We start from the raw sequence: 114,859 nt of genomic DNA, 5'->3' as shown, positions 1-114,859 counted from the left end.
TCAATCCCTCGCTCGGTGTCGTGGCTTCGCGTGTGTCGCTGGCCTCCGAAGCCGAAGTCGACGCAGCCGTCAGCGCGGCACGCGCGGCATTTCCGGCCTGGGCCGCGACTCCCGCCCTCAAGCGCGCACGGGTGTTGTTCAAGTTCAAGGAGCTGTTGGAGTCGCGGCGCGGCGAGCTCGCGAAGCTCATCGCCGCCGAACACGGCAAGCTGGTCAGCGATGCCGCGGGCGAGGTGACGCGCGGCCTCGAAGTGGTGGAATTCGCCTGCGGCGCGCCGCACCTGACCAAGGGCGAGTTCGCCGACAATGTCGGCACCGGTGTGGATAGCTACAGCCTGCGTCAGCCGCTGGGTGTGGCCGCCGGCATCACGCCGTTCAATTTTCCCGCCATGGTGCCGCTGTGGATGTTCCCGGTGGCGCTGGCCTGCGGCAACGCCTTCATCCTCAAACCTTCCGAGCGCGATCCGGGCGCCGGATTGTTGTTAGCGCAATGGCTGGCCGACGCCGGTTTGCCGCCGGGTGTGTTCAGCGTGATCAATGGCGACAAGGTCGCGGTGGATGCGCTGCTGCGGCATCCCGGGGTCGACGCGGTGAGTTTCGTCGGCTCGACGCCGATTGCCGAATACGTCCAGCGCGAGGGCGTGGCGCACGGCAAACGCGTACAGGCGCTGGGAGGCGCAAAGAATCACCTGGTCATGCTGCCCGATGCGGATGTGAACTTGGTTGCCGATGCCTTGTTAGGCGCGGCTTATGGTTCAGCAGGGGAGCGCTGCATGGCGATCTCGGTGGCCGTCGCCGTCGGCGATGCCACCGCCGACCGGCTGGTGGGCGTGCTGTCCGAACGCGTGCAGAACCTGCGCGTCGATCATTCGCAGAACGGCGAGGCCGACATGGGCCCGCTGATCACTGCCGCGCATCGCGCCAAGGTGGTCGACTACATCGGCGCGGGTGTTGCCGAGGGCGCGCGGCTGATCGTCGATGGCCGCGGCCACGTGGTGCCGGGATACGAAAACGGTTTCTTCCTCGGCGGCAGCCTGTTCGACGGTGTACAGCCGGCGATGAAGATCTATCGCGAAGAGATCTTTGGCCCGGTGCTGGTCGTCGTGCGAGTGCCAACGCTCAAGGACGCGATCGCACTGGTCAATGCACACGAGTTCGCCAATGGCACCGCCATCTTCACGCGCGATGGCGGCGCGGCGCGCGCCTTCGTGCAGGCCATCGAGGTCGGCATGGTGGGCGTCAACGTGCCGATTCCCGTGCCCATGGCATTTTTCAGCTTCGGCGGCTGGCGCCGCTCGAGTTTCGCCGATCACGCCATGCACGGGCTGGAAGGCGTCCGCTTTTACACTCGCCTCAAGACGGTCACCAGCCGCTGGCCCGTATCCGGAGGAGAGGGGCCGGGCGGCGCGGCCGAGTTCGTCATGCCGACGATGAAGTAGGTTTACGCCGTCCATGCAACTAGATAGCCCGAAACTGGGCTTCCCCGCGGCTTTCTGTTGCAACTGCGGCGACAGCAACTGTGTCAACGAGATCCAGGACACGCGCGTCACGCGTTTCTTCGGCATCGGTGGCAGCGAAACGATTTTCCACTTGCCGGTGCCGGTCTGCGCGGCCTGCCGCCGCAGCACGCGGCGGCGCGCGCCGGGCTTTTTCGCGCGCCTGCTGGTGTTCGCGCTGGCGGTGGGTGTGTTTTTCCTGGGATCGCTGCTGCTCGCATCCACGGCAACGCCGCCCGAGTGGATAGCGGCACACCTGTTCGGGATCAGCGTAGGTCTCGCGGTGGCGCTCATGCTGCTGGTGCTCAAGCTGCGCCGGCCGAAGCCACCGCAGACCAGCTTCTATCAACCGGTGCGCATCAGGGAAGTGCGCGTCCACGTCACGGACGTGATGAACGGGTACGGTCAAGTCGCGTACATGAAGCTCGCATTCACGAATCCCGCCTATCTGGATGTATTCGTGAATGCGAACCACGGGGCCATCCAGGCCGGCAATCTCGCGGTGGTGAAGGCCTGAGCGTCCGCGCGCGCGGCAAGCGCCGAAGCTGGTGATTTACGGCGCATTCGTGCGCTGACACGCGCGCCGCGACGCGCTGTAATCCGCACCACTGTGTTATCGGGAGCAGCGCATGGATGCGCGTGAATTTCCATCAGGAGCCGCCCGCATTGCGGCGCTCGTCCTCGGCCTGCTGATCGCGCTGGGTCTGTGGAAGGGATACGGCGGATTGCTGGTGGACAGTCTTGTTCGCTGAGTCAGCATTGCTGGCTGCGGCCCTGCTCATCGCGGGTCTCATTGCACTGCCGGCCCTGTGTGCGCAGGCGCGGCGGCGTGCCAGCCGCGATGCAAGCGAGGTGGCGACGCAGCTCGGTGAGTTCGCAGTCCAGGTGCGCAACACCGCGCAGTGCCTGCCGCTCGATCCGGCGTGGATGGCGCGCGCGCAAGCACTGAACATCCCGGAGTTCGTGTCGTTCCTGCTCGCGCAGGAACTCGCCCGGCCCAATCCCGCGCTGCTGGCGGATACCGCCCAGCGCCTCGCGCTGCGCCTCAAGCGGCGCGTCGCGTTCGAACGCAAGATGCTGGCACGCACGGCGTCCGGCCGGCGCCGCGGCGCGCTGGCCGCCGCGATTCCACCCCTGGCGATGTTCATCATGGCGTTGGCCGGGCAGGGGTTGCCGGGCGGCGCGGTGGTCGTCTTGCTGTTCCTCGAGGCATTCGGTTGCTGGCTGCTGTGGCGCGTGGCGCGCGTCGAGATCTGAACATGAGCGACCTGCCCCTGTTCTTTCTCATGGTGCTCGGTCTCGGCGGGTTCGTGCTCAGCGTGTTCGGCCTGCGCGGCGCGCTGCGCATCCGTGCGGCACTCCGCGAAGCCGACCTCGAGAGTCTTTCCGCACCCGAGCTGTGGCCCGTGACGCGGGCGTTCCTGGGGTTATGCGTGGCATTGCCGGTGTTGTTTGCCACGGCGGGGCTCGGCCACGTCGCGTGGCTCGCGGCGTCAACCGCCGGTGCGTTGGGTTTCGCGGCGGCACCGCGTTTTCTCGATTCGGCGCTGCAGCGTGTGCGGCAACAATTGCTCGACGACCTCGCACTGCATCTCGATCTGATGGCGCTGGCGATGGAGGCGGGCAGTAGTTGGACGTCGGCGCTCGGAATCTGCGCCGAGCGCGCTCCCGATGGAGCTTTGCGCCGCGCGTGGCAGCGGGTGGTGCTCGAAGTACACGCCGGCGCCGATCCCTTCGAAGCACTGCGCGGTCTCGATCAGCGTTTGGGACTACGTCCCGTCAGCACCCTGATCGCCGCGTTGCGCTCCGCGGAAAGGCTCGGCGTGGATACGGCGGCGATCCTGCGCGAGCGCGCGCGGCAGGCTGCCGCGAATCGCTTCGCACGCGCGGAACGCCGGGCGCGCGCCGCGCCACTCAAGTTGTGGGCCACGCTGATGTTGTGCATCGCGCCTTGCTCGCTGGTGTTGCTGGCGTTTCCCATGGCACGCCTGCTGGCCATCGTGATAGGCCGCTGAACGAGCTTCATGCCGTGCGGAAAATTCAGGCGCCGGTGTCGTCCGAGAGCGGCCGGCGCTTGACCTTCGTGGCCTGATCGAGAGACAGCAGATCTTCCGGGCGATCGATATCGAGCTCGGCGCTGGGCATCGGCAGGCGCACCAACCGGTCGACGTGCCGCTGCAGCAGCAGCTGCGCGCCGCGGTCGCCGCGCAGTTCGTTCAATTCGCGAAAACACCAGCGCGGAAATATCGCCGGCACACCCACGCCGCCTGCGTACTGCGCGGCGGCGATCGACGCGGGGTTGCGCCGCCAGGCACCGGCGAGCCGGCGCAGGTCTTCGGTCGTCACCGCGGCCTGGTCGGCGAGCACGATGAGCACACCGTCGGCGGTTGCTGGCGCGTGGCTCACACCTTCGCGGATGGAGCTGGCGATGCCTTCGGACCAGTTGCGGTTCACCGCCACGGAGGCCGGGCTGTGTTTGAGCAGCGGCGCGAGTTCACCGGCCTGCGCACCGAGCACCACGGTCACGGAGTGACCGGCGAGCTCGACGGCGCGGCTCACGATGGTGTGCATGAGCGGACGGCCATTCACGCGCACGAGTTGTTTGGTCGACCCGAATCGGGACGACGCGCCTGCGGCGAGTACCACCACGTGAATGTGGTTCGGCTCGAAACCCGCGGCGTCGCTCATCAGCTCAGCGCTTGGTCAGGAACCCGATGGCGACGGCGGAGACCACGCAGATTCCCGCGATCAGCGCAGTTTTCGTGGCGACCTCGGCCAAGGCCGCGCGCGGAATCACATCCAGCACGACCAGGATGGCGATCGCCGCCAACGCCAGGATGGTGAGGCTGGCGAGCGTGCGCGCCACGCCGCCCACGTTGCGGATTTCGGAGGTTTTCTGGGGTTCCAGGTTCATGGCGCCCGATAGTACTCCGGTTGCATTTGAAGGCCCCCGGCCAGCCGGGACAACCGTTAAGCGGGTCGCATTTGGCGCCGTTTTTGCGGTCCGGCGTGCGCCAGCGCACGCCTGCAAAACCCATTTGCCGGTAATTTTGGCCCTTCTGATCAATGGGATGGAAGCGCTGAAGCCGTGAGCACGCAATTCTTCGAACGTCAGGAAGTCCAGCGCAAATACACGCGCTGGCTGGTGGCGGGCTTCATCGCCGCGATCCTGAGCGTCGTCGTCGTCATCAATCTGGTCGTGCTGGTAGGCGTGGGCGGCAACCCGATGTGGGTCATCCGCCGCAACCCCGAGTATCTTTTCTGGATTTCACTGGCCGTGCTCGTGACGATCCTGCTCGCCTGCTGGCACAAGGCATCCGAACTGCGCGCGGGTGGCGCGGCCGTGGCGCGTTCGCTCGGTGGCGTTCACGTCAAGCCCGAGGACACCGATCTCGCGCGCCGCCGGCTGGTCAACATCGTCGAGGAAATGGCGATCGCGGCGCGGATCCGCAAGCCGCAGGTCTTCGTATTGCCCGACGAGGAGGGCATCAACGCATTCGCGGCGGGGCATTCACCCGACGAAGCGGCGGTCGCCGTCACGCAGGGCGCGCTCGACCGGCTCGACCGCGATCAATTGCAGGCGGTGATCGGCCACGAGTTCAGTCACATCCTCAACGGCGACATGAAGCTCAACATGCGCCTGACCGCATGGATCTTCGGCCTGTTCGTCATCACCGATCTGGCGCGGCGTTGCATGCGCGGCCGCGGGCGCGGCAAGGCCGACGCGCGTCTCAAGCTGGTCGCGTTCGGAATCTTCGCCGCCGGCAGCATCGGCATGCTGACCGGACGCCTGTTGCAGGCGGCGGTGTCGCGCCGCCGCGAGCACCTGGCCGATGCGTCGGCCGTGCAGTTCACGCGTAATCCGGGCGCGCTGCAGGGCGCGTTCATCACGATGGCTGCGCACCAGCCGGGCACGCGCCTCACCCACGGGTCTTCCGCCGACGTGGCGCACATGTTTTTCGCGGGCAGCGCGCCCTCGTGGGCGAATAAGATCGGCGGTTCGTGGTTCGCCACGCATCCGCCGCTCGAAGAGCGGGTCCGCGCCATCGACGGGCGCGTCACACCGAACAAGTTCCGCACGCTGGTCAGCGACGAGAAACGCAAGCTTGCGGCGAAGATCGCGCAGGCGAATGCCGAGCAGGCCGAGGCGCAAGTTTCGAATGCCGCGCAGGCCGCCGCGGCCGCGCAGGCGCGTGAAGCGGCGAAACACAAACCCGCCGTCGTCGAACTACCGGCGGCTGCGCTCGCCGGCCTCGCGCTGGCGATCGGCGACGATCATTCACCTGCGCCGCGTGCGGCGCCGACTGCGCCCTCCATGGAGAAACCGAACATGACTTCCGAAGGCAGCAACAGCATGACGGCGCGCCGGCTGTCGATCGCGCCCGATGTCGAGATGGCCGAAACGTTGCCCTCCGGCGTGCGTATGGTCGCCGGACGCGCGCTGCCGCCGGACGTGCTGCGCAATCGCCTGAGCGCCGAACAACAGGCGGCGATCGGCGCGGTGGTCGCGCAGGTCGAAGCGGCGCCGATCGCCGTGCAGGCGACCTTCGTTGCAACCATGCTCGCCGCCGAGCCGGCCAAGTGGCGCACGCAGCTGACCCGGCTCGCTCCGGTGCTCGGCATCGAACTGTTCAAGGAAACGCAGGCGCAGATCGCGCGCCTGTCGCAGCTCGCGCCGGCGGCGCGCCTGCCGCTGCTGACCGATCTGCTGACCTTGCTGGATTCGCTCGATCCGGCCGAGCGCAAACGCCTGCGCGCGGTGGCGCGGGCCTTCGCACCCACCGTCGCGACCGGCGACATGTTGCGCTTCGCGGTCACCCGCATCATCGAGAAAAAGATGGCGAAGGCGACCGAAGAAGCGCCGCCGGTGCCGCTGCCGGACCGCGCCGGCGCGGTCTGCGACATCTATGCGGCGCTGGCGCAGTGCCGTTTCGGCGCCGGCAAGCAGGGGCAGAATTCCTATCGCGCCGGGCTCATGGGCATGTTGCCGCCGCAGAAGTGGGCGCCGTTTCCGGAAGTATTGCTGACACCCGCGGCGCTCGACGCCGCGTTGGCCGCGGTGGCGCAGGTCCATCCCACGGGCAAGCGCTCGTTTTCGGAAGGCCTCGCGCGCGTGATCGCGGTCGGCGGGCGTCTGACGGTGCCGCAGGTCGACCTGTTGCGCGCGATCTGCCTGATCGTCGATTGCCAGGTGCCGCTGCTGCCCATCGACGTGGTGTTCGAAGACACCGATTTCGCGCCGCAGTCCGCTCAGGCCAGCGCGCGATAAACCATCCGCGTTCCGACGCACAGCAGGAACAGGCCGAACGCCTGCGACAGCCGGCGCCGGCTCAGGCGGTGCGCCACGCGCGCGCCCAGCGTCGCGGTCAGCATCGACCCGGGTGCGATGATCGCGAGACCGACCAGGCTCACGAACCCCACGGTCGCCCATGGCAGCTGCGCCGCCGGCTGCGCCAGTAGATAGCCAATCGTCCCCGGCACGCTGATGAAGATGCCGAAGAATGCCGCCGTACCCACGGCGCGGTGGATCGGATAACCGCACAGATTGAGCGTGGGCACCGTCAAGGTGCCGCCGCCGATACCCATCATCGCGGACACCCCGCCGATGAAGCCCGCGACGAGGCCACCGCCGATGCCGCGTGGGACGGCCTGCGCAGCGCGCAGATGGTCGAGCGGCAACAGCATCTTCAGGGCGATCAGCAGCGCCACCGTGCCGAACAAGCCGGCCAGCACCGATAGCGGCGCCCGCGAGGCGAGAACGCTGCCGGCGACGGCGCCGAGCATCATCGGCACGCCCCAGCTGCGCGCCAGTTCCCAATCGACCGCGCCGCGCTCGTGGTGCGTGCGCGCGGAGCTGATCGAGGTCGGGATGATGGCCGCGAGCGAAGTCGCGACCGCGATGTGCATGCGCCATTCCTCGGGTACCCCGGCGAAACGTAGCGTGTATTCCAGCACCGGCACGGTGACGATGCCGCCGCCGACGCCGAGCAAGCCGGCCGCGAAACCGGCGACGACACCGGAAATCGCCAGGATCGCGATCAGCGGCAGCAGCGCGGTGAAATCGACGGCGCCGAACTCGGCGCTCAATTCGCGGTTTCCGTGAACGGCCGGCCGGCGCGTCCGGACAACACGGCGTGTATTTCGCCGACGATGGACAGGGCAATCGATTCGGGCGCGCGGCCGCCGATGTCGAGGCCCACGGGCGCGCGCAGGCGCGGGCGCAGCGCCGCGGCATCGGCACCGAGGTCCGCCAGCAATTTTTCCCGCCGTCCGGCCGGACCTAACAAGCCCACGTGGGCCACGGCGCTGCGGCCCAGCGCGCGCAGGTAATGCAGATCCGATTCGAGATGGTGGCTCATGACGATGGCGGCGGCATGATCCGCGAGCCGTACACGCGTCGCAAGCTCGGCGGCATCCACCTCGACGAGTGTGGTCGCCGGCGGAAACCGCTCGGGCGACAGGTAACTCGCGCGATGGTCGGCAACCGTGACGCGCCAGCCGAGGAACACGCACAACTCGGCGACCGGGCGCGCATCGGGGCCGCCGCCTAACAAGAGAATGCGCGGCGGCGGCGCGAGGATGACGGTGAACACTTCGACTCCGGCCGCAAACGGACGATTCGCGTCGCCCGTCCAGGCCCGGCCGAGCGGAAAATTGCCATCGTTGCTGGCAGTGACGAAAGAAAGCCGCAATTCGCGGTCGGCGCGAAAACTCGCGGCCATGTCGGCGAGCGGCTGCCAGCCATCGTCTACGGCGACCCGGCTCAGCAGGATGTCCATCGCGCCTTCGCAACCGGCGCCCAGCCCGAACAACTGATCGGTGGTGCTGCGCAGGTCATAACTCACGACGACCGCGGCTCCGGTCGCAGCCACGCCGCGCGCGTGTTCGCGCAAGTCGCCTTCCAGGCAACCGCCCGACAGCAACCCCGCGTATTCACCGTCGCTCGCGATCAGCATCTGCGCGCCCGGCTTGGCGTAGGTGGACCCGCCGGTGCGAATGACCGTGGCGAGCACCAAGGGCTCAGCAGACAGCCGGGCACGGTCGAACAGCGGCAGGAGGCGGTGGAGACTCATGGGAGCGCGAAATATATGCGACTTTGCGTGCGCCGCGCTTGCACGTCGAGGGGGGTAACCAGTAGATTTGCCGGGCTTTTTTTGCACCTTCCTTCAGGTTTCACGTCGCAATGCCAGCCTCTGACCCCTCCGCCTGGGTCGTACACAAATTCGGCGGTTCCTCGGTCGCAGACGCCGATTGTTTTCGCCGCGTCGCCCACATTCTCGAAGCTTTGCCGCCCGGCCGGCTGGGCGTCGTGTTGTCCGCCTGCCGCGGTGTCACGGATTCCCTGCTGGGCCTGGTCGCGCGCGCCGAAGCGCAGGACGAGGGCTGGCGCGCCGATCTCGACGCGTTACGCGCGCGGCATAACACCATCGCCGAATCCGTGCTCACGCCCGCCGCCGTGCAGCTGTACATGGCCGGCTTCGACCGCGATCGCCACGACATCGAGGGCATCCTTCACACCGTGAAACTCACGCGGTCGGCTGCGCAGAACGTGCGCGACCTGATCGCCGGCTATGGCGAGATCTGGTCGACCAAGCTGTTCCGCGAATTCTTCGATTCGCGTGGCAAACGCCCGGGCACGGTCAAGTGGATAGACGCGCGCCAGGCGGTGGTGGTCGAGTGGGGTCCGCTGGGCCCGGCCGTGTTGTGGGACGAGTCGCGCGCCAAATTGCGTGCGCTGGTCGGAGACGACTTCAAGGGCACGCTGATCATCACCGGGTTCATTGCCTCCAACCGCCAGGGCGTGCAGACCACGCTGGGCCGTAACGGCAGCGATTTCTCGGGCTCCATCTTCGGTTCTTTGCTCGATGCGGCGGAGATCCACATCTGGACCGACGTCGACGGCGTGTTGTCCGCCGATCCGCGCCGCGTGCCCGACGCGAAGGTCATCGATTCGCTGTCGTACAACGAGGCCATGGAACTCGCGTATTTCGGCGCCAAGGTGATCCATCCGCAGACCATGGCGCCGGCCGTGGGCCGCGGCATCCCGATCTGGATCCGCAACACCTTCGCACCGGAAAAACCCGGCTCGCTGATCTGCGCGAAGCCCGACTCCAAACTACCGGTCAAGGGCATCACCTCGATCGAAAACATCGCGATGGTCAACGTCGAAGGCGCCGGCATGATCGGCGTGCCAGGCACGGCGCATCGACTGTTCGGCGCGCTGCGCGAGGAAGGCATCTCGGTCATCCTCATTTCGCAGGGCAGCTCCGAACACTCCATCTGCTGCGCGATCCCCGGTGCCGAAGCAGAGCGCGCCGCGCGCGTGGTGACGGCCGCGTTCGATCGCGAAGTGAAGGAAGGCCAGATCCAGAGCATCCAGGTCGACAAGGACCTCGCCATCATCGCCGTGGTCGGTGACGGCATGGCCGGCCTGCCGGGCGTCTCGGGCCAGGTGTTCAACGCGCTCGGTTCCGCCAGCGTGAACGTGCACGCCATCGCGCAGGGCGCGTCGGAACGGAACATCTCCGTGGTCGTCGACCAGAAAGACGCGACGCGCGCGTTGCGCGCCGTGCATTCGGGCTTCTATCTTTCGCCGCACACGATTTCGATCGGCCTCATCGGCCCCGGCGCGGTCGGCCGCGTATTGCTCGAACAGATCGCCGCCGAGAGCGTGCGCCTGCGCGACGAGTTCAAGCTCGACCTGCGGCTGCGCGGCATCATGAGCAGCAAGAAGATGCTGCTGGCGGAGCAGGGTATTCCCATCGAAGGGTGGAAGGCTGCGCTCGAGGCCAGCAAGACACCCGCCGACATCGCGAAATTCGCCGAGCATCTGCACGTCGATCACCTGCCGCACACGGTCATCATCGACTGCACGGCGGACGAAGCCGTGGCGAAGCACTACGCCGAATGGTTACGCGCCGGCATCCACGTGGTCACGCCGAACAAGAAAGCCAACAGCGGTCCGCTCGGTTACTACGAATCGCTCAAGGAAGCGCGCCGCATCGGCAGCTCGTCGTATCTGTATGAGGCGACCGTGGGCGCGGGCCTGCCCGTCATCTCCACGCTGCGCGACCTGCGCGAAACCGGCGACAAGATCTCGAGCGTCGAGGGCATCTTCTCGGGCACCCTGGCCTATCTATTCAACGTGTACGACGGCAAGACGCCGTTCTCGCAGATCGTGCGCGACGCGAAAACCAAGGGTTACACCGAGCCGGATCCGCGCGACGACCTGTCGGGCACGGATTTCGTGCGCAAGGTCATCATCCTCGGCCGCGAAATGGGCCTGAAGCTCGAGATGAAGGACGTGAAGGTCGAGAGCCTGATTCCCGCCGGCCTCGAAAAGGGGAGCAGCGACGATTTCCTGAACGGCCTGCCGAAGTACGATGGCGAGATGAAGAAACGTTTCGACGACGCGGCGGCGCGCGGCAAGGTGCTGCGTTACATGGGCCGGCTCACGGCCGATGGCAAGGCCACCGTCGGCGTCGCCGAGCTCGACCGCACTCACGCCTTCGCCAACATCGCGCTGACGGACAACGTCGTGCGTTACGCGACGGCGCGTTACAACACCAATCCGCTGATCGTGCAGGGCCCGGGTGCCGGCCCCGAAGTGACGGCCGCGGGTGTCTTCGCGGACCTGCTGCGGGTCTGCTCCTATCTGGGAGCGCACCTGTGACCGTGAACAAGGCAACGGCATTCGCGCCGGCATCGGCCGCGAACGTGGCCATCGGCTTCGACATTCTCGGATTCTCGGTGGACGTGCTGGGCGACAGCGTCACGGTCGAGCGCACCGCCGCACCGGGTGTCGTGATCACCGGCGCCACCGGTGTCGTCACGGACATTCCGACGGATCCCGAGAAGAACACCGCCGGCCGCGCTTTGCTGGCCATGCAGCAGGTGCTGAATCCGGGGTTTGGATTCTCGGCGTCCATCCACAAAGGCATTCCGCTCGGCAGCGGGCTCGGCGGTTCGGCCGCCTCGGCCGTCGCGGCCGTGGTGGCGGCGAATGCGCTGCTCGACAAGCCGCTCTCGAAGATCGAACTACTCAAGTTCGCGATGCAGGGCGAGGCGGTGTCGTCGGGCTCGCTGCACGTCGACAACATCAGCCCGAGCCTGTTCGGCGGCCTGGTGCTCACCGTGGGCATCGACAATCCGCGCGTGAAGCAGATTCCCGTGCCCAATGGCATCCGCGCCATCCTCGTGCATCCGCACCTGTTCCTGTCAACCAAGCAGGCGCGGGGAATCCTGAAGGGCGAAGTCGCGATGTCGGATTTCATCTGGCAGACCGCGAACCTTGCGGGTTTCATCTCGGGTTGTTATTCGAACGATCTCGACGTGATCCGCGCCTCGTTCGATGACGTGGTCATCCAGAAGCAGCGCTCGCAGCTCATTCCCGGGTTCGACGCGGTACGTGCGGGCGCGATGGCTCACGGCGCACTCGGCTGCACCATCTCGGGCGCGGGTCCTACGATGTTCGCCTGGTCGCTCGACGCCGATGCGCCGAAAGTGCGCGATGCGATGCTCGCGGCGTTCAAGGCGGCGGGTATGGAAACCGATGCGTGGATCGTGCCGATCACGTCCACCGGCGCGCACGTCGTCACGACCAGTCCATGAAGTTCGAGAGCACTCGCCGCAACTCGCCGGCGGCGAGCTTCGGCGCCGCCCTGACCCAGGGCCTTGCGCCCGACGGCGGCCTTTATGTCCCCGAGACCTGGCCCAGCATCCCGCTGGCGGCGTTCGAGGGAGCCAGCAGTCTTTCCGACGTCGCGAATGTGATGCTGCGTCCCTTCGTGGAAGGCGATCCGATCGTCGGCGAGATCGCCGCGATCACGCGCGACGCCTTCGATTTCCCCGCGCCGCTGGTGCCGGTCGCCGACGGCGGCAAACTATCCGTGCTCGAGCTGTTTCACGGGCCGACCGCCGCCTTCAAGGATTTCGGCGCGCGGTTTCTCGCGGCCGCCATGCAGCGCCTGCGCAAAGACGCGACGCGGCCGCTGAACATACTCGTCGCCACGTCGGGCGATACCGGCGGCGCGGTGGCGGCCGCATTCCATCGCCGGCCCGGCATCGTGGTGTCGGTGTTGTTTCCGAAGGGCCTCGTTTCACCCACGCAGGAGCGCCAGCTCACCTGCTGGGGCGACAACGTCCATTCCTGGCGCGTGAACGGCACGTTCGACGATTGCCAGCGCCTGGTGAAGGAAGCCTTCGTCGACCAGTCGCTCAAGAGCCGCTTCGAACTGTCGAGCGCGAACTCCATCAATCTCGGCCGCCTGTTGCCGCAGGCTGTCTACTACGCGGCCACCAGCCTCGCGGTATTCCGCGCGCATGGCGTGGCGCCGAACTTCGTGATCCCGAGCGGCAATCTCGGCAATTCCGTCGCCTGCGTATGGGCGCGCAAGCTGGGCCTGCCGATCGGCCGCATCGTACTGGCGCACAACGCCAACCGCACGGTGCCGGATTTCCTGCAGGGCGGGCAGTGGCAGCCGCGTCCGAGCATTCCGACACTGGCGTCGGCGATGGACGTGGGTTCGCCTAGCAACATGGAACGCCTGCGCGCACTGTTTCCGGACCTCGATTCGGTGCGTGGTGCGGTGCGCGCGGAAAGTGTCAGCGACGCGCAGATCCGCGCACGCATCCCGACCGATTTCCGCCAGTACGGGAAAACCTGGTGTCCGCACACCGCCACCGCGGCGGAGGTTTACGCACGCATGAGCACCGCGGAGCGCGAAAGCGGCCGCTGGGTGCTGGTAGCGACCGCGCACCCGGCGAAATTTCGCGAAATCGTCGAGCCGCTCACCGGTGCGCAAATCGAAATGCCGGAAAGCCTTGCTAAACTGTTCTCGCGTCCCGTGTCCTGCGAAGATCTCGAGCCGGATCTGGCGGCGCTCGCCGGCGCGTTGGCAAAAATCTAAACGAGCATGGTTGTCTTGAATCCACCGTTCGGTCTGACGCAGATCCAGTTCGTGATGATCGTGCTTGCCGCGATCGCCGTGGCATTGCTCGGATTTTTTGGCGGCCGTGCCTATGTGCTCAGACGGCGTGATGCGCGCCGGGTGGCGCGTGTCACCAGCGGCGCCGCGGATTTCCTGCGCAACGTGCTCGTTCCCGACGGCAACGGCGGCGACTTCCATCTCGATTTCCTGCTGTTGACCAGCCGCGGCGTGGTCGTCATCGACGTGCGCGACATCTCCGGCAACGTCTTCGGCGGCGACCAGATGACCGCGTGGACGCTCATGAACGGCGGCAGCCGCAGCACCTTCGTGAATCCGCAGGTCGGGCTCTACGACCGCATCGCGAGCGTCAAGGCCATCGCGCAGGACACGGAGACACCCATCGAGGGCCGCATCGTGTTCACCAGGCGCGCCAAGTTTCCGAAGGGGCTGCCGCGTTTCACCGTGATGCTCGAGTCGGTCGCCGCGGAGTTTCCGAAACTCGGCGCCGCCGAGCTCGACATCGCAGTCGGGAAGTACCGGGGCGCGTGGGCGCGAATCAGGGAAGCCGCCAAACCCAGCCCGCATTTCCGCGCCAATCCCATCGCCGTCGCCTGAGGTTCAGGCCAGTCCAAAGAAATTGCGCGCCGTGACCGTGCTGTGCGCGGCCACCGCGTCGATCGTTTCGCCGCGCGCCTGCGCAACCGCCTGCGCCACCTGCGGCAGGAACTTCGGCTCATTGCGGCGCGACTTCGGCATGGGTTTCAGATCGCGCGGCAGTAGATAGGGCGCGTCGGTTTCGAGCATCAGGCGATCCGCCGGGATGCCCTTGACGACCTCGCGCAGGTGCACACCGCGCCGTTCGTCATTGATCCAGCCCGTGATGCCGATGTGCAGGCCAAGCTCGAGATACGCGTCGCGTTCCTTTTCGCCCGCGGTGAAGCAGTGCGCCACGCCCCGTTGGACGCCATGCTCGCGCAGGATCGCGACGAAGTCGTCGTGGGCATCGCGTTGATGCAGGAAGACGGGTTTGCCCAGCCTGCTGGCGAGCTCCAATTGCCGTGCGAATGCGCGCCGCTGCAGGTCGCGCGGCGAGAAATCCCGGAAATAGTCGAGTCCGCATTCCCCGACCGCGACGACGGCGGGCTCGCGCGCCAAGTGCGCGAGTTCCGCGAATGCTTCGGCGGTCAGATCCGCGGCATGGTGCGGATGCACGCCGGCGGTGGCGAACAGCACACCGGGATGCGCGACCGCAAGTTCGATCGCCTTGCGCGTGCCTGCGACGCTCGCGCCGGTCACCACCATTTGCGTCACGCCCGCGCTCGACGCCTGCTGCATGACGGCGGGGCGGTCGGCGTCGAAGCTGTCGTGCGCGAGATTCACTCCAATGTCGATCAATTCCATGCGGTCGCGATTCTAGCCTGCCGTGCGGTGGCTACAGTTTGAGAATCCAGCGCTTGCGGTGACAGACGAGCAGCACGACGAATATTGCGGCGACTGCGCAGACTCCGAACGCAAGGGAAGCGGCACGCGGTTCGAAGAATTGCGAGAACCACGCCTGACCCGCGCCGCGCAGCGATTGCGGCGCCTCGGCGGTGCCGAAGAAATTGCCGTCGACGAGCGGCGCGGCGAGGAATACCAGGATGTACGCCAGAAGCGGGTTCTCGCCGAAGATCCGTGCGGGTGCCAGCGCCTGCCGTACACCGCCGAGTCGCGACACGGCCATGAGGACGCCGAGCAGCACCAGGCAAAAGCCGCCGCTGAACAGTGCGAATGTGCTGGTCCAGAGGTTCTTGACCATGAGGCAGATGCCTAGCAACGCGTAGGCGAGGGCGATCAGCAGTGCGCCCGCGCCGATCGCCGTTAGCGCCGGCTGTCTTGCCGTGCCGCGCCGATATGCAATGCCGGCCAGCGCGCCGAGCAGGATGTTGAAGCAGGCCGGCCAAGTGGAAAGGATTCCTTCGGGATCGAAGACCACCTTCCCGTCGACCGGCCAGTAGGGAAAGAAGTGCGCGACGCCGATGACGGCACGGTCGATGACCGCGGGCCAACTACCCACCGGGTCGAAGCGCGGCGCGCCAAAGCCGGGCACGGGCACGAAGTACAACAGCGCCCAGTAGGAAACCAGGATGAACGCGGCGACGCCGGCGATCAGCGCCGGGCGCAGCGCGAGTGTGCCGTTCCGGAATCGCGCCGTCAGCACGATGAAACTACCGGCTAGCAGGTAACACAGGCCGATGCGAGACAACACGCTCGGGATGCGGACCGTCGCGAAGTCGAACTTCGGATAGAGATTGAGGAAGAAGCCGATGGCGACGAGGATCAGTCCGCGCCAGACGACATGCTGTAGCAGTGCCGCGCGCGTCGCGCCTTGCTCCGCACGCCGCGTGAACGACAACGGCAACGCCGCGCCGATGAAGAACAGGAATGCCGGCGCGACCATGTCGATCAGCGTCCAGCCTTCCCATTTCGCATGCACCAGCCAGGCGTAATGGTGCTCCCAGGAGCCCGGGCTCAGGTTGAGCAGCATCGCGACGATAGTCAGGCCGCGAAATACGTCGAGGGCGTCCCAACGGTTAGTCATGTGTTTGCATCTTCTGTCGTCATGTGCGCAAACAAAGTGCGCGGATTCTAGAGCGGTGTCGATTTCCAGTGTTCCCGATCGTCCATGACTGGATGGGCCGGCGCGGTACGAGTCTCACCTCATCGACATGACAGATCACAGATGTGCCCTCGAAAGAATTCCTTTAATCTCCACGCCTGTCGGACCCGGCCCAATAATTTCAGGAACTTAACAACGCATGCCGCTCGACTCAGAATCCCTCGGATCCCTGCGTATCGATCGCTCCGTGGTCGATACGGGCGGGGGCAACGGCCGCAGGATCGCTTATATAAGTGTCGCCGTTGTCGCGTTGCTCGGCGCCGCGGCCGGCCTGTGGTTCTGGCTCGGTGGCAAGACCATCGAAGTCACCACGTTCACCGCCGAAGCCGACAGCTCTGGCCCGAGTCTGGGAAACTCCGTGTTGAACGCGTCTGGCTACGTCGTCGCGCGCCGCATGTCGACCGTGTCGTCCAAGGTCACGGGCAAGGTGCTCGAGATCTACGTCGAGGAAGGCATGGAAGTGGCGAAGGACCAGGTGCTCGCGCGCCTCGATCCCGTCAACAGCCGCACGATTCTGACGATGTCCGAGCGCGAGCTCGACGCCTCGCGCCGCAATCTCACCGAGATCGAAGTCCGCATGGCGGAGGCGAAGCGCAATCTCGAGCGCAACGAATCGCTGGTGAAGCAGCAGCTCGTCAGCCAGACCGCGCTCGACACGACGCGCGCCGAATACAACGCGTTGCAGGCGCGCCTCGAAGCGTCGAAGGCGCAGGTGAAGGTGTCGGAAAGCCAGCTCGCGATGCGCAGGCTCGACTTCGACGATTTGAACGTGCGCGCGCCATTCGCCGGCGTGGTGATCTCGAAGGATGCGCAGCCGGGCGAGATGATCTCGCCGTTGTCGGCCGGTGGCGGTTTCACGCGCACCGGCATTGCGACCATTGTCGACATGGATTCCCGCGAAGTGGAAGTGGACGTCAACGAGGCGTACATCAATCGCGTCAAGAGCAATCAGCGGGTCGAGGCCACGCTCGATGCGTATCCCGACGCGCCGCTCGCGGCGCACGTGATCAACATCGTGCCCACCGCCGATCGCACCAAGGCGACGGTGCGTGTGCGCATCGCCTTCGACAAGCTCGAGCCGCAGATCCTGCCCGACATGGGCATCAAGGTGCGGTTCCTCGACGATCAGCCGCCGCCCGAAGTGGTGGCGAATACCGGTCCGCGCATCCGCGTGCCGTCGGTTGCGGTCCAGCGCGCCAACGGCGATGCATACGTCTGGGTGGTAAGCGACGAACGCGTCGAGCGCCGCGCCGTCACACTCGGCCCGGAGAGCGACGGCACGATCGAAGTGCGCGCCGGTGTGAACTCCGGCGACGAACTGGTTTCACCCGTGGTCGCGGGGCTCGAGGACGGCGGCAAGATCAAGGTGACCGAAGGCAATAGTTAGAGCGCGATCCAGTCAGGTCAATTCAGCCGAGGAAATCAGCATGTCTGCAGTGGAACAGGTTGTCGGAAAAACGGATCCGGTGGTCGCGCGCCTGCGCGGGGTCGCCAAGCAGTATCAGCGCGGCAGCGAGATCGTGCCGGTGCTCGAGAAGCTCGATCTCGATCTTCCCCGCGGCGATTTCGTCGCGCTCATGGGTCCCTCGGGCTCGGGGAAGACCACGTTGCTGAACCTGCTCGGCGGCCTCGATCGCCCCAGCACGGGCACCATCGAAGTCGACGGCCAGTCGATCGACAAACTATCGGATTCGCGGCTCGGTGACTGGCGCGCCGACAACGTCGGCTTCGTGTTCCAGATGTACAACCTGCTGCCGGTGCTGACCGCCGAACGCAACGTCGAGCTGCCGCTGCTGCTGACCAAACTCGGCCGCGCCGATCGCCTCAAGCGCGTACACACGGCGCTGACGCTGGTGGGCCTGGGCGATCGCATGAAACACAAGCCGCGCGAATTGTCGGGCGGCCAGGAGCAGCGCGTGGGCATCGCGCGCGCCATCGTCACCGACCCGACGCTGCTGCTCTGCGACGAGCCGACCGGCGATCTCGACCGCAAGTCGGGCGATGAAATCCTCGACCTGCTGCAGGCGCTCAACAAACAACACGGCAAGACCATCGTCATGGTGACGCACGATCCGCGCGCCGCCGAACGCGCCAATCGCACGCTGCACCTGGAGAAAGGCCGGCTCGAGCGGGAGACGAAGTAATGTTCCGCTGGCTGCCGCTGGTCTGGGCCAATCTGCGGCGCCGGAAACTGCGCCTGGTATTCACGTTCATCTCGATCCTGCTGGCGTTCCTGATGTTCGGCATGCTCGACGCGCTACGCACGAGCCTGTCGCAGGCCATCAATCTGGCCGGCGCCGATCGCCTGATGCTCCAGAGCAAGGTCAACATCACGGTGTCCAATCCGCGCTCGCACTTCGAGAAAGTGAAAGCGGTGCCGGGTGTGCTGGCGGTGGCGCCGTTCAACTGGTTCGGCGGCGTGTTCAAGGACAGCAAGCAGCAGATCCAGGTGCAGGCGACGGATCCCGACGAGTTCATGAAGGTGTACCCGGAGGTGCATCTCAAACCCGAAGAGTTGGCCGCGTGGAAGAACGACCGTCAGGCCATCGTCATCGGGCAGGCGCTCGCCGATCAGTACGGCTGGAAGGTCGGGCAGCGGATTCCGCTGCGTTCGGAGATCTGGCGCAAGACGGATGGCACCGATGTCTGGCAGTTCAACATCGTCGGCATCTACACCGTGTCGGGTTCGGGCTGGGACAAGCGCAGCGCGATGTTCCAGTACGACTACTTCAATGAATCGCTGCAGTTCGGCAAGGACATGGTCGGGTGGATGGTCATCAAGGTGGCCAATCCCGACGATTCAGAAAAGGTCGCGAATCGCATCGACACGATGTTCGCCAATTCGTCGAACGAGACGAAGACCGCCACCGAACGCGTGTTCATCAAGCAGTTCCTCGACCAGGTGGGCAACATCGGCCTGATCCTCGTGTCGGTGACGTCGGCGGTGTTCTTCACCATGCTGCTGGTCACCGCGAACACGATGGCGCAGTCGGTGCGCGAACGCACCAACGAGATCGGCGTGTTGAAGACGCTGGGCTTCAGCGGCCAGTCGATTCTCGGACTCGTGCTGCTCGAGTCGTTGTTCCTGACTTTCACCGGCGGGCTTGCGGGCCTCGGACTCGCGTGGGTATTCGCCAACGCGCTCGGAGAAGGGATCAAGGATTACTTCCCCGTCTTCGAGATCGGCGCCGCGACATTCCTGGTAGGTGGGTCGTTGATGCTGGCCTTCGGTCTCGTGACCGGCATGTGGCCGGCGCTGACGGCGATGCGTTTGAAGATCGTCGACGCGCTGCGTCGCACTTGAGGATTCGCAATGGCTAACACCTTTTCACAGATCGCCGCCGTGACCGGCATGAACCTGCGCAACATTCCCGAGCGCTGGTCGTCCTCGCTGGTGGCGGTGCTCGGCATCGGCGGCGTCACGCTGGTGCTGGTGGCGTTGTTGTCGATCGCCGCGGGGTTCAAGGTCGCGCTGGAAGGCTCCGGCTCCGAAGACGTGGCGATCATCATGCGCGCGGGCTCTTCCAACGAGTTGTCGGGCGGCTACGGCGTCGACACCGTCACGGTGGTCAGCGACGCGCCGGGCATCAAACGCGATGCGCAGAACAAGCCCATCATGTCGCCCGAGTTGTACGTGCTGGTCGATGGCCGAATGCGTGGCAAGGACGCGAGCACCAATCTGCCGCTGCGTGGGGTCAGCGAGATGGCGCCCAAGGTGCGCAAGAGTTTCAAGCTGGTCGAAGGCCGCATGTTCCGGGAAGGCACCAACGAGATCGTGGTTGGCGACGGCGTGGTCAAGCAGTACGAAGGGCTCGAAGTGGGCAAAAAAGCGCGCTGGGGCAACACCGACTGGACCGTCGTCGGGCGCTACACCGATGGCGGCGGCATCGCCGAGTCCGAGGCCTGGGGCGACACGCGCGTCGTGCAGCAGGCCTGGCGGCGCGGCAACAGCTTTCAGTCGATCCGCGCCAAGTTGAACGACGCGGCGTCGCTCAAGACGCTTAAGGACGCGCTCAGCAAGGATCCGCGCGTGCGCGTCGGTGTGCAGTCGGAGCGGGCGTTCTACGCCGATCAGCAGAAGTTGATGTCGACCATCATCACCACGGTCGGCGTCGCGCTCGCGATCATGATGGGCGTCGCGGCATTGTTCGCCGCGTTGAACACGCTCTACAACGCCGTCGCGACGCGTGTGCGCGAGATCGCGACGCTGCGCGCGCTGGGCTTCGGCGGGTTCCCCGTGGTCGTGTCCGTGCTGGTCGAAGCGATGATCCTCGGCGCCGTGGGTGGCCTCATCGGCGGTCTTCTCGCGTACCTGACGCTGAACGGAATGAGCAGTTCCACCATGAACTGGGCGTCGTTCAGCCAGATGACGTTTGCATTCACCGTGACGCCCGGGCTCATGCTGCTCGGCATCATGTACGGGCTGATCCTGTGCTTCATTGCAGGTATCCTGCCGGGCATCCGGGCGGCACGGCTGCCCATCACCGCAGGTCTGCGAGAGTTGTGATCCGAAAGTGGTGCCGGGCAGGGGTTCTCGGGGTTGGCTCGGCGATAACGCTGTCGGCCGCGATTGTGCCGTGCGCGCTGGCGCAGGGCGGGCCGGTAGATTGGGCCGACGTCGAAGGACGCATCCAGTACGCGTACTACACCAACGACGCGCGCGCGTTGAATGCCATGCTCGCCGCGCTCAAGCCCAAGCCGGTTGAAGGCGAGGAAGGCGGCGCCGCCGACCTGAGCACACGTGCGTATTTTCGCGCCCTGACTCACTACCGCATCGCGCAGGTGCTGATCACCACGCAGAAGTCGCAGGCGAAGCACGCCATCGACGACTGCGGCGACGAGATCGACCACGCGGTCGATGCCTTGCCCAAGGTACCGCTGGGCCTCGATGAGTCCGACGAAGGGCGGCGCCAGCGCGCCGAAGATTACGCGTTGGCGACCGCGTGCACACTGGCCGGACGTGAGATGAGTTCGCTGCCGTTTGGCGGCGGCCGAATCGGCTCGCGCATCGACGAGGCCGTGAAGCTCGAACCGAAGAATCCGCGCGTGCGGCTGGTCGAGGCGCTGGCCGCCTTCGATCGCGCCGGCAAGGACGCCGCCGAGAAGGCCGCGGCATTGAAGAAGCTGCGTGCCGTCACGCAGATGTTCGAAACCGCGCGCGCCGGGGCGTCGACGATTCCCGAATGGGGCGCGGCCGAAGCCTATGCGTTTCTCGGGCGTGCCTTGTACGAACAGCGCGACGTGGTGGGCGCGCGCGAGGCGCTCGAACGATCGTTGCTGATCGCGCCCGACTACGCGTTCGCCCGCAACCTCATGGCGAAAATAACCCGTTAGGCCGCTACACTCCGGTCCCATGAGATACGGGCGCTTGTTTGCGCCGCTCGACCTGGGCTTCACGCGTCTGGCCAATCGCATCGTCATGGGATCGATGCACACGGGTCTCGAAGACCGTGCGCGCGATTTTCCGAAACTGGCGGCTTATTTTGCCGCGCGCGCCCGCGGCGGCGCGGGGCTGTTGGTGAGCGGTGGCATCGCGCCGAACCGTGCCGGCTGGACCAAACCCTTCGCGGGCAAACTCTCAGACAAGCGTGAAGTCGCGCGGCACCGCCTCGTGACGGAAGCCGTGCACAACGAGGGCGGCAAGATCTGCATGCAGATCCTGCACACGGGCCGCTACGGCTACCATCCGTTTCCCGTCGCGCCCAGCGCGCTGCGTGCGCCGATCAATCGCTTCAAGCCGCGCGAGTTGTCCGCGGACGGTGTGTACGACCAGATCGACGACTTCGTCACCTGCGCGAGCCTCGCGCAGGAGGCCGGCTACGACGGCGTCGAGATCATGGGATCCGAAGGCTACTTCATCAACGAGTTCCTCGCGCCGCGCACCAACACGCGCACGGACGAGTGGGGCGGCAGCCTCGAGAACCGCGCGCGCCTCGCGCTCGAAGTGGTTAGGCAGACACGCGCCGCCGTCGGCCGCGACTTCATCATCATCTTCCGGCTGTCGGGCCTCGACCTGGTCGAAGGCGGCTGCACCGGCGCCGAAGTCGAGTGGGTGGCGTCGCAGATGGAAGCCGCGGGCGCCAGCATGCTCAACACCGGCATCGGCTGGCACGAGGCGCGCGTGCCGACCATCGCGGGCGTCGTGCCGCGCGGCGCATTCGGCTGGGTGTCGGCGCGCATCAAAGCCGCGACGCGCCTGCCGGTGATCGCGACGAATCGCTTCAATGCCCCGGACGGCGCCGAGGCGCTGCTGGCGAGCGGCGCGGCGGACCTGGTTTCCATGGCGCGGCCGTTGCTCGCAGACCCGGAACTTCCGCGCAAGGCCGCGGAGGGCCGCGAAGACGAGATCAACACCTGCATCGCCTGCAACCAGGGATGCCTCGACAAGGTGTTCGAAGGCGCGCGCGCCACCTGCCTGGTGAATCCGCAGGCGGCGTACGAAACCGAGCTGTTGATCACGCAGACGAGCCAGGCGAAGCGCATCGCCGTGGTCGGTGCGGGTCCGGCGGGTCTCGCCTGCGCGACGACGCTGGCGCAACGCGGTCATCGCGTCACGCTGTTCGAACGCGCTGCCGAGATCGGCGGCCAGTTCCGTTATGCGCGCGAGGTTCCGGGCAAGGAGGATTTTCACGACACGCTGCGTTATTTCGCGCGCCGCATCGAGCTGACACACGTGCGGCTCGAGCTGAACGCCGTCGCCGATGCGGCCACGCTGGCGCAAGACAATTTCGACGAGATCGTCGTATCGAGCGGCGTCTCGGCGCGGATGCCCGCGATCGACGGCATCGATCATCCCAAGGTCATCTCCTATCCCGACCTGTTGTCGGGCGCGCGTGTGGCGGGAGAGAAGGTGGCCATCATCGGCGCGGGTGGTATCGGCTTCGACGTCGCCACCTTCCTCACGCATCGCCCCGAGGACGACTACTTCGCCGAGTGGGGTATCGATCGCACCTTGACGGCGCGCGGCGGCCTCGTACCCCGCCAGCCGGTGCGCGCGCCGCGCCTGGTCTATCTACTGCAGCGCAAGGAAACGAAGCTGGGGCTGACACTGGGCAAGACCACCGGCTGGATCCACCGCTCGGCGCTCAAGGCGCGCGGCGTGATCATGCGCAACGGCGTGAGTTACCGGCGCATCGACGATGCGGGGCTGCACATCGCGACGGAGAAGGGGCCGGAATTGCTCGCGGTCGATCACGTGGTCATCTGCGCCGGGCAGGATCCGGTGAATCATCTGGCGGCCGAGCTGGCAGCGGCCGGCCGCAAGGCACACGTGATCGGCGGCGCGCTGCTGGCGGCGGAGCTCGATGCCGAGCGCGCGATTCGCGAAGGCGTTACGCTCGCGGCCAGATTATGAGTGGCGTGAACGACCGGGAGAGAAAAGGGGACAGTCCCCAATTCGAGCTGGCTTTTCCGGACGGTGATGACGGCGGACAAACCGCGGGCAGTCCGCTCATCCCCCTGATCCGCGCCAGCGCGCGTGCGCGCCGGTTGTCGCTGCGCGTGTATCCCGATGCTCGTGTCGAAGTCGTGGTGCCGCCACGTGCGCGGCCGCGCGACGTGCAGGAATTCATTTCGGCGCACCGGGAATGGATCGACGCCAAACGTACGCAGGCATTGCGCAACCGGCCGGCGCCGCAGGTGTTTCCGCCGCCGGCCATCGAATTCGTGGCGACCGGCGAAACCTGGCGGTTACAGGTCGCGGGAGGCAGCGGAGCGCTGCGGGTGGTCGAACGCGGCGACGCGTCGGGGCGCGTTTTGAGCGTCACGGGGGCGGGCACGCCGAGCGCCATGCGCAAGGCGATGCGGGCCTGGTTGCTGCGCGCGGCGCGGCCCCGATTGACGCCGCGCGTGGCAGCGCTGTCGGCCACCACCGGCATTCCGTACGCCCACGTGTCGATCCGCCGGCAGCGTTCGCGCTGGGGCAGCTGTTCGGTGCGCGGTACCATCAGCCTCAACGCCTGCCTGTTGTTCCAGCGGCCGGCCGTGGTGGACTATCTGGTGGTGCACGAACTCACCCACGTCAGGCACATGAACCATTCGGCGCGCTTCTGGCAGGCGGTGGAAGGTAATTGCGCGGACTGGCGCGCGCTCGACGGCGAACTGGTGCAAGGTTGGCGCCACGTGCCACGCTGGGTGTTTTCCGATACATGACGAACGAAGACAAAGAAATTCCGCACCGTGTGGATCTCAAGACCGAGGGCGTCCATTGGGACCTCGGCACGTCGCAGTCCTATGGCGAATACCTGCAGCTCGACAAGCTGCTCGACGCGCAGAAACCGAATTCCATCGAGCAGGACGAGATGTTGTTCATCGTCGTGCACCAGGTGTCGGAGCTGTGGATGCGGCTGTTCCTGCACGAATTGTCGCATGTGTTCGAATGCGTGCGGCGCGACAACCTCGATCCGTCGTTCAAGATGCTGGCGCGCATCTCGCGGCTGCAGGAGGAGTTGTTAGGGGCGTGGAGCGTGTTGTCGACCTTGACGCCGTTCGAGTATTCGTCGTTTCGCAATACGCTCGGGCGGTCCTCCGGATTCCAGTCGTTGCAGTACCGGGTGCTGGAATTTCAGCTCGGCAACAAGAACCGCGACGTGATCGCGGTCCACAAGCGCGACGCCGCCGGCTACGAAAAGCTGGAACGCGCGTTGAATGCGCCGTCCATCTACGACGAAGTGTTGCGCCTGCTGTCACGCCGCGGTTACGGCATTCCCGAGGAATTGATCGAACGCGATTTCTCCGAGCCTTACACGCCGTCGAAGGCGGTCACGGCGGCCTGGCTCGGCGTGTATCACAACGCGGAGAAGGACTGGGACCTGTACGAGATGGCCGAGCGGCTCGTCGATCTCGACCAGAAATTCCAGCTGTGGCGGTTTCATCATCTGAAAACCGTCGAACGCGTGATCGGCTACAAGCCGGGTACCGGCGGTACCGGCGGTGTTTCGTATCTGGCGAAGGCGCTGGAGCTCAAGTTCTTCCCGGAGCTGTGGCAGGTGCGCACGTCGATGTGAGTGGTGCCGGAAGTGGTGCCGCGGAAGTGGTGCCGGGGTGCAATTCTCGTAATTGAGTCGGCGTCACTACGTGCACGTACGCTTGATCAATTACGAGAATTGCACCCCGGCACCACTTGCTTACTCCGGAGCAACCCAGCTGTTCACGGACATCGAGGCCGCGGTTCCGACGCTCGTGCCGATCACGCTCGGATAGCCATCGGTCCACTTGATGTCGGCGCTGTAGTTTTGCGCCTGGCTCCAGAGGAAGCCTTGTGGCCACAGGTATCCCTGCGGCCACAGATAGCCCTGGCTCCACAGGTACCCCTGGTCCCACAGATAACCCTGGTCCCAGAGAAAGCCGTTGGGGCTCGTCACCTTGAATGTGCCATCCGCGGTCTGCGTGACGCGGCCCTTGAAATGTTGCGCGCCGCTCAGGTCCGCGTCGATATTCAAACCGACGTTGGCGCAATGATTGTTCGTGCCGTAGACGGCAGCCCTGGCGTCGACGAGCCCCGTGCCCTGCTGCAGCACGCTGTAGGCGAGCGAACCGTTGAGTTTCACCGCCGGCCGGCCGCTCGCGATGATGCGGCACTTCACCTGATCGGGAGTGAGCCCCGGATTCTGCGCGATCACGAGCGCGGCAACCCCCGACACGGCAGCGGCCGCCTGCGACGTGCCGGACATGGTGAAGAAATCCGCGCTGTTCATATAAGTCGGATGGTCGACGGCGATCTTCATGTAGGTCGCCATGAAGCCCCACACATGGCCACCCGGTGCAACGAGGTCGGGTTTCACGAAGCCCTCGTAGGTAGGCCCCGTCGAGGAAAAGGAGGCGAGACGATCGTCCCGCGCCGAATCGGTGTAGCTGTCGGTCATCGCGCCGACCGTGATGACGTAGGGGACATTTCCCGGTACGCCCACGGTCTGCGGCAGCGGTCCGCTATTGCCCGCTGACACGACTACGACAATGCCGGATTGCCACGCGCGCATCACGGCTTTATTAAGCGGATCGTCCCAATAGCGCGAACGCGCCGGGGCCCCTAGCGATAAATTCAGTACCTTGATCCCGAAAGAATTCTTGTTGGTGATCACCCAGTCGATGCCGCGGATCACCGTGGCGTAGGTGCTGGTGCCGTCCTCGCCGAACGCCTTCACCGAAACGATGCGCGCATCCGGCGCGACACCGAAGTAACGGTTGGCGCCGTCCCTGCGGCTGCTGGCGATGAGGCTGGTGACGTGGGTGCCGTGACCGGTGGTATCGGTCGAGATCGAGGACCACGAAGTGTCGAGCACGCCGCGGATCGCGTCGTACTGCGCGGCGACGCGCGGGTTGCCGGCCGAATCGCGGTCGAGCGAATCGAGTTTCCAGTAGCCGGTGTCGATGATCGCGACGCCCACATCCCGGCCGCGCAGCCCCGCGTTGTGCAGGTCGCGCGCGTTCACATCGACGGGTTCAGGATCGCCCGCGTCGAACGTGGTGGTGTAGGCGATTTCCACATCGTCGATGCTCACGTAGTCGGAGCCGAACGCGCCGTTCATCGATGCGGCGAAACGCACCGCGGTATTGCGGCCGCGAAACGCGGTGATGTTGTAGCTGTGGCTGATGAATGCGGAGTCGCTGGCGGGGCCTGCGAAGCGGCCGACCTCCGTCCAGCTCGCGCCGCCATTGCCGCTCGCCTGCACGGAAACGTATTCGCCGGCCCGGAGGCCGAAACGCGCGCTCTTGAGTTTGAGCGTCACGGCAGGCGAGCTCGACGGCGTCGCCGCGCGGCGGTAGATGGACGCACTCCCCGAGAGAATGAGCCGTTTGCCGTTCTTGTCCGTCCAGCCGATCGAAATCCTGCCGTCGTAAGGAGAGTTGTTGTCGTTCTGCTCGACCCAGTCGCCGTACCAGCGATGCGTGCCGTCGTTGTTGGCCAGCGAGCTGGTTTCGAAGTTGTCGCGTACCCCCGCCGCGGCCTGCGTCGTGACGACGTCGTTGGTGGTGATCTGCTTGATACCCTCCGCTTTGAGCACCGTTGCGTGTTCGGCGTCCGAGAGGCTGGCTTCCACCGCATCGATGACGCCGAGGCGCGAAACGACTTCGCCTCCAGCGGCCACGACGGCCTGCGCCGCAGTGTCGGTGTCGACGGCTTCGACGATGTAGCTGTGCTTCGCGCTGGCGGGGTTTGCGCCCGCCGCCGGAGTGCTGGAAGGCGCCGCGGAGCACGACACCAGCAACACCAGGGGAACCGCTCCCAGGACTCGAGCGGCTGTCTTGCGAACACCTGCCATCATCGGAACATCGCCTCGTAAGTGGACCCGGCGCGCTGTCGCGAACGCCGGTCATTAGAGGCGGGAAGGGCAATTTCCGAGCGTGCGTGCGTGACGCCGCCGGCGGGCAAAGTGTGACCCGCCTCCGATAAGGGCCGGTTAAATCCGCGCTTTAAGTCAGCGCGCGGCCGCGCGTGTGACAGAACCCGGCGCATCCTTCGCGCCCGGCAATATTCTGTCCAACAAGCTCGCGAGCGGCGTCGCGGCGCAGAACAGGTGCCCCTGACCTTCGTGGCACTGCTCGGCGACCAGGAATTGCGCCTGCGCTTCCGTCTCGATGCCTTCGGCGACGACGCGCAGACCGAAGGCGAGGCCTAGTGCGATCGCCGCGCGGCACACCGCACGCGCCTCGTGATCGTGGCCGACCTCCTCGACGAACGAGCGGTCGATCATGATGCCGTCGAGTGGCGAATTGCGCAGCTTGCCGAGCGACACGTAGCCGGTGCCGAAATCGTCGATCAACACGCGCACGCCCTGGCCGCGCAACTGGTGCAGCGCCGCCAAGCCATTGCGGCCGGTCGACAACATCTGTTCGGTGATCTCGAGATCGAGCTGCGCGGGTTCGATGCCGGCTTCCCTGGCGGAATTGGCGACGTCCTCGGCGAGGCTCTCGGCGGACAGGTACTGACGGCCGACGTTCACCGACAGGCGCAGCTTCGGGAAGCCGCGCTCGGAAAGTGTAGCGAGATCGCGGCAGGCGCGGCGCAGCACCCAGCGGCCGAGCTGCACCGAAAGACCGGAGAGCTCGGCGATCGGCAGGAATTCGGAGGTGGGCACCATGCCTCGTATCTTGTGCGGCCAACGCAGGAAGGCTTCCACCGCGACGATCTCGCGGGTCGCGAGCAGATACCGCGGCTGATAGTGCAGCTCGAGTTCGTCCTTCTCGATCGCCCGCGTGAGTTCCTGGCTCCAGTCGAGGCGCGTGAGCGACGCCAGGCGCAACGTGTCCGAATAGAAGGTGATGGCGCGGTCCGCGCCGGCGCGGCGGCCCGAGTCGAGCGTGGTCAGTGCGCGTTCGATCAGTTCGATGGCCCGGTCGCCATCGGTGCCGGAGAGCGTGACACCCGCCTGGGGCGCGAGCTGGAACACCTGGCCGTCGATATAGACGGGGTGCTGCAAAGACTTGATGATGGTTTCCACGGCGACATCGGCGTCCGCGCGCGAGCGGATGTCGCTGAGCACCACGCCGATCACGTCATCCGAGATACGCGCCACGCGCGGCAGGCTCGAACGCGCTTCGGGCAGGTTTTCCGCGATCACCCTCACGGCGGATTCGAGCAGCCGATTGGCCAGCGCGGAGTCGAACACATGTTGATAGGTCGCGTAGCCGCCGATGTGAATCAGCACGACGCCGACGGTGTCTTCGCGCAACGCGGCCATGTCGAGCGCCATGCGCAGCGATTTTTCCAAGCCGTCGCGGTGCGCAAGCATGACGCCTGCGGTTTCGCCACCGGCACTGCCATCGGCACTGGGATAGAGGCCCGAGTCATTCGAGGAGACCCCGGCGCCGAGGTCGCGGCAGACGACCAGCGCGCGGTCGAAGCCCTGCACCTGGAAGCGCATCTCGAGCGCGAGCTCGCCTTCCTGGTAGCGCTGCTGCGCGGGCTTGCGCGTCTTGAGGATGCGGCGCACGGTCTGCAACAGGTGGCTGGCGATGGATTCGGGGAACAGGTCGGCGACGTTGCGCCCCGGGATTTCATCTTCCGGCGCATGCAGCCCGCGCACCGCGTTGCCGCCGACGCAGGAAAGGATGACGCCGTCGCGGCGCACGATGAGCGCGAGGTCGGGAAGAGATCGTGCGATGTCGCTGTCCATGCCTGCCTCGGTCAACGCACTTCGCGCAGGACGCGCAGCGCATTGACGGTGTCGTCGCTGCCGCGCGTCGATGATTGTTCGATGATCGCGCCACTGGCGATCAAGCCGTCCACGTTCGATTCCACCGCCGCTATGACTGAGTGCAGTCCGGCCGACTGCAGCCCGGCGATCAACTCGGTGCCGAACCAGCCGCGCCAGGCATTGCGGCCGCGCTTGGCGCGATACAGGGCGAGGTCGGCGATCTTGATCGCATGCTCCCAGCTGACCGCGTCGGGTTTGCCGGGCACGAAGGGCAGGCAGGTGAAGCCGATCGAGCAGCTGGTGCGTACCACGGCGCCGCGCGGCAACACGCATTTCAGCTTGGCGATCCGTTCGCGCACGCGTTCGGCCAGCATGGTGGTTTGTTCGACGTGCTGCGCCTGCGCGACGATCACGAATTCATCGCCGCCCCAGCGCACCAGGATGTCCTCGGGACGGATGGCCTGGCGCAGCGTCTTCGCGATCTCCACGATCACTTCGTCGCCGGCGGCGTGACCGTACTGGTCGTTGATGGGTTTGAGCGCATCGAGATCGATGATCATGATGGCGAGGCCGTGATCCACGCGTTTTTCCTTGAGCAGGCGCGGGAACTGCTCCATCAGGTAGCGGCGGTTGCCAAGCCCGGTGAGTGTGTCGGTGGAACTCGCCATCTCGAGTTTGCGGTTGGCTTCTTCGAGCTCGCGATTGCGTTCGGCCAATTCGTAGGTGCGATCACTGACCTGCTGCTCGAGCTCCAGGCGCTGGTCGGCCGCACCTGCGATGCGGCGCTGTTGTCCATACCACACGGCCAGCAACAGCAGCGCGGCGATGGCCGTATAACCCGCGTATGCCCACAGCGATGCCCAGGGTGATGGCGACACGTCGATCGGCAGCGCGAGGTCCTCGGTGCTCCACACGCCGTCGCTGTTGCTGGCGCGCACGCGGAACACGTACTTGCCGCCGGGCAGGTTGGTATAGGTGGCGGCACGCCGTTCGTCGGCGTGTACCCAGTCGTCGTCGAAGCCATCGAGCTTGTATTCGTAGCGGTTCGCCTTCGGGTCGGCGTAGTCGAGCGCCGCGAACTTGAGCGTGACGACGTCTTCCTTGTGACCCAGCGTCAGCCGCCCGATGCGCTCCTCGGGAATGCCGGCGACGCCGGGGGCATTGAGCTTGAGGAGCTGGGTCAATACGACGCGAGGCGGGCGCTCGTTGAACTCGAGCACTTCCGGGTAGAAGGCGTTGAAGCCGGCCGCACCGCCGAAGAACAGCTTGCCGCTGCGATCGCGGTAGTGCGCGCCGAAGTTGAATTCCTCGCCTTGCAGGCCGTGCAGCCGGTGAAAACGCTGGATCGCGCCGCTGCGCGGATCGAGGCGCGCCAGGCCGAAGTTGGTGCTGATCCAGATGTTGCCGGTGCCGTCGGCCCGCAACCCGTAGACGGTGTTGTTAGGCAGCCCCTGCGATTCGGAGAAATTGACGAAACGCAGGTCGGCCGGGCCTTCCGCCGGATCGAGCACGCGATCGAGGCCGCCGCCGCGCGTGCCGATCCAGACGTTGCCCGCGTCGTCGACCAGGATCGAATAGATGGAGTCGGCGCTCAGCGAGTCGAGTTGCCGGGCGTCGCGCTTGTAGTAGTAGAGCCGGCGGGTCTTGTGATCCCAGACATTGAGACCGCCGCCATCCGTGCCTATCCACACGTGACCGCTGCGATCGCGGGCCAGCGCCGTGATGCGGCCGTTCGACAGGTGCAAGCCATCCTCGGGGCCGGGCCGCAGGCTGTCGAAGCGGCGCGTGCGCGCATCGAAGCGCGAGATGCCGCCGCCGAATGTCCCCACCCACACCTGTCTGTCGACCTCGATCAGGCTCATGACGCCTGCAGCGGCGAGCGACGTGGGAACGCCGGGGTCGTGCTCAAACACTTCGGCCTTCAAGGTCTGCGCATCGAAACGATTGAGGCCGCCGCCCATCGTGCCGACCCAGACCTCGCCGCCGCTGCCTTCGAGCAAGGCCATGACGCGGTCATCACTCAGCGACGTGCGCGCGTTCGAGTGGCGCACCGGCGTCACCCGCGAGGTTTGGCGGTCGAGCAGGTTGATGCCGCTGCCGAACGTGCCGATCCACAGCCGGCCCAGCCTGTCTTCGGCGAACGAGGTGATGTTGCGGTCGGTGAATCCTTCGTCGGAGCTGGCGCGGAAGTGGCCGAACGACCAGGTGCGCGGATTCCACTTCGCGAGTCCGCCGGTCTTGGTGCCTATCCACAGGCTGCCACCGCGATCCTCGAACAGCGAGACGATGTAATCGTCGGGCAGCGACCTGAGCTCGGCGTCGTCGCGGTGGTAAGTCGCGAAGGTTTCCGTCGCTGAGTCGAACCAGGCGAGTCCTTCGATCAATCCGATCCACAGGCGTCCCTGGCTGTCGAAGAGTAATGCCTGCACGCGGTTGCCTGGCAGGCCGGTCGGGCTGGTCCGGTTCTCGCGAAATACGCGCCAGCGCTCACCGCGCGGGTCGTAACGGCCGAGGCCCGCATCGGTGCCGACCCAGACCATGCCATCGGGCGCTTCGGCCAACGCGCGCACCCGCAGCGGCTCACCCGGCGGGCTCAGTTCGGGCGGCAGCCTGAGTCGGGTGACATCGAGATTCGCGGCTGAGGAACGATCGAGTCCGCTCGCGGTTCCGATCAGCGTGTCGCCGCTGCGCAGATGCAGGATGGTGTGCACCGCATCGTCGGACAACGATTGCGACTCGGTGAGCGAATGCCGCAGGCGCTCGAGCGCGCCGCTGCGCGGATCGTAGATGGCGACGCCGGCGTCGCGCGACGCGATCCACAGCCGCCCGAACCGGTCGCGCGCCAGCATGCGTACGCGCTGCAGATCGGGTGCGTCGCGCAGCAGCGCGGGCTGCTCGAGTTGGCCGGTCTGCGCGTTGCGGAACACGACGCCACCGCCGTCGGTTGAAATCCACAACCCGTCCTCGGTCGCGACCAGCGAAGAGACCCAGCCGTTGGGCAATGTGTGCGCGTCGCCGCGGTCATGACGCAACTGGCGGAATTCGTAACCGTCGAAGCGGTTGAGGCCGTCTTCGGTACCGAACCACATGAAGCCTTCGCTGTCCTGCACGATGGCATTGACGGCCTGCTGCGAGAGACCTTCTTCGAGGCTGTAACGCTGCACACTGAGCGGCGGCGTGGCGGCGGCGCTGACCGAAAAAATCGCGCCCAGCGTCGCGAACGCGAGGCGCGCGCGATCGGCAAAGGACCGGATTTTTCCCCGCGTTGTGGGCATTTGCAGGCGATACGGACGACTAAGGCCGTATCGTAGGTGGCGGGTGTCGCCGTCTATGTGACTGGCGTCCGATGCGGCGGCCGGAGGCGTGGCCTGCGAGGCACTACCCGTCGATAAGTGTGAATCGCATCACAGGCGCCGGGAAGCTGGAGGCGCTGGCGATCAGCGCCACTCGGCGGTCTGCACGCCGAGCGCGGCGGCCTCGCGGCGCGCGCCCGAGGAGCCATTCACGAGCAATCCATGCCGCACGATCTGCAGATGCGGAAGATCGGAATCGCTGTTGCCGTAGGCGAAGCTTTCCGAGTCGTCGCGCTGCGCCAGCAGCTCGCGTACGCAGCGCGCCTTTTCCTCGCCGCGCCGGTTCGCGGTAGTGAGAGTGCCGTCGAACGTCTCGCCTTCCCAGCGCACGCCCGTCGAAATCACCTGGTCGAAACCGAGCTGCCGCCCGAACTCCGGCACGTAGAAATCGACGCTGGCCGACATGAGCACGAGGAAATGACCGGCCTCGCGATGACGCCGGATTTTCGCCAGCGCGTCGCCGAAGCAGCGATGCGCGATGACGTCGCGCACGAATCGTTCCGACTCCCGTGCGAGGACGTCGCGCCGCATGCCACGCAGCGTCACGCGCAACAGGGATTGTTTGAGCGCGCCGCGATCGCGATCCAGCGCGAAGCGAATGGCGGCCGGCAATACACCCGGCAACCGCAGCAGGCGCAGCGGCTGGTGCACGAGCAGACGCAGCACCAGCGGGAGCAATGTGTCGCGGTGCGTGATGGTGCCGTCGAGGTCGAAGAAGGCGATGGTCATGAGGCGCGCGATGTTACAAGAGTTCGCGCTGCGCCACGATTCATCACAATTGCGGCGCAGGTCCTGCCACCTTGCAACGCCACACTCCCGGCAGTTTCAGCGTCGTCCGGGAGAAAACGATGTCGGTCCGATTCAGGTTTTTGCCGCCACTGCTCGCCAAGGTCCTGGTGATCGGTTTCCTCATGATCGTGTTGCTGCTGCCCATCGCCCAGGTCGAGAACCTGGTGGGGGAGCGGGTGGGAATGCGCCAGACGGCGGCGGCGCGCGTGGCGGAGTCGTGGGGTGGCGCGCAGACCACGGCCGCGGTGTTGCTGGCGATTCCGGTCGAGACCACGCGCAAGCTCATCGAGCAGACGGCGGCCGGGCGGGAGACCGAGCGTACGGAAGTGTTTCGCAACACTTTATATGTGTTGCCTGACACGTTGAACGTCATCGCCGATGCGCAGCCGAGTTACCGGCAGGTCGGGCTGTACCGGACGCCGGTGTACCTGGCGCACGTGCAGATCTCGGGGGAATTCGTGAACCGCGATTTCGCGTTCCTCTCGACTCAACCCCAGACGGCCGGTCAGGTGCGCGAGGTGAAGTGGGATGAGGCAAAGCTGCTCGTGCTCAACTCCGAATCGCGCGCGTTACGCGCGGTAGATGGGCTCATGGTCGCGGGCGAGAGCGCCCCGGTCGCGGCGGATGGTTATGCGGGCTCGGCGGGGATCTCGGTGCGCGTGCCGGCCGTCGCGTTGCGCGAGGCGGGTACCGTGCCCTTCAAGATGACGCTGACTCTCGCCGGCAGCAGCCAGCTCACGTTTCTGCCGCTGGCGCGCAAGGCGGACATCACCATGACGTCCAAGTGGCCGCATCCGAAGTTCGAAGGCGCGCCGGCGCCGCTCGATCCGGTGGTGACCGACGAGGGCTTCAGCGCACGCTGGTCGGTGCTCGAGATCAACCGCAGCTTCGGCCAGACGTGGTACGACAAGGCGGTCAGCCAGGACGAGGCGGTGGAGACGGCGTTCGCGCGCAGCGGCGTGGGCGTGACGTTCTACGAGCCGGTCGACGTGTACCAGCGCAACTACCGCGCGGTTCACTACGCCGTGCTGCTGATCGCGATCACGTTCCTGACGTTTTTCCTGTGGGAACACGTGAGCGGGCTCGCGATCCACGGCATGCAGTACCTGATGGTCGGCTTGGCGCTGGCGCTGTTCTATCTACTGCTGTTGGCGCTGTCGGAGCACCTGCAGTTCGACCTGGCGTACGGGGTGTCGGCCGGCGCGCTGGTCGCGTTGATAACTACCTATCTGAGCGGTGTCTTGCGAAGCAAGCGGCTCGCGCTCGGTGCCGGAGCGGGCCTCGCGACGTTGTACGCGATGCTCTACTGGATCCTGCGCTCCGAAGACTATTCGCTGCTGATGGGCGCGCTGCTGCTGTTCGGCGTCTTGACCATCCTGATGCTCGCGACCCGCCGCATCGACTGGTCGAAGGTGGGGAGGGAGAAGGTGCCGGGTGGGGAAAGTGGGGAATAGCGCGAGGTGGCGCGTGGTGCCAGGTGTAGGTGGGGCTATTCCCCACTTTCCCCACCCGGCACCTTCTCCCTCAGGCGGCCTTGCGTGCCAACTGACGCAGTACGTACTGCAGGATGCCACCGTGGCGGTAGTAGTCGCGTTCTTTCGGCGTATCGATGCGCACGCGCGCTTCGAAGGTGATCGGAGTGCCTTTGGGCGGGGTCGCCACGACCTGCACGGTCTTGGCTTCGGCGTTGTCGATGCCCGAGATCTCGAACACTTCGTTGCCGGTGAGGCCGAGCGAAAGCGCGCCCTTGCCGGCCGGGAACATCAGCGGCAACACGCCCATGCCGATGAGGTTGGAGCGGTGGATGCGCTCGAAGCTCTCGGCGATCACGGCGCGCACGCCCAACAACATGGTCCCCTTGGCGGCCCAGTCACGCGACGAGCCAGTGCCGTATTCCTTGCCGGCGAGGATGACCAGCGGCGTGCCTTCCTGCTTGTAACGCATCGCGGCATCGAAGATGGACATCTGCTCGCCCGTGGGCACGTGCACTGTGACGCCGCCCTCGGTGCCCGGCGCGAGCAGGTTGCGCAGGCGGATGTTCGCGAACGTGCCGCGCATCATCACTTCATGGTTGCCGCGGCGCGCGCCGTAGGAATTGAAATCGATGGGCTGCACACCCTGCGACACCAGGTACTTGGCGGCCGGACTGGTCTTCGCGATGTCGCCCGCCGGCGAGATGTGGTCGGTCGTGACCGAGTCGCCTAACAAGGCGAGCACGCGGGCGCCGGCCACGTCCGTGACCGCGCGCGGCGTCATCGTCATGCCTTCGAAATACGGCGGATTGCGCACGTAGGTGGATTTTTCCTCCCACGCGTAGATCTTGCCCGCCGGCACCTTGATCGACGACCAGTTGGCGTCGCCGGTGAACACGTTGGCGTAGCTCTTGCGGAACATGTCCGAATTGATCGTGGCTCTCACCACGTCGGCGACTTCCTTGTCAGAGGGCCAGATGTTGGCGAGCAGCACGGGCTTGCCATCCGGACCCAGGCCGAGCACGTCGCTCTGCAGATCGACATCGAGCGTGCCGGCCAGCGCGTACGCCACCACCAGCGGCGGCGAGGCAAGGAAATTCATCTTGATCTCGGGATGCACGCGGCCTTCGAAATTGCGGTTTCCCGAGAGCACGGAGGTGGCGACGATGTCGCCGGCCTTGATGCCCGCGGAAATCTCCGGCTTCAGCGGACCCGAGTTGCCGATGCAGGTGGTGCAGCCGTAACCCACCACGTTGAAGCCCACGGCTTCGAGCGGGGCTAACAACCCGGCCTTCACCAGGTAATCGGTGACCACGCGCGAACCCGGCGCGAGGCTGGTCTTCACCCACGGCTTGGACTTCAGGCCGAGCTTCGCCGCATTACGCGCGAGCAGTCCCGCCGCCACCAGTACGTACGGATTCGACGTGTTGGTGCAGCTGGTGATGGCGGCGATGGTCACCGCGCCGTCACGGATTTCTATCTTCTGGCCGTCGAGCAGGATCTCCGCACTGCCGGTTGCGGTGGGATTCTTCTTGGTGCGCTCGTCGGCCATCACTTTGAGCGCCGCCTGGTACACCGGGCGCGCCTTCGACAGCGGCACGCGATCCTGCGGACGCTTCGGGCCCGCGAGGCTCGGTTCGACGGTCGCCAGATCGAGCTCGATCACGTCGGTGTAGTCGGCGGGTTTCGCGCCGTTGACGCGCCACATTCCCTGCGCCTTCGCGTACGCCTCGATCAGCGCGAGCTGCTCGGGCGGGCGGCCCGACAATTCGAGATAACGAATCGTCTCTTCGTCGATCGGGAAGATGCCGCAGGTGCTGCCGTATTCCGGCGCCATGTTGGCGATCGTGGCGCGATCGGCCAGCGGCAGGTTCGCCAGGCCGTCACCGAAATACTCGACGAATTTGTCCACCACGCCTTTCTTGCGCAGCATCTCGGTGACGGTGAGCACCAGGTCCGTGGCGGTGCAGCCGGGTTTCATCGCGCCCACCAGCTTGAAGCCGATGACCTGCGGAATGAGCATAGGGATCGGTTGGCCCAACATGGCCGCTTCGGCCTCGATGCCACCTACGCCCCAGCCCAGCACGCCGAGCCCGTTGATCATGGTGGTGTGCGAATCCGTGCCGACCACCGTGTCCGGATAGGCCTGCGTCTTGCCGTCGACTTCCTTCGGGAAGATGACGCGGCCGAGATACTCGAGATTGACCTGGTGCACGATGCCGGTGTTCGGCGGCACGACGCTGAAATTGCGGAATGCCGTCTGTCCCCAGCGCAGGAATGCGTAGCGCTCGCCGTTGCGTTCGAATTCGATCTTGTTGTTGGCCGCGAGTGCGCCGACGCTGCCGTAGTTGTCGACCTGCACGGAGTGGTCGATGACGAGTTCGGCGGGATTGATCGGGTTGATCTGCTGCGGATCGCCGCCGAGCTTCTGCACGGCTTCGCGCATGGCGGCGAGGTCGACGACGCAGGGCACGCCGGTGAAGTCCTGCATGATGACTCGCGCGGGCGTGAAGTCGATTTCGTAGGAGGGCGCCGCCTTGGCGTCCCAGGCCAGCACCGCGTCGATGTCCTCGCGCGTGACGTTCACACCGTCTTCGTAGCGCAGCAGGTTCTCGAGCAGAATCTTGAGGGAGTAGGGCAGCCGGGCGACCTTGTCGGCCGGCAACGAGGCGAAGCTCCAGTATTCGTAAGAGCGTGAACCGACGTTGAGCGTCGACGTGTTGGAACTACCGGTCATGAATCCTTCTCCTCGCGACTTCGACAGAAACTGGCGACGTGGGCTGCAAACAAGCGGCGCATTCTATCGCACTCGCACTACTGCGGCCTCGTCTGCTCGATCACGCCGCCGCCGAGGCAACGGTCCCCGTCGTACAGCACCGCGAACTGTCCGGGCGTGACCGCGCGCTGCGGCTGGGCGAAGCGCACGTCGAGTGCGCCATCCGTGCGCAAGGTGGCGTGGCAGTGCTGATCGACCTGCCGGTACCGGACCTTGATTTGAGAATCGAACTCGATTGCGCCGGGTTGCACCAGCCAGTTGCACGGGCCGGTGGTGAGCACGCGGCTGACGAGCAGCGGATGATCGTGACCCTGTACGGCGATCAACTCATTGCGTGCGAGATTCTTTTCGGCCACGTACCAGGCATCTTCGCGCGCGCCGGAGCGCCCGCCGATTTCGAGCCCGCCGCGCTGGCCGAGCGTGTAGAACGCGAGGCCCCGGTGCCGGCCGACGACCTCGCCCGTTTCCGTGACGATGTCGCCGGGCGAGGTGGGAATATAGCGCGCGAGGAATTCGCGGAACGGCCGCTCGCCGATGAAACAGATGCCGGTGCTGTCGGGTTTGTCGAACACGGGCAGGCCGGCCTCGCGCGCCAGCGCGCGCACCTCGGGTTTCGTCAGCTCGCCGAGTGGGAACATCACGCGGGCGAAATGTTCGGGTGATACCGCGTGCAGGAAATAGGACTGGTCCTTGTCGGCGTCGCGTGCTTTGAGGAGTACGGGGGTCGTGCCGCTGAGATCGAGTCGCGCGTAGTGGCCGGTGGCGAAGCGCCGCGCGCCGAGCCGCGCCGCGTAGTCGAGGCAGATGCCGAACTTGATCTCGCGATTGCAGAGCACGTCCGGGTTCGGAGTGCGCCCCGCGCGGTACTCGGTCAGGAAATATTCGAACACGCGCGCCCGGTATTGCTCGACGAAGCTCACGCGGTGCAGGGGGATGCCGAGCTCTGCGGCCGAGGCGCGCGCGTCCTGGAAATCCTGCGCGCCCGTGCAATAGGAGTCGTCGTCCTCCCAGTTGCTCATGTACAGCCCCTGCACGTCGTAGCCGGCGCGCCTGAGCAGCAACGCCGCGACGGCCGAATCGACGCCGCCCGACATGCCGACAATGATGGTTTCTGCGCGCGCGGACACGGCGCGGATTGTATGGTGCCGGGTGGGGAAAGTGGGGAGAGGACTCCCCACTTTCCCCACCCGGCACCCTAGAGGTTCACCACGTTGGCGATCTGCGCTGCGGTATCGAGGCCGAGGCAGGCCACGGATTCGAGCGGCTGGCGCTGGCCGTGCAGGTAGTCGTCGATGCAACGCAGGACCAGCGGCGAGCGCAGCCGGTGCGGTTGCGCCCGAAGTTGTTCGTGGCTCAGCCAGACGGCGCGCACGATGCCGGTGTCGAGCGGCTGTTGCGGCATGTGGTCGTCGACGCTGCCGCAGAAGGCGAAACGCAGGTAGCTGCGGCCCGTATCCGGATTGCGCCACAGGTAGGTGCCGACCATCGCCTCGGGATTGAAGCGCCACGCGGTTTCTTCACGCGCCTCGCGCACCGCGGCTTCGACCAGGGTCTCGGCGTCTTCCAGATGGCCGGCGGGTTGATTGAGCACCAGCCGGCCGGCGACGCGTTCTTCGACGATGAGGAAGCGGCCCTCGCGTTCGACGATGGCGGCTACCGTAACCTCGGGATTGCTGCTCATCGTGGACAGATCGCGCGCGCTAACTAGTGCGATCAGCGGATCGCCTGGCGCGACGCTTCGTCGGCCACGCTTGCCTGCCAGATCTCATCGAATTCGTCGAGGTACTGGCGGGCGACCGGCGGATTGTTGAGATCGGCGACGCCGTCCCAGCGATCCGAATGTACGCGATAGACGATCGCGCGATCGTCGGCGATCAGGTAACCGCAGGCGCGTTGCCGCGCGGCGCCCACCGCGGGGCGGATGTCGATGCAGCTGGTGAGCCTGCGGCCCATGGCGATGAAACGGTTGTTGTCGCGCAGCAGCCGGCCCGAGTCGGACAGCAACACGCGCACCTTCGCGAAGCGGCGCGCCAGCACGAAACGTTTGACGATCTCGAGGAAACCGTTCTGGTCGTACAGGTCCGGCTCGAGGTCCGGCGTGTAGATGGACATCAGTCGCTGGGCGCTGAGCGCCACGGCGTCGATGGCCGCGCGCATCTCCTCGAGCGAGCTGATGACGCGGACCTGATTCTCCGCAGGGGCGCTGGATTCGGCGGGCAATGCCACGCCCGGCGCCGCACCGCGCTGCGAAAATCTCGTGAAGTCGAATTCCCCGGTCGTCATGTTCGACGACATCTCCCCGATTGAAAGACCCGTTCGGATTGTGATCTGTGCCCGCGAAAGGGTAGGTGGCTTGCCGCAGGTTCAGTGCCAAATGCGTCACGCTTTCATCGGGTTTTTCGCGCATCCGGCGGCAAAACGTGTGCTGGTTCGCACTTTGGGCGTCACCGGCGCGGCGCCACATAAGGAGAAACCGATAGCTGCTAGGCGATCAGATCGAACGGGCCATTTGCGCGGCCAGGCCCAGATACTGCTGCGGCGCCAGGGCCTTGAGGCGCGCGCGTTCCGCCGGCGGCAGCGGTAGTTTGTCGATGAACGCGCCGATGGCGGCCGCGTCGACCTGCGTGCCGCGGGTGAAATCCTTGAGCAGTTCGTAGCCGTTGGGCACACCGGCGGCGCGCAGCGCGGTCTGCAGCGCCTCGCCCAGCACCTCGTACGCGCGCTCGATGTCCTGCGCAATACGCGCCGGATCCGCGGCGATCTTGCCGAGGCCGCGTTGCAGCGCGTTCCAGGCGATGAGACTGTGCGCGAGCGCGACGCCCACGTTGCGCAGCACCGTGGAATCGGTGAGGTCGCGCTGCCAGCGCGAGATGGGTAGTTTGGCCGCGAAGTGATGCAGCAGGGCGTTGGCGATGCCGAGATTGCCCTCGGCATTCTCGAAATCGATCGGGTTGACCTTGTGCGGCATGGTCGAGGAGCCGACTTCACCCGCGACCGCGCGCTGGCGCAGATAGCCTAGCGAGATATACCCCCAGGTATCGCGCGAAAAATCGATGAGGATGGTGTTGATGCCCGCGAGCGCATCGCAGTACTCGCCGATCCAGTCGTGCGGCTCGATCTGCGTGGAGTATTCGTTCCAGGCGAGGCCCTGCGATTCGATGAAGGTGCGGCTCACGGCCGGCCAGTCCACGGCGGGCAGCGCCGCGACGTGCGCGTTGTAGTTGCCGACCGCGCCATTCCACTTGGCGAGGATCTCCACCTTGTCGAGCCGCGCCTGCGCGCGGCGCAACCGGGCGACGACGTTCGCGAATTCCTTGCCGAGCGTGGTGGGGCTCGCGGTCTGGCCATGCGTGCGCGACAACATCGGCAGCGCGGCGTGTTCGTGCGCGAAACCGCGCAGCCGCTCGATGAGTTTCTCGAGATCGGTAGTGAGGACGGTGCGCGCCGCGCGCAGCATGCGCGCGTAGGCGAGGTTGTTGATGTCCTCGGAGGTGCAGCCGAAATGGACGAGCTCGAGCACCGCGGGTGTGGCGCCGCTCGCGGCGAGTTTCTCGCGCACGAAATATTCGACCGCCTTCACGTCGTGATTGATGCGCGCCTCGATGGTTTTGACCGCCGCGGCGGCCTCGTCGCCGGGCTCGAGTGCGAGAATTGCGGCAAGCTGCTTCACGGCTGGCGGCAGCGGCTGCGCCAGCAGCTGCGGGACCGCCTCGGCCAGCGACAGCAACCAGGCCGCCTCGATGCGCACACGCTCGCGGATCAGCCCGCTTTCCGACAAGACGGCGCGCAAGCTGTCAGCCCCCTTGCGATAACGGCCGTCGATGGGAGAGAGCGCGGAGAGGGCTGCCGGTTCCAAAAGTTGCCTCGAGTCGGGTGGTAGACTGGCCGCGCATGATATCGCAAGGCGACACCCGCAAAGAGCACGACAGCTTCGGTGAGATCGAAGTGGCCGCGGATGCGATGTGGGGTGCGCAGACCGAACGGGCGCGCCGCAATTTCCACTTGAGCGGCCGTCCTCTGCCGGGGGATTTCATCGCCGCGCTGGCATTGATCAAGGCTGCCGCCGCGCGTGCCAACGCGGCGCTGGGCCTGTTGCCCGCTGCCACGGCCGCCGCCATCGCCGAGGCCGCGCTGGCCGTCGCGCGTGGCGACCATGCGAGCCAGTTTCCGCTCGACGTCTTCCAGACCGGCAGCGGCACCAGCACCAACATGAATGCGAACGAGGTGATCGCCACGCTCGCCAGCCGCGCGCTCGGCACACCGGTGCACGCGAACGATCACGTCAACATGTGCCAGAGCAGCAACGACGCGATCCCGAGCGCGATTCACGTGAGCGCGGTGCTCGCGGCGCGCCGCGAGTTGCTGCCGGCACTCGACGAACTGCGCGCGGTGCTGGCCGCCAAGGAAAGCGCCTGGGCCAAGGTGCTCAAGACGGGGCGCACGCATCTCATGGATGCGACGCCGCTGACACTCGGCCAGGAAGCGTCCGGCTGGCGCGCGCAGATCGAGCGGTCGATCGAGCGGCTGGGAGACTCGGAAAAGCGCCTGTTGGCGCTGGCGCAGGGCGGCACGGCCATCGGCACGGGCATCAACGCGCATGAGGAATTCGCGGCGCGTTTCATCACGGAGCTGCGCCAACTCACCGGCGTGCCGTTCAGCACGGCGGGCAATTTTTTCGCCGCGATGGGTACGCAGGACGCGGCGGTCGAATATTCGGGGCAGCTGCGCACGCTGGCCGTGTCGCTCATGAAGATCGTCAACGACCTGCGCTGGATGGGTTCGGGTCCGCTCGCCGGCCTGGGTGAATTGAAACTGCCGGCGCTGCAGCCGGGCAGCAGCATCATGCCCGGCAAGGTCAATCCGGTGATTCCCGAGGCTGTGGCCATGGTCGCGGCGCAGGTCATGGGTCTCGATGCGGCCATCGCGGTGGCCGGCCAGTCCGGCAACTTCCAGCTCAACGTGATGTTGCCGCTGGTGGCCAACAATCTGCTGCAAGCGATCCACCTGCTGGCGAACGCGGCGCGCGCGCTGGCGACGCAGTGCATCGCCGGCATCGAACCCGACATCGCGCGGCTCGACGATGCGCTGGCGCGCAATCCCATTCTCGCCACCGCATTGAACCCGGCCATCGGGTACGAACGCGCGGCGGCCATCGCCAAGCGGGCGTACGCCGAGAATCGCGCGGTGTTCGACGTCGCGCTGGAGATGTCCGGCCTGCCGGAAGACGAACTGCGCCGCCTGCTCGATCCGGCGACGCTCACGCGCGGCGGCCTGCACGGCGGCGGAGGCGGGGGTTGAGCCAGGCCGATTTCGATCTGCGCGCCAGGATTCTCAGACGTTTCGAGGGCACGCAGCCACGCCGCGAGCTCGCCGACTGGCGCCTGCTCGGCATCGACGCCGAGCGCGGCCGCAAACTGGAGCAGCATTTTCCCGCCGATCCGGTGCCCGCCGCGGTGCTGGTGCCGCTGGTCGACCGGCCGGAGGGCCTGACCGTGCTGCTCACGCAGCGTGCCTCGCAGATGGCCAAACATGCGGCGCAGATTTCTTTTCCGGGTGGGCGCCTCGAGGAATCCGACCCGGACGTGGCGTTCGCCGCGTTGCGCGAGGCGCAGGAGGAGATCGGCCTCGATCCTTCGCACGTGCGCGTCTTCGGCTATCTACCCGATCACCTGGTCGTCAGCGGCTTTCGCGTGACGCCGGTGTTGTCGCTGGTGACGCCGCCGTTTTCGCTCGAGCTCAACCCGGCCGAGGTGGCGGAGGCTTTCGAAGTTCCCGTGAGCCACATCTTCGACTCGAAGAACCACAAGGCGCGGCTGCGCCGCGTCGGCGACGAAGACATGTTGCTTTTCGATCTACCCTGGAACGGGCACAACATCTGGGGCGCCACGGCCGGCATGTTGATGACGCTGGTGCGCATGGTGGAGGAATCGCAGTGAATGACGATGGCGCGGCCCGCTCGCTGGCGCGGTTGCTCGGCATCATGCGCCGGCTGCGCGACCCGGACGGCGGCTGCCCCTGGGATCGCGAACAGGATTTCCAGACGATCGCTCCTTACACCATCGAAGAAGCGTACGAAGTGGCCGAGGCCATCGCGCGCGGCAATCCAGCGGCGCTCGAGGGGGAGCTCGGCGATCTGCTGTTCCAGGTGGTTTTCCATGCGCAACTCGGCAGCGAACGTGGCTGGTTCGATTTCGCGAGCGTGGCCGACGCGATCTCCAACAAATTGACCGAGCGGCATCCGCATGTCTTCGCCGGTGCGAAGGTTGCATCGACCGCCGAGCAGAACCAGGCGTGGGAAGAACACAAGGCGCGCGAGCGCGCGGCGAATCCCGCGGCCGCCGGCAGCGAACTCGCCGATGTGCCGCTGGCGCTGCCGGCGCTGGCGCGCGCCGCCAAGCTCGGCAAACGCGCCGGGCGCGTCGGGTTCGATTGGCCCGATGCAACCGGGGTGCGCGAGAAGATAGACGAGGAACTGCGTGAGGTGGCCGGAGCCGTGCCCGCGCAACGCGCCGAGGAGCTCGGCGACCTGTTGTTCGCCGTGGCGAACTGGGCGCGCCATCTGCGCGTCGACGCGGAGGAGGCCCTGCGCCTCGCCAACGCGAAGTTCGAACGGCGGTTCCGCGCAATGGAGGCGTTGGCGGCGGGACGCTCGCTCACGCTCCAGAGCCTCGATGCCGCGGCCTGGGATGCGTTGTGGAACGAGGTCAAAAAGGCCGAAAAATCCGGCTGAATCGTCAGGTGCGGGGCGTTCAGTAAGGATTCATGGACGCCTTCGTACAGTAGCGCCACGGTGGAATTCCCACCGCTGGAGGCTCTATGTCGATCAGCAGCAAAAAGGTCTTGATGGGTGTCCTGGCCGCGACGATCACCTTCGCGAGCGCCGGTGCGTTCGCCCAGGATCATCGGTACGACGACCGGCCGGATGATCGTTACGACACTCGTTACGACGACCGTGACGGCGCGTACGACTACGCGAAAGTCCTCGACGTGCAGCCGCTGGTCACCCGCGTTCGCGTCAGCACGCCGGCGCAGGAATGCTGGGATGAAACGCGCTACGACCAGGGCGGTTATCGGGGTCCGGACTCGCGCACCGCGGGCGGCACCTTGCTCGGCGCGGTGATCGGTGCCGCGATCGGCAACCAGATCGGTCATGGCGACGGCCGTCGCGCGGCCACCGCCGCGGGCGCCATCATCGGAGCCGGCATCGGCAACAGCCAGGCGCAGCGCCGGGCCGGTTATCCCGCTCCGGCGTCGCGCGAGTACACCGTGCAGCGTTGCGAGACGCGTTACCACGACGAGTGGCAGGATCGCACCGATGGCTACCGCGTGACGTACCTGTACAACGGGCGCCGCCAGGTGACCGAACTGCCGTATCGCCCCGGCGACCGCATCCGCGTGCGGGTCGACGTGAGCCCCGCGCAGTAATGATCACGGAGCTGATCGCGATGGCGGTGTGGGCGACTCTCTTCACGACGAGGGTCGCCCGCATCGCGTTTCTCGAGCAAACCGTTAAACTCCGGCCCGTCATGAAGAAATTCCGCAGTGGCTTGTTGCCGGCCTTGCTTGTCGTCGCGGCGTTTGCGCCCGGCGCGTATGCCCGCAACATGCCGGGCCCCGAGTCCGCGGGCTCGACGGCCGAGCCGACGCGCGAGTTTGCCGTGCAGCGTGACGGCATATCTCTCAACGAAGCCGTCAGCCGTGCCGAAGCACAGTACAACGCGCGCGTGGTGCGCACCGACGTGGTCGATGAAGACGGCCGCAAGGTGTACGTGTTGAAGCTGCTGTCCGAAAAGGGCCGGGTCTTCACCGTGCGCATCGACGCCAACTCCGGACGGATGCGTTAGTGCGCGCGCTGGTGGTCGAGGACGAAGCCGCGTTGCGCGAAGGCCTGCGCGATCAGCTGGTCAAGCAGGGTTTTACCGTCGACATCGCAGCGGATGGCGAGGAAGGTTTGTTTGCCGGCAAGGAATACCCGCTCGACATCGCGGTGGTGGACCTGGGCCTGCCGAAAATTTCCGGTCTCGACCTCATCCGCGGTTTGCGTGCCGCGGGCAAGACGTTTCCGATCCTGATCCTCACCGCGCGCGATCGCTGGCAGGACAAGGTCGAAGGTTTGCAGGCCGGCGCCGACGACTACGTCGCCAAGCCTTATCACTTCGAAGAAGTGCTGGCGCGCATGCAGGCGCTGCTGCGCCGTGCGGGTGGCTGGGCAAGCCCCATCCTCGAGTGCGGTCCCATCAAGCTCGATACCCGCGCGCAGGCCATCACGCTGAACGGCGCGCCGGTCGAACTCACCAGTTTCGAATACCGCATCCTCGAACACATGATGCTGCGTGCCGGCGACGTGATCTCGAAGACCGAGCTCACCGAACGCCTGTACGACCAGGATTACGAACGCGACAGCAACGTGATCGAAGTCTTCATCGGCCGGTTGCGGCGCAAGCTCGACCCCGACGAGACGCTGCATCCGATCGAGACATTACGCGGCCGCGGTTATCGTTTCTCCATCCCGCGCACCCCGGGCGCGTAGTTAGTCGCGGGAAGTTCTCAGGGTGTCCCGACCATCGCTCCGGCGCCGGCTCATGTTGTCGGTGTTCGCCGTGCTGGTGGTGTTCTTCGCGCTCACGGTCTTCCTGCTGGACATGTTGTTCCGCCACGCCGCGGAACGCTCGCTGCGCGAACTGATGGACGCGCAGATGGTGGCGCTGATCGCGGCCGCCGATCCCGATGGGCCCGAATCCGTCACGCCCACGGCCGTGCTCGAAACGCGTTTCGATACGCCAGGCTCGGGTCTGTATGCCGAGATCCGCTCCGCGAGCGGTGAAAGTGTCTGGCGTTCCCAATCGACGACCGGCACTGCGGTGCAATTCGGTCCCGCGCTCGAGGGCGGCCAGCGCAGTTTTTTCTACACCGCGATCGCAGGAACCGACATCCGGCTCGCGGTGGCGAGTCGCGGCATCGTGTGGGACGACCTGCACGGTCGACCGGCGCGTTTCACCTTCAGCATCGCGTCGAGCCTCGAAGCCTACGAAGACCAGGTGGCCGGATTCCGGCAGCAGCTGGTTGGCTGGTTCGCGGGTCTCGCGCTGCTGTTCGTCGCGACGCTGGCGCTGCTGGTGAGCTGGCTGTCGCAGCCGATGCGACGTCTCGAGCGCGAGATCAAGGAAGTGGAAGCGGGCACGCGCGAACGGCTGGACGATGAATGGCCGGCCGAGCTCGTCGTGATCACCAGCAATCTGAACGCGTTGCTCGAAGGGGAGCGCGCCCGGATCAAGCGATATCGCGACACGCTCGGCAATCTCGCGCATAGCCTGAAGACGCCGCTGGCCGTCATGCGGCAGTCGTTGGGCAGCGGCCAGCCGCAGAACCGGCAGGTGCTCGACGCCGAGATCGAGCGCATGAACGACATCATCGAACATCAGATGAAACGCGCTGCCACCAGCGGCGGCGTCTTGTTAGGCCAGGCGCCGGTGGAACTTGCGCCGGTCGTGACCGAACTGCGGGTCGCCTTGCTCAAGGTCTACGGCAACAAGGATCTGCTGTTCGAGAACGCGGTCGCGCCCGGCGTGCAGTTCATCGGCGACCGCAACGATCTGACCGAACTGCTCGGCAACCTGCTCGACAACGCCTGCAAGTGGGCGAAATCGCGCGTGCGGATTGCCGCGGACATCGATGCAAAGGCGACGTCACGCGCGGCGCTGCTGGTCGTCATCGAAGACGACGGCCGCGGCATCGCCGAAGCGGATCGCGCCAGGGTGCTCGAGCGTGGGGGACGGGCCGACGAGGCGACGCCCGGTCACGGCATCGGGCTTTCGATGGTGCACGACTCGGTGGCGCTGTACGGCGGCACGATGCAGATCGACAGCTCGCCACTCGGCGGCGCGCGCTTCGAGCTCAAACTACCGGGCAGGTCTGGCCCCTCGTCCTAGGACAATGAGGCCGCCCCCATTTACGGGGCTTCTTTCACTTCGAAGGTAATGCCTTGGGCCAGCGGCAGCGCGCGGCTCCAGTTGATCGTGTTCGTCTGGCGGCGCATGTAGGCCTTCCAGGAATCGGAGCCCGATTCGCGACCGCCCCCGGTGTCTTTCTCGCCGCCGAACGCGCCGCCGATTTCCGCGCCCGAGGTGCCGATGTTCACGTTGGCGATGCCGCAGTCGCTGCCGGCGGCCGACAGGAACGCTTCGGCGTGTTGCAGGCGATCCGTGAAGATCGAGGAGGACAACCCATGCGCGGACGCGTTCTGCATCTCGATGGCTTCCTCGAGCGAATCGAACGGAATCAGGTACATGACGGGCGCGAAGGTCTCGTGCTGCACGATGGGCCAGTCGTTCTGCGCGCGAATGATCGTCGGCGCGACGAAGTTGCCTTTGCCTTCCAGGACCTTCTCGCCGGTCAACACCTTGCCGCCTGCGGCCTTCGCCTGCGCGATGGCCTGCGAATAACGCTCGACTGCACCCTGGTCGATGAGCGGACCCATCAGCGTCGTGGGATCGATCGGGTTGCCGATACGCACCTGTGCGTAGGCATGCACCAGTTTCTTTTCCAGTTCCTCGAGGCGCGAGCGATGCACGAGGACTCGGCGCGTGGTCGTGCAGCGTTGCCCGGCGGTTCCCACGGCGCCGAACACGATGGACGGGATGGCGAGTTTCAGATCCGCGGATTCATCCACGATGATCGCGTTGTTGCCGCCGAGCTCGAGCAGGCTCTTGCCAAGCCGGCGCGCGACGCGTTCGCCCACGTTGCGGCCGATCGCGGTCGAGCCGGTGAACGACACGAGCGCGACGCGTTTGTCGTCGACGAAACGCGTGGCGAGCTCGGTGCCGCCGTCGATGAACAGCTGGAAGATGGGCGGTAGTTTGTGCTCGCGCATCACCTGGTTGCAGATGTGCTGGACCGCGATCGCCGTCAGCGGCGTCTTGGGCGAGGGTTTCCACACCGAGACGTTGCCGCAGATGGCGGCCAGGAATGCATTCCACGCCCACACGGCAACCGGGAAATTGAAGGCGGAGATGATTCCGACTACGCCAAGCGGATGCCACTGCTCGTACATGCGGTGCTGCGGCCGCTCCGAATGCATCGTATTGCCGTACATCATGCGCGACTGGCCGACGGCGAAGTCCGCGATGTCGATCATCTCCTGGACTTCGCCGAGGCCCTCGGCCTTGATCTTGCCGTTTTCGAGCGTCACGAGCGCGCCGAGATCCGCTTTGGCGGCGCGCAGCGCGTCGCCTAACAATCTCACCGCTTCGCCGCGCGCCGGCGCGGGCACGTTGCGCCAGGCGAGGGCGGCTTCGACGCTCGAACGCAAGACGGCTTCGTAGTCGGTGATGGTGGCGCTGCGCACCTGCGCCAGTGTTTCGCCCGTGGCGGGGTTGGTCGACGTGATCGCCGCACCCGCGACATCCTTCGACCAGCCGAGGCTGCCCGACCAGGCGCCCGCATTGATGGAATCTATTCCGAGCCGCTTGAGGATACCGGCTATGTCAACGGTCACTTTCGCGGCGCTCATTTCTTCTTCCGTGCGGGTGTGGCGGGCTTGGCTACGGCCTTGGCGGCGCCCCTGCGCTGATGGCCGGCCTTGCCCGACACGACCACCGTCGACGACAGATCCTTGGTACCGCCCGGCGCGTAGTACTGGCCGAAGCGGTTGTCGAGAATGGCGGGCAGATCGAACTGCTCCTGCGCGACGAACCCTGCGAACTTGCGCGGGTTCGCGAGCACCAGATCCACCACCGAGGTGATGCCCGCGGCCGTCGTCACCTGGATCGCCGACCACAGCCGGCCCGCGATCATCTGCGGATAGATCTTGTTGACGTAGTTTTCCTCGCGCAATTCGCCGTCCTGCTTGCCCGACACGGCGGCGTACACGATCACGACGTCCTGCAACGTCTGCGGAACTGCATGCTCCAGCACGCGCTTGAGCGTGGCGCGATCCGAATTGAGCTTGAGGTCGTTCATGAGCAGGCGCATCTGCGCGCAGTGCCCCGGATAACGCATGGTCTTGTAGTTGATCTGTTCACACTGCTTGCCGTACGACTCCGCCAGCGAACCGAGTCCGCCGGAGGTGTTGAATGCCTCGTACAACGTGCCGTCGATCTCGATTTCCTCGAGGCCTTCGAGCGGCGCGGCGGCGACGATCTTGCCGTCGACCACCGATTCGCAGGGATTGCCGTACTCGTTGATGAGCCCCTCGGTGGACCAGGTCAGCGAATACTTGAGCACGTTGTTAGGGTGCTGGGGCAGGGCGCCGACCCGCAGCTTGATAGAGCGCAGTTCGTCGAAGTGCTTGGTGAGTTCGTTGGCCGCGATGCTGATGAAGCCGGGTGCCAGCCCACATTGGGGCACGAACGCCTTCGATGCACCGCGCGCGGTCCGCCGCACGGCCTGCGTGACCGCGACGTCCTCGGTCAGATCGAAATAGTGGGCATTGCCCTTGCGCGCTGCCTTGGCGACGGCTGGATTGCAGTAATAAGGCAGGCTGGAAATCACCGCGTGCGGCTTGAAGGTCCCGAAATGCTGGTCGAGCGCCTTCGCGTCGCTGGCGTCCAGCGCCACCGCGCGCAGGGACCGCGACCCATGCGCCTTGACCACGGCTTCAGCGGACTTTGCGTCCACATCGCCCAGAGTTACCTCGTAATCGCCGGATTCGGCCAACAGGCCGCTGATAAGAGCGCCGATTTTGCCGGCGCCCAGGACCAAAACTTTATGCATGGAAACCTCGTTGGGCCGTAGTGTGCCGTAACTGTCTGAATTAGAATACTTCCCACCATGCGTACCCCTGACACTGCCTCCTGGCACCCCGCGAGCTGGACCACCCGACCGGTACAACAGCAGCCCAAGTATTCCGATCCCGCCGCGCTCGAACGCGCCGTCGCGTCATTGTCGCGACTGCCGCCGCTGGTGGTCTCCTGGGAGATCGAACAGCTGCGTGAACGTCTCGCGGAAGCGCAGATCGGCAACAAGTTCCTGCTGATGGGCGGCGACTGCGCCGAGACCTTCGAGGAATGTGAATCCGACAAGATCGCCAAGAAGCTCAAGATCCTGTTGCAGATGAGTCTCGTGCTGCTGCACGGCCTCAAGAAACCCATCATTCGCGTGGGCCGCATGGCCGGCCAATATGCCAAGCCGCGTTCGGCCGACACCGAAACGCGTAACGGCGTGACGCTGCCGGCGTTCCGCGGCGATCTGGTGAATCGTTCCGAGTTCACCGCCGAGGCGCGCGAACCCGATCCGACGCTGCTGCTGCGTGGCTACGAACGCGCGGCGCTCACGTTGAACTTCGTGCGCGCGCTGTGTGATGGCGGCTTCGCGGATCTGCATCACCCGAGATACTGGGATCTCGGTTTCATGAAACATTCGCCGCTGATCGAGCAGTACCAGAAGATCGTCGACTCGATCGGCGACTCGCTCGACTTCTTCGAACGCGTGAGCGGCGGCCGCGCGCCGCATGAAGTCACCGCCGTCGATTTCTTCGCCTCGCACGAAGGCCTGCTCATGCACTACGAGCAGGCGCAGACCCGTTACATCGAGCGCAACAAGCGCTGGTACAACCTGTCGACACACATGCCGTGGATCGGCATGCGCACCGCGCAGCTCGAGGGCGCGCACGTGGAGTTCTTCCGCGGCATCGCGAACCCGATGGGCGTGAAGATAGGCCCCGCAATGGATGCCGCCTGGCTGCAGGGGCTCGTGACGACGTTGAACCCGCAGAACACGCCCGGACGTCTCACCATCATCCATCGCTTCGGCGCAAAGGATGTCGAGAAGGGCCTGCCCAAGATGATCAAGGCGGTCCGCGAGACCGGCCACCAGGTGCTGTGGGTCTGCGACCCCATGCACGGCAACACCGAGACCAGTTCGGGTGGTTTGAAGACGCGCCGCTTCGAGAACATCCTCAAGGAGCTCGAGCTGTCGTTCAAGGTGCACGAGGACAACGGCTCGTTCCTGGGCGGCGTCCACATCGAATTGACCGGCGAAGACGTCACCGAATGCACGGGCGGCGCGCGCGGGCTGACCGACGCGGATCTCGCGCGGGCGTACAAGTCCACCGTCGATCCGCGCCTGAACTACGAACAGGCGCTGGAGATGGCGATGTTGATCGGCCGGCACGGTCCCGGCACACACGGATCCGGGCCGGCACGTTAATTGCTGTCTGGTACAGCATGAAATACGAAAAGATCACGGTACCCACAGTCGGCCAGCGCATCACGATCAATCCGGACTCGTCGCTCAACGTTCCGGACCAACCCATCATCGCTTTCATCGAAGGCGACGGAATCGGCATCGACATCACGCCGGTGATGTTGAAGGTGGTGAACGCGGCCGTGCAGAAGGCCTACGGTGGCAAGCGCAAGATCTCGTGGGTGGAGGTCTTTGCGGGCGACAAGGCTACCAAGGTGTACGGCACCGGGTTTCCGGACGAAACGCTGACGGCATTGCGCGACTTCGTCGTCTCCATCAAGGGCCCGCTCGGCACGCCGGTGGGCGGTGGCATGCGCTCGCTGAACGTGGCCATGCGCCAGAACCTCGATCTGTACGCCTGCGTACGCCCGATCCGCTATTTCCCCGGCGTCTCGACGCCGATGGCGGATGCCTCGCTCACCGACATGGTCGTGTTCCGCGAGAACACCGAAGACATCTACGCCGGCATCGAGTGGCCGACCGGCTCGGAAGAAGTCCACAAGCTCATCCATTTTCTGCAGAGCGAGCTCAAGGTGAGCGGCATCCGCTTCCCGGCGAGTTCGGGTATCGGCATCAAGCCGGTGTCGAAAGAGGGCAGCCAGCGCCTGGTGCGCAAGGCCATCCAGTACGCCATCGAAAACGATCGCGTGTCGGTGAGCCTGGTGCACAAGGGCAACATCATGAAGTACACCGAAGGTGCCTTCATGCAGTGGGGCTATCTACTCGCGAAGGAAGAGTACGGTGCCAAACCCATCGGCAACGGCCCGTGGTGCAGCTTCAAGAACCCCGTCAACGGCAAGGAAATCGTCGTCAAGGACGTGATCGCCGACAACTTCCTGCAGCAGGTACTGCTGCGGCCGGAAGACTACGACGTGATCGCCACGCTCAACCTCAACGGCGACTACATCTCGGATGCGCTGGCGGCACAGGTGGGCGGCATCGGCATCGCGCCGGGCGGCAACATCGGCGACGGCTTGGCGGTGTTCGAAGCCACACACGGTACCGCGCCGGGGTTCGCCGGCAAGGATCGCGTGAACCCGGGTAGTTTGATCCTGTCGGCGGAGATGATGCTGCGTTACATCGGCTGGAAGGAAGCCGCGGAGCTCATCCTGCAGGGCGTGGCCGACACCATCGCCGCCAAGGAAATGACTTACGACCTGGCGCGTTTGCGCGAAGCCATCCGTGCGACGAAACGCGACATCGCCGCGCGCAAGAACGTCGAGGAAGACCTGCAGCGCCTGATCCCGGGCGCCACGTTGTTGACCTGTTCGGGATTCGGCGACGCCATCATCCGGCGCATGCAGGGATAGTTCGCGCGCCGCGCGATTCCGACATCGCTTCTGTTTCTATGAGGGGGAATATTGGCGGCGACCTTCTGTCCCGACTGCACGCTGTGCCCGCGGCTGTCTTCGTTTCTGGCGAAATCCGCGCACCAGAACCCCGACTATCACAGCAAACCTGTCGCGCCTTTCGGTGATGTCCAGCCCAGGCTGCTGATCGTGGGGCTGGCGCCCGGCATGCATGGCGCCAATCGCACCGGCCGCCCGTTCACCGGGGATTACGCCGGGATACTCTTATATAAGTCGCTGCACGAGCTGGGCCTCGCCAGCGCGGAGACTTCGGTGGACCGCTTCGATGGCTTGAAACTGCCCGGCGTTCGCATTACGAATGCCGTCAAATGCCTGCCGCCGGAAAACAAACCGCTGCCCGTCGAGATCAAGACCTGCAACCAGTACCTGGCGGCGGAGCTGGCGAAGCTGACGTCGGTGCAGGCGGTCCTCGCTCTGGGCACCGTCGCGCACGACGCGGTGTTGACGGCTTCCGGCCTCAAACGCGCCGCGGCGAAGTTCGGCCATGGCAACGAATTCGAATTGCCCGGCGGCCGGCACATGATCGATTCCTATCATTGCAGCCGCTACAACACGCAGACGCGCCGGCTCACCACCGACATGTTTCGCGCCGTCCTGCGGCGCGCGGCGGACCTTGCGGGCCTGTGAGGCGCGCGTGAACTTCGATCACAAGGATTTCATCGGCAGCCTGCCGCGCCGGCCCGGCGTGTACCGCATGTACTCGGAATCCGGCGAGCTGCTGTACGTGGGCAAGGCGCGCAGCCTGCGCGACCGGGTCGGCAATTATTTCCTCGCCAGCAACGTCGATCCGAAAGTGCAGGCGCTGGTCGGGCATATCGCGCGCATCGAAGTCACGCTGACCAACTCCGAGACCGAGGCGCTGCTGCTCGAATACAACCTCATCAAGGAGCACAAGCCGCGTTACAACATCGTGTTGCGCGACGACAAGAGTTTCCCGTACGTCTATCTACCGGCGGGGCACGAGTTCCCGCGGCTGGTGTTCTACCGCGGCGCGCGCAACCTGCCGGGGCGTTACTTCGGGCCGTTCCCAAGCGCCGGCGCGGTGAAGGAAACCCTGCAGAGCGTGCAGAAGATCTTCCGCATCCGGAACTGCCGCGACTCGTTCTTCGAGAATCGCAGCCGCCCCTGCCTGCAGCACCAGATCGGCCGTTGCTCCGCGCCCTGCGTGGCGCTCATTTCGCGCGAGGACTATGCGCGCGACATCACCGCCGCGGTCAAGGTGCTGGAGGGCCGCAACGACGAGGTCTTCACCGAGCTGTCCGCGGCGATGGAGAAATCCGCGGAGAGCCTGCAGTTCGAGCGCGCCGCCGCGCTGCGCGACCAGCTCGCGGCGTTGAAACAGGTGCAGGCGCAGCAGATCGTCACCGCCGGGGGCGATCGCGACATCGACGTGTTCGCGCTGGTCGGTGAGCCGGGCGAATATGCGGTCACGGTGATGATCATTCGCGGTGGCCGCAATCTCGGCGCCACGAGTTATTTCCCGAAGGGCGCATTGACGGAGCCCGGCGAGGCGCTGGCGTCGTTCCTCATGCAGTACTACGCGGAGACGCCGCCGCCGCCGGAAATACTGGTGAACCTCGACCTGGCGGAGTCCGAATCGCTGGCCGACGCACTCGGGTCGCGGGCCGGCACGCCGACCCGCGTGTGGCGCCCGTCGCGCGCCTTGCCGCTGCGTTTCCTCGGCATGACGCTGGAGAACGCCACGCAGGCGCTGCGCATGCGCCGCGCGCGCCGCGCCGACATCGAAGACATGCTGATCGCGCTCGGCGGCTTGTTAGGCCTCGACAAGACGCCGCAGCGGCTGGAGTGTTTCGACATCAGCCACACGGCGGGCGAGGGCACGGTGGCCTCGTGCGTGGTGTACGGCCCCGAGGGGCCCATGAAGAAGGAATACCGCCGGTTCAACATCACCGGCGTGACGCCTGGTGATGATTACGGCGCATTGCGCCAGGCGTTGAAGCGGCGCTACGAACGTATCCGCAGCGGTGAAGTGGTTGCGCCCGACGTGTTGCTCATCGACGGCGGGCTCGGCCAGATCAACGAGGTGTACGCGGAGCTCGAGCAACTCGGGTTCGGCGCGCTCAAGCTGGTCGGCGTCGCCAAGGGGCCGGATCGCAAGGCGGGCCAGGAGCGGTTGTTCGTGCATGGCGATGCGGCGCCGATCGTACCGGGGCCCGACTCGCAGGCGTTGCGCGTGGTCCAGCGCATCCGCGACGAGGCGCACCGGTTCGCGATCACCGGGCATCGCAAGCGGCGCGCCCGGCGCCACAACGAATCCGTGCTGGAAACGATTCCGGGGCTGGGGCCCGCCAAGCGCCGTGCGTTGCTGCGGCACTTCGGCGGCATGCAGGGGCTGATGCGCGCGGGCGTCGGGGACTTCGAGGTGGTGAGCGGAATCGGGACAATGCTGGCGCGCACCCTTTATGATCACTTGCATCCGGGTGCCTGAGCGCCGCCGCGCTGGGTACCAGCGCCGACGACCCATACAAACGACATGATGTGGAATCTTCCCAACACGCTGACCTGGCTGCGCATCTTCGCGATTCCGCTGGTCATCGTGTTCTTCTATCTACCCGGCGGCTGGGCCGATCCGGCGGCCGGGCTGCTGTTCGCCGCCGCGGGCATCACGGATTCGCTCGACGGATATTTCGCCCGCAAGATGGGGCAGACCTCGCGCCTCGGTGCGTTCCTCGACCCGGTCGCCGACAAGCTGATCGTCGCCGTCGCGCTGGTGCTGCTGCTCAGCAAGGAAATGCCGAACATCGTCGTGCCCGGCCTCGAAGCGCTCGATGGAGCCCGCTACACGCTGCGCAAGGAATCCGTGCAGGTCATCCTGGTGCTCTCCTCGATCATCATCATCGGCCGCGAGATCGCGATCTCCGCATTGCGCGAATGGATGGCCGAGATCGGCCAACGCGGCAAGGTGAAGGTCAGCCAGCTCGCCAAGTACAAGACCATCCTGCAGATCGTCGGGTTGTCGTGCATGTTGTTCCGCTGGAGCCTGCCCATCGTCCCGGGCTTCACCATTCCGGTGTTCGAGATCGGCCTGGTGCTCACGGTGGTGGCGGCCGTGCTCACGCTGATCTCGGCGATTGCTTACCTGCGGGCAGCCTGGCCGGATTTGCGCAGCCCCACATGACGCGTGCGGTGTGCGTGTTCTGCGGTTCGGCCCCCGGCGCGCGCCCTAGCTACTCGGCCGCGGCGCGCGAGCTCGGCGGCGCCCTGGCGAAAGCCGGCGCCACGCTGGTCTACGGCGGCGGGCGGCTCGGGCTCATGGGCATCGCGGCGGATGCCGTGCTGGCGGCCGGCGGCCGCGTCATCGGCGTGATCCCGCGCATGCTCATCGAGCGCGAGCTCGCGCATCCGCATCTCACCGAGCAACACGTCGTCGACACGATGCACGAACGCAAGACGCTCATGGCGGACCTGTCGGATGCGTTCGTCGGGCTGCCCGGCGGGATGGGGACCTTCGACGAACTGGTCGAGATCGTCACCTGGGCGCAGCTCGGCCTGCACGCCAAGCCGGTGATCATTGCCAACATCGAAAACTACTTCGCGCCCCTGTACGCGATGCTCGATCACGCGGTTACGGAGCAGTTCGTGACGCCCGTGAGCCGGACCCGGTGGCGCAACGCGGATTCCGTGAGCGCTGTTATGCAAATCCTTGCAAAAGAGGGGCTTGCATCAGCCGGAACTCCTTGACTTGGCGTGAGAGGGCCCTAGAATTTGCGCCCTCTCCAGGATGCGGGAATAGCTCAGTTGGTAGAGCACGACCTTGCCAAGGTCGGGGTCGCGAGTTCGAGTCTCGTTTCCCGCTCCAATCTTTCGGACCTCATCATTCGGGTCCTCGGGCTAGGTGGCAGAATGGTTATGCAGCGGCCTGCAAAGCCGTCTATGCCGGTTCGATTCCGACCCTAGCCTCCACATGTCCTTTGCCCCGGTGGCGGAATTGGTAGACGCAACGGACTTAAAATCCGTCGGTCGCAAGGCCATGCCGGTTCGATTCCGGCCCGGGGCACCATTCAGATGTTGAGCGTGCAAGGCGTCCACCTGTGGCGTGGCGATCGCCACGTGCTGCGTAACGTCAGTTTCGATGCCGTCCCCGGCCGCTGCGTGCTGCTGACCGGCAAGAATGGCGCCGGCAAGACCACGCTGCTGCGCGCGATCGCCGGTTTGCTCGAACCGGAAGAGGGGCGCGTGACCTGGCGGGGCGCCGCCACGCGCGAAACGCGCGATGAATTCCACGCCGAACTTGCCTATCTCGGGCACGAGCCGCCGCTCAAGGGTGATTTGTCCGGGCGCGAGAACCTGCGCTTTTCAGTCGGGATTCGTCGCGCCGTGACCTCCGCCGAAATCGATGCCGCGCTCGCGCGGACCGGCGCGATGCCGTTCGCGGATCTCGCCGTGCGGCTGCTGTCGGCCGGCCAACGGCGCCGCATCGCGCTCGCCGGCGTCGTACTCGCCAACGCCGCATTGTGGTTGCTCGATGAGCCCACCACGAATCTCGATGCCGAAGGGCAACAACTGGTGGCCGATCTGATCGCCGAACAACTGGCGCGTTCGGGACTGGTCGTGGCCGCCGTTCATCATTCGCTACCGCTGGCCGCAGAGACGGTCGCCGAATTGACGCTGAGTGCGGCATGAAGACTTCTGCCCTCACTGCCGCAAAACTGGTTGCCGCGCGGGACCTGCGTCTCGCTTTCCGGAAACCTTCGCAACTTCTGCAGCCACTCTTGTTCTTCATGATCGTGGCCACGCTGTTTCCCCTGACATTAACTCCCGAGTTGTCGCGACTGCGAGACGCCGCACCGGGTGTCTTGTGGATCGGCGCGTTGTTATCCTCGCTGCTAGCGCTGGAGTTCCTGTTTCGCGACGACGCGGTAGATGGGACGCTGGAGCAGTTCGCGTTGTCCGGCCAGTCGTTGACCTGGATGTTGTTTGCGAAGACCTGCACGCACTGGTTGCTGACCGGCCTGCCGCTTGCGCTGTCGGCGCCGCTGGCCGCGCTGGCGCTCGGTGTCCCGGTGCAGGCGCTGGTCAGCATGATCGCCGCGCTGGCGCTCGGCAGTTTTGCGTTGAGCCTGGTCGGGGCGATCTGCGCGGGGCTCACGCTCGGCGCGCGTCGCGGCGGGGTGTTGCTGTCCTTGCTGACGCTGCCGCTGTCGGTGCCCATCCTGGTGTTCGGCTCGGACGCCACGCGGCACGCGATCGCGGGCACGGAGATCGCGGGGCCGATGTACATGTTGGGGGCGATCGCCGTGCTCGGCGTCACGCTCGCGCCCTTGGCCGCGGCCGCCGCGGTGCGGATCGGATTGGAGTAGTCGCTGAATGAACTGGACTTGGTTCCATCGCTTCGGATCTGCGCCGTACATGTACGGTTTCGCGCAGCGCTGGGCGCCGTGGTTCGGTGGAGTGGCGGCGTTGTTGATGCTGATCGCGCTGTATGGCGGCCTCGTTCTGGCGCCGCTCGACTATCAACAGAAAGATGCCTATCGCATCGTCTATGTACATGCGCCGAGCGCGACGCTGTCGCTCATGATTTACACCACCATGGCGATTGCGGCCGCGGTCGGGCTGATCTGGCGCATGAAGGTTGCGCACGCCGCGGCGGCGGCCAGCGCGCCCATCGGCGCCTGGTTCACCGTCGCCACGCTGATCACCGGCAGCCTGTGGGGCAAGCCGATGTGGGGCACGTACTGGGCCTGGGATCCGCGTCTGACCTCGGAGCTGATCCTGCTGTTCCTGTACCTGGGCTACATGGGCCTGCGTGCGGCCATCGAGGATCCGCAGAAGGCCGACAAGGCGAGCGCAGTGCTCGCCATCGTCGGCGTGGTGAACATTCCGATCATCAAGTATTCGGTGAACTGGTGGAACTCGCTGCACCAGCCGGCCACGCGGTTGTTAGGCAAGGCGGACATGGTGTGGTCCATGGTCTGGCCGTTGTTGGTGATGTTCCTGGCATTCATGCTGTTTTACGGCGCGGTGCTGTTGATCCGGCTGCGGGCCGAGCTGCTGCGCCGCGAGCGGGGCGCCAGCTGGGTACGCGAGGTGTTGTCATGAGCGAATTCTTCGCGATGAGCGGTTACGGCAAGTACCTGTGGCCGTCGTTCGCGATCGGCTTCGGGATCGTCGTCCTGAATCTCGTGCTGGCGCTGCGCGCGCTCGCGAGCGCGAAGCAGCAGGCGCGGCGGCGGCTGGAGATGGCCCCATGATGGCGCGCCACAAACGCATGGTGGTCGTCGCCTGCATCGTTGCGGGCGTCGGCCTTGCCGCGTTTCTTGCCATGCAGGCCTTCCGCGCCAACGTGATGTTCTTCTTCGATCCTTCGCAGGTCGCCGCCGGGGAAGTGCCGGCCGGCGAGCGTTTCCGCCTCGGCGGCATGGTGGTCAAGGGCAGCATCGAAAAGACGCCGGGCACGCTTGACGTGCATTTCCTCGTCACGGACTACAAGCACACCGTGCCGGTGACGTATTCGAAGATTCTGCCGGATCTGTTCCGCGACGGGCAGGGTGTGGTCGCGCACGGAACGATGCAGGCCGGCGTGTTCGTCGCCGACGAAGTGCTGGCCAAACACGATGAGAAATATATGCCGCCCGAAGTGGCGCGTTCCCTCAAGGACAATCCGCCGCCGCCCGAAGCGACACCGGGGGCGACATGATTCCCGAACTCGGCCAATTCGCGCTGATCCTCGCGCTGGTGTTGAGCGGCGTGCAGACTTTTTTCGGCCTGGTCGGCGCGGCGCGGCGCGATGAACGCTGGCAGGCGGTGGTGCGTCCGGCGGTCGCCGGGCAGTTCGTGCTGATCAGCACCGCCATTGCCGCGATGGTGTACGCGTTCGTGACGTTCGATTTCTCGGTGCTGTACGTCGCCAGCAATTCCAACTCGGCGTTGCCGACGTTTTATCGGGTCGCCGCGTTGTGGGGCGCACACGAAGGCTCGCTGTTGCTGTGGGCGTGGATTCTTTCGGTGTGGACATTGGCCGTGGCGGTGTTCAGCCGGCATCTGCCGACGACCTTCGCGAGCCGCGTGATGGGCGTGCTCGGCTTCGTGAGCCTCGGGTTTCTCATCTTCACGCTGGCCACGTCGAATCCGTTCGAGCGCATCCTGCCGGTGCCCGCCGATGGCCGCGATCTGAATCCCGTACTGCAGGACCCGGCGCTCGCGATCCACCCGCCGCTTCTCTACATGGGCTACGTCGGTTTCGCCGTGGCCTTCGCCTTCGCCTGCGCCGCCATGCTCGAAGGCAAACTCGACCAGACCTGGGCACGCTGGACGCGTCCGTGGACGACGCTGGCCTGGGCATTCCTGTCGGTCGGCATCGCGCTCGGCAGCTGGTGGGCGTACTACGAGCTCGGCTGGGGCGGTTACTGGTTCTGGGATCCGGTGGAGAACGCATCGTTCATGCCGTGGCTTGTCGGCACCGCGCTCATCCACTCGCTGGCCGCCACCGAAAAGCGCGGGTTGTTCAAGAGCTGGACGTTGTTGCTGGCCATCCTGGCATTCTCGTTGAGTTTGTTAGGCACGTTCCTGGTCCGCTCGGGCGTGCTGGTGTCGGTGCATTCGTTCGCGGCCGATCCGACGCGCGGCATGTTCATCCTGGCCTTTCTCGTCATCGTGATCGGCGGCGCGCTGTCGCTGTACGCCTGGCGCGCGCCATTGTTGAAATCCACCGCCGGCTTCGACGGCGGGGCGCGCGAGGCATTCCTGCTCTACAACAACGTGCTGCTGGTCGCGGCCGGCGCCATCGTATTCATCGGCACACTGGCGCCGCTGATCGCCGATGCCTTCGGGGCGCCGTCGATTTCGGTGGGCACGCCGTGGTTCACGCGGCTGTTCCCGGTGGCGATGTTGCCGCTGCTGGCGCTCGTGGCCATCGGCATCCACGCAAGCTGGAAGCAGGGCAGGCTCGCCACGCAACGCAGCCGCCTGACACTGGGCTTCGGCATCGCGCTGGTGGTTGGATTGCTCATCGTGTTCGCCGCGTATGGACCCGGCAAATGGCTGACACCCTTTGGCGTGGTGCTCGGCGTGTGGGTCATCGTGTCGTCGCTGTTCGATCCGATCGACCGGCTGCGCCGCCGGCTCACGCTGTCGCGCGCCATCCTCGGCATGACGCTGGCGCACATCGGTCTCGGCGTATGTGTCATCGCGATCTCCGCCGTCGAGACCTACACCATCGAGCGCGATGTCGCCCTGGCGCAGGGTGAGTCCGTATCGCTCGGACGTTACGCCTACCGGTTCGACAGCATCGAGCCGCTCGAAGGGCCTAACTACGATGGCGTGCGCGCGGTGGTGACGGTGCTGCGCGACGGCCAGCCCATCGCCGTGCTGCATCCCGAGAAACGCAACTACTGGGTGCAGCGTTCGACCATGACCGAGGCGGGGATCCATAGCCGCTGGAACATGGACCTGTTCGCGGCACTGGGCGATGACCTGGGCGGCGGACGCTGGAGCGTGCGCGCCCAGATTCGTCCGCTCATCGACTACGTCTGGCTCGCGGCCGGGCTGATGGCGCTCGGCGGCCTGCTCGCGGCCAGCGACCGGCGGTACAAGACGAAGGTGGCGGCCACCGAGGCCAGCGCGGCCGCGGCGGCCGGAGCGCGGGCTTCGTGAACCGGTTCCTGATTCCCGTGGCGGCATTTCTGGCGCTGGGTACCGTGCTGTTCATCGGCGTGGTCCATTCGCCTAACAAGAGCACCATGGCTTCGGCCTTGCTGGGCAAACCCGCGCCGGCGTTCGAACTGCCGGTGCTGGGCGATCCCGCACGCAAACTCGGTTTGGCGGACCTGGCCGGCCGACCCTGGGTGCTCAATGTCTGGGGCACGTGGTGCATCGCCTGCCGCGAGGAGCATCCCGCGTTGCTCGACATCGCGCGCGAGGCGCGCCTGCCGCTCATCGGCCTCAACTGGCGCGATGAAGACGAAGCCGCGCAACAATGGCTCACCCAACTCGGCAATCCTTACAACGCGGTGGTCATCGATCGTGAAGGTCGTACCGCCATCGACTTCGGCGTGTATGGCGCACCGGAAACTTTCTTCATCGATGCCGCCGGGCGTGTGCAGTACCGCCATGTCGGCCCGATGACGCCCGAAGTCTGGCAGCGGGAATTCCTGTCGCGTCTGCCGCGAGGGCCGTCGCTGCCATGAGCCGGATATTGCGCAGTTTGATGAGCCTGATTGCGCTCGGCGTACTCGCGGCCCAGGCGTTCGCGATCGACATCACCGTGATGCCCACGGAAGCACAACAACAGCGCTACGACGACCTGACGCACGAATTCCGCTGCATGCAGTGCCAGAACAACAGCATCGCGGATTCTCCGGTGGACCTCGCCGCGGAGCTGCGGCGAGACGTGAAGGAACAGATCATCGCCGGCAAGACCGACGATGAGATCCGCGCGACGATGGTCAAGCGTTACGGCAACGTGATCCTGTTCCGTCCGCCGATGTCGGGTGGGACCGCGTGGGTGTGGATCGCGCCGCTGGTGGTCCTGTTCGGCGGTGTCGTGGTTGCGGTCGTGGTAGTGAGGCGCAGATCGGCGATGATCGCCAACGACGACAGCCCGGTCGACGCCGACGGGCCGGAAGAAAAGCCATGATCCTCGCCTTCGTCCTGATCGCGGGAACCCTGGCGGCCGGCGCCGCGTTGCTGGTGCTGCTGCCGCTGGTGCGGCGTCGCGAAGACGCCAGGCCCGTGGCCGGTGCGAGCGCCGCCGTGGTGACCAGTGCCGTGTTGTTAGGCACCGCCGCGTTGTACGCCGCGTTCAGCAACTACACCTGGGTGTCGGCGCACTCCGTGGCCGACACTCCGGCCGCCATGACGGCCAAGCTGGCGCGTGAGCTCGCGATCGAGCCCAACAACCTCACGGGCTGGCTCATGCTCGGCCGTTCCTACGGCGAGCTCGAGCAATTTCCGCTGGCGGTACGCGCCTATCAACGCGCCGATCGCATCGCTGGCGGCAACAGCGCGGAGGCCGTGCTGGGCGTCGCCGAAAATCTGGTCGCGCAGGATCCGGAAGCGATCCGCGGCGCGGCGGGTCACTTGTTCGAGCGCGCCCTGACGCTGGAACCCGGCAATGCGAAGGCGCTGTTCTACAGCGCGTTCGCGGCAATGAGCCGCGGCGAAAGCGCCGCAGCGCGCGAACGCTTCACCCGCATGCTCGCGCTCAATCCGCCGGACAACATCCGCGCAATCATCGAGCAACGCATCGCCGCGCTCGATCAGGCTCCCGCCAGCGAAGCTGCGGCGGGCCCCGCGTCCGACGACGGCGCGCGTATCCAGGTCCGTGTCACGCTGGCGCCGCAACTTAAGGCCAAGGTTCCTCCGGGTTCGGTGTTGTTCGTCGCGGCACGCGATCCCAAGGCTCCCGGGCCGCCATTCGCGGCCACGCGTCTGCCGGCGCAATTTCCGCAGGACGTCGAGCTGACTGCCGCCAACGCCATGTTGCCCTCGCGCCGGATCTCGGCCGGACAGCAGCTCGATGTAGTGGCCCGCGTCGCGCTGGGAGGAACTCCGACCGCGACCAGCGGCGACCCCTTTGGGCAAGTTAGTTATCATGTTGGCAAGGACGGACGATTGAACATCGTCATCGACCGACTCTCGCCCTAACGCCTTTCCCGGGAATCCACCACATGCAGGCCAGGCATTCGCTCGAATTCGCGCGCGCTCCGGCCGTCTGGTCGATGTATCCGAAGATCCTGGTGTCGCGCAAACCCGCGCTGGTGCCCGAGGGCGCCGAAGTGCCGCGCATCGAAGCGCGGCTCGCGAAGGTCGTCATCGACCGCAAACACCTGGCGCAGTATTCGGAGATCTGCGGCGCGGCCACCGGCGCGACGCTGCCGATCGCCTATCCACACATCCTCGCGACTCCGCTGCACCTGGCGATGATCGGCGCCGAGGCGTTCCCGGTGAAGATGTTCGGCCTCGTGCACGTGCACAACCGCATCGCGATGCGCGAGCCGCTGTCGGCCGAAGAGCCGGCGGAAATCCGTTGCTGGATCGAAGGACATCGCGACACGGAACGCGGCCAGGAATTCGAGCTGCACACCGAATACGTGGTCGGGGGCGAGCCGCGCTGGGACGAAACCTGCACGTTCCTCGCGCGCCGGCGTTCGCCGCCGGGCGCAAAGGTGAGCACCGTGGCGCGCGGGGTCGATGGCCCGCCCGACGCGCAGGCGATCAGGTCGAGCAGCTTTCGCGCGCCGGCCGGGTTGGGGCGGCGTTACGGGTTCATCTCCGGTGACGTGAATCCCATCCACATGAGCGACCTGACCGCGCGCGCCTTCGGTTTCCCGAGGGCCATCGCGCACGGCATGTGGTCGCTGGCGCGGCTGGCGTCGGACTTCGATTCCGCGCAGTTCGACGGCGGCTGCGAACTGTCGGTGAACTTCAAGCTGCCGGTCTACATGCCCGCCTGGCTGATGCTGCAGCGCTGGTCCATCGAGAACGGCACCGCCTTCGCGCTGCGTGACGCGCAGGGCGAGAAGCCGCACCTGACGGGTACGCTGAAGTCGTTGCGGTGAGCGGCGCGGCGTCCGTGGTCCCGGTCGGCCGGGAGGAGCGGCGTGCATTGCTGATCGCCGCCGCGGGTTACTTCTTCCTGCTGTGCGGCTACTACATGCTGCGGCCGCTGCGCGAGGCCCTCGCGCTCGAAGTCGGCGTGCAATACAACTCGATCCTGTTCTCGGCCGTGTTGTTGTGCTCGGCGATCTTGTTGCCGATCTACTGGTGGCTGGTGGGCAGGACGCCGCGCGGCCAGCTGCTGTGGTGGGTGTGCACTCCGTTCGTGATCGTGTTTGTCGCGCTGGGCCTTGGCCTGCACTGGTATCCACGCGACCGGACGCTGGCGTTCGGCTACTTCGTCGCATTGACCTCGGCCAACCTGTACGTGATCTCGGTTTTCTGGAGCGCCATGGCGGACGTGTGGCGGCCCGAACTGGCGAAACGTTTCTACGGCTACGTAGCCGCGGGCGGCAGCGCCGGCGCCATCCTCGGGCCGATCATCGTCAACACCTTGGTGCGCGAGATCGGCCCGACGCCGCTCATCTTCGCGGCCTGCGCCTTCATCATGTGTACCGCGGTGATGGTGTCGCACGCGCGTGGCGCATTGCGCCGTTCCGCGCAGGGACACGCCGTGCCGGACGCGGCGATCCCGGTCGGTGGCCGCGCCATGGACGACCTGGCGCGCCTGGTCAGGTCTCCCTATCTACTGGGCATCGCGGGGATCATCATCGCCGGCCAGACCATCGGCGCGTTCATGTACAACGAGCAGGGCAAGTACGTGTCGGCGGCCTACAGCGAAGTGGCCGATCGCGCCGCCTTGTTCGCGAAGCTTGAATTCGCGGTGAACTGCCTGGCGTTGTTCTTCCAGGCCGTGGTGGTCACCTGGCTCGCGCGTCGCGGCAGCCTCGCGACGACCCTGTCGGCGATGCCGGTGCTGATCGGCGCCAGTTTCGTGACGATGGCGCTGTTTCCGGCCGGCAGCGTCCTGCTCGCCACTCAGGTGCTGCGCCGCGCGGCGGACTACGGCCTCGGCAAACCTCCGCGCGAAATGTTGTTCACGGTGCTGAACCCCGAGAGCAAGTTCAAGAGCAAGAGCCTGATTGACACCGTCTTGCAACGGGGCGCCGATGCCGCCGCACAATGGTTGTACGTGCTGATCGCCGCGATCGGGCTGGTCGGCATCTCGTGGCTGTGCGCCGGCCTGTGCATCGTGTTGCTGGGTGCGACCGTCAGCCTCGGCAAGGCGTTCGAGTCGCGGCAGCGGGGCGAAGACGCCGCAGGCGGAGCCGCCAGTTGAACGCGCCGCCGATGGCCGGGTCGCTCCCGGCGCAACGCCTCGATGCCGGCGGCAAGCCGCATGTCGACCTGCGCGAAATCCTCAAACTGGCCGCGCCGCTCATGGCGACTAACGCGGTGCAGGCGCTGCTCAATCTCACCGACCTGTGGTTCATCGGCCGGCTGTCCACCGACGCGGTGGCCGCCATGGGTGCTATCTACTGGATCATGACCTGCGCCATCCTGTTGTTCGGCGGCGTGGGCCTCGCGGTGCAGACCTTCGTCGCGCAGGCGTACGGCAGCCGGCGCAGGGCGCACGCGTCGCGGGCGTTGTGGAATGCGCTGTGGGCATCGCTGGCACTCGTGCCGCTCTTTCTGGCGCTGGCATTCGCCGGACCGTGGGTCGTGCATCCGTTCGGGCTCGAACCGCACATCGAGCAGCTGGCGCTCGAATACTGGATGCCGCGCATGGGTGGCGCGTTCCTCGGCTCGATGGCCTGGGCCGCGATGGGCTTTTTCAACGGCATCTCGGCGATCCGTTTCACGATGGCGATCGTGGTGACGACGACCGTCGTCAACGCGGCTGCCAACCAGTTTTTCATCTTCGGCCTCGGGCTCGGCATGAAAGGCTCGGCGTGGGCCACGAATTTCGCGCAGCTGGTCGGCAGCGCGCTGGCGCTGGTGCTGTTCCTGCGCGGCGAAATCGGGCGTTTGTACCGTTCGAAGCTCATGTGGCGGCCCCATTGGCCCGTCATTCGCGCCCAGCTCATGGTGGGCATGCCGATCGGCGTGATGTATGGCGCCGACGTGCTGGGCCTCGCGCTCTCGCAGATGATGATCGCGCAGACCAGCGCCGTCGGCGCTGCGGCCACGCAGATCGTCATGGCGCTCACCTCGATGGCGTACCTGCCGACGATCGGCATTGCGCTCGCGGGCACGACGCTGGTCGGTCAATCGATCGGCGCGGGCAACCGCGACTGGGCGAACCGCATGGGGAATGTCGTCATCACGCTCTGCGCGGGGTTCATGGCATTCAGCGCGGTCGTCTTGCTGGTAGTCGGACCGTGGCTGCTGCCGCTGTTCGTGAGCGCGGGCGGGCCGGCGGCGGCCGACGTCGTGGCGCTCGGGTTGCTGTTGTTGTGGCCCGCCGCGGCGTACCAGATTTTCGATGGCCTCTACTGCGGCGCGAGCTTCTGCCTGCGCGGCGCCGGCGACACCCGTGTACCCGCGGCTACCGCGCTGGTGTTGTCGTGGTTCTTCTTCGTGCCGCTGGCGCACACCTTGATATTCGCACCGGGCGCCGACTGGCTCGACGGCCTGCCGCAATTCGGGCTTGGCGCGAAGGGCGGGTGGCTCGCGCTGATGAGCTACGTCATCTTGTTAGGCTTGAGCATGTTCTGGCGCTGGCATCGCGGCGCGTGGCGGCGGGTCAGAATCTGAAGGCCAGTCAGCGGCCATCCATTTCCGGCGGAATGGGAGTTGCCTGATCGACGCGCGCTCGCGGGCATGCCTATGATCGGTCCATGACTTTTGTCAGCTTCAAGATCGAAAAGGGCATCGCCTGGCTCGCGATGAACAATCCACCGCTGAACGCGCTTTCGCATGCGCTGCGCGCGGGCATCGTGACCGCCCTCGACCGCGCGCTGGCCGACCGCAAGGTCCGCGCCATCGTGCTGATCGGCAACGAGCGCGCTTTCTCGAGCGGCGCGGACATCAAGGAATTTGCCGGTGGCGCGTTTTACGCGGAGCCGTTTCTGCCGGCGGTGATCGACGCCGTCGAGGCATCGCCGAAGCCGGTGATCGCCGCAATCGGCGGCGCCTGCATGGGTGGCGGGCTCGAGCTGGCGCTTGGCTGTCATCACCGTGTCGCGCTGGCGGACGCGAAGATCGCGTTTCCCGAAGTGAAGCTCGGCCTCATTCCGGGCGCGGGCGGCACGCAGCGCTTTCCGCGCCTCGTGGGGCTGGAAACCGCGGTCAATCTCATGGTGTCGGGCTCGGTGGTGCCTGCATCGATGCTCAAGGGCTCGCCGCTGTTCGATGTGCTCGCGACCGACAAGCTGCGCGACGCCGCGCGCGAGTTCGCACTGCAGTTGATCGCGGCGGGCAAACCACCGCGGCGTACGCGCGATCTCGTCCTCAAGCATCCACAGGCAGAGGCGTTTCTGCAGTTCGCCAAGACGGCGGTGGTGTCGGTATCACGCGGCCTGGCCGCGCCGGCGCGCGCCCTCGAAGCGATTGGTGCCGCTGTTGCCGGCAAATACGAAGCCGGCATTGCCACCGAGCAGAAAATCTTCGGCGAGCTCATGGTGAGCGAGGAGTCGCGCGCATTGCGGCACGCCTTCTTCGCCGAACGCGCCGCCGGCAAGGTCGATGGCATCAGCGAAAAAACGCCGCAACGCAAGATCGAAAAGGTCGCGGTCGTCGGCGCCGGCACCATGGGCGGCGGCATCGCGATGACCTTCGCGAATGCCGGCATCGCCGTGACCGTGCTCGAAGCCAAACAGGAAGCGCTCGATCGCGGCATGGGCATCATCGCGAAGTTCTACGAGGGCGCAGCTGCGAAGGGCAAGCTGAAGCCGGATGAGGCGAAGAAACGCGCGCAATTGATCACGCCATCGCTCGACTACGCCGCGGCGGCGGATGCCGATCTGCTGATCGAAGCCGTGTTCGAAGACCTGGCCGTCAAGAAGACCGTGTTTCGCCAGCTCGACAAGGTGGCGAAACGCGGCGCGATCCTCGCCACCAACACCTCCACGCTCGACGTCGACAGGATCGCCGCCTTCACCAAGCGGCCGGGCGACGTGCTCGGCCTGCATTTCTTCAGCCCCGCGAATGTCATGAAATTGCTGGAGGTCGTGCGCGCGAAGAAGACGAAGCCCGAGGTGCTGGCCACGGCCATGACGCTCGCGCGGCGCATCGGCAAGACCGCGGTGGTGTCGGGCGTCTGCGATGGCTTCATCGGCAACCGGATGATCAACCAGTACTCCCAGCAGGCGCTGCTGTTGGCGGAGGAGGGCGCAAGTTCTGCGCAGGTCGATAAAGCCTTGGAGAAATTCGGCTTCGCGATGGGGCCGTTCCGCATGTCGGATCTCGCCGGCAACGACATCAGCTGGCATATCCGCAAACGGCATTACGCCGAAAAACCGAAGGCCCGCCAGATGCGCATCGCGGATCGCGTCTGCGAACTCGGCCGCTTCGGACAGAAGACAGGCCTCGGCTGGTACCGGTATGAGGCCGGCAAGCGCGATGCCATTTCCGATCCGGCGATCGACAAGATCATCGAAGAAGAGCGTGCCGCATTGAAGATCACGCCGCGCAAGATTGCCGACGCGGAGATCGTCGATCGCCTGGTGTATGCACTGGTCAATGAAGGCGCGCGCATTCTCGACGAAGGCATCGCGATGCGAGCCTCGGACATCGACATCGTCTATCTGGCGGGCTACGGCTTCCCTGTGCAGCGCGGCGGGCCGATGTTCTACGCCAGCCGCGTGGGCCTGCAGACCGTCGTGCGCCGCATGAAGGCTTTCGCGGCCAACAAACATGCGGAGCCCGAATTCTGGCGGCCCGCAAAACTCATCACGCAGCTCGCGGCGGCCGGTGCGTCATTCGATGACGCGAAGCCTGCCGGAAAGAAGACCACGAAGAAGAAAGGAGCCCGCCGTGGTTGATGCCGTCATCGTTTCCACCGCGCGCACGCCGCTCGCCAAATCCTGGCGCGGCGCATTCAATCTCACGCATGGCGCGACGCTGGGCGGTCACGCCGTCCGGGCCGCCATCGAACGCGCGGGCATCGATGCCGCGAGCGTCGAAGATGTGGTGTTCGGCTGCGCCAATCCAGAGGGCGCCACCGGATTCAATATCGCACGCCAGATCGCCTTGCGCGCCGGCTGCCCGGTCACGACGTCGGGCATGACGGTGAATCGATACTGTTCGTCTGGTTTGCAGACCATCGCGCTGGCCGCGCAACGAATCGCGGCGGGCGAGGGCGAGGTGTACGTGGCGGGCGGCGTCGAATCGATCTCGAACACGCAGAACGACCGCACCAACTACTACATGGCGAAAGAGGCGTGGCTCGAGGAGCACAAGCCCGAGATCTACTGGAACATGCTGCAGACCGCGGAGACGGTGGCGAAACGGTATGCGATTCCGCGCGAAGCGCAGGATCGATACGGCGTGCAGAGCCAGCTGCGCGCGGCCGCAGCGCTCGCCGCCGGTAAATTCACCGCCGAGATCGCGCCGATCGAAGTCACGATGGGCGCCGCCGATGCCGATACGGGCCGGCTCATGACCCGCAAGGTTACCGTCAGCGCGGACGAGGGCATCCGGCCCGATACCAACTACGAAGCGGTCGCGAAGATCCGCGCGGCAACGCCGGGCGGCGTCATCGCGGCGGGTAATGCCAGCCAGTTTTCCGACGGCGCTTCGGCCTGTGTCGTGATGAGTGCGCGCCGCGCCGAACAGCTGGGGCTCAAGGCCCTGGGCGCCTTCCGCGGTTTCGCGGTGGCCGGTTGTGAACCCGACGAGATGGGCATCGGCCCCGTGTTCGCGATCCCCAAACTACTCGAACGCACCGGCAAGAAGATCTCCGACATCGACCTGTGGGAGCTCAACGAGGCGTTCGCCGTGCAGGTAATCTACTGCCGCGACAAGCTCGGCATTCCCGACGACCGTCTCAACGTCAACGGCGGTGCGATTGCCGTGGGCCATCCTTATGGCATGACGGGCGCGCGCCTGACCGGCCACGCGTTGATCGAAGGCAAGCGGCGCGGCGCGAAACTCGCCGTGGTGACGATGTGTATCGGCGGCGGCATGGGCGCTGCCGGATTGTTCGAGATCTTCTAGCGCCGGGAGGCTCCGTGCTCAAAAACATCATTGCCATCATCATCGCGGTGGCAGTCGGCGCCATTGGATATTCGTACTGGACGAAGAAGGACGCCGAGGAAAGCCCCATCAACGTGATGGTCACCCAGATGCGGACCCGCGCCATCATCGAACACGAGCGGCAGGTGACGGTCTGGTACAAGGCCTGCCCCGAGGTCAAAGGCGTCAATCCGCAGGTGATGGTGATCTGGCCTGCGAAGCTCAACTACGAGCTCGATCTCGCCGACGTCAAACTTTCGCTGGGGGCGGACGGCGTACTACACGTGACGACACCGCCCATCCGCGCCGATGACCCGTCGGTGCCCTCCGAAGTCGGCGAGTACATGGCGCAAACCTCGTTCTGGACGCTCGACAGCGAGCAGGCCATCGTGATGCGCGAAATGCAGAAGGCCACGCCGCTGGCGCGGCATCTGACGGCCTATTTCCTTCGCAATGACGTGGGGTTGAGCGATCAATTCAAGGAAGAGCTTGAAACCTACCTGCGCGGGATGACGGGAGCGTTGGGCCTGCATGTCACGAAGATCGACGTCGAGATTCCACAGGTCGAGGTGCAGATCCCGCCGCGGCCGGAGCTCACCTTGTGTGAAGGTTCCGTGGCATTGGCGAACGGCTTCAGCTTCGCGCGCCGCCAGCCCGATGGCACTGTCATCGGTGTCTATCCCAAAAAGGCAGTCGAGAAAATCGTCGCGCCCAAAGTGCCGTAAACAATTCCTGGCGGGCGGGGGCTATGATCGACGCCCCCATATTTCGTCCCACTCAACGGAGATCCGTCCATGGAAGCTGTCGATGTGCGTGGCAAATTTGTCTGGCACCAGCTGATGACGCGCGACGTCCCGGGCGCCAAGAAATTCTATTCGAAGCTCACCGGCTGGACCATGCAGCCCTGGCCGCCGGATCCTAACTACACGGTCTGCAATTCGGCCGTCGGCCCCACCGCCGGCATCATGCAGATCCCCGCGGAAATGCCCGCCGAGGTGCCGGCGCACTGGTTGCAATACATCGGCACGCGCGACGTCGACGGCACCGCGGACGCGGCGGTACGGGCCGGCGGATCGGTGCTGAAGGCGCCGAGCGACATGCAGGGCGCCGGCCGATACGCCGTGCTCAAGGATCCGCAGGGTGCGGTGTTTGCCATTCTCGATCCGGAGAATGCGCGGCCCGAAGGTGCCGGCGTTCCGCCCAATGGCACGTTTTCATGGCATGAGCTCGCGACCAGCGACAACGAAGCGGCGCTGGCCTTCTACGGCGGGCTTTTCGGCTGGGACGCGATCACGCGCATGGACATGGGCCCGATCGGTACCTATCTGATCTTCGGCTGGAACGGTCAGCAACGCGGTGGCATGTACATTCCGCCGGCGAACATGCCGATACCGCCCAGCTGGCTGCCTTACGTGAGTATTCCGAGTGCCGACGCCGGCTTCGCGACGGCGACATCGACGGGTGCCCGGGAGCTGATTGCTCCCATGAACGTGCCGGGTGGCAGCCGGATCGCGGCTTTCATGGATCCGGCCGGCGCTGCGTTCGCGGTGCATTCGATGCCGGCTCCGGGCGCGGCGCAGGCGGCGACGGCGACGGCGCCGAAGGCCGCGGCCAAATCCAAGCCCAAGAAGAACGCGAAGCCGAAGCCCAAGGCGAAGGCAAAAACCAAGGCGAAGGCTAAGGCAAAAACCAAGCTCGCGCCGCGTAAGAAGACCGCTCGCAAAGTCGCCGCGAAGAAAAAACGTCCGGTGAAAAAAACCGCGAACAAAGCGCGCGTCCGCAAGTCGAAAACGAAAGTGAAATCGAAGCAGGGCCGGAGGAAGAAATGACAGGACGACGGGACGTCATCAAGGCGGGGATCGCAACGCTCGCGGGCGCACAGCTGACGAGCGCGTGGGGCGCGGAGAAGGGCAAGAAGAAGGAAGAAGAGCCACGGCCGGCATTCGCGCCGCCGCTGACGACCAAACCGGTTCCATCGACGGGCGAGCGGCTGGTGGTCATCGGAGTGGGCACGAACAACTACAGCCCCACGACGCCGGAGGAACGCGCCGCGCGGCGCGAAGTGCTCGCAGGCCTGACTGCCGCGGGTGCGCAGGTGATCGACACGGCGCCGGCCTATCGCCAGTCGGAAGAAACGATCGGCGGGTTGCTGGCGGACATCGGCAATCGAAATCAGGCGTTCATCGCGACCAAGGTCACCGCCGACAACGGCAACCTGGCGCAGGGTGTCGCCATGATCGAGGAATCCCGGCGCCGGCTGCGCACCGAGGTGCTCGATCTCGTCCAGATCCACAGCCTCAACGGCGTCGACGTGTTGTTCCCGCATCTCAATGCGCTCAAGCAGAAGCGCCAGATACGCTACATAGGCGTCACCACCTCGAGCTCATCGCAGCATGACGCGATGGTCGCGTTGATGAAGTCCCAACCGCTCGATTTCATCCAGGTCGATTACTCGCTCGCGAATCGCGCGGCGGGGGACGACGTATTGCCAACCGCGCTCGAGAAGCGTGTCGGCGTGCTCATCAATCTGCCCTTCGGCGGGCGGCGCGACGGCAATCTGTTCTCACGCGTGGGCGGCGCGGACCTGCCCGAATGGGCTGCAGAGATCGACTGCCGCAGCTGGAGCCAGGTGTTCCTCAAGTACGTGGTTTCGCATCCGGCCGTGACCGCCGCGATTCCGGGCATGACCAAACTCACGCATCTCGAAGACAATCTCGGCGCCGCGCGCGGGCGCATGCCGGATGCCGCGATGCGTACGCGCATGGAGAAGTACTGGGACCAGAATTTCGATTCCTGATCGCGAAAAAGGGGACATGCCTATTTGTCGCGATTTGTTACGGATCAGGCGGCCGGTGCCAAAAATAGGCATGTCCCCTTTTACGTCCTGACTACTTGCCGGCTGCGTAGACCAGCGCGCCGCTCAGCAGCTTGACCATGTACGGCTCGCTGTACGACTCGGAGGTGTGGCCGAGCGCGCTGTAGAAGACGCGTCCGCCGCCGAAATTGTGGCACCACACCAGCGGATTGGGATTCACGTCCGCCTCGCCATCACCGATCGACTTCGGATCGATGGTGACGAGCACGTGCACGGTGGGATCGAAATCCTTGTAGTAGTACCACTCGTCGTTACGCTCGAGCGTCTTGGGTAGTTTGGCGGTGGCCGGGTTCCTGGCATCGATCACGGTGACGGTGCCCTTCGGCGTGCCTTTCGGATGCCGCTCGAAGTAGCCGCCGATCATCTGGCCGTACCAGCCCCAGTTGTAATGCGAATCGGCCGCCGCGTGCAGGGCGACCACGCCCTTGCCGTCCTTGAGGAAACCCTGCAGCGCGTCGCGCTTCGCCCCGGTGAACCATTCGGATTCGGGCTTTTTCGGATCCGTGGAGGTGCTGACCAGCACCAGCGCCTTGTACTGCTTGAGGTTGTCCGCGCTGAACACTTCCGGATCTTCGCTGGCATCGACGGTGTAACCGGCCTTGGCACCGATGACCTTCAATACCTCGACCGCCGCGGGAATGGAATCGTGGCGGAAACCCGTGCTGCCCGAATACACCAGGATGCGCGCCTTGCCGGCGGCCATCGCCGGCACGCTCAAGGAACCGGCACTCAAGGCGACGCAGAGCAAACCGATCGACAGTCGGCGTGAAATCACAAAACCCCCTCGTGAACTGATTGAACTGACTATTTGGCGACGGGCAACGGCATGCCCTTCGTCTTGGTGCGCAAACGCAGCACCCGGTGATTGGCGGTGATGAACAACGTCGAACCATCTTCGCCGAAGGCGACGTTGGCGGTGGGCACGTCCGTGATGATGCGGCCGAGGCGCGTGCCGTCGGGCGCAAATACGTGGACGCCACCGGGACCGGTGGCAAATACATTGCCCTTGACGTCGACCTTGAGGCCGTCGGGCACGCCGTCGCCTTTTCTCACGTAGCTGCTCGCTTCCGCGAAGATGCGCCCCTTGTCGAGACTGCCATCGCGTTGAACCTTGTAGGCCTTCCAGATCGGTTCCTTTGCCGTGGCATTCGCCACGTACAGCGTTTTGTAGTCCGGCGAGAAGGCGAGTCCGTTGGGCGCTTCGAGCTCGGTCGCGACCGGCGCAATCTTGCCTTCGGCATCGACGCGGAACACCGCGTTGAAGGGCAGATCCTTGTTAGGGTCCGTGAACGTGCCGGGCAATCCAAACGGCGGATCGGTGAAGTACAGATTGCCTTTCTGGTCGTACACCAGGTCGTTGGGACTGTTCAGGCGTTTGCCCTCGTAGCCGACGGCGACGGCGACGAATGCTCCGTACGGATCGCGATAGGCGATGCGGCGGTCGCCGTGCTGGCACAACGTGAGCCGTCCCTGCGAATCGAAGGTGAGCCCGTTCGATCCGGGTTCGCGACCGGTGAACGCCGCAGCGCCGCTATAGCCACTCCGTTCGATGAACAGCGACACACCTTGCTTCGCGTTCCACTGCATCACACGGTTGCGCGGGATGTCGGAGAAGAGCAGGGACTGCGTCTTCGCATCCCACAGCGGCCCCTCGGACCACTCCATACCGTCGGCGATCTTTTCGATCCTGGTCGACGGCGAAATCAGCGCATCGAAGCGTTTGTCGAGCGACTCAAGCTTCGCGTAAATCGTATCCGCCGCGGATGCATTCAAGATCAGTGTTCCCCAGGCCAGTGCGCCGAGGACGGCAAGCTTTGCTGAATCGCGAGTCGGAATCCACATTGCGCTCGGCCCCCGGGATCTTCGTTGCAGCGATTGTGCACGCAGTTGTGCCCAAACGGATATCGCCAGACAGCCAAAGTGGCGAATTCGCGCCGTCCCGGCACCGCAGGGCTCCTCAATCTAACTACTGCAAAGATCTTCGAGCCCATGGGGCCGCGAGCATGAGAACAGCCATGGTGGGGAGAGAACGAGCCCGACTGGCCGACGGTCCGGTGCACGGCCCCCGGCATGCGACTGCGGTTTACCATAAGATACATTATGCGTAGTACGATATCGCACCTTCAAGGCCGCGTGCTTGATCTGGTTCTCAGCACTCTGCAAGTTCTCGTCACACACTCTCGCGCACGTGGCCTTCGCAGTCATGGGAACCGTTTGAGGTTCCTTCTGCCACTGAATGACAGGAGCCACCTTGTGGCGCGACATCGGCAGGACCCATCCATGCGCAACCCCAGACGCCGAATCGCCTTCCTGGCGACCATGCTGGCTCTCCAGGCTGTTGCGCTCGCATCGCCCGAACACAATCCGGTCGCACGTGAATCCCGCGCGGAATCGGACGGCGTCGAGGACGGCAGTCTCGCGGTCATCGTCAAGCTGCGCCGCAATGCCGCCGGCGCCGCCATCGCCAAGCTCTCGACCGGCTCGGACCGGGCGAGCGCGCTTGCGAATCGCACGCAGCTCAAGCTGACAGCCAAGCGCGAAATCTCGGATCTGCTGCTGGCGAGCCGTATCGATGTGACCGGCACCAGTGCCGCAGAGGCCCTCGAACGATTGCGCGCCGACCCGGCCGTGGAATACGCGGTGCCCGATCGACGACGTTTTGCCCAGGCCACGAACCCCAACGACACGTTGTTCAGTGGCCAGTGGTATCTCAAGAACACCGAGGTCTCCGCGGTGAACGCCATCGGTGCCTGGGATAGCGAGCTAGGCTCGACCGGCGTCGTGATCGCCGTGCTCGATACGGGCGTCCTGTATGACCACCCGGACCTCGGCCGTGCTGATTCCGGCGGAAAACTGCTCCCGGGCTACGATTTCGTGAGTGGCACGGCCCAGGCGAATGACGGTGGCGGCCGTGACGCCGACCCCTCCGATCCCGGCGACTGGATCGACGACACCGACAAGACCAACGCCGCGTTCACCAATTGCGACACCGGCGCGAGCTCATGGCATGGCACCCGAGTGGCCGGAATGATCGGCGCGCGGACCAATAACGCGGCGGGTGTCGCCGGCCTCGACTGGAACTCCTTCGTCCTGCCGGTTCGTGTGCTCGGCAAATGCGGCGGCACCGACAGCGACATCATCGCCGGAATGCGTTGGGCCGCCGGGCTGCCGGTGTCCGGTGTGCCGGCCAATCCCACACCGGCGCGTGTGCTCAATCTCAGCCTCGGGGCCACGGGCCCGTGCGAACCCAGTTATCGCGACACGATCCAGGAGCTGACCGCCCGCAAGGTGCTGGTCGTGATCTCGGCCGGCAACGAAGGGACCATGGTTTCCTCGCCCGCCAACTGCCCGGGGGTGGCTGCCGTTGCGGCGATCCGCCATGCCGGCAGCAAGGTGGGTTTCAGCAATCTCGGTCCGGAAGTCGCGATCGCGGCGCCGGGAGGCAACTGCGTGAACATCAACGGCGGCCCATGCCTGTTCTCGCTCGACACGACCTCCGACAGTGGCGCCAAGGCGCCGGGTGCGTTCACGTTCACGGATCAGTTGAACAGCAACCTCGGCACGAGCTTCTCGGCGCCCATCGTCTCGGGCATCGCCGGGTTGATGTTGTCGCGCAACGCGAATCTGTCCACGAGTCAGATGCTGGCGCGCTTGCGCGAGGGCGCGAAGCCCTTCCCGAGCACTGTTTCCGATGCGCCCGCCATCGTTGCGTGCCATGTGCCGGTGTCGACCGAGGACTTCCAGCTCGAGCAGTGCCTGTGTACCGCCGACACCTGCGGGGCCGGTATGGCGAATGCGGCTGGAGCACTCCAGGCGGCCGATCGCCCCATCGCGGCGGTCGCGGTGCCGGGCAGCGTGTTTCCAGGCCAAAACGTCGCTTTGAGCGCCGCGGCCAGCGCGGCATCGTGTGGCCGATCGGTCGCGACGTTCTCGTGGAGCGTGGTGTTGCCGGCAACCAACGCGCCGGCGATCGTGGGTGCGAACACGGCCAACGCCATGGTGATCGCCCCGACCACGGGCGCGGTCACGATTCGTCTTCTGGTGACCGATAACCTCGCCCGGACCGACAGCGCCGATGTGATCGTTGAGCCCACCCGGGTTACCACGGCGGCGCCCGCGACCGCCGGCTCGTCCGCATGTGCGACGCCGGTGGTTTCCGGTCCGACACCGGGAGCACCGGCTCCTCCTCCTCCTCCTCCTCCTCCTGCGACACCGCCGACCCTGCCCACGCCCCCCGCTTCCTCCGGAGGGGGTGGCGGCGGTGGCGCGCTCGAATTCCTCACGCTGTTCTTGCTAGGTCTCATGACCCTGCGGGTCGCGCGCCGCCGCTGAGCTGCAATTTCCCCGTTGCATTTGCAAGGTGTCGCGCTATATTTGCGACGTACGCCATTGACGGATCAGGGTCTCCGTTACAACTACAACGAAAGGCGTTACGTCAGGTTTGCGGCGCAGATAGGGAAAAATGCCCGCGCTCCGAGCGATAACGAACAGCTCATGTCGCGTGTTTACGATCGGCTCGAGTCAGCCACGCTGCTACTCACACGAAACGGTCCCATCAAGGAACGTCTCGAAGGCGCCTGGCGCCAGTGTCTCGCCCACCTCGATGCCGACGATGTGCCGCGCGACGTGCGCGTGCAGTACGTCGAACTCACCGCGCAGATCCAGCGCGAGCGCCCGCTGCGCGGTGAAGACGCCGTGCGTGCCACCATTCGCAAGATGTCGAACGAGGAAGCGGAACGGCACGCCGGGGCCATCGTGCGCATGTTCTGCCGCATGACGCGCCAGCAGGAGCTGGAACTTCCCGTGCCGATGCCGAACGGCGGCGCCGCGGTGGTTCAGCTGTTCGCGGCCGCCGAGGCCTGAACTAACTAGTCGAGCTTGAACTCGATGGTGTCCCAGCGGTTGGACTCCTCGTGGCGCGCCTGCGCCTTGACGGCGTCCACCAATGCACGGCCATCCCAATCGACGATCTGGTCCGACAGCGAGGTGACCTCCTTCGGGATCACCACGTTGGCGCCAAACGGCCGCATCAGGATCACGGGCTTGTCCGAGGCCTTCGCGAACGTGATCTGGAACATCAGCAGGTCGGTATGGGTGCGGTACATGCTCGGGAATGCGATGACACACTCGGCCTGGGCGATCTGCCGCCGCAGTTCTTCGCGGTCGGCCTCCTTGCCGCCTCCCTTGGGCGCCTGGTCGGGGGCCGACAGGTTCTTGTAGAAGAAGTTCCGCGCGCTCTCGAGGTACTCGAACACCCTCAGGTACTCGTCGGAGGTTTCCCACGCATGGGTGATGAACAATCTAATTGGATTGTTTTGTGACATGTAGACCGATCCTGACCCTGCGTTGAGTGTACTTTACTCGTTGAACACGCACGCCCACTCCCCTTTTGTGCGTCGCAACGTTAGCATCACTCCGCTTGCGCCTCCTCGTCTACAACATCCGCTACGCCACCGGCACTGGGCCGGCATTCCATCTGCCGTTTCCGGGCGCGGGCTATCTACGCTCGAATCGGCGGGTTCTCGACGGCATCACGAGCTTCGTGAAGGGCCAGGACCCGGATATCGTCGGCCTCATCGAGGTCGATCTGGGATCCGTGCGCAGCGGCATGTTGAACCAGGCCGAGCACATCGCCGAGTCCCTGGGCCACTACACCACCTACGAGTGCAAGTACGGCAAGAGCTCGATCAACAACCTCATGCCCATCGTGCGCAAGCAGGGCAATGCATTTCTCGCCGCGCCGCGCGTCGAGGGCGAGCGGTTCCACTATTTCGACACGGGCATCAAACGTCTCATCATCGAGCTCGAACTCGATGACGTATGTATTTTCCTCGTTCATCTCGCCCTGAAGTATCGCCAGCGCCAGTACCAGCTGCGTTACCTGCACGATCTCATCATCAAGTCGCACAAGCCGGTCATCGTCACGGGCGACTTCAACACTTTCTGGGGCACGCACGAGATCTACCTGTTCATGCGGGCCGCGGGACTGCGCAGCGCCAATGAAACGAACATGCCGTCGTTCCCGGCGCGTATTCCGCGCATCGAGCTCGACTTCGTGCTGGTGAGCAAGGAAATCGACATCTCGCATTTCTCCGTGCCCGATGTGCGGTGGTCGGATCATCGTCCGATCATGTGCGACTTCACCGTGCGCGGCGCCGTGGCGTCGCAACCCGCGGTCGCCTAACATCTTCCGATGACAACTTCCGTTCCGGCCTGGGCGCGCGACACCGATGCCGGCGGCATCGCGTGGTTGACGCTCGACACGCCGGACGCATCGGCCAACGTGCTCTCGCCCGACGTCCTGCTCGAACTCGCGCAGCACCTGGCCGCGATCAAGGCCAGTCCGCCGCGCGGTGTCGTGATCCGTTCGGGCAAGCCATCCGGCTTCATCGCCGGCGCGGATATCAAGGAATTCACGCGACTCCAGAGCGCCTCGCAGGCGTTCGAGATGGTGCAGGCCGCGCATCGCATCCTCGCGGACCTCGAAGGCCTGTCCTGCCCCACGGTCGCCATCCTCAACGGCTTCGCGCTCGGCGGCGGGCTCGAGCTCGCGCTGGCATGCCGGTATCGCATCGGTATCAAGGGCGACAAGTTCTCGATCGGACTACCCGAGGTGCTGCTCGGCATCCACCCCGGCTTCGGCGGCACCGTGCGCGCGGTGCGCCGCGCGGGCGTGCGAACGGCGATGGAGATGATGCTCACCGGCAAGACGCTGCGGGCCGACAAGGCGCTGCGCGCAGGTTTCGTCGACCGGCTGGTGTTTCCGGCGGATGCCGAGGCAGCCGCGCGGGAAGTCATTGCACGCCAGCCGAAACAACGGCAGCCGCGGTTCATGGATCGGGTGTTGTCGTGGCCGGGCGTGCGTTCGCTGGTGCGCAAACAGCTCATCGCGCAGGTGCGCGCCAAGGCGCGTCCCGAACATTATCCGGCGCCTTACGCCATCATCGATCTGTGGTCGCGCCATGGCGCGCGCGGTGCGGCAGCCTACGAAGCCGAAGCGCGCTCGATCGCCGATCTCATGGTGGGAGAAACTTCGCGCAACCTCGTGCGCGTGTTCTTCCTGCAGGAGCGCCTGAAGGCGCTCGGCGGCAAGAGCAAGGTTCCCATGCAACGCGTGCATGTCGTCGGCGCGGGTGTCATGGGCGGCGATATCGCCGCCTGGTGCGCGCAACGTGGCTTGAACGTGACGCTGCAGGATCGCGAGCTCAAATTCATCCAGCCTGCCATGCAGCGCGCGCGCGAGGGTTTCGAAAAGCGCCTGAAAGACTCCGCCAAGGCGGCCGAGTTGATGACCCGAATGACAGCCGACGTCGCCGGCGACGGCGTGCCCGGCGCGGACGTGATCATCGAGGCGATCTTCGAGAACGCCGACGCCAAACACGAGCTGTTCGCGCGCGTCGAGCCGCGCATGAAGGCGGGCGCGATTCTCGCGTCCAACACGTCATCGATCATGCTCGAGCAGCTCGACGACAAATTGCCCGACCCCGGCCGGCTGGTCGGCGTGCACTTCTTCAATCCCGTGTCGCAGCTGCCGCTGGTGGAGATCGTGCGCGGCGAACAAAGCAGCGAAGAATCCATACAGAAAGCCATCGCGTTCACGCGCAAGATCGACAAGCTGCCGCTGCCCTGCAAGAGCTCGCCGGGTTTTCTCGTCAATCGCGTGCTGGTGCCGTACCTGTACGAGGCGATGTTCGCGCTCCAGGACGGCATTGCGATCGAAACCATCGACGAGGCGGCGCTGCGGTATGGAATGCCCATGGGCCCGGTCGAACTGGCCGACGTCGTGGGTCTCGACGTGTGCAAACACGTCGGTGACATCGTGTCGGCGGCGCTGGGCAAGCAAAAACCCGACACCTCGCGCATCGAAGCGCTGATCGCGGCCAAAAAGTTCGGGCGCAAGAGCGGCGAGGGTTTCTACGTGTGGCGCGACGGCAAGGCGGTGAAGTCCACGACGCCCGTTGCCGAGCCGCCGCCCGATCTCGAAGACCGGCTCATTCTCGCGCTGGCCAACGAATGCGCCGCGGTGCTGCGCGAGGGAATCGTCGCCGATGCGGATCTCGTCGATGCCGGCGTGATTTTCGGCTCGGGATTCGCGCCGTTTCGCGGCGGGCCGCTCACATATGCGCGCAAGCGCGGCGTCGACGCGGTGATCGCCCGGCTGACCGAATTGGAACGGCGCTACGGACCGCGCTTCGCTCCCGATAAAGGTTGGTCTTCCGTGCGCTCCATCGCCTGAGACGCCACGATGGCGTGCTAGCATTTCCGCATGTCCGATTCTCGTGAAGTCAGCGTGGAACTGCTGCGCTCCCTGACCCCGCTCGAAGGAATGAAGCGGGAAAATCTGCATGCGCTGGCGAAAAAGGTGACGGTCAAGCAATTGACCGCGGGCCGCGTGTTGTTCAAGGAAGGTGACGCCGACAAACGCACCATCTGGATCATCAAGGGCCTGGTGGAGGTCAGCGAACGCGGCCGCACCACGGCGATGATCGAAGGCGGCAGCGCCGATGCGCGCGCGCCGCTCAACCAGAGCGTGCCGCGCAAGGTCACGGCGCGCGCCGTCGAAGACGTGGATTACCTGGCGATCGACGCCGACTTGCTCGACGTGATGATCACCTGGGACCAGACCGGCAACTACGAAGTCGGCGAACTGCAGGCGCAGTTCGGCGGCGGCAACGAAGACAGCGACTGGATGACCACGCTGTTGCAGACCAAGGCCTTCCATCGCATTCCGCCCGCGAACCTGCAGGCGATCTTCATGCGCATGAACCGCCAGCAATACCGCGCCGGCGAAGTCGTGATCAAACAAGGTGACGAAGGCGATTTCTTCTATGCCATCGTGCGCGGCCGCTGTCTCGTCACGCGCGAATCGCCGCTCAACCAGAAAGGCATCAAACTCGCCGAGCTCGGCGTGGGTGAAACGTTCGGTGAAGAAGCGCTGATCGCCGAGGCCAAGCGCAATGCCACGGTAACCATGTTGTCGGACGGCGTGTTGATGCGGCTCAACAAGCAGGACTTCCGCGACCTGATGCACGAGCCGCTGCTGCGCTGGGTCGACGAGCAACAGGCGCTCAAGATCATCCAGAACCACGGCGTGTGGCTCGATGTGCGCCTGCCGTCCGAATATCAGAATCTCGCGATCGAAGGGTCGATCAATATTCCGCTGTATTTCGTGCGGCTAAAATTGAATGCCATCGACCGCAAGACGCCGTACGTGGTGGTTTGCGACACGGGGCGGCGTTCATCGGCCGCGGCGTTCATTCTTTCCGAACGCGGCTTCGATGCGTACGTGCTGAAAGGCGGCATCACGACCTCGTCGTTGCCGATGCGCAGGCCCGGCTGAGAAAGCGGACCCGGCGGGTCCGCCTCTACATCGTGTGCGTGGCTTTGTCGCCGGCGAGCGCGCCGGCCAGATAGGTCTCGATCTTCTTCTGCGTCTGACCACGGTCCTGGTCGGAGAACTGCACGCCGATGCCGGCGGTGCGTTTGCCCTGCGCGCCCTTCGGCGTGAGCCAGATGACGCGCCCGGCCACGGGCAGCTTTTCGTCTTCACCCATCAGGTTCAGCAACATGAACACCTCGTCTCCGAGGCGATAGTTGCTGTTGGTCGGGATGAACAGCCCGCCGTTCTTCACGAACGGCATGTAGGCCAGATACAGGGCGCTCTTGTCCTTGATGGTGAGCGTCAGCAATCCCGGTTTGTTTGCGCCGGTTCGCCCGGTACGGCCTTCGCTCATCGCCGCGCCCAGCGCCACAGCAGCGCTTCAACCGCCATGGTCTTGTTGATCGAAGTGTGGGAAAGCTTGCGCATGTCGCGAACGGCGTCCGAGAGCTCGAATAGGCGACATATGTTGGGTGGGAAACCCTGCCCTGACAAGTGCGTTACGTCGCGAATTGGCGCGGATTCGAGGATACGTTCTGTGACCCAGCTCTCAAGGCACGAGAGGCGGATGCCGAGCTCACCTTTCGCCCAGCGTTCCGCGACCGCGGGTGGCTGAAGATTGCCGCTGCCGATGTCGCGCAACGTCGCCATCGTGTCGCGATGAAGCTGCGCGATCGCAGCCGGATCGGCGTCCAGCAACGCAAACGGCCCCGCTCCGGTCGCCGCCAGCGCCTCTGCCCAGGGACCCGCGCCGCGCGCCGCCTCGAGGTATGAAGCGGCCGCCTCGCGCGAGGGCCCGACCAGTCGCAGGCGCGAACAGCGGCTGCGCAGCGTGGGCAGCAGCCGGGATGGCTGACTCGTCACCAGCAGCACCAGGGTCCGCGCCGGTGGCTCCTCCAGCGTCTTGAGCAATGCATTCGCGGCGAAGTGATTCATTGCTTCCGCGGGCGAAATGATGGCGACCTTGTAGCCTTGGCCGTGCGCCGTGAGCGACAGATCCGCCGCGAGATCGCGCACCGCTTGAATGAGGATCTGCGTCGAATCGCCTTCAGGCGAAAGACGCGTGACGTCCGGATGCTGGTCGGCGGCGATCCAGCGGCATTGCTGGCATTCACCGCAGGGCGCGCGCGCCTTCTCGCGGCAGTTGACGGTCTGGGCGATCCAGCGCGCCAGCTCGAGGCCACCCGCTCCCGGGTCTTCATGGATCAGCAAGCCGTGCGCGAGTCGATCGCCGGCGAGCGCTGCGCGCACTTCGCGGCGCGCGTCCTCGAACCACAGGGGCAGCGACACGGCGCTCAAACCGTCACGGGGTCGAGGCCGAGTTTTTTCTCGAGCGCGGCGAGGGCCGCATCGCAGACCTGGTCGAGCCGCGCGGTCGCGTCGATGACGCAAAACCGTTCGGGAGCCAGGCGGGCGAGCTCGAGATAACGACTGCGCACGCGATCGAAAAACTGCGCCGATTCGATCTCGAAGCGATCCATCGCACCGCGCCGCGCCTGCATGCGTTCCAGCCCGATACGCACGGGGACATCCAGCAGGATGGTGCAGTCCGGCGCCAGATTGCCTTGCACGGTCTGCGCGAGCTGATCGATCAGTTTGCGATCGACGCCGCGGCCGCCGCCCTGGTAGGCGTGCGTCGCATCGGTGAAGCGATCGCACAACACCCACTCGCCGCGCGTGAGCGCCGGACGAATCAGGTTGTCGATGTGCACCTGGCGCGCGCCGAACATCAGCAGTGTCTCGGCGGTGGCGCTGATGTGTTCCTCGCCGCGATCGAGCACCAGTGTCCGGATGCGCTCGGCGACCTTGGTGCCACCGGGCTCGCGCGTGGCGTGAATCGTGATGCCGCGCCCACGCAGCGACTGCGTCAGCCGGTCGGCCACGGTGGTTTTTCCGGCGCCCTCGATGCCCTCGAGGGTGATGAATCGGGCGGGCGTCATCGACGTTGATCCCTGAGTCGCTTGAGGTATTGCGCCACGGCGGCATTGTGCGCTTCGAGTGTCGACGAGAATACATGCGAGCCGTCGCCGATCCCGGTGGCAACGAAGAAGATGTCGCCGGTCTCCACGGGCCGCGTCGCCGCCACGATGGCTTCGCGCGACGGCAACGCAATCGGTGTCGGCGGCAGTCCTGCGCGCGTGTAGGTGTTGTAGGGAGTGTCGGTGCGCAGGTCGCGTTCGCGGATGTTGCCGTCGTACGAGGAACCGATGCCGTAGATCACGGTGGGGTCGGTCTGCAAACGCATGTTCCGCCGCAGTCGCGTCGTGAACACGCCTGCGATTCGCGGCCGCTCGCTCGCGAGGCCGGTTTCCTTCTCGACGATCGACGCCAGAATGAGTGCGTCGTATGCGTTCGCGAGCGGCAAGGCGGCGGCGCGTGTCGTCCAGGCCGCCTCCAGGGCCTCGGACATCTTGCGGTACGAGAGCGCATACAGATCGCGGTCGGTGGTGTCAGCGGCAAAACGATAGGTGTCGGGATAGAAGCGGCCTTCGGGGTGTTCACCGCCGTGGCCGATCGCCGCCATGAGCTCGGAAATCTCCTTGCCGCGCAGCGTCACCTTGATGCGCGGATGCGCTTCGATGACCCGGCGCATGTCGGCGAAGGTCCAGCCTTCGACGATGGTGAGCGACTCGAGTACGACGCGCCCTTCTTCGAGCTGGCTCAGGATCTGCTGCGGGGTCGCGGCGGCGGGGATTTCGTAGTGACCCGTCTTGACCTGCGGCCAGCCGCGCACGCGCAGCACCAGCTCCACCGCGCGCCGATCGGCGAGCGCGCCCTTGGCGTCGAGATCGGCGAGCACCGCGCGTACCGTGGCTCCCGGCTTGACCAGGAGATCGACCGACTGCAGATGCGGACCCTCGGTCCGCATGATCGCATTGGCCCGCTGCCAGTAGATAGCCGCCGCGGCGCCGGCCACCAGCAGCAGGACGACCAACGACCAGAGCAGCTTACGCATCGAGAGGCTCGATGTTCGCCGCCAGCGTCCGCGCCAGGTTGCTCATGAACGAATGCTCACCCACGCGGCGCAGCGGCACAACTCCGATGCGTGCGTTGGTGATGAAGACCTCGTCCGCCGCCAGAAAATCGGCCAGCGGCATTCGACGCTGCTCGCAAATGATTCCAAGCGCCGCCGCCTGACGCAGCACCACGCTGCGCATGACGCCGGCCACGCCGCAACGGTCGACGGGTGGCGTGTTGAGCCGCCCTGCTATCACCGTGAACACATTGCTCATGGTTCCACAGACGATATTTCCCGCCGCGTCGAGCAGCAGCGACTCGAACACCAACTCGTGGCCGGGCTCGGCAGCCGCGAGCACGTTTTCGAGCCGGTTGAGATGTTTGATCCCGGCCAGCACGGGATTTTCTGCGAGCCGCAAGGACGCGATGCGGGCGTCCGCGCCTTCCATGAGTGACACGGGGGACGGCGCAGCGAACAAGGTCAGCACGCGTCGCGGTGGAAAAGTGCCGCGCGGCGCATAGCCGCGCCGCGGTCCGCTGCCGCGCGTCACGATGAGTTTGAGAATGGCCGCGGCCGGAGCATGCGCCACGGCACGCGTTATCTCGGCGCGCAGATCGGCCGACGCAGCGAACCGGATCCCGAGCCGCTGGCAGCCGAGATCGAGCCGTGCGAAATGCGCGTCGAGAAAACGGGCGCGCCCGTTGCGCACGAGGATCGTCTCGAACAGGCCGTCACCGTATTGCAGCCCGCGATCATCCAGCGGCACGGAGTTGGCCGCGATGCCATCTACCCAGCTGCCGAGCACCTCCGCGCCGGGTCCTTCAGATTCAGCCATGGGGTGCCTCGAACGCTCGCAACATGCCGCGCGCCTTCGCGCGGGTCTCTTCCAGTTCGCGTTCCGGCACCGAATCCGCGACGATGCCGGCGCCGGCCCGCAGCTCGATGTGGCGTCCATTCACGCTGAGCGTGCGGATCAGGATGTTGAAATCGGCATCGCCGTCGGTTCCTAACCACCCGAGCGAACCGGTGTAGGCACCGCGCCCCTCGCCTTCGAGCGCGGCGATGACCTGCATGCAGCGCACCTTCGGACAGCCGGTGATCGTGCCGCCCGGAAACAGCGCGCGCAGCGCCGCCACCGCCGACGCGTCGGCGCGCAGCCGGCCGCGCACGTTGGACACGATGTGATGCACATGCGCATACGACTCCGTGACCATGTATTCGTCCACCTCGACGCTGCCGGGCTCGCATACGCGGCCGAGATCGTTGCGCTCGAGGTCGATCAACATGACGTGTTCCGCGCGTTCCTTCGGATGCGCCACCAGTTCCGAGGTTTCGCGCGCGTCCTGTTCGGCGCTGCCGAGGCGCGCGCGGGTACCGGCGATGGGTCGCGTGGAGATCTCGCGGCCGGTGATGGCGAGCAGCCGCTCGGGCGAGGATGAAAGGATGGTCATGTCGCGAAACCGCACGCTGGCCGCGAATGGCGCGGGATTGGCGGCGCGCAAGGCGGTGTACACGTGCGCTTCATCCGCCGGATCGCTCAACGTGAGCCGCCACGGACGCGAAAGATTCGCCTGGTAGATGTCGCCGGCCGCGATGTGTTCCTTCGCCGCGTGAACGCGCTCGATGAAAAACTGCGGTGCCTCTTCTTCGAGTTTCGCCAGCGGCAGCTGGCGGGGCTCTTCAGCGGCGCCAGGCTCCGCGGCTGCCTGCAGATCTTCGATGAGGCGGCGCTGTGCCTCGATTTCACCGGCGGGCGAAACGGCATAGACGCGGTCGCTCGCGACATCGTGGATCGCGAGCGTGTCGACACGCAGGGCGAACGCCGACAATGGCGCCGCCGCGCGCGGCAGTTTCAGGCGCCGTTCGATTTCCGCGGCGACTTCGTAACCGAGGTACACGATCCAGCCGTCGACGAATGGCAGACCGCCGCGTGTGCTGCGTTCGCGGTGCTCGCGGCGAGTCCAGGCTTCGAGCTCATCGAGAAAGCCACCCTGCGTGAGCGTAATGCCACTCGCGCCGAGACTGCCGTCCGCATCGCGCCAGAGCGCGGCACGCGGCGCCGCCGTGAGCAGGCTGAACCGCGCCAGTGGACCGTCCGCGGCGCTGTCGAACAACACGGGATACTGCGCGGGCGACAGCGTCGCCAGCGTGCGCAACGCGGAGCCAGGGACGGCGACGGTCTCGATCAGGGGCGCGCGGGCGTCCACGCGAAGCCGCGCTTCAGCCCTTGAAGCGGCGGAAGATCAACGAGCCGTTGGTGCCGCCGAATCCAAAGGAGTTCGACAGCGCCGCCTCGATTTCGAGCGGACGCGCCGTGTTCGGCACGTAGTCGAGATCGCAGTCCGGATCGGGCGTGTGGTAGTTGGTCGTGGGCGGCGCCACCCTGTCACGGATGGCGAGGATCGAGAAGATCGCCTCGACTACGCCGGCCGCGCCCAGCAGGTGCCCGGTCATCGATTTCGTCGAACTCACCGGCAGCTGGTAGGCGTAATCGCCGAACGCGGTCTTGATCGCCACGGTTTCGGCCTTGTCGCCGAGCGGCGTGGAGGTCGCATGCGCGTTCAGATAATGGATGTCGCTGGGATTCATCTTCGCGTCACGCAACGCGTTTTGCATCGCCAGCCGCGCACCGGCGCCGTCTTCAGGCGGCGCGGTGATGTGATACGCATCGCTGCTCATGCCGAAGCCGATGATCTCGGCGTAGATGCGCGCGCCACGCGCCTTCGCGTGTTCGAGCTCTTCGAGGATCACGGCGCCACCGCCGTCACCCATCACGAAGCCATCGCGATCCTTGTCCCACGGGCGGCTCGCGCCCTGCGGGTCGTCGTTGCGTTCCGACAGCGCCCGCGCCTGGCTGAAGCCCGCCAGTGCCGTGGGAGTCGTCGCGCACTCGGAGCCGCCGGCGATGATGATGTCCGCATCACCGTACTGGATGCAGCGCATGCCGAAACCGATCGAATGGGTCGACGTGGTGCACGCACTGACGACGCCCAGGTTCGGTCCGCGCAACCCGAAGCGGATCGACAGGTGTCCGGCGACCATGTTGCCGATGGTGCTCGGAATGTAGAACGGCGAGGTCTTCTTCGGGTTGTGGGTGCGTTCCCAGGTGATGGCTTCGTCTTCGATGCCGGCGAGGCCACCGATGCCCGAACCCATGATGGCGCCGCAGCGGTCGCCATTCTCCGCCTTGAAGTCCAGACCCGAATCCGCCACCGCCTGGATACCCGCGCCCATGCCGTAGTGCATGAACGGATCCATGCGCCGGGCTTCCTTGGGCGAGATGTAGGCCGCGACGTCGAAGCCTTCCACTTCGCCGGCGAAACGCGTGGCGAACGGAGTTGCATCGATGCGGGTGATCGGCTTGATGCCACTGCGGCCGGCCAGGATGGCGGCCCACGCAGTTGCGACATCACTCCCTACTGGCGAAACGATACCGAGCCCGGTAACGACGACACGTCGCGTGGACACACTATCCTCTAAGAAGTGAGGGCGAATGGAATGCGGTGGTTGCGCGGGTCATGGCCGGCGCAAGGGTCCGCGGGAAAGGTCTCAGGACTTGCGGCGATCAGAGATGTAGCTGATTGCCTGGCTCACGGTGGTGATCTTCTCGGCGTCTTCGTCCGGAATCTCGATCTCGAACTCTTCTTCGAGCGCCATCACCAATTCGACCGTGTCGAGCGAATCGGCGCCGAGGTCATCGACGAACGAAGCGTCATTCACTACCTGCTCTGCCTTGACGCCCAACTGTTCGGCGACGATCGCCTTCACCTGCTGTTCAACCGTGCTCATTTCTGATTCGCCCTCAATAGGATGTTTTTTCTGCTGCGTATCCCCGGGGAACCGCAGCGGGCGCGTATTCTAGGGCAACGATTGCGCCGCCGCCACGCCGTCAAATCGTGAGTGCTTGTTTTTGTTTGTTTTTCGATGGTTTGCCTGTTGCAAACTCCCAACGAATAGGCTCCGGACGCCCCGATCTCACGACATGTACATGCCGCCGTTGACGTGCAGCGTCTCGCCGGTGATGTATCCGGCCCCCGGCGAACACAGGAAAAGCACTGCCTGCGCGATGTCGTCGACCGTTCCCAGCCGCGCCATCGGCACCTGGGCCGTCAACGCGGTGCGTTGTTCGTCATTCAGGGCGCGTGTCATGTCGGTATCGATGAATCCCGGCGCCAGCGCGTTCACCGTGATGCCGCGCGAGGCAATTTCCTTGGCCAGCGACTTGGTGAAACCCAGGATGCCGGCCTTCGCAGCCGCATAGTTGGCCTGCCCTGCGTTGCCGGTAAGACCGACGATGGAGGTCAGCGACACGATGCGCCCGCGGCGCTCCTTCATCATGCGCTTGAGTACGCCCTTCGAGAGCCGGAACACGCTGGTGAGATTGGTCGCGATGACCGCATCCCAATCATCCGGCTTCATGCGCAACAGCAGCGTGTCGCGCGTGATCGCGGCGTTGTTGATCAGGATGGTCGGCATCTCGCCGCGCGCATCCAGGTCGCCTAACAGGCCGTCGATGGAGGCTGCGCTGCCGACGTCGAGCACCGCGCCGCGGCCGTTGCTTCCAAGCCACGATGAAATACCCGCAGCGCCCGCCTCCGAGGTCGCCGTCCCGATGACCTTGGCACCGGCCTGGCTCAAGGCGCGGGCGATGGCCTGACCGATTCCACGGGAAGCGCCCGTCACGAGCGCGATGTCATTTTGCAGCATGTGTCCTTCTCAGGCGAAAGCCGCCAGCGCGGCATCGAAGTTGTCGGGAGATTCGAGCGCGAAGGTCTGCGTGTCGCCGCCGCGCGTGATGCGTTTGACGAGGCCCGCCAGCACTGCGCCCGGCCCGCATTCGACGATGCGGGTGGCGCCGCTGGCGGTCAGCGCCGTCACTGTGGATGTCCAGCGCACGGGGCTCGACAGCTGGCGGCCCAGCAATGCGCGGATGTCGTCTGGAGCGCTGTGTTCCTGCGCATCGACGGCGCTCACGTAACGGATCCGCGGTGCACGAATGTCGAGGGCGGCGAGCCGTTCGCCGAGCTTGATACCAGCGGGTTTCATCAGACTGCTGTGCGACGGAACGCTGACTGGCAGTTCGAGCGCGCGTTTGGCGCCGCGCGCCTTGGCGGCTTCGATGGCGCGCAACACGGCGGCCTTCTCGCCCGCGATCACGACCTGCCCGGGTGAATTGAAGTTGACCGCTTCGACTACGCCGCCGCCGGCGGCCGCGTCGCGGCAGGCCGCTTCGACGTCGGCATCTTCGAGACCTAACAACGCCGCCATCGCGCCGGTGCCGGCCGGCACCGCCTCCTGCATGGCCTGACCGCGAAAGCGGACGAGGTCGACGCAGCTGGCGAAATCGATCGCCTGCGCCGCGACCAGCGCGGTGAATTCGCCGAGGCTGTGCCCCGTGACGGTTCCGGGCAATGGTCCGCCCCGCTCCTGCCACACGCGCCAGGTCGCGATACCCGCGACCAGCATCGCCGGCTGCGTGCGTTCAGTGGCGTTCAGCGCTTCGGCGGGGCCATTCGCGCACAGTTGCCACAGGTCGTAGCCGAGCACCGTCGACGCCTCGTCGAAAGTGGCGCGTACGGTGGGTGACACGTCCGCAAGTTTGGTGAGCATCCCCACCGACTGCGAACCCTGGCCCGGAAATACGAATGCGATCGAGTTGTTTGCTGGCATGGGCGCGAAGTATAGCGGCTCGCCTTCGTCAGTCCTCACAGTGGCTCGCGCCGCGATTTGAGGAAAACGGCGAGTACGAGTCCGCCTACGGCGCCATAGAGGTGTGCATCGACGATCGTGTGGGCGGCGCCCGAGAAGGGCATCGAGCCGGCGATCTGCTCGTAGGAAAGTTTCGCGACGATGAAGATCGCGAGAATCCAGCCATCGAGATCGCGGCGTCTGAGATGTGCCAGCGTGCCGGCAGTCATTACGCCATGCAGCGCGCCCGAGGCACCGACATACCATTCGAGTTCGGGATTCAGGAACCACAGCCCGGCGCTGATCGTGAGCGCGGCAAACAAATAGATAGCCAGCCAGCGCAGCGGCGAGTAATCGCGCGCGAACAGCGCCCACATGAGCACCACGCCCAGTCCGTTGAGCAGCGCGTGTCCGGCGTCGAGGTGTACGAAGTGCGCGGTCAGCAGCCGCCACCACTCGCCGCCGCGGATCGCGGCGCGGTCGAAACTGCCGGCATTACGCACGGCGTCGCCGCCGAGCTCCGGCAGCGCCAGCAGCAGGCAGACCGCGAGCAGAGCCACGCCGTAGCCGCGGTCGCAATTGAGCGACTTGAGTACCGCGGTTAACCCTTTATCGGGAGGTTCAGCGTTCATTTGCTATCATTCGCCACCGATTTTTCCCTCCCCTCGGGGTCTTCATGCATTCGCGAATTCATCGTGCCGCGCGCGGCTTCACGCTCATCGAGATCATGGTCGTCGTGGTCATCATCGGCCTGCTCGCGGCGGTGATTCTGCCCAATATTTTCAGCAACCTCTCCAAGGCGCAGATCACCAAGGCCAGGAGCGACATCCAGGCCATCGAAGGTGGCCTGACGATGTACAAGCTCGACAACTACAAGTATCCGAGCACCGACCTCGGTTTGACCGCGCTCGTGCAACGGCCGAACGATCCGACGGTGCGCAACTGGCGCGAAGGTGGCTATCTTAAACGCGTCAGCAACGATCCCTGGGGCAACCCGTACCAGTACGTCTTCCCGGGAACGCGCGGACAGGATTTCGACCTGTATTCGTTCGGCGCCGACGGCCAGGAAGGCGGCGAAGGCGAAAATGCCGACATTGGCAACTGGAACCTCGATCAGTAACAGGGCGCGCGCAACGGCCGCGCGTGCGCGCGGCTTCACGCTCATAGAAATCATGGTGGTGGTCGTCATCATCGGCGTCATCACGGCCGTATTCATCGTCACCTTCACCGGCGGCCGCCACGACGAACAGCTCGAGCGCGAGGCGCAGAAGCTCGAGGCGCTGTTCGATTACACGCGCGAACAGGCGGAACTGCAGACGCGCGACTACGGCTTCCGCATCAGCGACCGCGAATATTCGTTCGTCGTGTTCGACGTGCTCGCCAATCAATGGCGGCCGGTCGAGGAAGACGATTCGCTGCGCACGCGCCAGTTCCCGGAAGGCATCGAGCCGACGGTGGTCGTCGAGGGCCGCAAGATCGTGCTCGACGTGAAGAAGAAGGACGTCGAGGATTTCGTGCCGACCATCCTCATCTTCGCCAATGGCGATCTGTCGTCTTTCGAAGTAAACCTGCAACGCGAAGGCGGTGGCGAACACGCCCGCCTCTATTCCGACGAACAGACCAACATCCGGCTGTTGTTGCCGGGCGAGACCGAACTCACCAAATACCCGCCGGTCCGCGCGGCGCGTGCGCCATGAAAATCAGGCGCAGCCGCGGCTTGCCTCGCGGCTTCACCCTGATCGAGGTGCTGATCGCGCTCGCCATCGTCGCGATGGCCGTCGGCGCCCTGCTCGGCACGCTGACTTCCGCCGCGAGCAACATCAGTTACCTGCACGACAAGACGCTGGCCGAATGGGTGGCGCTCAACCGGCTCACGGAAATCCGCATTGCGCAGCAGATGCCCGACCGCGGCAAACGCTCCGGCAGTGCCGTGATGGGCGGCATGCGCTGGCAGTGGGAGCAGGAGGTCGTCGAGCTGCCGGTGAAAGGCATGTTCCGGGTCGACGTACGCACGCGGCCCACGGGCGAAGCCGTCGACGATTCACGCGACGTCCAGAAGCAGACCGCGCAGAAGGAGCCCGACAGTTCGCCGAGCGGTGGCGAACTCGACAAGCTCTCCTGGTCGACGACCGTGACGGGCGTGGTCAGCGCGGCGCGCTCGGATCGGCTGCAACCGATCGCGACGCCGTATCGCGGCAACATCACCGGCGCGCCTAACAACCGGGGTCCCGGCGCTCCGGGCAACACACCGAACCCCCCGGGCACTCCCGGCAAACCGGGCAGTCCTGCCAACCCCGACAATCCGCCGCAGACGGACCAGTGATGCGTCGCGCCGGTTTCACGCTGGTCGAGGTCATGATCGCGATCTTCATCGCCGCGGTGATGTTCGCCATCGGATATCGCGCGCTCAACCAGGGTCTGGTTTACAACGAATCCCTCAAGGTCTCGCAGGCGCGCGTCACCGAGATCCAGCGCGGCATGCGCGTCATCGCGCAGGATTTCGCGCAGGTCGCGGCGCGCGCCGCGCGCGACACGCAGGGCACGGGCCAGCTGCTGCCGGCCATCAGCGCCGACAACCGCGATAACACGCTGCTGGTGTTCACGCGCACGGGGTGGAGCAATCCGGCCGGCGTGCAGCGCCCCGCCGAGCAACGCGTGCGTTACCGCTTCATCGACGGATCGCTGGTGCGCGAACACTGGCTGGCGCTCGATGCGGCGCTGGCCGCGGAGCCGCGCCAACGCATCATCCTGACGCGACTCAAGACGGTCGAAGTGCGCTTCCTCGACCCGGCGTCGCGCACCTGGCGCACCGAATGGCCGGTGATCACGTCGAGTGGCCCGGTCAGCCCCGCCAGCATCGACGAGATGTTGCTCGCGCGGCCGCTCGCGATCGAGCTCACACTGGTGCTCGAGGATTGGGGCCGCGTGCAACGTGTGTTCGAAGTGCCCACGTGAAACACGTTCGTCAGCGCGGCGTCGCATTACTCGTGGCGATCACGATCTTCGCCATCGCGACCACCCTGGCCGCCGCCATCACTTACAACAAGGCGATGGCCGCGCGCCGCGCGGCCGCGTCGTTCACGCTCGAACAGGCGCTGCAGGCGGGCATGGCCGCCGAGGCGCTGGCCGACATCGCGCTCGAAAGCAGCGGCAACGCGGCGCGCACCACGCCCGATCAGGAATGGGCGCAGCCATTTCCGCCGACCGAGATAGAAGGCACCGGGGTGTGGATCGCGGCGACCGTGGAAGACCTGTCCGCGCGCTTCAATCTCAATTCCGTCGTGATGTGGGACGCCGCCACGGCGAGCTTCGTCGCCAACCCGGATCAAGTCGCCGTGTTCCAGCACCTGCTGCGCACTCTCAACATCGATCTGCGCTACGCGGATTTCCTGGTCGACTGGATAGACACCGACATCGCGCCCTATGGCCAGGGCGGCGAAGACTCTCTATATCTGTCGCAGACGCCGCCTTATCGTCCGCCGAACACCTTCATCACGCACACCTCCGAGCTGCTCGCCTTTCCGGGTTTCGGCCCCGAGAACTACGCGAAGATCGCACCCTACGTCGCGGCGCTGCCGAACGACGCGAAGGTCAACGTCTGCACCGGTCTCGGCCTGGTGCTCGATGCCGCGCGCAACGATGGGTCGACGGAGTTCGCCGACGCAGACCTTTCGAGCAAAGGGCAACGCAGCGCCGGATGTTTCCCGACCAAGACCGTTTTTTCCGTCGCGATCGGCGACCCGAACCTCAAAACCAAGGCCGAAGACCGGGTCGAGGAAACGTCGCAGTGGTTCCGGCTGCGCACCAACATTCGTATTGGCACTGCGGAGTTCGTTTTGTACAGTGTTCTATTCCGCGAGTCCGGCAGCAAGGTACGTACCGTCCAGCGCAGTTTTGGAAGTGAATAACCGATGAGCGAGACCCTGGTAATCCATCTGCGCGACGGCGCCCCGGCACGCTGGATGGTGTGCAACAGCGACGGCCAGGTGGTGGTCAACGCCGTATCGGGCGAACTCGCGCAGGCGACCGCCATGAGCACCGGCCGGCGCGTCGCGGTCATCGTGCCGGCCGGCGACGCGCTCGCCACCGACAGCGACGCGCCCGCGAAGGGTGCGACGAAACTTGCGCAGGTCGTTCCCTATGCGCTCGAAGAACGCGTCGCCGACGAAATCGAAAACCTGCACTTCGCGATCGGCGAACGTTCCGCGGACACGGGCCGCGTTCCGGTCACCGTCGTGCAGCGTGCGCGCCTCGAAGCGTGGCTCACGCAGCTGCGCGCCGCCGGGCTCGCTCCGTCGGCTATCTACCCGGAATCCACGTTGCTGCCGGCCATGCCCGGCCAGCTGATCGTATTGCTCGATGGCGATTCGATCACGCTGCGCGCCGCCGAAGGCCCGCCCCAGGTGTTGCCCGCACTGTCGATTCCCGATGCGTTCGAAATGGCGCTTGCGTCGCAGGTTTCGGCGGTCGCCGGGCTCGAGCCCGCCCCGCTCGGCCTGTTGCTGTACTCCGGGCATGACGAGTGGGAAGCCCACCAGCTGCAGATCGATGCGTTGCGCGACCGCTTCACCGGCGTGAAGGTGCAGCTGTTGCCCGCGGGTCCGCTGGAGGTGCTCGCACCCGCGGCCGCCGGTGGCGAGGCGGTCAACCTGCTGCAGGGCCCGTTCGCGGTGGCGTCATCGCTGCAACAGGGCTGGAATTCCTGGCGCATCGCCGCGATTCTCGCCGGCGCCCTGCTCTGCCTGCACATCGGCGCGCGATATTTCGAACTGTCGGGTTTGCGCAAAAGCGAAGCCGCGCTCGACACCAGCATCCAGCAGGTCTTTCGCACGGCGATGCCGGGCGAGCAGAACGCGACCAATGCGCGTCGCCGCGTCGAAAAGCGTCTGGCCGAAATCCGCGGTGGCGGCGGCGGTGGCGCACTGCTGCCGGCATTGTCCGCCGTGGCGAATGCGCGCTCCGCGTCGCCGTCCGCCAGGATCGAGGGCATCACCTTTCGCGACGGCACGCTGAACCTGCGCATCAACGCGCCAGACGCTGCCAGCCTCGACGCGATCGGCCAGCAACTGCGCAGCAGCAGCTGGAAGGCGGACATCCTGAGCGGCAGCGCCAGCGGCGACAGCTATAGCGGCCAGCTGCAGATCCGCAAGGCAGGTGCGTGATGCGCGCCTGGTATGAAAACCTCTCCGAGCGCGATCGCCGCATCGTCAATATCGGCGTTCCGGTCGTGCTGGTGCTCGCGCTGCTGGCCATCATCGTGCCGTTGAACGCCCAGATTTCGCTGGCGCGCAAGCGTATCGCGACCAAACAAGGCGACCTGGCATTCATCCAGAGCGTCGCGCCGCAGGTGGCGGCCGCGGGTCCGGGTGCGGCAGGCGCCGCCACCGCCGAATCGCTCGTCGTGCTGATCGACAGTTCGGCGCGCGAGAGCGGCCTCGGCAAGGCGTTGTCGAGCAGCCAGCCCACCGGCGACAAGGGGTTGCGCATCCGTCTGGACAAGGCACCCTTCGATGCGCTGGTCGCGTGGCTGGCGCGCCTGTCGCAGCAGCACGGCGTCCGCGTCGAATCGGCGGAAATCGAGTCCGCCGGTGAAGTCGGCCTGGTGAACGCCGGCCTGGTCCTCAAGGCCGGCTGATGAAACGCGGCGCGATGCTGCTGACCGTCATCGCCGGGCTTGCCGTGTTCCTGGTCATCCTGGCTCTCTATCTACCCGCTTCCTGGTTCTCGTCGGCCCTGCCGCCGCAGGCGCGTTGCGCCGAGCTCGGCGGTTCGGTCTGGCACGGCGAGTGCCTCGGGCTGGTTGTCGGGAACAACACGCTCGGCGATGCCACCTGGAACCTGGCGCCCGTCGCCGCGCTGGTCGGCACGCTGCGCGGCGACGTCGACGTACGCGGCGGCGTGCTCAGCGCGCGGGCGGACGTCGATACGAACCTGTCGGCCGTCGGCGAGGTGCGCAATATCGTGGCGCGTTTTCCGCTCGATCCCGCGTTCATCGCGGATCTGCCGCCCGACAAACGCGGCAACATTTCCATCGATCTCAAGCGCGTAGTGTTCGGCGCGGCGCACGCGCTGCGTCAGGCGGAAGGAACGATCGAATTGACCGAGCTGCGCCAGGTGGGCGCGCGGCCGCTCGATCTCGGTTCCTACCGGCTGGTTTTCGACGGCGCCACGCAGGCCGACGGCAATGTGGTCGGCAAGGTGCGGGATATCGGCGGGCCGTTCGCGATCGACGGCACGTTGACGCTCACGCCACCCAATTCCTATCTAGTCAGTGGGTTCATCACCGGTCGCACGGCACAGGCGGAATCCCTGGTGCGCGATATTTCGCTGGGCGCCCGCCCGGATGCCTCCGGCCGCACCACCTTCTCGTTCGAAGGCTCGTTCTAGGGTGCCGGGGTGCAATTCTCGTAATTAAGTGGACGGTTGCTCTAACGCGCGCGCCGGCTTAATTACGAGAATTGCACCCCGGCACCCCTCCGGGATCGCGCTCAATTGACCGCTACTTCGCGCCATGCCGCGAGCAGCGGAAAGTACAGGCCCGCACGCACGGGCTCGGGTCCGAGCCCGCGCGCCAGGTGCGCGTAGCGCCGAAGCTGCGCCTCGTAGCGCGCGGCTTCGGAATCCAGGAACGCCGCAAGGTCGCCGCCTTCGTGGGGGCTGGTCTTGAAGTCCACCACCCAGCGTGTGCCGTCCGCGACGAAGGTGCGGTCGATGACTGCATTGACGATGTGTCCCGCGCGCACGCCTGACAGCGCCAGCTCCGATCGCGCCTCGCGATGACCCGCATCGAACAGCCACCGCCCGCGCTCGTCGGCGAGCGTCGCGCGTAACGCCTGCATCGCACGCTCCGCACCCGCCTGCGCCGCCGCGGCTTCGACGCCGAGCGCCTGCAGCCGCGATTCGAGCTGCGCGCGCAGCGCCGGCAGCTCTTCGCTGTCCGGTAGTTTGCCGCGCGCAAACCTTTCGAGCGCTTCGTGCACCACCGTCCCGACGCGCCGCGCCGTCTGGCGCACCCAGCTGAATTCGATAGCATCCTCTTCGGCATTCACGGGCACGAGCTCGCCGCGTGCCAGCACGTCGGGCGGAATCTGCCAGGCCGGCAAGTGACGCGGCAGGCGGCGCCGCTGTTGCGTGACGACCGGCAGCACGATCTCCTCCTGGATCTCGCCACCGATGGTTTCGAACTGGCTCATGTGTTCGCCCAGCGCCGGCCACAGGTTGTGAAGCAACGTGTTCGACGGCGGAGCGAAAGAGAACACGCCGTCTTTCTCGGTGGTACGCGGGTGCACGTACACGTGCAAAGAGTAACGGGCGCGTGTCAGCGCCACGTACGCCTGCCGCCCGCGCTCTTCGATGGCGCGATCGCGATGGATGGCGCGCAGATACTGGTTGATCTCGTCGTCTTTTTCCTCGTCGTCCTGATCGCGGAATCGCAGCGGCGCCATGATCAGGTGATCGCGGCCGTCCTTGCGCGGCAGCTGCAGCCAGTTGAGCAGCCGCGAGTCGTCGCCGCGTCCGCGTAACCCCAAGCCGAGCACGAACACGTGATCGAATTCGAGACCTTTCGCGCCATGGATCGTCATCAATGAAACGGCGCCCGGCTGTGCGGGGTCTTCCGCGTACAGCCGCTGCATCAGGCGTTGCAGGTCGGCAGATCGGCCGCGTGTGCGTTGCCGGTCCTGTTCATCGAGCGCCGCGAGGAATCTGCGCGCATGCGCAATCTCCGCATCGCTGCTACATGTCGCCGCTCCACCCAATGCAAGCCACACGCGCTCGACCGAATGCGCGCGAGTCTCGCGTTCGCGCTCGGTCCATCCGGCGAGCAGGATCGGCGTGGCGCGCAGCAGCCGGTCGAATCCATCGGGCGACAGACCGGGAATTCCATTGCGTAATGCCGTGGCGATGGTGTCCGCGCCGGCCGCTTCGGCGACGCGCGTGAGGTCCGGCAGCGTCAGACCCACGAACGGTGCGCGCAGCACAGCCAGCCAGGCGATGCGATCGAGCGGCGAGTCCAGTGCGCGCAGCAGCGCCTCGAGGTCCCGCACGACGGACACGTCGGCGAGCGGCTCGAGATTCACGCCGATGAAGGGCTGCTGCGTGCGGGTGAGCTCGGCGCGTATCGCACGCAGATGCGTGCGGGCACCCGCGAGCACCGCGATCGACTCGCCAGGTCGTTCGCGGCGCAGCGTGGCGATCAGCCGCGCGGCGGACTTCGCCTCCGCGCGCGTGCCCCCCTCGAAGCCCACCCGGTAGACGCGCGGCTCCCCCTTGAGAGCGCCACGCGCCGGGACGCTCGCGAGGTGGCGGACCGCGCTGCTGCGCGGGTCGTCTTCGGCCGGAAACACGCGCGCGAAGACGTCGTTGCACCAGTGCACGAGCGCCGGCGCGGAGCGGAAATTGCGGCGCAACTCGAGTGGCGTCAGCCGCACATGGGCGAGCCCGCCCTCGCGAACCGTCGCGAACCGGCCGACCTCGGCATTGCGAAAGCCGTAGATGGACTGCATCGGATCGCCGACCAGGAACAGCGTGCGTCCGTCGCCTTCGGACCAATCCTGCGTGAGCGACAGCAGCAGCTCGTATTGATCGCGCGAGGTGTCCTGGAATTCGTCGACCAGCACGTGTTGGAGACGGGTACCGAGCCGTTCGGCGAGTGGCGTCGGACTGGCGTCTTCCGTCAACGCGCGGCGCGCGGCGCCGGCGATCTCCGGGTGATCGCAATCGCCCTCGGCATCGAAAACCAGCGTGAGCTGCTGCGCCGCGAGCAGCAGGATGCGCGCCAGCGCGTCGAGCGCGCGTCGCGCCTTCTCCGGAATCCTGGGTTCGGGCAGCGCTCCGATGCGCGCCAGCGCCGCCGCCTGGCGTGCGTCGAACTCGCCGAGCGTCATCTTCCATTCGTCGCGCAGCGCACGGGCGTCCGGATCTTCCGCCGGCACCCCCATCGTCTTGTTGAGCAGCTTGCGCAGCGTGCCTTCCGCGGTCAGCGCGAGCCGCGTCACGAAGCGCCAGCGCGGCAGATCCGCCAGTGTCGGCGTGAGCGGCGCGGCGGAGTCACGCCACACGCCGACGTCGACATGGATCTCCGGATCCAGATTGCCCGCGGCGAAACGCGCCAGCCGGCTGGCCTGTTGCGTGAAGCCGGCCGGCAGCGTTTTCGCGGCCGCGGCGAGCTCTTCCGCCACGATCGCCGTGAGACTCGCTTCGATGCGTGGCACGAGCTCCTCACCCGACAACTGCGGCAGGTTGGGCAGCCATTCCGCGCGGCGCGGCAACATCGCGGCAATCAGCGCTTCGAGACGCAGCCAGCGATTGTCGAGGCGGCGCAGCAGCAGCTCGAGTTGTTTGCTGTAGTCCGGGTCGGTTTCCGCATGCCGCATCGTTTCGCGCGCCGCGAGCGTATACAGATCGTCCGGTGAATCCGTGACACCGCGCGCGAAACCGCCGCGCGAGGTGATCGGCAACGAACTGGCGAGATAGTGATTGAAGGAGTCGATGGTCTGGATTCGAAGCCGCGCAGAGTTGTCTTCGATGCCCCAGTTCCGCCGTGCCGCCTGGGCACGCGCTGCCGCGGCCAGCCGCAGCGTGACTTCGTCGGCCGGTGATTTGACCGTGATGGCGCCATCGAGCGCCTGCCGCACGCGTTCGCGCATTTCCCCGGCGGCCTTGCGCGTGAACGTGATGGCGAGCACCTGCTCCGGTTCATCGACAGTGGCGAGCAGCTGCAGGTATCGCTGCGTGAGCACGGTGGTCTTGCCCGAACCGGCCGGCGCCTGGACGATGAACGACTCATCGACCGCGAGCGCGCGCTCGCGCGCCAGCGCGTCGGAAGTTTCGAGATCACTCATGAGAGTCCCCGAATCGTCCGTGGTCATCCGCCAGTTCGACGCGCCGGCACAATGTGGTGAGTGCACAGACGCGGCACACGTCGGGCGCGGCTTCGACGGTCGCCCTGCCCGCGAGATATTCAGCCGCGAGCTCGCGCACCAGCTGCACCCATTCCGCGGTCTGCGCGCGCCACGCGGCGTCGATCTCGTCCGGCTGATTCTTCTGCACGCTGAGTCCCGGCAGGCCGCCCACCTCGGGCAGCAGCCCCTTGCGTGAGCTCTTGCCGGTGAATTTCGCGCGGCCGTTCGCGAGCGAGATGTTCGCCAGTGCCTGGACGTTGCGCCCGCCCTCGGCGATCAGATAGGCGATGAGCTGCGGATCGCGGATCACATCGCCCTGCCAGCGCAGCGCGCGCGGCTCGCCCGACTTGTAGTCGAGGATGGCGAAGCCGCCGCCCTCGATCGAATCCACGCGATCGATGCGCATCTCGAAGCGGCCGCCGGCGATCGCGATCTCGCGGCGCGCTTCGAGACTGACCACCTCGAATGCGGGCCTTTGGCTTTCGAGCTCCAGCAGCGCGAGGATCAATTGCTCGAGCCGGAACTTCTCGCGATCGACCGCCAGACGCAGCTCCTCCGGCACGTAACCGCGGAACACCGAGACGACCGCGGCCTCGACCGCATGGCCGACCATCCACTTGCGCACCGCGTCGTCGGTGCTGGTCAATTCGAAATGGCCCCGCAGTTTCTCCCAGATCAGCTCGAGCGCCTTGTGCAGCAACATGCCGCGTTCGCGCGGATCGATGCCGGGTATCGGCGCTTCGAGCGCGCGCGCGTCGAGCCGCAGTTCGGCGTACGCGTGGAAAGCGCACTCGGCCTGCAGCTGCAACGGCCGAACGCCGCCGCGCACGGGCAGAATCCGGTCGATGGCGACGCCCTGCTCGTCGTCGAGCAGTTCGATTTGCGCGCGTGTCGCGGTCGCGAGCGGGGGAATTGGCGGCGACGGCGAGTAGTTCGCAGCTTCGCCCGCTTGCACGAGCAATGGACTCGGCGTGCGATGAACATCGCCTTCGAGCCGCGCCCAGGAGCAGACCAGCGTCGCGCCACTGGCGCGCCACGCGGCCAACGAGGCGCGCGCGACGGCGGTCTGACCCGCCGCGGTCGCCGCCGGAATCCCCGCCTGTACTTGCAGGCCGAAGGGGATGAACACGTCGGGCCGCGGCGGCGCGGGCCATTGGGCGGCGTCGAGACCCACGACCCAGATGCCGTCGTAGTGGACGATCGGATCGTCATGGGAATCCGTCAGCGTGACCGGCGCTTCGACGCTGGCCGCATCGAAATTGCGCTCGGCCGCGAGATCCGCGAGCGCGCTCACCGCGGCGCTGGCGGACCCGCGCGGCAACCACGCACCCAGGGCCGAATATTCGTCGAGCAGCGCATGCCAGCGCGCCACGGTCTGCTGCTCGTCGCTGCGCAGGGTGCGTGATCCATGCCAGCCGAGTTGCCGCAATGCCGTCAACGTGCGCGGCGCCCATTCGGCCGGTGTGCGCGCTTCGCCACTCAAGGTCGCGATCGCGAGCTTCAGCCGTTGGGCCAGCGATTGCACCGGCAGGTTGTCGCTGGCGCTGCGCTCGAGCAGCGCCACCAGGTCGGCCGCGGTGAATTCGAGCCGGCGCGCCTCGCGCAGCTGCGATTCGACCGCCGCGCCCGCGAAGCAATCCTGCTGGTCGAGAAACGGCAATCTCAGCCAGTGCACGACCTCTTCAAAGGGCAGCCGGCCCGTCACGAGCCGCAGCGTCAGCAGCGCATGCGCGATGACGGGAAATTCGGCGAGTGGCCGGCCGCCTTCGAAAGCAAACACCGTCGAGGCATCCCGCGCTGCGTTGCCAAACCACTGCGCGGGGGTCAGCGTCTGCGACAACAGCCGCTCGTACAGGCCGCGTCGCTGGCGCAGGCGCGCGTCCACGATCAGCAGGCGGCTTTCGGGATCGCGCTCGAGCCGGTCGCGGCACCACTGGGAAATGAGATCGAGCTCGTGCTCATCGTTCTGCGCGAGCGCCACGCCGACTGCGGCGCGACGGTCCGGGTCGGGCGGCGTCGACACATCGGCGTCGAGGCGCCGCAGGGTCTCGGCGTGTTGTGCCGGCAGGATCGCAAAACCCGCGGCCACGATCTTGTCCGCGGGCGCGCGCAGCTCCGGCAGCCAATCGCGCAGCGGTTTGCGCCCTTGCGCCGCCGACAGCCGCGCGAGTTCTGCGCCCGTTTCGGCCAGCAATTCTGCTTCGGGTGATGACGACAAGGCACCGCTGCCGCGCGGTATCCGCCATTCCGACAGCGTACGCAGTGAATTGAGCAAGGCGCGGGCTTCGGCGATTCCACCGGCATCGCGGCGCAACTCGCGCAGGCTGGCCCACTCCGCGCCAGGCGGCAGCAGCCGGTCGGGAGAGGCGTCGTCAGCCCACTGCTCCCGCAGCGCACGCTCGCAAAACTGTGCGAACGTGACGACGCGTGGAGTCGCCCAGACCGCAAGACCGCGCGCGCGCTGTTGCTCTGCCCAGGCCACGCGGATTGCGGCCTGACGTTGCGTGCTCGGCACGATGAGCGTGGCGCCGGCCGCGAGCGCGTCGGAAATTGAACGGGGTAGTCGCTGCTTATTCAATAACTTGGAAGCACTACTTGAAGCGTGACTCCGCATGAACGACGCGCGCCTTGTCAGTGGGCGCGCGGCCCACGTAAGAAGTCAGCAGGTCGTCGATCCGCGCGAACACCTTCCTGAGCAGCGCCGCGTCCGGCAGCAACGTGGTGCGGAAATGATCGCGGTACGGCACGTTGAAACTCGTGCCCGGCGCCAGCAACACGTGTTTCTGCTCGAGCAGGTCGAGCGCGAAGGCCTGGTCGTCGAAGTCCGGCAGTTCGTCGGTCTTCACTCGCACGAAGGCGTACATCGACCCTTTCGGCGGCGCCAGCTGCAGGAAGCGGCTCGCACGCGTGGCCTCGAGAATGGCCTTGCGCGACTCGAACAGCCGCCCGCCGGGGGCCAACAGTTCCTTGATGCTCTGGTAGCCGCCGAGTGCGGTCTGCACGGCCCACTGCGCCGGCACGTTCGAGCACAGCCGCAGCGACGACAACAGTTCGAGCGCCGCCAGGTAGTCGCCCGCGCCGCGCAGATTGCCGGTGAACGCGGCCCAACCCACCCGGTAACCGCAGGCGCGGTAGATCTTCGACAGGCCCGACATCGTGCAGCACAACGTGTCCTTCACCAGCGTGGCCATCGGGATCGATTCGACCCCTTCGTACGTCATCTGGTCGTAGATCTCATCGCTGAACACGATGAGCTTGGCGGTTTCCGCCAGTTTTGCGATGGCTTCGCACACGGCGCGCGGATAAACCGCGCCGGTGGGGTTGTTAGGGTTGATGACCACGATGGCGCGCGTCTTGCGCGTGACCAGCGCGGCGATCTCTTCCGGGTCGGGGACGAAGTCGTTTTCCGGGCGGCAGGGATAGTAGACCGCCTTGCCGCCATTCAACGTGACCGCGGCCGACCACAGTGGATAGTCCGGGCTCGGGATCAGCACCTCGTCGCCGGGATTGAGCAGCGCGCGCAGGGACAGGTCGATCAACTCGCTCACGCCGTTGCCGATGAAGACCTCTTCGGCGCTGATGCCCGTCACGCCGCGCATCTGCTGCTGCATGACCACGGCTTCACGCGCCGGGAAGATGCCCTTCTGGTGGCAATACCCTTCGGCCACGGCCATGTTTTCGATCATGGCGAGGCGCATGGTTTCGGGCGTGCGGAATCCGAAGGCTCCTGGATTGCCGATGTTCAGCGGGACGATTTCATAGCCCTGCCGTTCGAGTTCCTGCGCGCGCCGCGCAAGCCGGCCGCGGATCTCGTACTTGACGTGGCGCAACCCTTCGCTAGCGCGAATCTGTGAATCCTGGGACATCGATGATTCCAATGGAAAAAGCGAGCCAGAAGGATAACGCGAAGCGGCCTTGGGCGCAGCGGCGCGGCCGCGAATTGGCGCTCAGTTCGTGAGGTCGCGCCACCGCAGGCAGGCCACCTGGTGGGAATTCCCGGTGTCTTCCGTACCTGGACTCGTCGCCGCGCAGGCCGGCAGCGCCGCCGGGCACCGATTGCGAAACTGGCAGCCGCTCGGCCTGTCGATCACCGCCGGCGTTTCTCCGCGGACGTCGAGGGCATCGAGGCGAGCGCGTTCGAGCCGGGGGTCGAGCTGCGGCACCGCCGCTAACAACATGCGCGTGTACGGGTGACGCGCCGCTTCGAACACCGCCCCGGTGGGCCCCGACTCGACGCTCCTGCCCAGGTACATGACCATCACGCGCTCGCACAGGCGCCTCACCACCGCGAGATTGTGGCTGACGAACACGATGCTGGTGCCGTGCTCACGCTTCAGGGTTTCCAGCAGTTCGAGGATCTGCGCCTGGATGGACACATCGAGCGCGCTCACCGCCTCGTCGCACACCAGTAGTTTGGGTTCGAGGACCATGGCGCGCGCGATCGCCACGCGTTGACACTGCCCACCCGAAAGCTCCCGGCCGCGGCGGCCGGCGTATTCCTGCCCGAGGCCGACGCTTTCGAGCATGCGCAGCACTCTCAGCGATCGCGCGTCCGCGTCCAGCCCCGGGCGCAAGGCGCGCAGCGGCTCGGCGACGATGTCCGCGATTCGCATGCGCGGATCGAGGCTGGCGAACGGGTCCTGGAAAACCACCTGCATGCCGTCGCGCAGGCGGCGCAGTTCTTCTCCGCCCAGGCCCTGCACCGCGCGGCCTAACCACACGATCTCGCCCGCGGCGGGCGGCCCCAGCCTCAGCAGCGCGCGCGTGAGGGTCGATTTGCCGCAGCCGGATTCGCCGACGATGCCCAGCGCCTCGCCTGCGCCGACTTCAAACGACACGTCGTCGACGGCCGCGAAACTCGCGGGCTTCCGCCACCAGACGCCGCGCAGGCGGTGCCGCACGCTCACGTTGCGCACCGCCAGCGGCGGCGTGGCCGGCAACTGCGCCCGTGGAGCGGGCCCCGGCGTTTCGAGGCGGGGCGTGGCGGCCAACAAGGCGCGCGTGTATTCGTGCGATGGCGACGAGAGCACGCGTTGTACTGGCGCGTGTTCGAGCGTCTTTCCCTGCCGCATCACGAGAACATCGTCGGCCAGCGCCGCGATCACACCCATGTCATGGGTGACGAGCGCCAGCGCCATGCCGCGTTCCTGGACGAGCTCCCGCAGCAGCCTCAGCAACTGCGCCTGCACCGACACATCGAGGGCCGTGGTCGGTTCATCGGCGATCAGCAGCTGGGGATCGCAGGCCAGCGCCATCGCGATCATGGCGCGTTGGCGCATGCCGCCCGACAGCTCATGCGGGTACTGGCGCAGGCGGCGCGGCACGTCGCTCATGCGCACCTGCTCCAGCAGTTGCGCGGCACGCGCGCGCGCGTCCTGCCAGCTCATGCCGCGATGCGCGACCAGCGGTTCGGCGATCTGGTCGCCGACCCGCAGGTGCGGCGTGAGCGAGGTCATCGGATCCTGGAATATCATCGCCACGCTGCGTCCGCGTACGTGGGGTGCCGAATCCAGCAACGCCGAATTCTCCAGTCTCGCTTCGCCCGTCACGCGCGCCTGCGGTGGCAGCAGACCCATCAATGCCATGAAGATCTGCGTCTTGCCGGCGCCGGACTCACCGATCACGCCCAGGCAGCGATGCGCCGCGATCTCGAAGCTCACGGCGTCGACGACGGTCTGGCCGCCATAGGACACCGACAACGATTGCACCGCGAGCAACGCCGCCTCACTCATCGCGCGACTCGAGCGTGGCGCGCAGGCTGTCGCCCAGCACGTTGAAAGCGACCAGCAGGACGGTGAGCAGCGTGGCGGGAACCAGCAGCATCCAGGGCGAGGACTCCATCTCCTGCGCGCCCTCGCTGATGAGGCTGCCGAGGCTCGCGAACGGCTCCTGCACGCCGAGCCCGAGGAAACTCAGAAAACTTTCGAACAGGATGAGCTGCGGGATGTTGAGCGTGGCATAGGCGATGACCGGGCCGGCGACGTTGGGCACGATGTGGCGCCACAGGATCGCGGGCGTCTTCACGCCGCTGGCGATCGCGGCGTCGACGAACTCGCGCCGCCGCAGGCTCAGCGTCTGGCCGCGCACGATGCGCGCCATGGTGAGCCAGCCCACCGCCCCGATCGCGATGAACAGGGCGGCGATGCTGCCGCGCGGAAACAGCGTGGAGAGAATGATGACGATGAAGATGTACGGCAGCGCGAATACGATGTCGACGAAACGCATCATCGCCGCATCGACGCGCCCGCCGACGTAGCCTGCGGTTGCGCCCCAGGCGACGCCGATGCAAACGCTCACCAGCGCGGCCAACACGCCGATCAGCAGCGAGACGCGCATCGCCTGCATGCCGCGCGCGAACAGATCGCGTCCGAGCCGATCGGTGCCCAGCCAGTGACCGCTCTCGAGGCTCGGTGGATTGGCGAGATGTTGCCAGTCGAGCGCGTCGTAACTGAACGGGCTCAGCCAGGGTGCGGCCAGTGCCATGCCAGCCAGCAGACACAACACCGTCAACGCGCCGCGGGTTCGGCTGCTCACGAGAGCCGCACGCGAGGATCGAGCCAGCCGTACAGCAGGTCGGCGAGCAGATTGCAGATCAACGTGAACACGCCGTAGACGATGATCATGCCCATGACCAGCGTGTAGTCGCGATTGAGCGCGCCCTGTACGAGGTAGCGGCCGGAACCGGGCAATCCGAACACGGTTTCCACCACCAGCGACCCGGTGATGATGAATGCGACGGCGGGCCCCAGGTAACTAACCACCGGAATCAACGCGGGCCGCAGCGCATGGCGGAACAACAGCATGCGCGCGTCAAGCCCCTTGGCGCGCGCGGTGCGGATGAAGTTCGATTGCAGGACTTCCAGCATGCTGCTGCGCGTGAGCTGCGCCAGGTAGGCGATGACCGGCAACGCGAGCGTGACCACCGGCAGTACCAGGAAACTCGGATCACCCGGCTCGTAGCCGCCCACACGGAAAAGCGGCCAGTAGATGCCGAATACCAGCGCCAGCACCGGGCCCGTGACATAGCCGGGCAATACCACGCCGAGCAGGGAGAAATTCATGAGCGCCCGCGCCGGCCAGGAGTTCGCTCGCCAGGCGGCGTACACGCCGAGCGGTACGCCCAGCAGCAACGCCAGCAAGGTCGCCGCGCCGCCGATAGTTAGACTGAGAGGCAGCCCCGCGCCGATCAGCTCCGTCACGCGGAAATCCTTGAAACGGAACGACGGCCCGAGATCGCCGCGCACGACGCCGCCAAGATAACGACCGTACTGGGTCAGCAGCGGCTGATCGAGGCCGTAGGCGGCGTCGAGGTTGGCGCGGATCGAGGCCGGCAAGGCCTGCTCCTGATCGAACGGACCGCCCGGCGCGAGCCGGATGATGAAGAACGACAACGTCAGGAGGACGAACAGCGTGGGCACGAGGCCGGCGATCCGCCGCAGCGCGTAGCTCAACACCCGCCTTCCGCCCCGCTCTCGAACACGTGCACAACTCCCGCTACACTCACTCTGGTGGAAACAGCGCAAAATCCCCGACGGATTCTCGTCGCAATCAAACGTGTCGTCGACTACAACGTACGCATCCGCGTGAAGCCGGATGGCTCGGGCGTGATGCTCGACGGCGTCAAACTCGCGATCAATCCCTTCGACGCCATCGCGATCGAAGAAGCGCTGCGCATCAAGGAGCGCGGCCGCGCCGATGAAGTCGTGGTCGCGACCATCGGCCCTGCGGACTGCCAGGCGACCCTGCGAAACGCATTGTCGATGGGCGCGCAACGCGCGTTGCACGTCGTCTCCGATACCGCGCTCGAGCCGCTGGACGTCGCGCGGGTGCTGTTGAAGCTCGTCGAACGCGAGCAACCCTTCCTCGTGATCCTCGGCAAACAGGCCATCGACGATGACAACAACCAGACAGGCCAGATGCTGGCCACGCTCTGGAACCGTCCGCAGGCCACGTTCGCTTCGAAGCTCGAGCTCGGCGAAAGCAGCGCGAAGGTGACACGCGAGGTCGACGCGGGGCTCGAAACGCTGGAAGTAGAGTTGCCCGCCGTGGTCACCACCGACCTGCGTCTGAACGAACCGCGTTTCGTGAAGCTGCCTGACATCATGAAGGCCAAGACCAAACCGCTGGCCAGCATTCCGCTGGCGGAAGTTGGCGGCGCGGGAACACCACGGATCAAGGTCACGAAGACCGAGCCGCCACCGGGACGTCAGCGCGGCATCATGGTCAAGGACACCGCCGGGTTGTTTGCCGAGTTGCACAAGCGAGGCCTCGTATGACGCAGGTACTGGTCATCGCGGAACACGCCCATGGCAAGCTCAACGCGGCCACCGCCAAATGCGTGACGGCGGCGAGCTCGCTCGCCGGAGCCGAGATCGTCGTGGCGGTTTTTGCCGTACCCGGTTCGCCGGTCGCGGCGCAGGCGGCGCAGATCGCGGGCGTCGCGCGCGTGCTCGAGGTCGCCCACGCGGCGAATGAACATGCGCTGGCCGCGACAATCGCGCCCCAGGTCGCCGAAGTGGCGGCGCCCTTCTCGCATGTGTTCGGCCCTTCGACCACGTTCGGCAAGGACCTCATGCCGCGCGTCGCGGCGCTGCTCGATACGGCGCAGATTTCCGATGTCATGAGCATCGAGAGTGCGACCCGGTTCCGTCGACCTATCTACGCGGGCAACGCGATCACCACGGTGGAAGCCGCGGCGGGCGCGAAGATCGTCGCGACCATCCGCATCGCGTCGTTCGAAGCGGCCGCCGGCGCAGGCACGGCGAAGATCGAAGTCATTTCGCCGCAGGCGGCGCTGCCAACCCACACGAAATTCGTCGAGCTCGTGGCCGCGGGCGGGGACCGGCCCGATCTGCAGAGTGCGTCGAAGGTGATCTCGGGGGGCCGTGCGCTCGCCAGCGCCGACGCCTTCAAGATCATTTACGGACTGGCCGACAAGATCGGGGCCGCGGTCGGCGCGTCGCGCGCCGCGGTGGACGCGGGTTACGTGCCCAGCGACATGCAGGTCGGACAGACCGGCAAGATCATCGCGCCCGAGCTCTACATCGCCATCGGCATCTCCGGGGCGATCCAGCATCTGACGGGCATCAAGGATGCCCGCACGATCGTTGCGATCAACAAGGATGCGGAGGCGCCGATCTTCGAGGTCGCCGACATTGGAATCGTCGGCGACCTCTTCACGATCGTTCCGGAGCTGGAAAAGCTGATCGACGCCAGCCGGAAGTAGCCCTCGTACGGGCTAGAAGTGCGAGAGCACGTTCTCGGCTGTCGAAACCTTGAATTCCCGCGGCGCTTCGATATCGACGTGTGTGGCCACGCCATCCTTCACGACGAGCGCGAAACGTTGCCCGCGTGTGCCCATGCCGAAGCCGCTGCCGTCCATCGTGAGACCGAGCGCCTTCGCGTAGTCGCCATTGCCGTCGGCCAGCATCGTGATCTTGTCGGCAACGTTCGAATGTTTGCCCCAGGCGTTCATCACGAACACGTCGTTCACCGCCATGCAGGCGATGGTGTCGACGCCCTTGGCCTTGAAATCGCCGGCCTTCTCCACGAACCCGGGCAGATGTTTGGCATCGCAGGTCGGCGTGAACGCACCCGGCACCGAAAACAACACGACCGTCTTTCCCTTGAACAAAGCGTCGCTCGTGAGGTCCGCCGGGCCGTCTTTGGTCATCACCTTGAAAGTGCCCGCGGGCAACTTGTCGCCAACCTTGATCGCCATCTTGATTCTCCTGATGTGAACTCGAATTCTTAAATTTCGCCGCGTTTGGTGGCCGCGGGAAAAATCCCCGCCTTGACCAGCATGCCGGGCACCGCGTGATCGAGCGAGGTCTGCAGCCACTTGCTCGTCTCGATCAGCGCCGGCAGATCCACGCCGGTCTGCACACCCATGCGGTGCAGCATGTAGACGAGATCTTCCGTCGGAATGTTGCCGGTCGCCGCGGGCGCGAAGGGGCACCCGCCAATGCCACCGCAACTGGCGTCCAGCGCGAACACGCCGGCTTCGACCGCGGCATACGCGTTGGCCAATCCGGTGTTGCGCGTATTGTGAAAATGGCCGCGCAGACGTGCTTGTGGCAGCGCCGCACGCAGCGTACCAAGGACCTCCGTCACCTGCGTAGGGACGGCGACGCCGATCGTGTCGGCGACCGCGATTTCATCCGGATTCCCCGCGGCGAGCCGCTCGGCGAGCTCGCGCACGCGCGCGACCGGCACCTCCCCTTCGAACGGACAACCGAACGCGGTCGAGATCGTGATCTGCGCGCGAATGCCGGCGGCATGCGCCAGCTTCGCGATGTCGAGCCAGGAGTCGATTCCCTCCTCCACGCTCATGCCCTGATTGCGCTGGCTGAAGCTTTCGCTGGCCGCGATGGCCATGCCGACCTCGGTGCAACCGGCGGCCTGGGCGCGTTCGAAGCCTTTGCGATTGAGCACGAGCCCGATGAACCGGGCCTGCGCAGCGGCATCGGCCAAAGCGGTCATCATCGCCTCGGCATCCGCCATCTGCGGCACACGCTTGGGATTCACAAAGCTTGCGACTTCGATCCGCTTGAGACCCGCCGCAAGCAGGCGCTGCACGAACTCGACCTTGGTCGCGGTCGGCAACACCTGCGATTCGCTCTGCAAACCGTCGCGGGGTCCTACTTCGACGATGTCGATGCTGCTGGCGATACGGCTCGAATTCATGGCGTGAATTCTATCCCCTGCGGTGAGCTTGACCCCCTCGGGATGCGCCGGTAGAAACCCGCGCCATGCACGACACGCAAACAAAGCCGGCCGGCGCACTCGCCGACCTTCGGGTGCTCGAACTCGGCACGCTCATCGCAGGACCGTTCTGCGGGCAGTTGCTGGGTGACATGGGCGCCGAGGTCATCAAGATCGAAGCGCCCGGCCAGGGCGATCCCATGCGTCACTGGGGACCGCAGCAGCGCGGCCAACCGTCGGTGTGGTGGCCGGTCATCGGGCGCAACAAGAAGGGCGTGACGCTCGACCTCCGCCAGGCCGAAGGCCAGAGTCTTTTCAAAGACTTGGTGAAGAAATCTGATGTGGTCATAGAGAACTTCCGTCCCGGCACGCTCGAGAAGTGGAACTGCGGCTGGGACGCGCTCGCCGCGATCAATCCGCGCCTCATCATGGTTCGAGTGTCGGGTTACGGGCAGACCGGGCCGTATTCCCAGCGCGCCGGTTATGGCGGCATCGGCGAGGCCATGGGCGGACTGCGTTACATCGTTGGCGAGGCCGATCGGCCGCCCTCCCGCGTCGGCATCAGCATCGGCGATTCGCTCGCCGCCGTGCATGCCTGCATGGGTACGTTAGCGGCGTTGCATCACCGCGAGCGCAGCGGCGTTGGCCAGGTGGTCGATGCGGCGATCTACGAGTCGGTGCTCAACATGATGGAGTCGCTGGTCACCGAATTCGATCAGCTTGGCCATGTGCGCGAACGCAGCGGGCCGATCCTGCCGCGCATCGCGCCGTCCAATGTCTATCCGACGCGCGACGGCATCGTGATGATCGGCGCGAACCAGGACACCGTGTTCGCGCGTCTGTGCGACGCCATGGACACACCAGCCCTCGCCCGCGATGCGCGGTATGCCGATCACACCGCGCGCGGCGAGCATCAGCGCGAGCTCGACGAGGTGATTGCGGCCTGGACGGCGACGCTGGGCACCCGCGAACTGCTGGATCTGCTGGAAAAGCACGGTGTTCCTTCCGGGCTCATCTACCGCACCCCGGACATGCTCGACGATCCACACTTCACCGCGCGCCAGGCCATCGTCGAGACGGCGCATCCGCAGTTCGGCACGCTGCGCATGCAGAACGTCGCGCCGCGGCTCTCGGCCAGCCCGAGTTCCATCCGGACGCCGGCACCTGAGCTTGGGCAACACAACGACCAAGTGTTCGGCAGCTTGCTCGGACTCGATACTGCGGCGATCGCGGCATTGCGCACCCGCGGCGTGATCTGACGCAGAAATGAAAAGGCCGGGACTGACCCGGCCTTTCCGTGCTCGTTGCGGACTCGAATCAGGTGTTCAGCAGCCAGAGCTTGGCGATGCGCACCATCGTCGGGTCTTCCTTCACGCCGCGAAACGCCTTGGCGGCCTCGGCCTTGTTGTTGCTGCGCAGGTAGGCGATGCCCAACAACATGCTGGCCTCGTCGCTGCGCTGCTTCTGCATCGGGTCACCCTGGGCGAGGCTGCCCTTCTTGATGCCGCGCTGCAGAGCTTCGGCGGCCTTGGTGGCGTCCCCAAAGCCCAGGTATTGCGCGCCGACTTTCACGTCGGCATCGCCAGTCGCGGCCGAGCGCGCCGCGGCTTCGTTCTGCGGAAGCGCGGCCTTGTCGGCGGCCGCTTCTTTCTTGGCAGCGGCGAGCAGACGCGTATTCACGTCCTTGAGGCGTTGATCGGTGAATACGTTCTTCGTGAAGCCCTGTTCGAGCACCGTCTGCGCTTCGCCAGCGAGCTTGTTCTCGAGCGCGAGCTGCGCCATTTCCTTGTACTGCTCGCCCTGGTTCAGCACGTTCACGTAGACCGCAAGACGCATGACGTTGAGCTTCTGCACGTCATCCGTATCGGTCTTGTTGATGGCGACCATGAGGTTCTGCCAGTACTCGGGCTTCGGGTAGTGCACCACGAGCTTTTCGAACACCTTGGCGACACAGGAGTTGTCGCCCGCTTTCGCGCACGCCGCCTGCACGAGCAGCAGCTGCTGTTCCTTCGGAACCCGGTTGTTCTGGTCGAACTGCGCCAGCAGCTCGTTCATCACGCGCACCGCTTCCCGGTTCTGGCCGGACTGGTAGTACGCCTGCGCCACCGCGACCTGCAGATCCGGATCGCGTGAAAGCTTCAGCGCGCGATTGCCGTAGTCGATGACTTTCGGATAGTTACGCAGCGCCGAGTAGATCCCGAGGATGCTCTTGTAACGCTCGAGCTTCTTGGCTTCGGGCATACATGGAGAATTGAGGCCGCTCTCGAGTTCGCGGACCGCGTCGGAATCCTGCCTGAGCGAGTGGTACGCGTAGCCGCGGAACTCACTCATCCAGTACAGGTCCGTCTGGGTCTTGGCGCCCGGGGTGGACTCGGCTTCGCGCGTCTTCGCGAGGACGTCCTGCCAGCGCTTGGCCTTCATTGCCTCCTGCGCGGCCGCCATCGGCTTGGCAATCTGCTTGCTGATCTTGCCGCCGCCGGTGCATCCGGCGCCCTGCGCAAGTGCGTTGGACGTCAAGCCGGCGCCGAGGAATCCGAGCGCCGCAGTTGCGATCAT

Annotated in this window: 105 protein-coding genes and 3 tRNA genes (1 of these 108 cut by a window edge); 68 read left to right on the top strand and 40 right to left on the bottom strand. The window is 65.8% G+C overall.

Features of this window, described 5'->3' with window-relative positions; genetic code table 11:
* The 5 genes from WDO72_00540 to WDO72_00520 form a co-directional block, all read left to right on the top strand.
* Nucleotides 1-1,439, top strand: the 3' portion of a protein-coding gene (locus WDO72_00540; protein ID MEJ0084143.1) for a CoA-acylating methylmalonate-semialdehyde dehydrogenase. 85 nt of this gene lie to the left of the window's left edge; the window shows 1,439 of its 1,524 coding nt (coding positions 86-1,524); its start codon lies off the left edge, out of view; it ends in the stop codon at nucleotides 1,437-1,439.
* Nucleotides 1,440-1,452: 13 nt separating this feature from the next.
* Nucleotides 1,453-2,013 carry a hypothetical protein gene (locus WDO72_00535; GenBank protein MEJ0084142.1) on the top strand — a complete coding sequence of 187 codons (561 nt, stop codon included), beginning with the start codon at nucleotides 1,453-1,455 and terminating at the stop codon, nucleotides 2,011-2,013.
* Nucleotides 2,014-2,125: 112 nt separating this feature from the next.
* Nucleotides 2,126-2,248: a hypothetical protein gene (locus WDO72_00530; GenBank protein ID MEJ0084141.1), complete on the top strand. Its 123-nt coding sequence runs from the start codon at nucleotides 2,126-2,128 to the stop codon at nucleotides 2,246-2,248.
* Entirely contained in the window at nucleotides 2,238-2,753 is a 516-nt protein-coding gene (locus WDO72_00525) for a hypothetical protein (GenBank protein MEJ0084140.1), read from the top strand. Before WDO72_00530 ends, WDO72_00525 begins: the two co-directional genes overlap by 11 nt.
* 2 nt (nucleotides 2,754-2,755) lie before the next feature.
* The gene (locus WDO72_00520; GenBank protein MEJ0084139.1) at nucleotides 2,756-3,511 is read left to right on the top strand and encodes a type II secretion system F family protein; all 756 of its coding nucleotides are present in this window, start codon (nucleotides 2,756-2,758) and stop codon (nucleotides 3,509-3,511) included.
* A 25-nt stretch (nucleotides 3,512-3,536) separates the two neighbouring features.
* On the opposite strand, the gene WDO72_00515 is transcribed toward WDO72_00520, so the two are convergent.
* On the bottom strand, nucleotides 3,537-4,184 hold the full coding sequence (locus WDO72_00515; GenBank protein ID MEJ0084138.1) for a nucleotidyltransferase family protein: 648 nt from the start codon (nucleotides 4,182-4,184) through the stop codon (nucleotides 3,537-3,539).
* 4 nt (nucleotides 4,185-4,188) lie between these two features.
* Complete coding sequence (locus WDO72_00510; GenBank protein ID MEJ0084137.1) at nucleotides 4,189-4,410, bottom strand: hypothetical protein; 222 nt, start codon at nucleotides 4,408-4,410, stop codon at nucleotides 4,189-4,191.
* Between the two features lie 174 nt (nucleotides 4,411-4,584).
* On the opposite strand from WDO72_00510, the gene WDO72_00505 reads away from it, so the two are divergent.
* Entirely contained in the window at nucleotides 4,585-6,765 is a 2,181-nt protein-coding gene (locus WDO72_00505; protein ID MEJ0084136.1) for a M48 family metalloprotease, read from the top strand.
* Here the strand turns inward: WDO72_00505 and WDO72_00500 are convergent.
* Together WDO72_00500 and WDO72_00495 are read right to left on the bottom strand one after the other, a co-directional pair.
* The gene (locus WDO72_00500; GenBank protein ID MEJ0084135.1) at nucleotides 6,747-7,583 is read right to left on the bottom strand and encodes a sulfite exporter TauE/SafE family protein; all 837 of its coding nucleotides are present in this window, start codon (nucleotides 7,581-7,583) and stop codon (nucleotides 6,747-6,749) included. The two genes, WDO72_00505 and WDO72_00500, sit on opposite strands and share 19 nt — an antisense overlap.
* Complete coding sequence (locus WDO72_00495; GenBank protein MEJ0084134.1) at nucleotides 7,580-8,569, bottom strand: XdhC family protein; 990 nt, start codon at nucleotides 8,567-8,569, stop codon at nucleotides 7,580-7,582. Before WDO72_00495 ends, WDO72_00500 begins: the two co-directional genes overlap by 4 nt.
* A gap of 110 nt (nucleotides 8,570-8,679) precedes the next feature.
* On the opposite strand from WDO72_00495, the gene thrA reads away from it, so the two are divergent.
* From thrA to WDO72_00475, 4 genes are read left to right on the top strand one after another with little or no spacing between them, the layout of a single operon-like run.
* A complete protein-coding gene (gene thrA / locus WDO72_00490) occupies nucleotides 8,680-11,169 on the top strand; it encodes a bifunctional aspartate kinase/homoserine dehydrogenase I (GenBank protein MEJ0084133.1) in 2,490 nt (829 codons plus the stop codon).
* 2 nt (nucleotides 11,170-11,171) lie between these two features.
* Nucleotides 11,172-12,107 carry a homoserine kinase gene (locus tag WDO72_00485; protein ID MEJ0084132.1) on the top strand — a complete coding sequence of 312 codons (936 nt, stop codon included), beginning with the start codon at nucleotides 11,172-11,174 and terminating at the stop codon, nucleotides 12,105-12,107.
* Entirely contained in the window at nucleotides 12,104-13,405 is a 1,302-nt protein-coding gene (thrC, locus tag WDO72_00480) for a threonine synthase (protein ID MEJ0084131.1), read from the top strand. The genes WDO72_00485 and thrC overlap by 4 nt, the downstream gene beginning before the upstream one ends.
* A gap of 15 nt (nucleotides 13,406-13,420) precedes the next feature.
* A complete protein-coding gene (locus tag WDO72_00475) occupies nucleotides 13,421-14,041 on the top strand; it encodes a nuclease-related domain-containing protein (GenBank protein ID MEJ0084130.1) in 621 nt (206 codons plus the stop codon).
* A 3-nt stretch (nucleotides 14,042-14,044) separates the two neighbouring features.
* On the opposite strand, the gene WDO72_00470 is transcribed toward WDO72_00475, so the two are convergent.
* Nucleotides 14,045-14,827, bottom strand: coding sequence for a TatD family hydrolase (locus WDO72_00470; protein ID MEJ0084129.1), 783 nt, complete (start codon nucleotides 14,825-14,827; stop codon nucleotides 14,045-14,047).
* A gap of 31 nt (nucleotides 14,828-14,858) precedes the next feature.
* Nucleotides 14,859-16,007 (bottom strand): DUF5009 domain-containing protein, encoded by a 1,149-nt coding sequence (locus WDO72_00465; protein MEJ0084128.1) that lies wholly within the window; start codon nucleotides 16,005-16,007, stop codon nucleotides 14,859-14,861.
* A 217-nt stretch (nucleotides 16,008-16,224) separates the two neighbouring features.
* Between WDO72_00465 and WDO72_00460 the strand changes: the two genes are divergently transcribed.
* From WDO72_00460 to WDO72_00425, 8 genes are read left to right on the top strand one after another with little or no spacing between them, the layout of a single operon-like run.
* On the top strand, nucleotides 16,225-17,472 hold the full coding sequence (locus WDO72_00460; protein MEJ0084127.1) for an efflux RND transporter periplasmic adaptor subunit: 1,248 nt from the start codon (nucleotides 16,225-16,227) through the stop codon (nucleotides 17,470-17,472).
* A gap of 40 nt (nucleotides 17,473-17,512) precedes the next feature.
* A complete protein-coding gene (locus WDO72_00455) occupies nucleotides 17,513-18,229 on the top strand; it encodes an ABC transporter ATP-binding protein (GenBank protein MEJ0084126.1) in 717 nt (238 codons plus the stop codon).
* Complete coding sequence (locus WDO72_00450) at nucleotides 18,229-19,389, top strand: ABC transporter permease (GenBank protein MEJ0084125.1); 1,161 nt, start codon at nucleotides 18,229-18,231, stop codon at nucleotides 19,387-19,389. Before WDO72_00455 ends, WDO72_00450 begins: the two co-directional genes overlap by 1 nt.
* A 9-nt stretch (nucleotides 19,390-19,398) precedes the next feature.
* Complete coding sequence (locus tag WDO72_00445) at nucleotides 19,399-20,592, top strand: ABC transporter permease (protein MEJ0084124.1); 1,194 nt, start codon at nucleotides 19,399-19,401, stop codon at nucleotides 20,590-20,592.
* Nucleotides 20,589-21,419, top strand: a complete 831-nt coding sequence (locus WDO72_00440) for a hypothetical protein (protein ID MEJ0084123.1) — start codon at nucleotides 20,589-20,591, stop codon at nucleotides 21,417-21,419. Before WDO72_00445 ends, WDO72_00440 begins: the two co-directional genes overlap by 4 nt.
* 19 nt (nucleotides 21,420-21,438) lie before the next feature.
* The gene (locus WDO72_00435; GenBank protein ID MEJ0084122.1) at nucleotides 21,439-23,439 is read left to right on the top strand and encodes an NADPH-dependent 2,4-dienoyl-CoA reductase; all 2,001 of its coding nucleotides are present in this window, start codon (nucleotides 21,439-21,441) and stop codon (nucleotides 23,437-23,439) included.
* Between the two features lie 5 nt (nucleotides 23,440-23,444).
* Nucleotides 23,445-24,236 carry a SprT family zinc-dependent metalloprotease gene (locus tag WDO72_00430; protein MEJ0084121.1) on the top strand — a complete coding sequence of 264 codons (792 nt, stop codon included), beginning with the start codon at nucleotides 23,445-23,447 and terminating at the stop codon, nucleotides 24,234-24,236.
* Complete coding sequence (locus tag WDO72_00425) at nucleotides 24,233-25,090, top strand: tryptophan 2,3-dioxygenase family protein (GenBank protein MEJ0084120.1); 858 nt, start codon at nucleotides 24,233-24,235, stop codon at nucleotides 25,088-25,090. Before WDO72_00430 ends, WDO72_00425 begins: the two co-directional genes overlap by 4 nt.
* Before the next feature lie 120 nt (nucleotides 25,091-25,210).
* On the opposite strand, the gene WDO72_00420 is transcribed toward WDO72_00425, so the two are convergent.
* The 4 genes from WDO72_00420 to WDO72_00405 form a co-directional block, all read right to left on the bottom strand.
* A complete protein-coding gene (locus WDO72_00420; protein MEJ0084119.1) occupies nucleotides 25,211-27,349 on the bottom strand; it encodes a S8 family peptidase in 2,139 nt (712 codons plus the stop codon).
* Between the two features lie 153 nt (nucleotides 27,350-27,502).
* Complete coding sequence (locus tag WDO72_00415; protein ID MEJ0084118.1) at nucleotides 27,503-29,200, bottom strand: GGDEF domain-containing phosphodiesterase; 1,698 nt, start codon at nucleotides 29,198-29,200, stop codon at nucleotides 27,503-27,505.
* 11 nt (nucleotides 29,201-29,211) lie between these two features.
* On the bottom strand, nucleotides 29,212-32,496 hold the full coding sequence (locus WDO72_00410; GenBank protein ID MEJ0084117.1) for a two-component regulator propeller domain-containing protein: 3,285 nt from the start codon (nucleotides 32,494-32,496) through the stop codon (nucleotides 29,212-29,214).
* A 162-nt stretch (nucleotides 32,497-32,658) separates the two neighbouring features.
* Nucleotides 32,659-33,303: an HAD-IB family hydrolase gene (locus tag WDO72_00405; GenBank protein ID MEJ0084116.1), complete on the bottom strand. Its 645-nt coding sequence runs from the start codon at nucleotides 33,301-33,303 to the stop codon at nucleotides 32,659-32,661.
* A 119-nt stretch (nucleotides 33,304-33,422) separates the two neighbouring features.
* On the opposite strand from WDO72_00405, the gene creD reads away from it, so the two are divergent.
* Entirely contained in the window at nucleotides 33,423-34,817 is a 1,395-nt protein-coding gene (creD, locus tag WDO72_00400) for a cell envelope integrity protein CreD (protein ID MEJ0084115.1), read from the top strand.
* A 70-nt stretch (nucleotides 34,818-34,887) separates the two neighbouring features.
* Here the strand turns inward: creD and acnA are convergent, their stop codons facing one another.
* The 5 genes from acnA to purB all read right to left on the bottom strand — a co-directional run bounded on the left by acnA (nucleotide 34,888) and on the right by purB (nucleotide 41,467).
* On the bottom strand, nucleotides 34,888-37,572 hold the full coding sequence (acnA, locus tag WDO72_00395; protein ID MEJ0084114.1) for an aconitate hydratase AcnA: 2,685 nt from the start codon (nucleotides 37,570-37,572) through the stop codon (nucleotides 34,888-34,890).
* A gap of 77 nt (nucleotides 37,573-37,649) precedes the next feature.
* The gene (gene mnmA / locus WDO72_00390; protein ID MEJ0084113.1) at nucleotides 37,650-38,738 is read right to left on the bottom strand and encodes a tRNA 2-thiouridine(34) synthase MnmA; all 1,089 of its coding nucleotides are present in this window, start codon (nucleotides 38,736-38,738) and stop codon (nucleotides 37,650-37,652) included.
* 68 nt (nucleotides 38,739-38,806) lie between these two features.
* A complete protein-coding gene (locus WDO72_00385; GenBank protein MEJ0084112.1) occupies nucleotides 38,807-39,292 on the bottom strand; it encodes an NUDIX hydrolase in 486 nt (161 codons plus the stop codon).
* A gap of 32 nt (nucleotides 39,293-39,324) precedes the next feature.
* Nucleotides 39,325-39,894: a hypothetical protein gene (locus tag WDO72_00380; protein MEJ0084111.1), complete on the bottom strand. Its 570-nt coding sequence runs from the start codon at nucleotides 39,892-39,894 to the stop codon at nucleotides 39,325-39,327.
* Nucleotides 39,895-40,102: 208 nt separating this feature from the next.
* Entirely contained in the window at nucleotides 40,103-41,467 is a 1,365-nt protein-coding gene (purB, locus tag WDO72_00375; protein ID MEJ0084110.1) for an adenylosuccinate lyase, read from the bottom strand.
* Nucleotides 41,468-41,502: 35 nt separating this feature from the next.
* Between purB and WDO72_00370 the strand changes: the two genes are divergently transcribed.
* The 7 genes from WDO72_00370 (at nucleotide 41,503) to WDO72_00340 (ending at nucleotide 47,540) form a co-directional block, all read left to right on the top strand.
* On the top strand, nucleotides 41,503-42,909 hold the full coding sequence (locus WDO72_00370) for a class II fumarate hydratase (protein MEJ0084109.1): 1,407 nt from the start codon (nucleotides 41,503-41,505) through the stop codon (nucleotides 42,907-42,909).
* The gene (locus WDO72_00365) at nucleotides 42,906-43,547 is read left to right on the top strand and encodes a CoA pyrophosphatase (protein ID MEJ0084108.1); all 642 of its coding nucleotides are present in this window, start codon (nucleotides 42,906-42,908) and stop codon (nucleotides 43,545-43,547) included. The genes WDO72_00370 and WDO72_00365 overlap by 4 nt, the downstream gene beginning before the upstream one ends.
* The gene (gene mazG, locus WDO72_00360) at nucleotides 43,544-44,341 is read left to right on the top strand and encodes a nucleoside triphosphate pyrophosphohydrolase (protein MEJ0084107.1); all 798 of its coding nucleotides are present in this window, start codon (nucleotides 43,544-43,546) and stop codon (nucleotides 44,339-44,341) included. The genes WDO72_00365 and mazG overlap by 4 nt, the downstream gene beginning before the upstream one ends.
* 86 nt (nucleotides 44,342-44,427) lie before the next feature.
* On the top strand, nucleotides 44,428-45,036 hold the full coding sequence (locus WDO72_00355; protein MEJ0084106.1) for a glycine zipper 2TM domain-containing protein: 609 nt from the start codon (nucleotides 44,428-44,430) through the stop codon (nucleotides 45,034-45,036).
* Entirely contained in the window at nucleotides 45,036-45,455 is a 420-nt protein-coding gene (locus tag WDO72_00350; protein ID MEJ0084105.1) for a PepSY domain-containing protein, read from the top strand. The genes WDO72_00355 and WDO72_00350 overlap by 1 nt, the downstream gene beginning before the upstream one ends.
* Nucleotides 45,455-46,141, top strand: a complete 687-nt coding sequence (locus tag WDO72_00345; protein ID MEJ0084104.1) for a response regulator transcription factor — start codon at nucleotides 45,455-45,457, stop codon at nucleotides 46,139-46,141. Before WDO72_00350 ends, WDO72_00345 begins: the two co-directional genes overlap by 1 nt.
* Nucleotides 46,142-46,163: 22 nt before the next feature.
* Nucleotides 46,164-47,540 (top strand): ATP-binding protein, encoded by a 1,377-nt coding sequence (locus WDO72_00340; protein MEJ0084103.1) that lies wholly within the window; start codon nucleotides 46,164-46,166, stop codon nucleotides 47,538-47,540.
* A 20-nt stretch (nucleotides 47,541-47,560) separates the two neighbouring features.
* Here the strand turns inward: WDO72_00340 and WDO72_00335 are convergent, their stop codons facing one another.
* A complete protein-coding gene (locus tag WDO72_00335; protein ID MEJ0084102.1) occupies nucleotides 47,561-49,120 on the bottom strand; it encodes an aldehyde dehydrogenase family protein in 1,560 nt (519 codons plus the stop codon).
* Nucleotides 49,117-50,322 (bottom strand): saccharopine dehydrogenase C-terminal domain-containing protein, encoded by a 1,206-nt coding sequence (locus tag WDO72_00330; GenBank protein ID MEJ0084101.1) that lies wholly within the window; start codon nucleotides 50,320-50,322, stop codon nucleotides 49,117-49,119. Before WDO72_00330 ends, WDO72_00335 begins: the two co-directional genes overlap by 4 nt.
* A gap of 57 nt (nucleotides 50,323-50,379) precedes the next feature.
* Here WDO72_00330 and WDO72_00325 point away from each other — a divergent pair, with 57 nt between their 5' ends.
* The 26 genes from WDO72_00325 to WDO72_00200 all read left to right on the top strand — a co-directional run bounded on the left by WDO72_00325 (nucleotide 50,380) and on the right by WDO72_00200 (nucleotide 73,593).
* The gene (locus tag WDO72_00325) at nucleotides 50,380-51,756 is read left to right on the top strand and encodes a 3-deoxy-7-phosphoheptulonate synthase class II (GenBank protein MEJ0084100.1); all 1,377 of its coding nucleotides are present in this window, start codon (nucleotides 50,380-50,382) and stop codon (nucleotides 51,754-51,756) included.
* 17 nt (nucleotides 51,757-51,773) lie between these two features.
* Complete coding sequence (icd, locus tag WDO72_00320; protein MEJ0084099.1) at nucleotides 51,774-53,102, top strand: NADP-dependent isocitrate dehydrogenase; 1,329 nt, start codon at nucleotides 51,774-51,776, stop codon at nucleotides 53,100-53,102.
* 51 nt (nucleotides 53,103-53,153) lie between these two features.
* Entirely contained in the window at nucleotides 53,154-53,789 is a 636-nt protein-coding gene (locus tag WDO72_00315; protein MEJ0084098.1) for a uracil-DNA glycosylase, read from the top strand.
* Between the two features lie 7 nt (nucleotides 53,790-53,796).
* Entirely contained in the window at nucleotides 53,797-55,611 is a 1,815-nt protein-coding gene (gene uvrC, locus WDO72_00310; protein MEJ0084097.1) for an excinuclease ABC subunit UvrC, read from the top strand.
* Nucleotides 55,612-55,656: 45 nt separating this feature from the next.
* Nucleotides 55,657-56,301, top strand: a complete 645-nt coding sequence (locus WDO72_00305) for a CDP-alcohol phosphatidyltransferase family protein (GenBank protein MEJ0084096.1) — start codon at nucleotides 55,657-55,659, stop codon at nucleotides 56,299-56,301.
* On the top strand, nucleotides 56,298-56,864 hold the full coding sequence (locus tag WDO72_00300; protein MEJ0084095.1) for a TIGR00730 family Rossman fold protein: 567 nt from the start codon (nucleotides 56,298-56,300) through the stop codon (nucleotides 56,862-56,864). The genes WDO72_00305 and WDO72_00300 overlap by 4 nt, the downstream gene beginning before the upstream one ends.
* 42 nt (nucleotides 56,865-56,906) lie before the next feature.
* Nucleotides 56,907-56,982 (top strand) — tRNA-Gly (locus tag WDO72_00295).
* 30 nt (nucleotides 56,983-57,012) lie between these two features.
* Nucleotides 57,013-57,086, top strand: a tRNA-Cys gene (locus WDO72_00290).
* Between the two features lie 10 nt (nucleotides 57,087-57,096).
* Nucleotides 57,097-57,183: transfer RNA gene (locus WDO72_00285), tRNA-Leu, on the top strand.
* Between the two features lie 5 nt (nucleotides 57,184-57,188).
* Nucleotides 57,189-57,806, top strand: coding sequence for a cytochrome c biogenesis heme-transporting ATPase CcmA (ccmA, locus tag WDO72_00280; protein MEJ0084094.1), 618 nt, complete (start codon nucleotides 57,189-57,191; stop codon nucleotides 57,804-57,806).
* Complete coding sequence (gene ccmB, locus WDO72_00275) at nucleotides 57,803-58,483, top strand: heme exporter protein CcmB (protein ID MEJ0084093.1); 681 nt, start codon at nucleotides 57,803-57,805, stop codon at nucleotides 58,481-58,483. The genes ccmA and ccmB overlap by 4 nt, the downstream gene beginning before the upstream one ends.
* 7 nt (nucleotides 58,484-58,490) lie before the next feature.
* Nucleotides 58,491-59,222, top strand: coding sequence for a heme ABC transporter permease CcmC (gene ccmC, locus WDO72_00270; GenBank protein MEJ0084092.1), 732 nt, complete (start codon nucleotides 58,491-58,493; stop codon nucleotides 59,220-59,222).
* Nucleotides 59,219-59,374, top strand: coding sequence for a heme exporter protein CcmD (gene ccmD, locus WDO72_00265; GenBank protein MEJ0084091.1), 156 nt, complete (start codon nucleotides 59,219-59,221; stop codon nucleotides 59,372-59,374). Before ccmC ends, ccmD begins: the two co-directional genes overlap by 4 nt.
* A complete protein-coding gene (gene ccmE / locus WDO72_00260; GenBank protein MEJ0084090.1) occupies nucleotides 59,371-59,820 on the top strand; it encodes a cytochrome c maturation protein CcmE in 450 nt (149 codons plus the stop codon). Before ccmD ends, ccmE begins: the two co-directional genes overlap by 4 nt.
* Nucleotides 59,817-61,775, top strand: coding sequence for a heme lyase CcmF/NrfE family subunit (locus WDO72_00255; protein ID MEJ0084089.1), 1,959 nt, complete (start codon nucleotides 59,817-59,819; stop codon nucleotides 61,773-61,775). Before ccmE ends, WDO72_00255 begins: the two co-directional genes overlap by 4 nt.
* Nucleotides 61,772-62,308, top strand: a complete 537-nt coding sequence (locus WDO72_00250; GenBank protein ID MEJ0084088.1) for a DsbE family thiol:disulfide interchange protein — start codon at nucleotides 61,772-61,774, stop codon at nucleotides 62,306-62,308. Before WDO72_00255 ends, WDO72_00250 begins: the two co-directional genes overlap by 4 nt.
* Nucleotides 62,305-62,757 (top strand): cytochrome c-type biogenesis protein, encoded by a 453-nt coding sequence (locus WDO72_00245; GenBank protein ID MEJ0084087.1) that lies wholly within the window; start codon nucleotides 62,305-62,307, stop codon nucleotides 62,755-62,757. Before WDO72_00250 ends, WDO72_00245 begins: the two co-directional genes overlap by 4 nt.
* Nucleotides 62,754-63,767 carry a hypothetical protein gene (locus WDO72_00240; GenBank protein MEJ0084086.1) on the top strand — a complete coding sequence of 338 codons (1,014 nt, stop codon included), beginning with the start codon at nucleotides 62,754-62,756 and terminating at the stop codon, nucleotides 63,765-63,767. Before WDO72_00245 ends, WDO72_00240 begins: the two co-directional genes overlap by 4 nt.
* Before the next feature lie 23 nt (nucleotides 63,768-63,790).
* A complete protein-coding gene (locus tag WDO72_00235) occupies nucleotides 63,791-64,681 on the top strand; it encodes a MaoC/PaaZ C-terminal domain-containing protein (protein ID MEJ0084085.1) in 891 nt (296 codons plus the stop codon).
* Nucleotides 64,678-65,958 (top strand): hypothetical protein, encoded by a 1,281-nt coding sequence (locus tag WDO72_00230; protein ID MEJ0084084.1) that lies wholly within the window; start codon nucleotides 64,678-64,680, stop codon nucleotides 65,956-65,958. Before WDO72_00235 ends, WDO72_00230 begins: the two co-directional genes overlap by 4 nt.
* Nucleotides 65,959-65,969: 11 nt before the next feature.
* Nucleotides 65,970-67,376 carry an MATE family efflux transporter gene (locus WDO72_00225; protein MEJ0084083.1) on the top strand — a complete coding sequence of 469 codons (1,407 nt, stop codon included), beginning with the start codon at nucleotides 65,970-65,972 and terminating at the stop codon, nucleotides 67,374-67,376.
* Between the two features lie 83 nt (nucleotides 67,377-67,459).
* The gene (locus WDO72_00220) at nucleotides 67,460-69,604 is read left to right on the top strand and encodes a 3-hydroxyacyl-CoA dehydrogenase NAD-binding domain-containing protein (protein ID MEJ0084082.1); all 2,145 of its coding nucleotides are present in this window, start codon (nucleotides 67,460-67,462) and stop codon (nucleotides 69,602-69,604) included.
* A complete protein-coding gene (locus WDO72_00215) occupies nucleotides 69,597-70,778 on the top strand; it encodes an acetyl-CoA C-acyltransferase (GenBank protein ID MEJ0084081.1) in 1,182 nt (393 codons plus the stop codon). The genes WDO72_00220 and WDO72_00215 overlap by 8 nt, the downstream gene beginning before the upstream one ends.
* Nucleotides 70,779-70,792: 14 nt before the next feature.
* On the top strand, nucleotides 70,793-71,521 hold the full coding sequence (locus WDO72_00210; GenBank protein MEJ0084080.1) for a hypothetical protein: 729 nt from the start codon (nucleotides 70,793-70,795) through the stop codon (nucleotides 71,519-71,521).
* 69 nt (nucleotides 71,522-71,590) lie between these two features.
* The gene (locus WDO72_00205) at nucleotides 71,591-72,625 is read left to right on the top strand and encodes a VOC family protein (GenBank protein ID MEJ0084079.1); all 1,035 of its coding nucleotides are present in this window, start codon (nucleotides 71,591-71,593) and stop codon (nucleotides 72,623-72,625) included.
* Nucleotides 72,622-73,593, top strand: a complete 972-nt coding sequence (locus tag WDO72_00200) for an aldo/keto reductase (GenBank protein MEJ0084078.1) — start codon at nucleotides 72,622-72,624, stop codon at nucleotides 73,591-73,593. The genes WDO72_00205 and WDO72_00200 overlap by 4 nt, the downstream gene beginning before the upstream one ends.
* Nucleotides 73,594-73,684: 91 nt before the next feature.
* Here the strand turns inward: WDO72_00200 and WDO72_00195 are convergent, their stop codons facing one another.
* Both WDO72_00195 and WDO72_00190 read right to left on the bottom strand, forming a co-directional pair.
* Nucleotides 73,685-74,446: a ThuA domain-containing protein gene (locus WDO72_00195; GenBank protein ID MEJ0084077.1), complete on the bottom strand. Its 762-nt coding sequence runs from the start codon at nucleotides 74,444-74,446 to the stop codon at nucleotides 73,685-73,687.
* A 29-nt stretch (nucleotides 74,447-74,475) separates the two neighbouring features.
* On the bottom strand, nucleotides 74,476-75,444 hold the full coding sequence (locus WDO72_00190; GenBank protein MEJ0084076.1) for an SMP-30/gluconolactonase/LRE family protein: 969 nt from the start codon (nucleotides 75,442-75,444) through the stop codon (nucleotides 74,476-74,478).
* 507 nt (nucleotides 75,445-75,951) lie between these two features.
* Between WDO72_00190 and WDO72_00185 the strand changes: the two genes are divergently transcribed.
* Nucleotides 75,952-78,003: a S8 family peptidase gene (locus WDO72_00185; protein MEJ0084075.1), complete on the top strand. Its 2,052-nt coding sequence runs from the start codon at nucleotides 75,952-75,954 to the stop codon at nucleotides 78,001-78,003.
* 162 nt (nucleotides 78,004-78,165) lie between these two features.
* Nucleotides 78,166-78,534 carry a hypothetical protein gene (locus WDO72_00180; protein MEJ0084074.1) on the top strand — a complete coding sequence of 123 codons (369 nt, stop codon included), beginning with the start codon at nucleotides 78,166-78,168 and terminating at the stop codon, nucleotides 78,532-78,534.
* Nucleotides 78,535-78,539: 5 nt separating this feature from the next.
* On the opposite strand, the gene WDO72_00175 is transcribed toward WDO72_00180, so the two are convergent.
* Nucleotides 78,540-78,995: a hypothetical protein gene (locus tag WDO72_00175; protein MEJ0084073.1), complete on the bottom strand. Its 456-nt coding sequence runs from the start codon at nucleotides 78,993-78,995 to the stop codon at nucleotides 78,540-78,542.
* 95 nt (nucleotides 78,996-79,090) lie between these two features.
* Here WDO72_00175 and WDO72_00170 point away from each other — a divergent pair, with 95 nt between their 5' ends.
* The 3 genes from WDO72_00170 to WDO72_00160 are packed head-to-tail and all read left to right on the top strand — an operon-like array spanning nucleotide 79,091 to nucleotide 83,011.
* Nucleotides 79,091-79,855 (top strand): endonuclease/exonuclease/phosphatase family protein, encoded by a 765-nt coding sequence (locus WDO72_00170; protein ID MEJ0084072.1) that lies wholly within the window; start codon nucleotides 79,091-79,093, stop codon nucleotides 79,853-79,855.
* A 9-nt stretch (nucleotides 79,856-79,864) separates the two neighbouring features.
* Nucleotides 79,865-81,907, top strand: a complete 2,043-nt coding sequence (locus tag WDO72_00165; protein ID MEJ0084071.1) for a 3-hydroxyacyl-CoA dehydrogenase NAD-binding domain-containing protein — start codon at nucleotides 79,865-79,867, stop codon at nucleotides 81,905-81,907.
* Between the two features lie 30 nt (nucleotides 81,908-81,937).
* Entirely contained in the window at nucleotides 81,938-83,011 is a 1,074-nt protein-coding gene (locus WDO72_00160) for a cyclic nucleotide-binding domain-containing protein (protein ID MEJ0084070.1), read from the top strand.
* A 25-nt stretch (nucleotides 83,012-83,036) separates the two neighbouring features.
* Here WDO72_00160 and WDO72_00155 read toward each other — a convergent pair whose 3' ends face one another.
* From WDO72_00155 to rrtA, 11 genes are all read right to left on the bottom strand, one after another.
* The gene (locus WDO72_00155) at nucleotides 83,037-83,405 is read right to left on the bottom strand and encodes a PilZ domain-containing protein (protein ID MEJ0084069.1); all 369 of its coding nucleotides are present in this window, start codon (nucleotides 83,403-83,405) and stop codon (nucleotides 83,037-83,039) included.
* The gene (gene holB, locus WDO72_00150) at nucleotides 83,402-84,340 is read right to left on the bottom strand and encodes a DNA polymerase III subunit delta' (GenBank protein ID MEJ0084068.1); all 939 of its coding nucleotides are present in this window, start codon (nucleotides 84,338-84,340) and stop codon (nucleotides 83,402-83,404) included. The genes WDO72_00155 and holB overlap by 4 nt, the downstream gene beginning before the upstream one ends.
* Before the next feature lie 5 nt (nucleotides 84,341-84,345).
* On the bottom strand, nucleotides 84,346-84,990 hold the full coding sequence (gene tmk, locus WDO72_00145) for a dTMP kinase (GenBank protein ID MEJ0084067.1): 645 nt from the start codon (nucleotides 84,988-84,990) through the stop codon (nucleotides 84,346-84,348).
* On the bottom strand, nucleotides 84,987-86,006 hold the full coding sequence (gene mltG, locus WDO72_00140; GenBank protein MEJ0084066.1) for an endolytic transglycosylase MltG: 1,020 nt from the start codon (nucleotides 86,004-86,006) through the stop codon (nucleotides 84,987-84,989). Before mltG ends, tmk begins: the two co-directional genes overlap by 4 nt.
* Nucleotides 85,999-86,844: an aminodeoxychorismate lyase gene (pabC, locus tag WDO72_00135; GenBank protein MEJ0084065.1), complete on the bottom strand. Its 846-nt coding sequence runs from the start codon at nucleotides 86,842-86,844 to the stop codon at nucleotides 85,999-86,001. Before pabC ends, mltG begins: the two co-directional genes overlap by 8 nt.
* A complete protein-coding gene (locus WDO72_00130) occupies nucleotides 86,837-88,216 on the bottom strand; it encodes an aminodeoxychorismate synthase component I (GenBank protein MEJ0084064.1) in 1,380 nt (459 codons plus the stop codon). Before WDO72_00130 ends, pabC begins: the two co-directional genes overlap by 8 nt.
* A 13-nt stretch (nucleotides 88,217-88,229) precedes the next feature.
* On the bottom strand, nucleotides 88,230-89,477 hold the full coding sequence (gene fabF, locus WDO72_00125) for a beta-ketoacyl-ACP synthase II (GenBank protein ID MEJ0084063.1): 1,248 nt from the start codon (nucleotides 89,475-89,477) through the stop codon (nucleotides 88,230-88,232).
* Between the two features lie 81 nt (nucleotides 89,478-89,558).
* The gene (acpP, locus tag WDO72_00120; GenBank protein ID MEJ0084062.1) at nucleotides 89,559-89,798 is read right to left on the bottom strand and encodes an acyl carrier protein; all 240 of its coding nucleotides are present in this window, start codon (nucleotides 89,796-89,798) and stop codon (nucleotides 89,559-89,561) included.
* 186 nt (nucleotides 89,799-89,984) lie between these two features.
* Nucleotides 89,985-90,716 carry a 3-oxoacyl-ACP reductase FabG gene (gene fabG, locus WDO72_00115; protein ID MEJ0084061.1) on the bottom strand — a complete coding sequence of 244 codons (732 nt, stop codon included), beginning with the start codon at nucleotides 90,714-90,716 and terminating at the stop codon, nucleotides 89,985-89,987.
* A gap of 9 nt (nucleotides 90,717-90,725) precedes the next feature.
* A complete protein-coding gene (fabD, locus tag WDO72_00110; GenBank protein MEJ0084060.1) occupies nucleotides 90,726-91,679 on the bottom strand; it encodes an ACP S-malonyltransferase in 954 nt (317 codons plus the stop codon).
* A gap of 35 nt (nucleotides 91,680-91,714) precedes the next feature.
* On the bottom strand, nucleotides 91,715-92,329 hold the full coding sequence (rrtA, locus tag WDO72_00105; GenBank protein ID MEJ0084059.1) for a rhombosortase: 615 nt from the start codon (nucleotides 92,327-92,329) through the stop codon (nucleotides 91,715-91,717).
* A gap of 44 nt (nucleotides 92,330-92,373) precedes the next feature.
* Here rrtA and gspG point away from each other — a divergent pair, with 44 nt between their 5' ends.
* Genes gspG through WDO72_00065 form a run of 8 tightly spaced genes read left to right on the top strand, consistent with a single transcriptional unit; the run spans nucleotide 92,374 to nucleotide 98,084 of the window.
* Nucleotides 92,374-92,817 carry a type II secretion system major pseudopilin GspG gene (gene gspG, locus WDO72_00100; GenBank protein ID MEJ0084058.1) on the top strand — a complete coding sequence of 148 codons (444 nt, stop codon included), beginning with the start codon at nucleotides 92,374-92,376 and terminating at the stop codon, nucleotides 92,815-92,817.
* Complete coding sequence (gene gspH / locus WDO72_00095; protein MEJ0084057.1) at nucleotides 92,783-93,394, top strand: type II secretion system minor pseudopilin GspH; 612 nt, start codon at nucleotides 92,783-92,785, stop codon at nucleotides 93,392-93,394. The genes gspG and gspH overlap by 35 nt, the downstream gene beginning before the upstream one ends.
* The gene (gene gspI, locus WDO72_00090) at nucleotides 93,391-94,020 is read left to right on the top strand and encodes a type II secretion system minor pseudopilin GspI (GenBank protein ID MEJ0084056.1); all 630 of its coding nucleotides are present in this window, start codon (nucleotides 93,391-93,393) and stop codon (nucleotides 94,018-94,020) included. Before gspH ends, gspI begins: the two co-directional genes overlap by 4 nt.
* Nucleotides 94,020-94,652 carry a type II secretion system minor pseudopilin GspJ gene (gene gspJ / locus WDO72_00085; GenBank protein MEJ0084055.1) on the top strand — a complete coding sequence of 211 codons (633 nt, stop codon included), beginning with the start codon at nucleotides 94,020-94,022 and terminating at the stop codon, nucleotides 94,650-94,652. Before gspI ends, gspJ begins: the two co-directional genes overlap by 1 nt.
* Entirely contained in the window at nucleotides 94,649-95,605 is a 957-nt protein-coding gene (gene gspK, locus WDO72_00080; protein ID MEJ0084054.1) for a type II secretion system minor pseudopilin GspK, read from the top strand. Before gspJ ends, gspK begins: the two co-directional genes overlap by 4 nt.
* A gap of 3 nt (nucleotides 95,606-95,608) precedes the next feature.
* Nucleotides 95,609-96,859: a type II secretion system protein GspL gene (gene gspL / locus WDO72_00075; protein ID MEJ0084053.1), complete on the top strand. Its 1,251-nt coding sequence runs from the start codon at nucleotides 95,609-95,611 to the stop codon at nucleotides 96,857-96,859.
* Nucleotides 96,859-97,332: a type II secretion system protein GspM gene (gspM, locus tag WDO72_00070; GenBank protein ID MEJ0084052.1), complete on the top strand. Its 474-nt coding sequence runs from the start codon at nucleotides 96,859-96,861 to the stop codon at nucleotides 97,330-97,332. The genes gspL and gspM overlap by 1 nt, the downstream gene beginning before the upstream one ends.
* Nucleotides 97,332-98,084 (top strand): type II secretion system protein N, encoded by a 753-nt coding sequence (locus WDO72_00065; GenBank protein ID MEJ0084051.1) that lies wholly within the window; start codon nucleotides 97,332-97,334, stop codon nucleotides 98,082-98,084. The genes gspM and WDO72_00065 overlap by 1 nt, the downstream gene beginning before the upstream one ends.
* 101 nt (nucleotides 98,085-98,185) lie before the next feature.
* Here the strand turns inward: WDO72_00065 and WDO72_00060 are convergent, their stop codons facing one another.
* The 6 genes from WDO72_00060 to WDO72_00035 all read right to left on the bottom strand — a co-directional run bounded on the left by WDO72_00060 (nucleotide 98,186) and on the right by WDO72_00035 (nucleotide 109,053).
* The gene (locus WDO72_00060; GenBank protein MEJ0084050.1) at nucleotides 98,186-101,539 is read right to left on the bottom strand and encodes a UvrD-helicase domain-containing protein; all 3,354 of its coding nucleotides are present in this window, start codon (nucleotides 101,537-101,539) and stop codon (nucleotides 98,186-98,188) included.
* Entirely contained in the window at nucleotides 101,532-104,177 is a 2,646-nt protein-coding gene (locus tag WDO72_00055) for a PD-(D/E)XK nuclease family protein (protein ID MEJ0084049.1), read from the bottom strand. Before WDO72_00055 ends, WDO72_00060 begins: the two co-directional genes overlap by 8 nt.
* A gap of 13 nt (nucleotides 104,178-104,190) precedes the next feature.
* A complete protein-coding gene (locus tag WDO72_00050) occupies nucleotides 104,191-105,465 on the bottom strand; it encodes an aminotransferase class I/II-fold pyridoxal phosphate-dependent enzyme (protein ID MEJ0084048.1) in 1,275 nt (424 codons plus the stop codon).
* An 81-nt stretch (nucleotides 105,466-105,546) separates the two neighbouring features.
* Complete coding sequence (locus WDO72_00045) at nucleotides 105,547-107,331, bottom strand: ABC transporter ATP-binding protein (protein MEJ0084047.1); 1,785 nt, start codon at nucleotides 107,329-107,331, stop codon at nucleotides 105,547-105,549.
* Nucleotides 107,324-108,133 (bottom strand): ABC transporter permease subunit, encoded by an 810-nt coding sequence (locus WDO72_00040; GenBank protein MEJ0084046.1) that lies wholly within the window; start codon nucleotides 108,131-108,133, stop codon nucleotides 107,324-107,326. The genes WDO72_00045 and WDO72_00040 overlap by 8 nt, the downstream gene beginning before the upstream one ends.
* Nucleotides 108,130-109,053 carry an ABC transporter permease subunit gene (locus WDO72_00035; GenBank protein MEJ0084045.1) on the bottom strand — a complete coding sequence of 308 codons (924 nt, stop codon included), beginning with the start codon at nucleotides 109,051-109,053 and terminating at the stop codon, nucleotides 108,130-108,132. The genes WDO72_00040 and WDO72_00035 overlap by 4 nt, the downstream gene beginning before the upstream one ends.
* A gap of 54 nt (nucleotides 109,054-109,107) precedes the next feature.
* Between WDO72_00035 and WDO72_00030 the strand changes: the two genes are divergently transcribed.
* Together WDO72_00030 and WDO72_00025 are read left to right on the top strand one after the other, a co-directional pair.
* A complete protein-coding gene (locus WDO72_00030) occupies nucleotides 109,108-109,875 on the top strand; it encodes an electron transfer flavoprotein subunit beta/FixA family protein (protein ID MEJ0084044.1) in 768 nt (255 codons plus the stop codon).
* Complete coding sequence (locus WDO72_00025) at nucleotides 109,872-110,825, top strand: electron transfer flavoprotein subunit alpha/FixB family protein (protein ID MEJ0084043.1); 954 nt, start codon at nucleotides 109,872-109,874, stop codon at nucleotides 110,823-110,825. The genes WDO72_00030 and WDO72_00025 overlap by 4 nt, the downstream gene beginning before the upstream one ends.
* 12 nt (nucleotides 110,826-110,837) lie before the next feature.
* On the opposite strand, the gene WDO72_00020 is transcribed toward WDO72_00025, so the two are convergent.
* Nucleotides 110,838-111,320: a peroxiredoxin gene (locus tag WDO72_00020; GenBank protein ID MEJ0084042.1), complete on the bottom strand. Its 483-nt coding sequence runs from the start codon at nucleotides 111,318-111,320 to the stop codon at nucleotides 110,838-110,840.
* 29 nt (nucleotides 111,321-111,349) lie between these two features.
* On the bottom strand, nucleotides 111,350-112,285 hold the full coding sequence (locus WDO72_00015) for a hydroxymethylglutaryl-CoA lyase (GenBank protein ID MEJ0084041.1): 936 nt from the start codon (nucleotides 112,283-112,285) through the stop codon (nucleotides 111,350-111,352).
* A gap of 65 nt (nucleotides 112,286-112,350) precedes the next feature.
* Here WDO72_00015 and WDO72_00010 point away from each other — a divergent pair, with 65 nt between their 5' ends.
* Complete coding sequence (locus tag WDO72_00010; GenBank protein ID MEJ0084040.1) at nucleotides 112,351-113,562, top strand: CoA transferase; 1,212 nt, start codon at nucleotides 112,351-112,353, stop codon at nucleotides 113,560-113,562.
* Nucleotides 113,563-113,620: 58 nt separating this feature from the next.
* Here WDO72_00010 and WDO72_00005 read toward each other — a convergent pair.
* Nucleotides 113,621-114,859, bottom strand: a 1,239-nt coding sequence (locus WDO72_00005; GenBank protein ID MEJ0084039.1) for a hypothetical protein, incomplete at its 5' end; no start/stop codon positions are given.

It is taken from the genome of Pseudomonadota bacterium (assembly GCA_037200975.1).
GTDB lineage: Bacteria > Pseudomonadota > Gammaproteobacteria > Steroidobacterales > Steroidobacteraceae > CADEED01.
The sequence above is the reverse complement of the archived record's forward strand: the minus strand, read 5'-3'. Positions and strand labels throughout refer to the sequence as shown.

Coding starts and splice junctions, on each gene's coding strand:
- WDO72_00535 (MEJ0084142.1), top strand. CDS start 1,453: ATGCAACTAGATAGCCCGAAACTGGGCTTCCCCGCGGCTTTCTGTTGC.
- WDO72_00530 (MEJ0084141.1), top strand. CDS start 2,126: ATGGATGCGCGTGAATTTCCATCAGGAGCCGCCCGCATTGCGGCGCTC.
- WDO72_00520 (MEJ0084139.1), top strand. CDS start 2,756: ATGAGCGACCTGCCCCTGTTCTTTCTCATGGTGCTCGGTCTCGGCGGG.
- WDO72_00515 (MEJ0084138.1), bottom strand. CDS start 4,184: ATGAGCGACGCCGCGGGTTTCGAGCCGAACCACATTCACGTGGTGGTA.
- WDO72_00510 (MEJ0084137.1), bottom strand. CDS start 4,410: ATGAACCTGGAACCCCAGAAAACCTCCGAAATCCGCAACGTGGGCGGC.
- WDO72_00495 (MEJ0084134.1), bottom strand. CDS start 8,569: ATGAGTCTCCACCGCCTCCTGCCGCTGTTCGACCGTGCCCGGCTGTCT.
- thrA (MEJ0084133.1), top strand. CDS start 8,680: ATGCCAGCCTCTGACCCCTCCGCCTGGGTCGTACACAAATTCGGCGGT.
- thrC (MEJ0084131.1), top strand. CDS start 12,104: ATGAAGTTCGAGAGCACTCGCCGCAACTCGCCGGCGGCGAGCTTCGGC.
- WDO72_00470 (MEJ0084129.1), bottom strand. CDS start 14,827: ATGGAATTGATCGACATTGGAGTGAATCTCGCGCACGACAGCTTCGAC.
- WDO72_00465 (MEJ0084128.1), bottom strand. CDS start 16,007: ATGACTAACCGTTGGGACGCCCTCGACGTATTTCGCGGCCTGACTATC.
- WDO72_00460 (MEJ0084127.1), top strand. CDS start 16,225: ATGCCGCTCGACTCAGAATCCCTCGGATCCCTGCGTATCGATCGCTCC.
- WDO72_00455 (MEJ0084126.1), top strand. CDS start 17,513: ATGTCTGCAGTGGAACAGGTTGTCGGAAAAACGGATCCGGTGGTCGCG.
- WDO72_00450 (MEJ0084125.1), top strand. CDS start 18,229: ATGTTCCGCTGGCTGCCGCTGGTCTGGGCCAATCTGCGGCGCCGGAAA.
- WDO72_00445 (MEJ0084124.1), top strand. CDS start 19,399: ATGGCTAACACCTTTTCACAGATCGCCGCCGTGACCGGCATGAACCTG.
- WDO72_00435 (MEJ0084122.1), top strand. CDS start 21,439: ATGAGATACGGGCGCTTGTTTGCGCCGCTCGACCTGGGCTTCACGCGT.
- WDO72_00425 (MEJ0084120.1), top strand. CDS start 24,233: ATGACGAACGAAGACAAAGAAATTCCGCACCGTGTGGATCTCAAGACC.
- WDO72_00420 (MEJ0084119.1), bottom strand. CDS start 27,349: ATGATGGCAGGTGTTCGCAAGACAGCCGCTCGAGTCCTGGGAGCGGTT.
- WDO72_00415 (MEJ0084118.1), bottom strand. CDS start 29,200: ATGGACAGCGACATCGCACGATCTCTTCCCGACCTCGCGCTCATCGTG.
- WDO72_00410 (MEJ0084117.1), bottom strand. CDS start 32,496: ATGCCCACAACGCGGGGAAAAATCCGGTCCTTTGCCGATCGCGCGCGC.
- WDO72_00405 (MEJ0084116.1), bottom strand. CDS start 33,303: ATGACCATCGCCTTCTTCGACCTCGACGGCACCATCACGCACCGCGAC.
- creD (MEJ0084115.1), top strand. CDS start 33,423: ATGTCGGTCCGATTCAGGTTTTTGCCGCCACTGCTCGCCAAGGTCCTG.
- acnA (MEJ0084114.1), bottom strand. CDS start 37,572: ATGACCGGTAGTTCCAACACGTCGACGCTCAACGTCGGTTCACGCTCT.
- WDO72_00385 (MEJ0084112.1), bottom strand. CDS start 39,292: ATGAGCAGCAATCCCGAGGTTACGGTAGCCGCCATCGTCGAACGCGAG.
- WDO72_00380 (MEJ0084111.1), bottom strand. CDS start 39,894: ATGACGACCGGGGAATTCGACTTCACGAGATTTTCGCAGCGCGGTGCG.
- WDO72_00370 (MEJ0084109.1), top strand. CDS start 41,503: ATGATATCGCAAGGCGACACCCGCAAAGAGCACGACAGCTTCGGTGAG.
- WDO72_00355 (MEJ0084106.1), top strand. CDS start 44,428: ATGTCGATCAGCAGCAAAAAGGTCTTGATGGGTGTCCTGGCCGCGACG.
- WDO72_00350 (MEJ0084105.1), top strand. CDS start 45,036: ATGATCACGGAGCTGATCGCGATGGCGGTGTGGGCGACTCTCTTCACG.
- WDO72_00335 (MEJ0084102.1), bottom strand. CDS start 49,120: ATGAGCGCCGCGAAAGTGACCGTTGACATAGCCGGTATCCTCAAGCGG.
- WDO72_00330 (MEJ0084101.1), bottom strand. CDS start 50,322: ATGCATAAAGTTTTGGTCCTGGGCGCCGGCAAAATCGGCGCTCTTATC.
- WDO72_00325 (MEJ0084100.1), top strand. CDS start 50,380: ATGCGTACCCCTGACACTGCCTCCTGGCACCCCGCGAGCTGGACCACC.
- icd (MEJ0084099.1), top strand. CDS start 51,774: ATGAAATACGAAAAGATCACGGTACCCACAGTCGGCCAGCGCATCACG.
- WDO72_00305 (MEJ0084096.1), top strand. CDS start 55,657: ATGATGTGGAATCTTCCCAACACGCTGACCTGGCTGCGCATCTTCGCG.
- WDO72_00300 (MEJ0084095.1), top strand. CDS start 56,298: ATGACGCGTGCGGTGTGCGTGTTCTGCGGTTCGGCCCCCGGCGCGCGC.
- ccmA (MEJ0084094.1), top strand. CDS start 57,189: ATGTTGAGCGTGCAAGGCGTCCACCTGTGGCGTGGCGATCGCCACGTG.
- ccmB (MEJ0084093.1), top strand. CDS start 57,803: ATGAAGACTTCTGCCCTCACTGCCGCAAAACTGGTTGCCGCGCGGGAC.
- ccmC (MEJ0084092.1), top strand. CDS start 58,491: ATGAACTGGACTTGGTTCCATCGCTTCGGATCTGCGCCGTACATGTAC.
- ccmD (MEJ0084091.1), top strand. CDS start 59,219: ATGAGCGAATTCTTCGCGATGAGCGGTTACGGCAAGTACCTGTGGCCG.
- ccmE (MEJ0084090.1), top strand. CDS start 59,371: ATGATGGCGCGCCACAAACGCATGGTGGTCGTCGCCTGCATCGTTGCG.
- WDO72_00255 (MEJ0084089.1), top strand. CDS start 59,817: ATGATTCCCGAACTCGGCCAATTCGCGCTGATCCTCGCGCTGGTGTTG.
- WDO72_00245 (MEJ0084087.1), top strand. CDS start 62,305: ATGAGCCGGATATTGCGCAGTTTGATGAGCCTGATTGCGCTCGGCGTA.
- WDO72_00240 (MEJ0084086.1), top strand. CDS start 62,754: ATGATCCTCGCCTTCGTCCTGATCGCGGGAACCCTGGCGGCCGGCGCC.
- WDO72_00235 (MEJ0084085.1), top strand. CDS start 63,791: ATGCAGGCCAGGCATTCGCTCGAATTCGCGCGCGCTCCGGCCGTCTGG.
- WDO72_00225 (MEJ0084083.1), top strand. CDS start 65,970: ATGGCCGGGTCGCTCCCGGCGCAACGCCTCGATGCCGGCGGCAAGCCG.
- WDO72_00220 (MEJ0084082.1), top strand. CDS start 67,460: ATGACTTTTGTCAGCTTCAAGATCGAAAAGGGCATCGCCTGGCTCGCG.
- WDO72_00205 (MEJ0084079.1), top strand. CDS start 71,591: ATGGAAGCTGTCGATGTGCGTGGCAAATTTGTCTGGCACCAGCTGATG.
- WDO72_00200 (MEJ0084078.1), top strand. CDS start 72,622: ATGACAGGACGACGGGACGTCATCAAGGCGGGGATCGCAACGCTCGCG.
- WDO72_00185 (MEJ0084075.1), top strand. CDS start 75,952: ATGCGCAACCCCAGACGCCGAATCGCCTTCCTGGCGACCATGCTGGCT.
- WDO72_00180 (MEJ0084074.1), top strand. CDS start 78,166: ATGTCGCGTGTTTACGATCGGCTCGAGTCAGCCACGCTGCTACTCACA.
- WDO72_00175 (MEJ0084073.1), bottom strand. CDS start 78,995: ATGTCACAAAACAATCCAATTAGATTGTTCATCACCCATGCGTGGGAA.
- WDO72_00165 (MEJ0084071.1), top strand. CDS start 79,865: ATGACAACTTCCGTTCCGGCCTGGGCGCGCGACACCGATGCCGGCGGC.
- WDO72_00160 (MEJ0084070.1), top strand. CDS start 81,938: ATGTCCGATTCTCGTGAAGTCAGCGTGGAACTGCTGCGCTCCCTGACC.
- WDO72_00155 (MEJ0084069.1), bottom strand. CDS start 83,405: ATGAGCGAAGGCCGTACCGGGCGAACCGGCGCAAACAAACCGGGATTG.
- tmk (MEJ0084067.1), bottom strand. CDS start 84,990: ATGACGCCCGCCCGATTCATCACCCTCGAGGGCATCGAGGGCGCCGGA.
- mltG (MEJ0084066.1), bottom strand. CDS start 86,006: ATGCGTAAGCTGCTCTGGTCGTTGGTCGTCCTGCTGCTGGTGGCCGGC.
- pabC (MEJ0084065.1), bottom strand. CDS start 86,844: ATGGCTGAATCTGAAGGACCCGGCGCGGAGGTGCTCGGCAGCTGGGTA.
- acpP (MEJ0084062.1), bottom strand. CDS start 89,798: ATGAGCACGGTTGAACAGCAGGTGAAGGCGATCGTCGCCGAACAGTTG.
- fabG (MEJ0084061.1), bottom strand. CDS start 90,716: ATGCTGCAAAATGACATCGCGCTCGTGACGGGCGCTTCCCGTGGAATC.
- fabD (MEJ0084060.1), bottom strand. CDS start 91,679: ATGCCAGCAAACAACTCGATCGCATTCGTATTTCCGGGCCAGGGTTCG.
- rrtA (MEJ0084059.1), bottom strand. CDS start 92,329: ATGAACGCTGAACCTCCCGATAAAGGGTTAACCGCGGTACTCAAGTCG.
- gspG (MEJ0084058.1), top strand. CDS start 92,374: ATGCATTCGCGAATTCATCGTGCCGCGCGCGGCTTCACGCTCATCGAG.
- gspH (MEJ0084057.1), top strand. CDS start 92,783: ATGCCGACATTGGCAACTGGAACCTCGATCAGTAACAGGGCGCGCGCA.
- gspI (MEJ0084056.1), top strand. CDS start 93,391: ATGAAAATCAGGCGCAGCCGCGGCTTGCCTCGCGGCTTCACCCTGATC.
- gspJ (MEJ0084055.1), top strand. CDS start 94,020: ATGCGTCGCGCCGGTTTCACGCTGGTCGAGGTCATGATCGCGATCTTC.
- gspL (MEJ0084053.1), top strand. CDS start 95,609: ATGAGCGAGACCCTGGTAATCCATCTGCGCGACGGCGCCCCGGCACGC.
- gspM (MEJ0084052.1), top strand. CDS start 96,859: ATGCGCGCCTGGTATGAAAACCTCTCCGAGCGCGATCGCCGCATCGTC.
- WDO72_00065 (MEJ0084051.1), top strand. CDS start 97,332: ATGAAACGCGGCGCGATGCTGCTGACCGTCATCGCCGGGCTTGCCGTG.
- WDO72_00060 (MEJ0084050.1), bottom strand. CDS start 101,539: ATGAGTGATCTCGAAACTTCCGACGCGCTGGCGCGCGAGCGCGCGCTC.
- WDO72_00050 (MEJ0084048.1), bottom strand. CDS start 105,465: ATGTCCCAGGATTCACAGATTCGCGCTAGCGAAGGGTTGCGCCACGTC.
- WDO72_00045 (MEJ0084047.1), bottom strand. CDS start 107,331: ATGAGTGAGGCGGCGTTGCTCGCGGTGCAATCGTTGTCGGTGTCCTAT.
- WDO72_00025 (MEJ0084043.1), top strand. CDS start 109,872: ATGACGCAGGTACTGGTCATCGCGGAACACGCCCATGGCAAGCTCAAC.
- WDO72_00020 (MEJ0084042.1), bottom strand. CDS start 111,320: ATGGCGATCAAGGTTGGCGACAAGTTGCCCGCGGGCACTTTCAAGGTG.
- WDO72_00015 (MEJ0084041.1), bottom strand. CDS start 112,285: ATGAATTCGAGCCGTATCGCCAGCAGCATCGACATCGTCGAAGTAGGA.
- WDO72_00010 (MEJ0084040.1), top strand. CDS start 112,351: ATGCACGACACGCAAACAAAGCCGGCCGGCGCACTCGCCGACCTTCGG.